Here is a 100,730-nt window from a genome sequence, read left to right on the forward strand (position 1 = left end):
CGCCCGCTTCCGTCGCGACGGGACCGGACCAGAGCGCGCCTTCCACCAGCCGTATCCTGATCCCGCTTCCGCCCGACATGGGGATAGCGGGTTTCCAGAGCGGCAACAGCTTTGTCATCGTCGTGGACAATGCCGAGCCAATGGATGTCAGCGCCCTGCGCGGAGATGGCATTTTCTCGACACTCACCGTAACAACCCTGCCTGATGCGACACTCATCCAGGTGCGCCTGCCCGACAACCGCCAGTTCTACCTGTCACAGCAGGCCGAAGGCTGGGTGCTGGGGGATCAGCTACCGCCGGGAAACGATTACGGAGACAGGCGCGTCATCAACCACGGCCAACCAGCGACGGCCTCCTCTATCCGATGCGCCATCCGGGGCGTGTCCTCTCGATCAAGGATCCGGCGTCCGGCGTTCCCCTTCTTGTCGGGACATCCGCCACGGATGACGGCGGCATCCTCTCTCCCCGCAAGGGAGACGGGTATGACGTATGGCCCACGACGGAAGGCGTCATCATCGCCGTCAAATCTCCCGACATCGGTATGCGGGCGACGTCCGAGGGCGCGCTCCTGAACCGTTCCGGCAAACCCATTTCCGATAGCGGGGCGGCCGTCTATGCCAGCGATGTTGACCTGAAATGGCTCGGGCTGCGGAACCTGACAGACCAGGCACTGGAAAAACGTTTCCATAACGCGATCATAGCGGCCGCGGATTCAGAACCCGCGCAGCGTTTCGCCCGCCGTCTCGAAGCCGCTCAGGCGGCGTTCAGTCTCGGGAGTTTCGTGGAGGCGCGCGGTATCCTGACCGTCGCTCTTGAAGACGACCCCGAAGAAATTTCACGGCCTGATGTCAAATTCCTTCTGGCCGCGTCCGAACTGCTGAGCGGCAACACGGAAGGGGCTTCCCTGCTCAAGGGGCCATGGCCGGACAGCCAGCAGCGCGCCACACAGGTATGGCGCGGGCTTTATTTCATTTCCACAGGCGGCCATGACGCGGAAGCGGCCCATCTGCTTGCGCGGGATTTCACCCGGCTGAAAAATTATCCCCTGCCCGTAAGCGAAACCATTCTTCCCGGCGTCGCCGAGGAGATCGGGCGCTACGGATCGGAAGAGGATCTGATCGCACTGAATGAGATGCCGCCCGGCTCTCCCTACCAGCTTGCCACTGCGTTCCGTGAGCTGCGCATGGGCAAACGCGATCAGGCCCATGCGGCTTTCCACAAGCTTGCGACGGACAAGAACCCGCTCGTTGCCGAGAAAGCGCTTGAGCAGGTTACCTCGCTGGACTTGGCGGATGGCAGCATCTCGTCCGCCGCCGCGGCCAATGCGCTTGATTCCATCATCCCGATGCCCGTCTGGCAGGCCGGGAAGCGACCGTACGCCTTCTTCAGGCTGACGCCTATCTGGCACAGGCCAGTGGAGCGACGCCCTTGCCGCCATTGACCGCGCGCAGACGGCCTATCCGCCGGCATTGGGTAGCGTGGTCATGCCGCTCCTGTTCCAGACCCTGGCCAAGATAGCCAGCGCCGGCGCGAAGGAGACGGACAAGGACAATCTCCTGCATGATGCGGCCATGCTGCGCTCACATGTGCCCCAATTGCCGCCAGGAACGCAAAAGGCTGAAATTCTGCTGGCCTACGGGAAAATGCTGCTTTCACTCGGCTTGCCAGATGAGGCCGCCCAGGCTTTTTCCGACGCGATCCCGATGCTTGATTCCGCCCCCCTGCGCGCCCTTGCCGGAGAGGGGCTGGCCAGCGCCGATATCGAGCGCCAACTGCCACAGGAGGCGACAGAGGCACTGGAAAGAACGGATGATCCGGCCTTTCCGATGACATAAAGGGGGACAGACGCAGGATACAGGCCCGGATCGCCCTGACGAGTGGAAATCAGGCCGCGACCCTTTCCCTCCTCAAGGGGGATACGAATGTGGCTTCTCTTGACATGAGTGCCCGCATTTATGAAGGGAACGGCCAATGGGGGGCCGCGACAAACGAAGTGCGCAAGATGGTGGTCGCCGAAATCCCACAACAGGGCGATCTGACCAAAGCACAGCAGAATCTGGCCCTGCGCCTGGCGTCGGACGCCACTCAGGCGGAAGATCTTTCCACGCTGGACTGGATCGCCAGCCGGATTGGTAACCGGCAGATGGATGATAGTGGGCCGGTGTTCAATTTGCTGACGAAGCGTGATGGTGCACCACTCAAGGTCACGTCAAACGCAGAGCCCCAATAAGGCTTAGACCTGCCAAATGACGGTTCAATAGCCCGGAATAAAGTATTTCCACCCGGCCAAATGGGGCATGTTCTGCGCCAGCAGGGTCAGCGCCAGGCTCAGCGCGAATGATGGCCCCATGGGCTGAACCCAGGCGCTATCAGGCCCGTGGAGATAGACAGGCCGTGTCGCCTGAATGCGGAAATGACGCATGGCGATACAGAACAGCCAATGCAGGAACGCGGTAACAAGAAGAAAAGTCGATATATTCTCGACCCCTACCCACGCGCCACAGGCGGCCGCCATGGTGAGATCTCCCCCCGATAGAAAATTGGCCCGGAGTGAAATGGAGATGAAAACAAGGGCCAGTGACGTTGCCACCCATGCGACCGTGGCCCCAAGAATGGCCCCGTTCGGGTTGTCCCGCATCAGGCTGACCAGCAGACCCGTCAGAAGCATGGGAATCAGGACATAATTGGGTAGCCAGCCTTCCCGGCGATCCAGAAGGGCCGCCAGACAGGCAAAATTGAGCGCAATAATATCGGCTGACGCCGCGAGCGGGGGCATACAGGCCAGAAACGCGATGGCGAGGGACGCGGTAAGAAGGCAGGCCGCCGTTATTTCCCGTTTCCATTGGGGTATCGCGGCAGTCGGCCTGCCCCGTATTCCGCCGATGACCGGCAACCAGCGCAACAGGGTCCGATAAAACAGTATCGAGACCGGAAACCAGATCGCCACGCAGATACCGGCAGTGGAAACCCTGCTATCGCGCGCCAGAATACTCCATATGATCATAACCACCATCGCTGCGGCAGCCAGGAGCTTATCGCCCATCTCGGATTGCCAGTCCCCATTACCGCCCATGCAAATGACCCGTGTCAGTTGCGAACCTGATTAGCCATAACGTCGGGAGGGCTGAATGTCATGGCTCGATGGTGATGAATTTGACGATAATCTTGCGTCTTTCAGGAAACTATGGCTATCAGATCAATTGATCGCTATCCTTGCAACCAAAGCATGTTGCGCCGATACCATCGCGGGCATCGGATTGGAACGGAAAGGAGCCGACATCGTATGCTGGAAGCCTTGTCATCCGCTGCGGGATCAGCCCATGGTGGAACGGATCTGTTCAATCTGGCCGAGCGCAGGATGAACTGGCTTGAAAGCCGTGAATCCACGCTTGCCGGCAATGTCGCCAATGCGAACACGCCCGGTTACGTGCCAAAGGACAGCGCCCCGTTCCAGGGTGTGTTGCAAAACCAGATGACCATGATGCTTGCCCAGACCGAGCCGGGGCATATGGCAGGACACGTGGAACCCACCCGGACGGACCGGTCCAATAGCAGCACATCGCCAGACAAGAACGAGGTCACGCTTGAGGACGAGCTGGAAAAGATAGCTTCCACCAACGACGACCAGCTTTTCGCAACAACGGTGTACACGCGTTACATGTCGATGTTCTCGACAGCGCTGGGAACGTCCTCTTAATAGCGGGAACGGGATATGGACTTCTCAAATACCCTGGAAGTATCCGCCGACGGCATGCGCGCGCAGTCGGAGCGGTTGCGCATCGCCGCGGAAAACCTTGCCAATAAGGACACGACCGGCTCAACGCCCGGAGCCGACCCGTATCGACGCAAAACGGTTACATTCAAGGAGAGTCTAGACCACGCAAGCGGCACCTCCACCGTGAAGATCAAGGAAATCGGGCACGATAATACCCCCTTTGAGACACGGTATGACCCCTCGCATCCAGCTGCGGATTCAAAAGGCTATGTGAAGGTATCGAATGTGAATTCGATGATGGAAATCATGGATACGCATGAAGCCCAGCATTCATATGAAGCCAACCTCAACACCCTGCAAATCACCCGCACCATGCTGACGCGCACCATAAACCTTATGAAATAACCGAGGATTTCTGGCGTCCGTTCCCTGCTGGCACCAACATCCTGACAGGTTCCAGACCTGTATGATCAGGCGGCCCCTCCTCAGATGCTCCCGGCAGGCCCCTTGAGAAGATTTTACTTCCGTCTCTTTTATTGGTTTCGGACAGAACTGTTCTTTCAATGTGTATCGGTACGATATCATATTAATGGTTTGGTGAAGGGCTGGTCAGGGTTGTCAGTCAGGTATAAAATACCTGTTACGTGTAAGACGGTATTCCATAACGGACGGCAGATGGTGCGATGATGATTCACCCCGCGATGAAAGCCTATCAGAGCATTGCGCAATCTTCCCTGACAGGCCGGGAAGCCGACGCGGCATGTTTCAGACTGCTTATCGATGAGCTTGAAGCCGCGGCTTCCAGTCCAGACCAGAATGTGCGCAGAAAAGCTCTGGCCAAGCATCAGAGCCTCTGGTCAATGATCATGAAAGCGAACACTCTGGATACAGGGGTTGTCGCCCTGGAAGATCGCGAATTATTCGTTACCCTCGCGGACAAGGCCCAGAAATATGGTATTCTGGCCACCCTGAAACCAGAACTTTCCCTCGCTCCCCTTATCCAGATTGCACAGGATATTCTGGAAGGTCTGGAATCCGCTCCCGCCGAGAGCGAACCGGTATTCAGCACAGACGGTATGTTCTAGATATCGGAGCAGGGATAACCCGCTTCAGAAGAACCCCCATCAGCGCACGGCAGCCGCATGGTTAATCCATAGGGTAGAAGCTCTACCCAGGCGTTATCCAATGATCTGGCAGGGGGAAAGGCCAGTCAATTTACCCGAGTGATTTGGGGAGGGACGCAGGACATAGCGTTGCCGAACTTTGCAACATATTGGAATATATATATTTTATATATTTCCGTGCGATGTAAAATTCATGGCGATAGACAATCATGCAGGGTCGCAACAGGCTTCATGACCACATATCGAGCCAAACATAAGCTGGATCTACCCGATCAGTTTATGTTCAGGCCACTCCATATGAAATGGCTCTGCCTACTGGACCAGAATCTCATAACAACCTATTCCAGCTAAATGGTCTCCATCCATTCTGGATGGTCACTATGATTTACCGCGTCGATAGAGAAGGCTATTTCCGCTATTATGAAAGTTGCATTTCTTTACATTGCCGAAGCCTACCAATGCTATCATGGCGCATCAATAGCGGCCGAACTGTCTCATTATCCGAATGTCGAGATTGTAATCTATTATAATGACCCGGCGTGCCTGCCTCATTTAAAATCCCTGGAACGTGGCGCGAATACAAAAAAAATAACATATAAAAGACTGCGCAGATCTCCTTTTATTACTATTGCACAATCCATAAAAAAAGCGGGGCTTCTTAAGCCCCATATTATGAAATACAATGCTGAAGAACTGAATCAATACGACGCTATAGTTGCCGTTGAAAATACGGCGGCATGGCTGCGTGATTTTGGTGTTACCCATCCCAAACTCATTTTAAACCCGCATGGTTCTGGTGATCGTAAGAATCCCACCGATGAACTCATGCCGAATTTCGATCTGGTCCTGGTCTCCGGACAACAGAAGGCCGATGATTTCCTGACACGAAAACTCATACGACCCGATGGCCATGCCGTTACTGGCTACGTGAAATATGACATGTGCGAGGGATGGCATGATCGGAATAAATCATTATTTCCAAATAAAAAACCTATCGTCATATACAACCCACATTACGAGACCGGATTTAATTCCATGCCAAGGTTTCTTGGCCCCATGCTGGAAGGTTTCAGAAGACAAAATGATTTCAATCTGATTGTCGCGCCACACATCAAAATGTATCGGCGTAGTTATGGTATTGCCCCCAGACTTCTGGAAATGAAAAGCAGACCCAACATATTGATTGATACACGCTCCAAAAAACTACTGGATATGACATACACGACGGCTGCGGATATTTACGTTGGGGACCTGAGCAGTCAAATCTATGAATTCCTGATGCGCCCACGGCCTTGCGTGTTCCTGAATACCGCGCGGGTTGAATGGCGCGACAATCCATTTTTTCGGCATTGGCAGTATGGTGATGTGGTTGATGATCCGAAAGATCTTATGGCCGCAATACGCGCGGCTCCATCGCGCCATTATCTTTACCGGGATTTACAAAAAGAAATGGCTGAACGCACATTAGGCCAGATGAAAACAGGCGCATCACGTCGATGCGCCAAGGCAATAATGGATTTTCTTAATCAAAAAAAAGATAAATAATAAGTCCAAGATATTTATATGTAATGTCTTTGTTTAAAAGAGCAGGCCATATCAGGACAGGCCATTAAACGCCGACAAACCCGTACCAGCGACTAGCCTCATATCCCAGCTCACCGCAGGGGTATCGCGTTGTCCGCTGCTCTGCGCAATCGTAAATGGTGTCTCAGAAACCGTGCACCTGTCAGCTTTATGAGCCACAGAGGCACTTTCTCTTTTCCTAAGTCTTATGTCGACGGTTCACCAGAATTTATACCCGGTCGTAACAAAAAATACTCCGTTTCTGGCTGCATACACCGCAGGGCATAAGGCCCCCGACTGCTTTTGCCAACCTGACGCGGCCTGTTGACTGTTGAGTGTTGACTGTTGAGTGTTGACTGTTGAGTGTTGATGGTGTGAAGTCGGATTATTCTCACGGCATGCGAGGCTCTCTATGTCCGCCTTCAAATCTATCCGCGCCCAGCTTGGTTTATCGCAAACCCAGTTAAAAGATCTCCTCAATGAGCGACTGCAACGTAATTATGATCGGCATACGATTTCGCGATGGGAGAACGGAAAACAATCCATACCTCAGGATGTCACAACCGAACTCCAGGCGCTGGCAGAACGCAAGCCGCAGGATACAAGAGTTATAACCTTCGCAAATCAGAAAGGCGGTGTTGGAAAAACGACCAGCGCTCTTAACATCGGATTTGCGCTGACAAGACTGAATTACAGGGTACTTCTCATTGATGCGGACCCGCAGGCCAGTGCGACTTCGGCTCTCATAGGGAATGATATCGTACCCATATATCGCAATGGTCGTACGTTGGATGCATCACTGCTCAAGGATGTTCCCTTCGCTGATGTGATCTTACCCAAGGGCACCGAACTTTCATCCGGCCGACAGCTCCCGTTTGCTTTCGCACCCAGCCATATAGATCTGGCCGAAGTCGATGTGCGTCGTGAACCGGGCACGGAAGGTTTGCTGAGAGAGGCGATTTCCTCAGTCAGATCTTCCTATGATTTTATTATCATTGATAGTCCGCCCCATTTGGGGTTCCTTACATGGATGGCTCTAACGGCGGCTCATGCCGTGTACATACCCGTCCGAACAGAACCCTATGATGTAATGGGGGTGAATCTGATCCTGGATACAATTTCCAAAGTCCATCGCCGCTCCAACCCCAGATTACGAATAGGCGGTGTCATTCCTACCCAGTTTTCCCAGACACAATACGTTGACATCGGCATCGTCACGCATCTTATCGAGGTGTTGAAAGGGCGCACGGAAATTCTGGAACCGGTTCCCAGCAGTACGGCCTATAGCAATGCTGCTTGGGCTTCGAAAATACCTGCTGAGCTAACCCCACGTAACCCCGCCATACAGCCGTATATACGCCTTGCAGAAGCAATTGCGAACGGGACAGCCCCGATCAAGGCATCCGACATTCTGTCCACGGCAATCGCATCGGAGTAATCTCATGACACGGCGTTTCAAGGCACGCGGGGCTTCCCCCTTTCTTACGGCGCAGGCAGGCCTGATGAGTAAGGTTGAAACACCTTTCCTAAACGCAAGCCAGTTCAATCACACTTTTGAAGTCGCGCTGGATAAAGTCTCAGCAGATCCATCGCAGCCGAGAAAGACATTTGATCAGCAGGAACTCGACCAACTGGCTGAATCCTTCAGGCTACATGGGCAGCTTCAACCCATTCTACTGCGTCCTGAACCGGAAAAAGACGGAGAATGGATTATTGTAGCGGGGGAACGTCGCTGGCGTGCCGCCGTCCAGCTCGGCTGGCCCGCACTTCTTGCAATGGAACATATTGGCGACCATGAGAGCGCCAGTCTGGTCGAAAATCTGTTGAGAGTAGACCTGTCCGCAGTTGATGAAGCACGCGGCTTCAAGAAACTCATGGACCATAACAATTGGTCACAGAGTGAAATGGCGCGACAGTTAGGGTTAAGTCAGCCGCGGATCAATCGATCCTTGCGTATACTCGAACTGCCCGATGAGTTTCTGGAAAAAGCGTCCGAGTTACGCATTCCTGTGAATGTTCTCGTCTCGATTGCCAGGGAAAACGATAGCACTCAACAGAATTCACTTATGCAGCAGGCCATGGAGGGAGATCTCACTGTTTCCGTGGCTAATGAGTCACGGAAAACCAAGGCAGACCCGGCATCGCCCAAAATCCTGAGAGCATCGTCTGCCGAATGGAAGAAAAATTTAACTTCGTCTATTAAGGCGATCAAACGATTTTCCCGGCAATGCAGTGAAATGCCGCATGAATCCATTAGCCTGTCACAAGATGACCGCAACGCCCTTGAATCTGCACGGGCCGCTATTGATCTTCTATTATCCGAAACCAATCCTGAATAGGATCACTCCCGTCATCTGACAGATAGCGGCATCCGCTATGCAACGTTGCATAGCGGATTTTTTATGCATGAAAGAAACCCGGATTCAGCCATAGCCGTGACGTAATCCCCGTTTACATTCACCTGAAAGGGAAATTCCCTGTTTGTGCGGCTGAGAGTTGAAGTGATAAAATGGATAAACATGCTAGCGGACATCCTCTCATCAACAACCGTATATTACAGGACATTTTGTGTAGGAATTTGGCCGAATAACCTGACGGGGTTCAAATTTAACCCTACATCATATTAATATGAGAGCGTATATTATTATAAAATGGGAGATATCTGGAAGTGGTCGATAATTTAAATTACAAAGTAGAAAAAATTGATTGCATTCCGGATGCCCCCCTGGAGAAGTTAACCGACAGATCAACTGTAATTCCTGCAATAAAAAATCTGACAAAAATAAAATTTATAAAATACAATAGCGGTTTGAAGTATTTATTCGGCGCAATACCACTCCATCTTCGCATGAAACTTCAGCAGATTGGCTGGCTGAAGAATAATATAGGACGGCCTATATTATGTGGTGTCGTTTCCGTGCGGGTACTTGTTTATGCCACAAAACCTCTGACCTCTGCTACGTTGACACTGGATGATGACCCAAAAATTCTAGCGCAAACGAAGCCTGTCTTTATGACCACCTATAAAGGCGTGGACATCTGGTCCGTGAATATATGGCTTGATTCCCAAATACTTCCACCCGGGGCACATAAACTTCGTATACATGCATACTCTGGCACAAAATGCGTCGCCCGCATGCGCCGGTTTGTTGAAAAAATGCCTCAGGATATTTTGTTACATAAAGCAGGTGAGGATGTAGCGCTTTCAGATGCTTTTGTTCCCAGCACCTCAACATTAGACAACCAGAATCAGGATATAACAGATACTGTAATTACCCGCCCTGTTGTTGTTCATCATCCACGCAACAGTATCTTTTCCCGCCCGATCAAATCAGTTCTGATCCTGCGCACCGATCAATTGGGGGATGTATCAGCATCCTTACCCGCCATGGTACGTATCCGTAAAATGTTTCCTGACGCCAGGATTACGGTCATCAGTCAGGAATTTGTTCAGCCGATTATTGAACACAGCGGGATTGCGGATGAACTTCTAACAATTTCTCTCAGCTATTCGCATGTCAGTGAATCACGTTTTCTGACTGAAGATGCTGAAAATCAGGTGCGGAAGATTTTGAACGGTCGAAGTTTCGATCTCGCGATCGATCTGTCGCCGGGGGATGAAAGTCAACCACTCATGCTATTGTGTGATGCACATTACCGGGTGGGATTTAAACCTGAACGTTTTCCATTTATTGATTTTGGTATTGAAGTCATATCTCGTGACAAGATTAATTCAAAAGCAATAATCAATCATGCTGCGCATATCATGATGCTGGTACAGGCATTGGAAAGTGCCATGACACAGATACAGCCTGCTGTTTCAAGAACTGTCAGTTCTACTGATCATGAAATCTTGCAGAATTATAATCTGGCACATGATAAGTATGCCATTATCCATTCAGGATCCCGGCACGAGCTTAATCAATGGCCAATGGAAAATTTTATAGATGTAGCCCGCTATATTACAGAAAAAGAACGTATGCCCGTCGTTTTCTTTACTGACAAAGAATTATCTGACCATCAAAGGAATTTATATGCCGGAATTGAAAATATATATTTCCTGAATCGGATGGAAGCGTCATCATTCGATACCATCATAAGTCATGCTCATATCTTTATCGGCAATGATACCGGCCCCAAGCATCTTGCCTCCATACGTGGCGTTCCACTTGTCGTCAGTATTTCGGTACCTCGTCTGAACTGGCGGGAATGGGGACATAATCGGGGAGGTGTCAATATTACTCGTCAGGTGCCCTGCACTGGATGTGGCGTTAATAACTTGGCACAATGCGGGAAAGAGGCAGTATGTATTCGAAGCATCCCAACAAATGAAGTTATTTCAGAAATTTCAAAACTCATGAATGAATCTTGATTTATTTCATATATTGAAAATAACAAAATCTTCAGGATGCCGATCCTTTTGAAAGTCGGCATTCCTGAATATTTTAGAAAAATGATATTTAATTTAAAACAGTATTTTACAGATATTCTGAATTATAAAAATTAACATTATCAATGACACAACAAAAACAATCCGTCGGCTATGTATACTGATCCAGTGAACCCGAAGGCTGGCACACGCATCAACTAGAAAATGACGATGTACGTCTAGAATTACTGGAAATGGTGAACTGTTGCACACCAGGTACTCACGGAGCACGACGGGCCTCACCTGCCCAACCCTGAAGATCCCAAGCGAAATAAGAAAACGCTTCAAAATTTATTCTGAACTCATAGTCCACATCCATATTGCTTACTTATCAATAATACCAATATGGTTCATACAAGTTAATTTACCATCACCAAAAATCACACCCTCAGAACAGATCGATTTCACCGCATTGATGCGTCGTATCCGTCTTCTTTTCGCCCGCTAATATCCGCACGACTTCACTGAGTTTGATCCCATCGGAGAGAGCCGCCACATTCACCCTGTCTGATTTCCCCACATCGGAATGAGCTGTCAGGTTCTTCAGGGCAGTCGCCAGGGCTTCTACGGTCTGCGTTGCCGAATCAAGCTTCTGCAGATTATGCATCTCGCCTTCATCCAGCATATGATTTTGTACGCATTTATCGATTACCTGCTGGGTATCCAGCAATTCTTCATGGACCCTGTCCATAACCTGAATGACCCGGATAAGGGCCTCATGGGCCGTGGTTACCTGCCCAGATTCCGGCACAATGGCGGAGTGCGTTTCCATTATATTTCTCTACTGTAATTCAGGTAATCAAAAGGATTCGGTACGAAAGCCGGATGCCGTCGCCCATTTACGTTGGGTATGAGCCTTTTCCCGACTGTCAGCAATTTCCTGATAACCAATATTCTGTGCGTCATGGACAAGATTCTGCTGCACTCTGCCGGTAGTGGGCCAAAATCTTACCCGCCGGGCCTGAGTGCCACCAAGACTTTGTGAAACGCAGGGGATTTTCTTATCTGCAAGATACTGCATGACAAAATGGATGTTCTCCTGCCCGATACGGCCAAGAGAGGGAACGACCGTTGCCCCACCAAACGCCTTGCAGAGCAGACGGTCGCGCTTCCCGCCTGCCTTGAGTATCCCGCTTACCAGCATCCCCATTGAATTGACCCCGAAGCGCATTGCCATTGCATCATGGCTTTCCCCACCTTCTGGCAACAGAAAGTGGTTCATGCCCCCCACACCGGCAACGGGATCGAACATGCAGACCGAGATGCAGGACCCCAGAAGGGTGCCAAGAACGACCGCAGGGTCGTTGGAAATGGCAACCTCACCCTGCACTATCATCGCGACTGCGGGTATATGCGTCACGTTATGGGTCCGAATACCTTTTCCAGAGCCTCGCGCAGTTTCGCTACGGTGTAAGGCTTGGCAAGGAAATTGTTCACGCCTGCCTTGACGGCTTCCTGAACAAGATCCCTGCTTGCCTCACTGGTAAGGATGATGAACGCGACTTTCTGGGTTTTCGGGTTGCCCCGAACGGCGCGCAGCAGGGCCAGACCATCCATGACAGGCATGTTGAAATCTGAAATCACAAGATGTGTCGGATTCTGTTCAAGATACTCGAACGCTTCCTTCCCATCCTTTCTCTGCGCAATATTTACAAATCCGATCTGCGCCAGACTATTGGCCAGAATCTGGCGTATGGAGACTGATCGTCAACAACGAGCGCCCTGATCTGTGAAGCGGCAGGCATGGTCTTCCCCTTCTTTCTTTTTTTCAATTCCGGTCAGTCGTGCCGGCGTCAAGCATTAATTTCAGTTTTGCTAATATGTCACATCACCGCGCGTGGATAGCCATGGCGGCCGCGCTGATCTGGTTAAGGGGAACCACCTGACAGACCGCCCCGATTTCATCGGCAACCCGTGGCATTCCATAAACAACAGCCGATGCCTTGTCCTGCCCGATGGTCTGTGCCCCGGCCTGACGCATGGCCAGAAGCCCCTCGGCTCCATCCCGGCCCATGCCGGTCAGAATGATACCCAGCGCATTCCGGCCGACCTGGCTCGCAACGGACTCAAACAGGACATCGACGGATGGGCAATGTCCGCTTACCGGAGCGGAACTCACCAGCCGCGTTACATATTTGCCATCCCGTCGTTCAACCTTTGTGTGCCTGTCCCCGCCCGGCGCGATGCGGACGACACCGGGTGTAAGTACTTCCCCGTCTTTTGCCTCGGCAATTGAAAGAGCCGGAATTTTCATATCGAGCCGCCGGGCAAAACTTGCCGTAAAAAGGGCAGGCATGTGCTGGCAGACCACCATGGGCGGGCTCTGCTGGGGAAACCCCGAAAGCACTTCCTCCAAAGCTTCCACGCCACCTGTCGAGGCGCCGATTGCCACCAGTTCAATCCTGCCGCCCCATGTTTTCTGCAACAGGGAGGAAGAAGGGGCCCTGGGCGGTGCCGCGACGGATGCACGCTGCCGGGCGAGGGCGGCCGGACGCGAGTGGGCCGCTTGAATGACAAGCCTGGCCAACCCGGCAAAAGCGTCATTTCCGATCACGTTGGCCGGCTTGGGAAAACAGTCGAACGCACCCATCTGAAGGGCGGTAATGGCCGTATCCGCTCCCCTTACTGTCAGGCTGGAAACCATGACAACGGGAATGGGACGCAGGCGCATGATCTTTTCGAGAAACTGGAGCCCGTTCATGCCCGGCATTTCGACATCAAGTGTAATGACGTCCGGCTGGTCCTTGATAATCAGGTCACGGGCCTCGATCGGGTTTTCCGCTTCACCACAGACGGTAATGCCGGGCTGATGTTCGAAAGACCTTCTGATCAGGGCTCTCATCGTACGTGAATCGTCAACAATAAGAACCTTTACAGGTTTCTCCATAACTCAGTGATCCTTCCTGTAAATGGTGGGAGCGATCTGCTCCAGGCCGCACTGGCTTTTGGTTGCCACCCTTTCGGAGTGGCCGACATAGAGAAACCCTCCAGGCTCAAGCTTGTCGGCAAGGCGTTTCCACAGATGCTCCCGTGTGGCCTCATCAAAATAAATGACGACATTCCGGCAGAATATGGCGGAGAATGTCCCCTTCATCGGCCATGTGGCGTTGAGATTGAGAACACGGAACGCCGGCAGGCGGCAGATGCTGCCGCCAAAGCGGAGATCGCCACGACTACAAGGCTCCATGAACTGGGACTTCTTGGCGGGCGGAATGGCCTCGGTTTCTTCTTCCGGATAAATGCCGGTTGCGGCCTGCGCCACGACCTGGGAGTTTATGTCCGTCGCCAGCACGCGCACATCATGGGCGGCGGCATCGGGAAACGCCGTCATGATGGACATGGCGATGCTCCACGGTTCCTGACCCGTTGAACAGGCGGCGGACCACACTCGTCCCCGTCCTCCCGCCCGGACCCTGGCGGCCATGGCCGGAACCACGACTTCTTCCAGATGAACGAAATGGTTCTTTTCACGAAAGAAATTCGTAACATTGGTCGTCAGCGCGCAGATCAGGTTTTCCATCTCGCTCCGGCCTTCAGGCGTCTGGACAAAATCCAGATAGCTCCTGAAGGAAGCGTGACCGGTTTCACGCACCCTGCGGGAAACACGTGAATATACGAGTGTGCTCTTGGATTCAGGAAAATGTATCCCGGCCTCTTCCTGCGCAATGCGCCGCACTCTCTGGAAGTCAGCCTCCGTGAAATCAGGCTCGTTGGCCAACTGCGTACCCCTCATGCGGACACCATTCCCTCGACCAGTTTGGAAACGACGGTTTCAAGACGAAGGACACCAATCATCCGGTTGCCAATCGTAACGAGCCCGCTCAGGCTGCTTCCTTCCTCGGGCACCGACTGGATGGTGTCTATATTGACATCGGCCATATCGATGACCCGATCGACCAGAAGCCCATATACAATGCCATTTTTCGATTCAACGATGACGACGACACGGCGCGGATTGTTCGGCTGTGGCTGAATGTTGAGATAGACCGCCAGGTCAATCACCGTAAGGATGATGCCACGCAGATTGATCGCCCCGCACACATAATGGGGGGCGAAGGGCAGGGCGGTCGTTTTCTCAAATCCCCGGATTTCCCGCACGCTGAGGATCGGGATGCAGTATTCCTGTTCCCCAACGGTAAACACGATCATTTTTACAATCTGAGCGTCTGCGGCCTCTGCTGTTTCCGTCACGTCCGGTTCCCTACTTCTGATCGCCATAATCGTGGTTCTGTTACGCCGCCAGCCCGCTACGGGCATTGGCGGGCCTGGTGTCGATATTCCTGATGGCGGAAGCAATCAGCGCCGGGACGTCCAGAATCAGGGAAACGCTGCCATCGCCAAGAATGGTCGCCGCTGATACACCGGGTATCTGCCGGTAGTTCTTCTCTATGCTCTTGATGACCACCTGCGCCTGATCGCAGATCTTGTCCACGACCAGAGCAACCCGCATGCCTGATTCGTTTTCCACGATCAGGATAACGGCGTCTTCCGACGGTTCCTCGGACGTGGACAGCCCCAGCCGGGAACCAAGCGGTACCAGTGGCATGCAGTTGCCACGGATCGAGACCATGCGGCTCCCATCGGGCAGGGAATAAATATCCGCCGGATTGATCATCATGGTTTCGACCACGGACGAAATCGGAATGACCATGGTGGAGTCAGCGGCGACAATCAGCATGCCGTCAAGGACGGCCAGCGTGAGCGGAAGGCTGAGACAGAATGTGGTGCCTTCCCCCTGCACGCTGTTGATCGTCACCCTGCCGCCCAGACCGAGAATGGCCTGCTTGACGACATCCATGCCCACGCCACGCCCCGAAAGATCGGAAACGGTCGCCGCCGTCGAAAAGCCGGGGGCGAAAATGAGGTTATTGACCTCATCATCGGTCAGTACCGCATCCGGCGCCACGATACCGCGCTTGATCGCCGTCGCCAGCACGCGTTCACGGTTGATTCCGCCGCCATCGTCCTTGATCGTAATCAGGATGCGGCCGGATCGATGGCCCGCTGAAAGAAGGATATGACCTTCCGCGGGCTTGCCCGCCGCGAGGCGTTCTTCGGGACTTTCAATACCGTGGTCAACCGCATTGCGCAGCATATGGGTCAACGGATCGGTCAGCTTTTCCACCAGCGTCCGGTCAACCTCGGTATCCTCGCCTTCCAGCGTCAGGGTGATATCCTTGTGCGTCATGCTGCAGGCCTCGCGCACGACACGCTGCATGCGCTGGAATACGCTACGCACCGGCTGGGCCCGGACGGCCATGACAGCATCCTGAATATCCCGCGTCAGGGCCTTCATGCTGGTGACGCTTTCCACCATCTCCCGCTGCGCTGCGGTGTCATTACGGCGACACAGGGATTCAATCGCCGCCTGTGCAATGACAAGTTCGCCCACCAGATCCATCAGATCGTCAATCCGGTGGAGATCCACACGGATCGACGCCTGTTCAGGCCGCCGGACACTACGCGCACTGGCCCCGGCAGCAGGCGCAGCCGGGGCGGCAGGTACGGCTGGCGCAGCTTCCGGGGTCGGCAATGAAGCCGCGGCAACCACGCTGGCTTCCGGGCTGGGGGCCGGGGATGGGGCTTCGAGCATTTTTTCGGGCTCCGCTCCAGCATCATCCCCGGTCCCGGATTCATCCCCCCCGGGTTGCGGATCATCGCCACGGGACAGCGTGAAGTCACAGACATCACTCACCCAGTCAAAGACCGCATTGACACTATCGTCCGATACATCCGACGGCAGGACGACGCGCCATGACAGATAGGGTTTGTCCGGGACCAGCTCGTCAAATGGCGGCAGAGCCGACATGTCGCAGGTGACGCTTATTTCCTCATCCTGAACGGCCTTTGCCGCATCGGCGAGACCGATCAGGATATTCCGGGCGTCATCCCCCCGTTCATACATCGCTTCGTGCGGCCGGAACGTGACGACCAGCGGTTCGAGCGGAGCGGCAAACGCATCATCAAACCCGAAATCCACAGGCACCGGCTCAAAGCTTATGGGGACCGGCACGAAATCCTGCGGGGTGACATCCTCGGTCGTCTTGGCTGTCTCATCCTTGCCGATGACAGCCTCAAGTTCGCCCTGGCTTTCCGCTACGCGCCCGGCATCCACGGACGGACACCACGCGCCTCGGCCACCAGATCGCTGAGGACATCCATGGCCTTGAGGAAGGTCTTGATGATGTCATGGTTCGGAACAATACGCCCCGAACGCAGACCATCCAGAGAACTTTCGAATACATGCGCAAAGCGCACAAGGTTTTCCAGACCGAACGAGGCCGCGCCACCCTTGATCGAATGCACGGCGCGAAAAACGGCATTGATGGTCTCATGCCCGGCGTCGCCATCCGAAAGGGCTGACAGGCCGCGTTCAAGCTCCTGAAGCTGTTCATCACACTCCTGGAAGAAGACCTGGAGGATGTCGTCCATGTCACCACTCATTCTGGTGCTCTCCCTTTCAGGCAGTAACCCGGCGGATCGCCGCCACGAGACTGTCAGTGCTAAAAGGCTTGATGATCCAGCCGTGGCCCCGGCCGCACGGGCCTGGCCTTTTTCTCGGGGTCGCTCTCCGTTGTGAGAACGATGATGGGGATATGCCTGAACTGGTCCATTTTACGCACGGCCTCAATCAGTCCGAAACCGTCCATACGTGGCATGTTGATGTCAGTAATGATGGCGTCAGGAGGAGGATTTGCTGCCTGCAGGACTTCCAGACCGTTTACACCGTCCTCTCCCTGAATGACATCATATCCCGCACCTTCCAGGGCCTTGCGCAGCATGCCCAGCATGGTCCGGGAGTCATCGACGGTAAGGACCCGTATGGTCCGCTTTCCCACCATATTCATTGCTCCTCGGGAGACGTGAGCGGTTCCGACAGAAGTTCACTGACCCCGAAGATAGCATAAGCTTCCTTCATCTGTTCTGACGGTGCGACAAGGGTGCATCCACTTGCCAGAAGAAGCTGGAGACACAGCCCCCCGACATAGGACACCCCCGATGCGTCAAGAGAGGCGCATCGGTTCCGGATTTCTCCCTTGCCTGCTCGATCAGATCCTTGAGGGCGAACGCGGCGGACGTATCCAGGCGTTCGGGCAGGGTCAGGCAGGATGCCGCATCCGGGGCGCCATCAATCCGGGAGGATGATGAATCCAGACCTGCATCCTGTAAGGGATCGGACATCTCAGAACTCCTCCCATCCCTTGTCGGATGATGTTGTTGGCAGATGGTTGGCCAGCATGGCCACCGTTGCACGGGCGGTCTTACCCACACGCGGCTGGGGCGGCGGCGTGAACGCCGGCACATCCTCGGCTACGGCATTGATGGTCGGGGCCCTTTCCCGCCTGTTGCCGATCTTGAACCGGCTGAGTGTCTGCGCCAGCGTTCTGGTCTCGGCCGTCAGGTTATGGCTGGCGGCCGTCGTTTCCTCGACCATGGCCGCATTCTGCTGCGTGACCTGATCCATATCACCGATGGCGGTCGTGACTTCCGACAGGCGCTGGGCCTGCTGCTGGGTGGAAACGGAAATTTCCTCCACCCGGGTGGCACTGTTCTGCGTGCTCCCCGCGAAATCGGTCAGGTAATGACCTGTCTTCTGCACCAGATCAACGCCATTGGAGACCTGCTCGGCGGAGACGGAAATCAGGCGCTTGATCTCGCTCGCCGATTTGGCCGACTGCTCGGCCAGGGAACGGACTTCCTGAGCCACCACGGCAAAACCACGCCCCGCATCCCCCGCACGGGCGGCTTCGACCCCTGCGTTCAGAGCCAGAACATTGGTCTGGAACGCAATGCCGTCGATCACCGAGATGATTTCACCAATGGCATCGGATGACTTCTTGATCTCGTCCATCGCCTGCGTCGTCTTGACCATGATCTCGGTGGCGGCCGTCACCTTTTCCAGCGCCTGCTTGGTTTCCCTGCTGGCTTCGGAGCAGGCGGTGGCGGTGCGCTGCACGCCTTCCGTAATGGTACGGACCGAGGCCGCGGCCTGACCAAGGTTCGACGCCTGCTTTTCAGTCCGCTTGGCCAGATCGTCCGAGGCGGTGGAAATCTCGGATGCACCGGTGGCGATCAGATCGGAATTGCTGGCCACGGCACGCAGGGCCTCGTTCAGGCGCAGCACGGAATGGTTGAACGCATCACGCAGCGGCGCGAATTCTCCATCGAAGATGGTGTCGGTAATCCGTGTGCGGAGATCTCCCTTGGCCATCTCGGCCAGAGCCGACCCAAGCGTTTCTATGGCTTCATGCGTCTGCTTGTCGCGTTGCTGGCTGCGTTTGAGGGCTTCGCGGATTTCCTCCCCCATCGCTTCCTGACGCTCCTTGCTTCGGCCTGCTCCTGCACCCCGCGGGAGAACGAAACCATCACGCGGGCCAGACGCCCCGTGCAATCCCGATTGTCCAGGAACGGCACATGAGTGCTGTTATGGACATCCCCATGGCTCAGCTGCTCCCCGATGGAAGCAAGCGTTTCAATGGGTTTCGTCACCACAAAGGTCATGGCGGCCCAAAGGGAGAAAACGATTACCTGTCCGATCCCAAGGGCGCACATATTCATAAGGAACATGTGGTTGACCGGCTCATGAATGAGGTACCCAACCGCCTCGATAATGATCTGGAGTATAAGATACATCTCCAGACACACCATCGCTACCCTGATCTTGACGCGGAGCGGAGCGTCCTTGTTCAGCCACTTCAACATGCCGATGCAACTTCCCTTCATGTTTCACGAGATATCGCGCATGGAACCATCCGCGCAGCAACACCCGCCTTGGGCGGCGCACCTGGCACCGGTGGCCTTTCCGCCCCCCGGTGGCACAAGATGGAAAACGCATGGTACATCCGGGAGGAAGGGGATGCTTCCATGCGCCTGTCTAGTCAGAAACCGGGTAGTTATCTCTATGTCCGAACGGATAGCTACACGTCAATACCTGCATCATGACTGCATTGATCCAAACGGAAGAAATCGTTCGGAAAGTTATAGATATATTAAGACTGAAAATAGACACGGGATCCGAGAAAAACGTTAATAAGATATTTCAACCGTCATTTCATGGATACTCTGGCATCCAGAGGCAGAATTTCAAAAGCGATAATGCGAATGAAAAACAGCTCTGTCTCCATATTGCCAGACGCATAAGGCAGGGCTTCCGCCTGGGTAGCAGGCTCTCTTGAAGAGAACAGTATTCGTCTCCGGCATGATAGGCTCAACGATTTCGTTCAGGAGATAGATCAAGGCGCGTCTCTTATCACGGATAAACAGATATAAGATTGATATATGTCATGAAATTGCGCCGACGTACCCATCTGCCTGTCAGATCTTCAGAGGACTTCTGAAGCACTTCATTGTCTGCACATCGACGTGCAGACGGCAGAACTCGTAAACGTCACATCCTAAAGAAACAACAATTTATCGGAGACGCACAAGAAAATATTAGAACATATTGCGTATTAAACCTACTTAAGTCGCATTTATACATAAAAATATCACTATTATCGTACCTACAATGACAAGCCATTCGTTGATACCAAAAAATATATTTTATTGATGCGTATTTATTATAAATAATACAATTATTACTTGCATTACTATTTCACAATAGAACAAATTTTACTTTTTATATTCCTCATGGAAGGCAGATCGCGTTTCAATTACCACTCTACTGAAAAAATTGAGAAAATTATCGTTCAATGCAACTGGTTGTCGAAAGTTCGATATTGCGTGTGATTTGGTGAGGCGTTGTTATAGACAATGTTGAAAGTTCGAATACCCGATCATTGCGTAACAGGACATTCGCCAGAAGGACGAGACGCCGCATGAGGCGGTCAGCGCCACCTTTGCGTGCTTTCTTTTATCCATCAGGCTGAGATAAGTGCTGCGAAGATCAGGGTTGTGCCGCATGGCAACCAGAGCAGGCATGTACATCCTCGACAGTCGGACATTACGTTCGACGCCGGAAAGCAGTTCCCGCGCCGGATATGATGTCGCCAGGCGCAAAAAGGGATCAAAGCTGCACATGGCCATGAACACGCTGGAGCACCTGTCGGCCCTGCATGTCACACCAGCCAGTCGGGACAACCGCGCCGGGGTCGGACGTCTTGCCGCCGCCATTCAGGACGCGACGGACGAAAGCGCTGAACTGGCCTATGTCGATCAGGGATACCAGCGAGAAATCTGCCGGGGCAGCACGGGTCCAGGGGGCACCCTTGAAGTTGTCAGGTTGCCCGAGGCCAATGCTGCCGCGCCGATGGGTTGTCGAGCGATCTTTCGCATGGGCCATACGATGCAGCAGGGTCCGCCCAAAAGATCAATCACTCTTTAACGGGATGTGTGATCTGGTGAGAAATCCGTGTGATCTAGTGATAAGGCAATACGATCATTCCTTATGTTTAGGCCGTTATCCTGAGTGATATGGTGAGGAAACTAATATATAACTAATATTAGATTAGTTTCCTCACCATATCACATAGCTTTCTCACCAAATCACATAATCTGATAACATGTATTTTGAAGCATTTCCTTTCAGGGCAACTCACCAATGCAGGAGTTACATATTTTTAACCGTGTGATTTAGTGAGGATATTTTAAAAGATTCTATGATTGGCAGGGATTGTTCAACGGTCTTAGATATGTGATCCGCTACCGAGCTACTTGGTGCGCCATGCCGAATGACCTTCCGCCGTGGTGGGCGGTCTACCAGCAATCCCGTCGCTGGATGGAGGCAGGCTGTTTTGACGCGTTGGTGTCTGATCTGCGTGCCGTGCTGCGTATCGCTTCTGGCCGTAGGGCGGAGCCAACGGCAGCCATTCTCGACAGCCGGACATTACATTGGACACCGGAAAACGATCCCCGCGCCGGATATGATAGGACCAGCCGCAAAAAGGGATCAAATCTGCATATAGCCGTGGACACATTGGGGTATCTGTCGATCCTGCATGTCACACCAGCCAGTCGAGATGATCGTGCCGGGGGCGGACGTCTTGCTGCTACCATTCAGGACGCGACGGACAAGAGCTTTGAGCTGGCCTATGTCGATCAGGGATATACCGGCGAAACCTGCCAGGGCAGCACTGGCCCAAGGGGAGGCCTTGAGGTTGTCAGGTTGCCCGAGGCCAAACGTGGCTTTGTCCTGCTGCCACGCCGATGGGTCGTTGAACGATCTTTCGCATAGGCTACTCGATGCCGCAGAATAGTCAAGTATTTCGAGCATTGCTCTTCAATACTAGAAAGTATTCACGTCATAGCATCCGCACGTTTCATGCTCAGAAATGCAAATATAATCGCCAAAAGTGCATAACAACTCTTAGAAAGATATTATATAAAATTAAATATTAAAAATATGATAAATAATAATACCATAATCTGATTTATTTTATTTATTATTCCGGAATATAGTATCTATTCCTATGTCAATAATTTCTTCTTCATTTCCCGTTCGGACTCCCGGATAGGCTATCACTAAATCACACACTGACATTCACTTCGTTACATGCAACAAAGTAGGCAGCCTGGAGGGGAGGTAGGTATGGCTACGATCCATGATCTGTTGGAAACACGCGGCAAACAGCATGCTTTGGATTTTGGTCTGGATCGTGACATTGTTGAAGCGGCATCAGCATATATGTCCGATGAAGAAAATGGCCTTGGATTCATCTATTCCGGTTGGGCACAGTGCGCTCTTCCGCATAGGCGATTAAAACCGAGTGAACCTTGGCAAATGGCATCGGATAGGGTTCGTCTCATTATTCAGCCAGGGATTAAACCTGTTGGGCAAACAGGAGAGTTGGCACATGTTGGGGTTCCCTTTGGAGCTCATGGCAGACTCATCCTCCTATTCCTCCAGACAGAGGCTATCCGTACCAACTCGCGTGAAATCGAACTTGGGAAAAGCCTACGACAATGGATGAAGCGCATTGGCATATCCCCCAGCGGATCGGCTGCCAGATCCGTGAAAGATCAGGCTGAGCGTATCAGCCGATGCAGGCTCAGTTTCCATATCAATGACGGAAAGGGTGCAAACGCTCTTGTCAATCAGGCTATCGTAGATGGGGCATTATTCATAGATGAACCCAATTGTAGGTCCGGCTCTACCAGTATTGAAGTTGCAAAACTTTCTGAAGGTTATTACGAGCAGCTACGAAAGCATCCCGTTCCCGTTCATGAAGCTGCAGTCAGAGCAATTTCGAACAATTCGGCGGCCCTTGATGTATATGTCTGGCTTGCTTACCGTCTTCATGTTCTTCAAGGTCGAAAACTTGTAACATGGTCCGCACTTAAGGCACAATTTGGTTCAGGTTATAAAGAACTGTTCCATTTTAAAGCTAAATGGCAGAAGCCTCTTTCTTTGGCTTTGGCGGTATATCCAGATGCGCGGGTTGAGATTACAGATGAAGGGGTTATACTTATGCCCTCTCCTGCGCCAGTTAAACCAAAGCGGATAAGTGCATAACAAAGCCAAGAAAATGGATTGTGCGTCGATCATATCGAATAGAAAAGCGTCTGAAGTGCTGAAGTAACGCTCGATACGATTGCGTAGCTTATAGGTCCTGGCATCGTGCGGATGATAATATTGTAGGTGCGATTACAGGGAAGGCACAACTTTTGTGCCCATCTGAGCGATAAGATTACGTAATGCATTTCTGCCATCGGCCTTGTCAGCAATAACAGTCGCCTCTTTCTGACCCATGAGCAGAGCTTGCGATTGGATGACATTGCTGAAGCGCAACGGGTGGCCCAGCGTATCGACCAGCATATGGATCCTGATCGTCAGGCTACCTCTGGAACGCCCCAGCGCCGCTCTCCCTTTTCCATTCGTGGCCTGCTGATGGGCGCGAACGATGGCTGAATCAAACATCAGATACTCGTTGTCTTGATCGGCCGTCAGTGTCTCGAAAATCCTGTCCCACACTCCGGCAGGTCCTTCCAATGTGCGCCAGAGCGTAGAATCCAGAGGCAGCCGTTCACGAACAGCCGGTTATTCGTTCCACTGCGGCCTGCATCCCCAACCTTGCCTGGGAGCAGAGGCTCAATCCGCTACCATTGCGCTTCGTTCAATTCGTACCGTTTGATTCCTATCTTATCCTCCTGTTCTGATACGATGCTCAGGGAAGAATTCGTTTTACAAAAAGGAAATCCTGAATGTCGATCGGTCCTGGCGCGCATGACCTCGTGATTATGGGCAGCAGCCCACATGCCTACCTGACCCGGCGCGGTGTTTATGCTACTATCCCACCATTCACTGCATCGGTGAGGTCTATTTGAAAATAATTTAAGGTAAGAAAAGTTTTCGAGGCGGTATTTTTTTACGATATTGTTTCGTGAATATTTTCTTTCAAAAATATCAACTGAATAAATAATTTTAATTTATAGTATATTTACTATCATGAATCATTAATATATTATGTGTCCTGGGTCGTCTTATTGTTTTCTGTATCCTGCTTATCTGGAATGGGTGTATTCAGGCTATCCTGACCAGTGGGGTTCGTATCACTGGCAGATGAAGTCGGGCTGGAGGGGGACGCAAAAAGTTCATCGACAATTTCCTTTTCGAGTTCCGCATTCATGCCATCCATGTTGTCAAAATGACCGACAATGCTTGTCGTGTTGCCTTCCGGGGTGAAGTTATAGGGCTGGGAGGGGACTGCGGTCGGGGTGGATGTGTCCAGCGTTGGCAGGGCATCCGTCGGCAGGATATTTTCCTGTCCGGAAAAGCTGGATGAGAGCGTGAAGCTGGTCTGTGCCCCTGCATCCGTCTGAATCGTGGTTTCCTGTATGTTGATGGACAGGGAGGACGAACCCCACATTTCCTCCTCATTCGTCCGTTCTTCGGTCTGCTGCAGATAGAGAAGGGATCTTTCCATCGGGATCGAAACCGGCTGGTTGTCATCATATGTCAGGTTTCGTTTGCTTATGTCCTGCAGCCCGGCATTGATGGTCTGCATGAACGGCGTGTTTTCGGTTTCCTGGTCAAAAGCCGTTTCAATGCCATTGGCCGCGTTGCCGCCATGGGCCTCGATTTCCGAGCGCATTTCGTCACTGGTCACGTATGCGGCCCACTTCTGCACATCGGACGTGGAAGAATTGGTGATGATCTGCGCGAGGGTATCGTAGACCTTCTGTATCGTGCTGGTGGAACCACCTATCTGCGTGCTCTGTGTGTTCAGGTAGGTTGCCGCCTCGCCGGACAGGGAGACCGCGTCCGGGTCCGAACCCTCGGTTGTGCCGGAACTTTCGGATGCATCACTGACAACCGCGCTGCCATGCTGGAGGGGATCCTGGTCTTTCTCATCAGTGGATGGAACCGCTCCCTGAAACCATGAAGCCGACCATGAAAGATTGGTTGTCGTTACAGTTGTCACAATTCCCCCCGGTTTTCACGCTGGTAGAAAGACAGACTTAATAGAATAATCAAAGAATATGGAAATGGTAAGGAGAAAGTTAATCTCCCATTTTTTATTCATCATGAGAAAAAGAACGTGATGAATGCCCGGTAGGCAACTGGCGTAGGGGGATGTATTTGCTGCCAACACGGTTTTTTCGCATGAACATTCCATCATGACATAACCGCGCCCGGACCTTTAGGAAGATTGTCATGCCGCGTAACGCCGCCGCCCGGTAGATGCGGCGTGGGAACTGTAGGCGTCAAGAGGAATTTTGCATTGCTACATCGACATGCTGGTCATAATCCCTTATCAGTCGGCGTGATAAGGCCACTTGACCACAACGGATACTTTTAGCATTCTGTTGTAAATTCATAAAACATAACCAGATGAAATTAACCAGAATATTTCCGGTCAGACTTTAATAGATATGCATATGTAATACTAATTGATGTCATGAAATATGCCATATTATGAAAGTAATTTATTATAACATAATGCAATAAGATATTATTTAATATTACCCGTTTCGAATATAATGATTGAATGGAATATATATTAATGCCTCATTCACATATTACAGAATCCGAATTTTCTTCCATTGGGTGGGGCATTGTTGGAACGGGAACGATTGCTGCCCGGTTTGCGGAAGATATAAAATATGTCGCGGGGGCACGCCTCGCGGGTGTTTCATCACGTTCCCTGGACCGGGCCACAATGTTTTGCGCGCAGCATGGTGGCATTGCATATGAGAACTACACAGCATTACTGGATGATAAAAATATTGATGCGGTTTATATTGCATCTCCAAATACATCCCATTTCTCCATCGCCTGGGAAGCTATTGCCGCCAACAAGAGCGTTCTTGTCGAAAAGCCCCTTGTGACGACAGCAGAAGAAGCTGAGCGGCTGCGCGCATTTGCTGCTGAGCGGAAAGTCTTCCTGATGGAAGGTGTATGGACGCGTTTTCTGCCTGCAATTGAATTTGTCAAGGGTGCCATTCGTTCTGGCGCTATTGGTGAATTGCGCTCTATAAGGGGTGAACTTGCCTTTCGGCATGCTTACGACCCGGATAACCGCTTTTTTGATCCAGCCCAGGGGGGAGGAAGCCTGCTTGATCTGGGGCTCTATCTTGTTTCCCTGTCGATATTTCTTTTGGGATGCCCTGATACAGTAACTGGAAAATGGCACCCCGCACCGACAGGCGTGGATATGATGGCCGATATCGAACTGTCTTTCGGGGGTGTTCCTGCTTTCTTGCAATGTGGCTTCGATAGAACAGGAGGGAACTGGTTCAGGATCAAGGGAAGCCGTGGCTCCCTGTTCCTGCCATCTCCCTTTATCGGCGCGCGTTGTGTCTTCGAAGCAGGGCCCGTTATGGCCAGGATCATTGGTATATTATGCAGAAACTCTGTAACTGCACGTATTTTCAGCAAACTGACGCGAAAGATTCCAATTCCGGGTGTAAAGCGGCATTTCTTTGATTTTCAGGGGTATGGGCTTCAGTTCGAGATCGGGGCTGCGACAAAGGCAATAAAGGAAGGTCGCATAGAGGCACCTTTCGCACCATTGTCGGAAAGCATTGAAACAATACATATTCTTGAAAAAATACGCAGTTTTCCATCAAGCTGATAGAGAATAACATTACGTTAGATAAATATTAATCTAATTTTCAGAATCTGTTTTGGGTTTTCCATCAGGTGGCACGTCTTCCATAAGAGAATAAGGCCGCCCACTCGCGCTTATCCCATAACTATCTATAAAATCAGGATTAAAATTTTCCAGCACTTCGTATTGCGGGCGGCCATGATTATCCACTCCGTCCATATAGGTCATATGTCCGATCTCGGTGGCAAATTCCTGATAGGTCTGGCCGCTCTCCGGCCTTATCCCATAAATAACCGTTTCATGACCAAAGCGGGAAATATCCATATGCGCGCCACTTCCCGGGTCATCGCATGTCTGGAAACGGGCAGGGCCCAGGCAACGTGCCGAACATACCAATGGGAACACCATGAAAATTCCGGTTACCCATAGCATAAAGCAGCTTTTCATGGGGTTCAGCATCCTGAGCAATCCTTGAGGGGTTTCAGGCACATTTTACAGATATTTTTTCAGGATATTCCATTGGGGGGCGGCTTTCCCGTTGTCGATCTCCAATCCATACGGATAAGCGGGACCAAGATCCTTGCCCGTTCCCCAATAATAAAATGGAATGTTCTGATCATAGCAAAAGCGCATGGTTGTTTCCAGTGCCGTTAACCAGCCCGTGTCATCCTGTGCGCCCGGACGGTCTTGCCGTCCCGCTCCACATTCACCAATGTTTCCCTTCAGTTTATGGGTGCGCAGCCATTTCAGAAAGGGTGTAAGGCGTTTTATGCCAATATTCGTGGTTAATGCGCCGCCAGAAACCTGATCCCCTATTGCAATCTCTTCATCCCAGTAATAATGGGTGCCCGAATTGTCGCGGTCCAGATAGCCGTGAGCCGAGAATACCAGCCGTCCGAGCGGGTCCTGTAACAGATGGAGCGTTGGGTTATTGACCGGCCATGATGCCGCGCTGGAATGTCCGTATCCTTCCACCCAGACAGGTCTTCTCTCTCCCGTCTGCCTGATTGCAATAATGGCAGCCTGAGCCGCGTCCTGCCATGCAAGACCCTGCTGCGCTATGGAAGCGCCGGGAAGGTTGGACGGCTCCCCCATAAGATCCCAACCTGCGATGTTGGAAAGACCGCCAAAAGATTGGATAAATCTCTTCCAGAAATCAGCGAACAGGTCAGCTTTCAGGTTTCCATCACCGAAACAGAGATCCTGCCCCATCTGTTGATAATGACCATAATTATGGCACGGTTCGCAGATTACATTGATTTTCAACGTTTTACACTGCTCGATAATGGAGCGGTAAATGTGGCAGTAATCCGTGTCCAGGTCCGCGCCCAGCCTTGGTTGGAAATGCTCCCACAATCCCGGAAGGCGGATATGCCTGACACCTTGGCTGGCATAGTAATGAAGCATTTCCGATGTTGGAATTCCCGGCGGCGTATCTTCCAGACCTGAACAGTTGATCCCGCAGGTGAAGCCGGTATTATTTTTTCCGTGGCTCCAGGCAGTATGGCTCCCCAGCAGAGTTGCCAATGTAGTCCCTGTAAAGCCTGATAACATCTGCCGGCGCGTGAAACCCATTTTATCTTTCTTCCATCATGGACGTTTTTTACCGTCTACCAGACGGTTCCATAATAGATAGATAAACTTCAATCGACATTTCTGCTTCTGAGTGTCCTTCTTTTCACTTATTTTTCATATTCCATGCCGGACAGAACATGAAGTAGCCGGTTTTTTAGCATTTTGTCTGCCATTCGCAGTTTCCTGCCGTGTCACAGATATGTTTGGGTACACAGGATTCGTTGCCTGGGGGGGGATAGATAGCCGCAGGCTGTGTCCCTAAATCAAGGGGGGCGGCAGGAGGCAGTTCCATGGGCTCCGGGGGCACGACATCATAATTATGATCGCACTGGGGCGTATGTCGGCAGGGCCCGCTTGTACAATCCCATACCCATTGGCATTTCTGCTCGTCAGCATGGAGGGGGAAGCTCCATAACAGCGTGCCCAAGCTGAGCATTCCGGCGCATATCCGGAGTTTTCTGCCAAAAATACGGTTCACCAGCCGTTATCTCTTTTCAGGTTCCAGCCTGCGCGAAACAGGGGATTTTCTTCATTTCTGCCCCATTATGGATGCTTTTCCACCAGGTCGCCATGGGGGTGGGTTCATTATGATCTGCCCGTTGCGGATTTTCCCTATCGCGGATCACGGGCATAATGCACCATATGCCATATCTTTTCACAGCTATGATGACCCATGCGCTTTCTTACGTCTTTCATTGAACAGGCCATGGGCGCCCTGCTTACTTTTGCGGTCAACATATGGATGGCGCGGGACGGCCACCCCGCAGCCTATGGGGTGTATGTATTCTGGCTGACCATTGCCTGGATGGCGGGTACCGCGCAGTCAACGCTTGTCACTTCTCATCTTATGAGCCTGCCCCATGTTGATCCGGAACAGCGCAAAAAGCCCGAACAGTTTTTTCTGACCATACAGGTCATGTTCATCATCGGGCTGACCTGTCTGACAGAACTTCTGTCCCGGGGTATGGCGCATGCGGGCAATATCTTCAGTGCCGAGGGAGCCGTGCTGTTCGTCCCCGGCTTCCTGCTGTTCCAGTATGCCCGGGCCCTTGCCTTTTCGCGCCAGCGAACCGTGGCGGCGGCCAGCCTGACGGGATGCGCCCTCTTTCTTTCCCTTATGATGATCGGAATCTATCATGTCACCGGCCATCTGCCTTCCGCCAATGACGGGTTACTCATTTCCGGTCTGGCCTATGGAGGAAGCGCCCTGGCTTTTGTGATAGGCCTCATGAAGCAATACTGCCTGCCCCTGAAATGGCGGGAGATGAAGCCCTATATGCATTATCTGCACAGTTCCGGATGGATATTGCTCGGCGCGGCCTCGTCCGAACTGACCAACCGCCTGTTCAGCTTCGCCACTGCGTGGCATTACGGCGCCAATGGTCTGGCCATACTGAGCGCCACACAGATCGCCCTGCGTCCCGCGTGATGATCAGCGCCGCATGGGCCTCGACCGCCCAGCCACGCATTGCCCATATGTGGGCGGAAAACCGTTACCGTCAGTTCTGGAAATTTCTTGCTGTCGGGACGCTGATCCCCGTGGTCGGGAGCTTTGTCTGGAGCCTTCTGGTCTTCATGAACTGGGATTTCTTAAGACGGCTTTTGTATCATGGAAATTACGCCAACACCGCCGATCTTATCCTGTTATGGGGCGGCAATGTCATTCTTGGGAGTATCCTGAGCGGGGGAAGCTGCGCGCTGCTGGCCACCAGACGTTTCCGGACCCTTGCATATACAGACATCCTGAGTGCCTGCGCTACCTGCGTCGCCATGGCGGGTGTCATCCTGTTCCTGCCCTATCCATTTGTAATTGCTGGAACAATGGTGGGGCAGGCCATGCAGGTTATCGCGCTGGCCATGGTTTTTTATGGTATGTTCCGGGCTACATCCCGGGCACACCCCGCATCTGCCACACCATGATATGAAAAAATGTCAGGGCCTGATTATCATGGTCATCCGCCTGGCCGGGGCGTCAGTTCCTGTGTCATATGACTGACTGTCGCCCATGTGCAAAATCACTCAGGCCGCTTTTCAGGGCGGGCAGTCAGATTTGCGGTCCAGCCCCGCTCTTGCGTGCTTCCGGGATGAAATCCAGAGATCCGACGCCAAACTTGCCCAACGCCTTGCAGACTTGCAGGTAATCCCCTGGCCGTTTACGGAATAACCACATCCCCCCATATACGAGCAGTTGGGCAAGGGCGATCGCGTAGACCCCCAGACGGGTCGTCAGGGGATGAGGACTGATGGCCAGACGCACCATGCCGAATGCCGTGAGCTGCGCTGGACGCGTTGGCACATATAGGCAAATGTCATGCGTCCCGCCTCGTTAAACTCCCATACCCGCGCATTGGCGCACCACACAAACCGACGTTTTTCATGCGCAAGGGTAAGCAGAAGAAGGGTATCCTCACCGCCACAGCGGCCCAGTTTTTCATCAAAGGGCGTTTTTTCCGCCAGGCAGGTGGCGCGGCGCATCATCGAATTGCCGGTTCCCAGACCGCGCGGCTGAGGCGGAAACCAGCGGAGCGGATAAATCTCCGCATCCTGCTTCATGTGGAAATCAGTTGTATAAAAACGACCATCCGCATCCCAGTCAGGTGCGGATCCCCCCGCGAAAACAGGATATTTGGGCCCGAAACTGGCATCCGCGCCTGTCCTGTCCAGACAGGTGAAATGGGCCGTCATCCAGCCGGGTTCCGGCGCTTCATCATCATCCACGAATGCAATGAAGGCACCTTTCGCCGCGGCCACGCCACAGTTGCGGGCATGGGCGATATTGCGTACACCTGCGGGGACATGACGCAGGGGAACGGGACTTTGTGGCTGCAGGCGGGCCACAACGTCCCGCGCCATCCGGTCCGGATGATTATCCGCCACCACAATTTCCCATATCAGCCCGTCAGGCACGCCGGTCTGGCCCATGCAGGCGCTCAGGGTCCGCTCCAGCAGGTCCATGCGATCATAACATGGAATGACAATGCTCACCGTTACCGGGCATTCCCGCGTAGCAACCGCTGAGGAATTATGCACAAATGCCGTCCTTGTTCTGGCTGTATAACCGGCTGGCAGTAGAGCATATTTTTTCAGGCCGTTACAGTAGGGGCAGGCAGGATGGCTGAGCAGGCTGATTCTATTCTGGGGAAAAACATCCAGCAGACCGACTGGGTCAGTCGTCTTTCCACCATCCTGCTATGCGCCATGATGCTCTTTTCGATCGTGAGCGTTCCGGACTTCAATCGCACCGCCTCGGTCGCAGCCAGCACGGACCATGTCAACCCGATCAACCGGTTTGTCTGGCTGGGGCTGCTGAGCATGGCGCTCCCCCTTATCCGGGCGCGATGGGCGCAGATTTTGCGCCTGATAAAGGCATCATGGCTGCTGATCGGGCTTTTTCTCTATTTTACATGCAGCACGGTGTGGGCGCTTGACCCGGCCATATCCACCCGCCGCATCATGTTCGCATGGATCGAGATCATCCTTGCGGTCACACTCACATGCACCATGAAAGACCGGAAATATCTTCTGAAATTCATTTTCATTTCCTGTCTGGTAGCCGCCGTGGCGGATCTGATCGTATGGATCCTCATGCCGGGCTACGCCATGACCAGCGAAGGGTTGGCAGGCATACAGAGCCAGAAGAACCAGACCGGCCTGATCATGATGTATGGTCTTCTGGCGGGCGCGCCTCTTCTGCTCTATCGCCCGCCCAAACGGGAACGCTACCGGATCCTGGCCGGGATGGGGCTGTTGTTCCTGCTGCTTCTGGCCAGCCGGTCCAAGACCTGTCTGGGCATCATCATGGTCATGCCCGTTCTGGTCGTGCTGTTTTTCAAGCTTACGCACAGCCGCATGTCATTATCCGTGGCCATTGTCACGTCCATTTCCGCCATCTTCATCTGTATCGTCTTTGGGTATTTCATATGGTGCGAGATTACGAACGTATCTCCCTTTGCCCTTTTTCAGGATATGACCTTTACCAGCCGGACCGATCTTTGGTCCTTCATGTTTCAGGAAATCCAGAAACGCCCGTGGTTCGGGGCCGGGTTCTATTCATTCTGGTCCATTGACCCCTCGGTCCAGCCCAGCCTCAAGACATCCATGTGGTTCGGCAGTGAGGCGCATATCAACGAAGCCCATGACGGATATCTCGATCTGCTGGCCACCGGGGGGGCAGTCGGATTTATCTGGGGTCTGTCGGTTATCATCCGCACATTCACACTGGCGCTTGAGGCACTGGGCCGGGCCGGCCGGCCCGACCCGGCCCGGCCGACCGTCCTGAGCTATCCTCTGGCCTGCTTCCATGTGTCTTTTCTGTGCGCCCTGTGCATTCACAATTTTACGGAATCAAACCTGTTCTGTAATAACGGCATGCTGGCCGTTGCCCTCTATTTTACGATTTTCGATCTGGAAGATTGGGAAGAAAACGACGACCAGCCCCTATCGCAAAGCGGGCTGGCATAGGCAGGGCCGATCATTCAGGCCTGTCGCGAAAGGGCATGCCCCAGTCTGGTCGGGTTGGGCGTTTTCCCAGCACCCAGCGGTAAATCTCCATGATCTGATCCGCCTTGCGGGACCAGGTGAAAAAGGTATTCGCCCGTGTCCGGCCATTGCGTGACAGAGGCTCAAGCTGATCAGGTTGCGCCACGATGCGCCCCAGAATTTCCCGAAGCGCATGAACAAACGCGGGACGGGCGGCAAGGGGCACCAGAAAGGCACAGTTGGGAGAGGCCAGCTCCGCCGGGCCGCCATAATCCGCAATGACCGGAACCACCCCCATGGCCATGGCCTCCAGCACCACCGCCCCGCCGAATTCCCGGATGGAGGGAAAGGTCAGGATATCAGCCTGGCCAAGATGCTCCGCTATCTGGTGATGGCTCAACGCTCCCGTGAAATGTACCTTTCCCTCAATACCGAATTGACTGATCTGCGCGCGCAGCCGGGCTTCTTCCGGACCGATCCCGATAATCGTCAAGGTCATCCGCCCCGCCTGTAGAAAGGGAGCCGCTGCCTCGATGAGCATGTCACATCCCTTGTAGGGCACCAGCCGGCCAATATAGATGGCATGGATCGGCCTGTTGGCATAATCCCGCGCCATATGCGCCACAGGGAAGCGGCGGGGATCAAAACCGTTTTCGGGGATGTAGAAGGTCTTCTGCCGCCATTTTGCAGGGATTTCCCGCCAGGCGCTGATCCCGCCCGCGATAATGGCCGCCGCGGCGTTGCGGGTGGATCTGTATCCCGGCACGAACCTGAACAGGAACCGGAACCGGGACAGCCACTCCCCTTCCTGCTTCTGTAAATCAGGAAACTGGGGGGGCCACGGCAGCCCCCCGTTGATGGGCCCCAGAACGAAAGGCACCCCGGACCCCTGGCACCATGAGGCAAACGGGCTGGGCACGGCGGGGCTGACCGGCGTGACCCGGTGTACCAGGTCAAACTGCTGCCCTTTCAGCGCCTTGCGGAAGCGCTGCCAGGCAAACCATTCAAACAACAGATAGGATGGGATGGTCAGCGCCGTCAGGACGGCCCAGCCCTTGTTGGGTCCGCTGATCCGGTTGACCAGGCGTACCATCGGTTCAAAAATGAACTCGGTATCAATGGCCGTGTAATCACGCCCTTCCTTCAGGCCCGCCCGATCAAGGGCCGGTCTGTTGCGCTGGCGTGTCACCAGATGCACATCGGCCAGACGGGCAACGGCTTCGTAATGTGACCATCCCACAAGGGGAACGCTGTACCATTCCGGATTGCAGGATTCCGCCAGCATCAGAACGCGCGGGCGGAAATATTTTCCTGTCGTGCCCGGGGAAGATTTTTCTGCGACAGGCTCCATGCTTCCCCTAGTAGAACATTCCGGTTCCGACATTGTAGTTCAGTGTCCGGTTGAAGGGGATGGCCTTGTCGATATACTGCTCGATAAAGAGATCGAACGAACCGGCTTCCGTCTTGGGAATATAGACGACATCCCCCGGCCGCAGGGCGACATTATCGCGACTATCCGCCGTGTTGAGATAACGCCGCAGGTTGACGACCCGCATCATCGGGCGGCCATCGGCCCGGCGGCGGATGAGAATGGTTTCGCTCATTTCAGCGGCGTCAATCGCGCCACCTGCCGTAATGACAGCCTGCATGGCGTTGGTTGGTCCCACCATGGGGTAGATACCCTGTTTCTTGACTTCACCACCCACAAAAACCTGGGCCGCGTCATAGGCATGGATCAACACATCGGGCGAGGGTTCCCGCAGATAGGCCGTATACCGTTCGGTCAGTATCTTTCGCAGATCCTCCACGGTAATGCCGGCCGCCTGCACCGTTCCCACCAGTGGCGCGGACAGGCTGCCATCCGGCGCTATGGGGATATTGGTTTCATTCAGTTCCGGGTTGAGAATGAAACGTAATCCTATGCTATCCCCCGGTGCGAGATGATAGGGTACGACATCATCCGACCACGGCACGAAGTTCTTGGCCCCATGCGGTCGGGGATCCAGATGCTGCACGCAACCACCCAGAAGCACCACGCTTGCGAAGAGCAGGAACCAGGGAAAGAAGCGCATAGATTCCAGACAGTTCGGATTGCAAGATTCACTTTTAGGTTCTAGTAAACTTTTTCGAAGTCCCATGCAACAGGGGGTCTGGTCTGATAGAACCGGATACACACCGCCAGACGGTAACATATTGCAAAGGTCGGTCATGCTACATTTTCTGGTTTCCGTAACATTAACAGATGCCTAAAATATAAAACCGCAATATGTTCTGCAAAATGACTGTTACTGGCGCCCTGAATGACTGAAAAAACCAAGCCATTTCTGATCGCCAGGTCCGCTTCATATCACAAATGGAGCATCAGGGACATACTGACGTCATTTTTCTACTATCAGAATGTTATAACCATAGCTTTTGTCATTCCTTGCGTGCTTGGCTTCCTTGCCAGCCTTACGGCGCGCCCCAGCTTTACCGCGCATGCGCGGCTTTTGGTTCTTTACGGGAATGAATATGTCTTCCACCCCACGGACCAGCAGAGCGGCAGCAGCATCGTGCTGGACCGCGACCAGATCATGCAGGGGGAGCTGGGGATTCTGAACAGCCCCACGCTGGCCCAGGAAGTCGTCAACGACGTGGGGCGGCAGACCCTCTATCCGGGGATGAACAGCTTCAACGCGGAAACGCGCCAGAACGCCGTAACGCGGTTCAGCCGGGATCTGCGCATTACCATAGTTCCCCAGTCCAACCTGATCGAACTGTCACTGCGCAATCTCAACCGTAATGTCGCCCGGCGCGCACTGGAAGTTTTTGTTCAGGATTACGTTCGCTACCGGACCGAGGTTTTCAACCGCCGGACCACGGATGCCCCAAGCACCCTGCATCAGCAGATGGTCACCGCGTTTCATGATGCGGAAAATCATCTTGTCACCTTCGAGCTGGAGCACAACATCAGTGACCTGCCGCAGCAATATTCCCTTCTGCTGCGGCGGGTCAGTGACCTGGAAGATGAAAAAACGGGCATTTTAAGCGAAATTAATAATCTGGATGCGCAGATCGATACGATAGAACATGCCCTGGCGGTGCTGCCGAAGGTCGTCGAACTCTACGCCGACACTGACGAGAGCGACCGCGCGAAGCTGCTGACCAACCGGTTGGGTCAGCTCATGATCCAGAAGGCGGATGTAGGGGGACGCTATAAGGATAATTTTCCTATTCTTCAGGATATAAATAAGCAGATCACCGATATTGAAAAAAACCTGCACCAGATCCCGGGGCGGGAAAAGCAGACGACCCGGCAGGGTATCAATTCCGTTTACAATGAGCTGTACCAGCAGAATGTCCTGCTACATTCCCGGGCAGTCGGCCTTCGCGCCAAACAGACCACCATTGCCGAGGCCGCCGAAAAACTGCATGCCCGCCTTCATGAACTGGTTTCCCTGTCGGCCCAGTATCGCGCCCTTCAGACCGAGCGGGATGTGATGGGCGCCAGCTATCAGGCCATTACCCAGAATGCCGAGGAAGCCCGGCTGACAACGGTCGCCAACCAGCAGGCCAGCGCCAATATCCGCGTTGTCCAGCCCCCTGAAACGCCCCTGCATGGCACGAGCCTGCGTCTTCCCCTGCTGGCTCTGGGGATCTTCGCGGGGGGCATTGTGGGGGCGGCCGTTCTGGCCCTGTGTGTAACCACCCAGAAAATATTCATAACCGTCCGGGACGTGGAAAGCATGCTGGGCCTGCCTGTTCTGGCGGCCGTCACTGACAGAAATCCGCCACCGCCACGCCAAAATTCCTTCCTGTTCTGGAAAAGAAAACCCTGATGGCCACTGCCCTGACGCCAGCGACCATAGCCAGCCAGCTCCATAGCCGCTTTCTCAGTGAGCAGGATGCGACCCGGCTGTTCTATCTGCTTCCCCACCAGCAGCAGAAAGCCTTTGCCATACAGTTCCTCGCACCCGACCCCGGTGCGGGCACGTCCAGCATCACGCGGGATTTCGCCGTGGTCGCCAGCAGCAGGCTGGGGCTGAACATATTGCTGATTTCCATTAGTGAGGCGACGGGCAAGGCCGCGCCTGTCATACACCACCGTTATGCCCTGCCCCTGCAGGCCGTGACCGATATGGATCTGACCTTCAACGGCAATCTTTCAGCATTCAAGGTGCAGCAGACGCCCCTTTCCATCGTGATTCCCAACGAACATGTCGGTAGTCGGCTTCATCAGAGAGACTGGATCAACTATGTCACCAGTCAGGAGAACAATTTCGATCTGATCCTCATAGATTCCCCGGCGGCAAGCGCATCGCACATGGGGGCCGGCCTTTCTGCCAATGTGGATGCAAATATTATTGTTCTCGAAGCTGAAAAAACCGATTACAACAAGACAAAATACCTAATAAACTGCATTGAAGAAGTTAAAGGTTACATACTTGGAACGATATTGAACAAGAGACATTTCTACATACCAAGCTCGATTTACAAAAAGATCTGATTGTTCATATTGATTCGGGGGCAAACGTGAGATTTATTACGGATTTTGGAGATGAGGCGACCATAATTCCGCTGTTTGTGGTCACTATTGTCCTGTTCATAGCCATGGGCTGGAAGCGCAATGCGGCCATCTGGGGCATTGGCATATTTCTTACCTTCGGCTGCATCGTACTGAGTAAAATGCTGGGCCTGCTCTGGGCCCAGTTTTACGGCTATGATGGCCATCCATTCAGCGCCAGCGGTCATGTCGCCGCCAGTTCAGCCGTTTATGGCAGCCTGATCAACATGATCGTTCAGCCCCGTTTCCATTCCTGGCTGATGGCGATGCTTCCTCCCGCCCTGATTGCCGGGCTGATTGGCTATACACGCATCATGCTGCATGCCCATACGCCGCTGGAAGTTGTGGTCGGGGCCGGGATCGGTACGACAGCGGCCACGTTGATCACCCGTGTCCTTCCGCCCGTCCCGACCGCTCTTGTTCACTGGTTCGCTTTCGCCCTTGTGCCTGTCATTCTGTTTTTCCATGGATATGTCATGGAAGCAGAACCGGTTCTGAAACAGACATTCTATACATCCTATTATTTTCTTAACCAGAATATTGGTTGGTAGATAAATGTTTTTCAAAAATTTAATGTATTTTACATAATAATATAATTTACGACGAGAAAAACGGATTTATATATCATATATATTGTGTGTTTCCATTTTTATGGCATTTAATTCCATTTTGTTGCAGAGGCGGAAGTTCGGTATCGTCTATGAAAAAATCTTCAACTGACCGCTCTCTCCCGCCCGAAATTTTTGGCCTGCGTTTTTCTTCCCTTTCAGAAAGTGAAGTCGCCACGTTGGTCGGTACGACCATCCGCTCGGAGCAGGAAGGGGTGGGGCTGATCATTACCCCGAATATCCAGCATATCAGCCTGATGCAGCATAACCGGATGTTCGCGCAGGCCTGCCGGCACGCCGCCATTCTGACATGCGACGGCTTTCCCCTGCTTTATTATGCAAGAATGCGTGGCCAGCAGGTTGCCGGGCGGGTGACGGGGCGGGGCATTGTCGCGGATCTCATGGCGCGGCCTGATCTTCTGGCGCGACATCGCATCTTCATGGTGCTTGATAGTGAGCGGACCGTTGCCGCGGCACGGGAATGGGCAAACCGGCATGGACTTCAGGACAAAATTGTCTATGCCGTTCCCCCCCACGGGTTTGAAAATGACCCGGCCTATACCTCCCGACTGGCCGCCAGCATCCGTCATCACCAAATCACACTCCTTTTCATGGGGGTCGGAGCCCCCCGGAGCGAGATTTTTGTGGATCAGCACAGGGACATTCTGCCCCCCTGCTGGGCCCTATGCATTGGTCAGGCGCTTCTGGTCGCGCTGGGTCTTACACCCCAGCCACCCCGCCTCGTACAAAAGCTTAATGTGGAGTGGTTGTGGCGCATTGCTCTTGAACCCAGGCGACTTCTGACCAGATATATTCAATCAGCCTGGGGTTTCCTGTTTGCGGTTTTCAAGGATATGGGACAACGTGGCTGAAATGTCTTTGGCTCATTCCCCCAATCCGTCAGGTAAGGAGACCGGCATTCCGATCTGGCAGAAAATGGATGCAAATCCCCCGTTCATGCCAGAAAACATGCCATTTCCTTCACATTTCCAGGGAAAGAAAGTGCTTCTGAAGGACCTGTTCAGAACAGGTCTGCCCTACATGCGCCAGCGCGTTCTCGTACTGGGGGGGGGACTGGAGGGCGAACGGATAGTTACAAAACTTCTGGAAGAACCTGATCATTGTGAAGTCATCGGCATATTTGATGACCGCACAACACGCTTGCAGGATTTCCATCATAGTGTGCCTATTCTAGGTAATATTGATGACATGGTTGCCTTCTGTCGCAAGGACCTGCCGGATATCATTATTATCTCCACCGCCGATGCCGGGCGTGAAAGATTACGCGAACTCATTCGCAAGATTATCGTGCTGCCCGTTAATATTTATCTGGCCATGGATCACCAGAAGATGGATGGGCTGGAAAACGTGGACCCGCATGATCCGGATATCATCCTTTTTCCCATCAGCAAGGTTCCCCTGGCGGGCAGTCATCTGGTTATGAAATGGCTGGAAGATAAGATACTGGCCTTGTTTTTTATAATCATTCTTTCACCATTAATGGTTGTTATAGCGGCACTTATAAAAATAGACAGCCGTGGCGATGTATTGTTCATACAGGACCGTTATGGGTTCAATAATAAAATTATAAAGGTATTTAAATTCAGGACCATGCATATTGCCCAGGCCGACCCTACGGGCGCGCGGCGAACGGTAAGAAATGATCCTCGTGTTACCAGAATAGGCCGTTATCTGCGCAATTTCAGTCTGGATGAACTGCCGCAGTTTTTTAATGTGCTCCTGGGCAGCATGTCCATTGTCGGTCCGCGCGCTCATGCCACAGCCATGCAGGTCAATAATGAACCCTATGAAAAAGTCATAGACTGTTACTCTGCAAGACACATGGTCAAACCCGGAATAACCGGACTGGCACAGGTTATGGGCTGTAGGGGAGAAATAAAAACAAAATATATGGCGCAGAAACGGTTGGACTATGATCTATATTATATAAAGCATTGGTCTTTGTGGATGGATCTGAAAATCATTATCAAAAGTATACACATTATTTTATTTAAAAGAGAAAATACATTTTAGAATATATTTTTACTTTAAATTATTTCTATATACTAATACCAAAGGGTGTGGCCGTTGACTCGTGTGTGAAGTGACGAGCGGCGTCGGTTCTGATTCTCTTGAATTGGGGAGGATCTGGCGGATGACGAGGGCGGTGAAGCTACGGGATGACTATTCGGCCTCTGACCTGAGGCGACTTGCGGCGCGCAGCCGGCAGGCGAATGTCGCACGCCGGCTTCTGGCCCTGGCGGCGATCCGTGACGGGGGCAGCCGGACGGATGCGGCTCGCATAGGTGGCATGGACCGCCAGACATTGCGAGACTGGGTTCATCGCTTCAATGCCGAAGGACCCGATGGCCTGCGCGATCATCAGCACGCGGGGCCAGCTTGCCGATTGAACGGGGCACAGCAGGCCGAGTTGAAGGCCCTGGTCGAGGCGGGGCCCGATCGGCAGCGTGACGGTGTGGTGCGCTGGCGCCGGATTGATCTGCAACGCGTGATCAAGGAACGCTTCGGCGTCGTCTACCACGAACGGCATGTTTCCACTTTGCTGAAACGTCTTGGTTTTTTCCATGTCAGCGCCCGGCCGCGTCATCCGGGGCAGGATCCTGGCGTCATGGAAGCGTTCAAAAAAACTTCCCCCGCATCCTGAGTGCCCATATCGGCCATCTGCCGAAGGGAAAGCCGATCGAGATCTGGTTTCAGGACGAAGCCCGCATCGGCCAGAAGAACGGCATCGTTTGGCAATGGGCCCGGCGCGGCACGCGACCACGCCAGCCGGCTGACCAGCGCTACGAGAATGCTTGGCTGTTCGGGGCGATCTGCCCGGCGCGCGGCAAGGCTGCCGGCCTGGTGCTACCGTTCGTCGGCACTGCCAGCATGCAACTCCATATCGAGGAGATCTCACGCTGCGTCGCCCGCGGCGCCCATGCCGTCGTGCTGCTCGATCGCGCAGGATGGCATACCACCAGTAAACTGAAGCGACCCCGCAATGTCAGCCTGATCTTCCTGCCGTCCCGTGCTCCCGAACTGAACCCCGTCGAGAATATCTGGCAGTTCCTGCGCGCCAACTGGCTGTCCAATACCGTCTTCGACGACATCGACCATATCATCGACGCAGCCTGCTGCGCATGGAACAACCTTGCCGCACTCCCGCATACCATCCGCTCCACTGGGCTCAGGAAATGGGCTCACACAGGTCAAAGGCTATAACCGTTGGTATAAGAGACCGTTTGGAAAATCGGCGAGATATGATTCAAGCTTTGGATGTGGACGCCAGAGCAAAGGGGCCAGATGGCCAGGATCACCCGCAAGACGAAACGCTATCCGTCTGACATGACGGACGAGGAATGGGAGCGGATCGCGCCTTTGATGCCGCACCCCAGACGGCGTGGAGGGCCGCGCGAAATTGAATTCCGTGAGGTGATCAACGCGGTGCGCTATCTGGTGCGTTCAGGCTGTGGCTGGCGGATGCTGCCGATCCACTTCGGGCACTGGCGGACTGTTTACGGCTGGTTTCGCGAATTGGCCCGACGCTTCCTGTTCCAGACCATCCATGACGTGGAACTGATGATGGATCGGGCTCAGGCAGGCCGCGACACCAGCCCTACGGCAGCGGTGATCGACAGCCAGAGCATCAAGCGCTTCATGCGAAAACAAGAGGTTACGACGCCGGCAAGAAGGTCGTCGGCCGCAAGCAAGCGCCACATTGCCGTCGATACGGACGGACGCTTGTTGATGATTAATCTTACCTCTGCCGATATCTCGGACAGTGCAGGTGCCCAGATGATCCTGGATGCCATCCGCAACGCTCGCCATGGGTGAAGCACTTGTTCGCCGATGCGCCTAGCCTAGCCGGCAATTCAGAAATCTCTCAGATCTAATTCATCATATGCGATAATTGTATCTACGTTCGGATGCCTAAAAATTTAGATCTCCAAATGACGGCATTGTAGGAAGAGTGGCAGCTCGGCTTTCAGTTTACAAAGACGAAAAGCGGACCAATCATTGATTACTGGACTGAAAGCGTCCCCTGATATCTCTCTTTACGGGTGCTCTCCCTTGTCGGACAGAACCTTATCATCCGCGATGAGATTGCACGCGGCCACCGGGCGGCGATGATTTGCATCTCCGTTGATACAAAACTCAAACGTATCATGGCGCACCTGTAGCCCTGCTTTCGTATTCAGAAAAAAGGGTGCAGATTTTTCGGCGCAATGGCCGGGGCTGACCCCTGACGCAGTTTAATTCCCCCACACGCGATAACTGTGATTATCACGTGTACAAGTCTCTGTTGCCATGTCTGTCACGAGACCTGAACCACCATTTATGCACGCTGAATCGTATTTCGGATACTTATGCGCAAGCAGACTACATACCTTACACATATATCAGGTATTTGGATGTGCGCATCCGTCTGGGACGGTTTCCGGAAGTTCCAGACCTAATCTGGATTTAAGATCGGCAGTTGCAAAGCCTGCGCATCGTCTCTCACCAATCTGCAGTAACGGTCGACGGATCAGCAGAGGTTGCTCCAGCATAAGGGATAGAGCCGCCTCAGCGGTCAATGTTTCAGGCTGTACCGTTCCGGATTTAATGGAGGGTGCGGAGCGGTTAAACCAATCCTTTACCGGCATACTACCAAAGAAAAGACGTAAATCTGCGGTGGTCCAAGGTTCGGTCAATAAATTGCGGGCAATGACCGTATACCCAGCGGCGCGTAAAGCTGCTTTCTGTCGTGCATTGCCGCCACAACCGGGTTTTTCAAAAAAAATTATTTCCATATGAGTCTCCTTCGGTCTCGCTTCTGGGAACACATTGTCAGTATCTGCAATTCGCGTGTGATCCGGCCTTTTAAATTGACATCGCAGCGTGATGTAGGTGTTTGGTAAGATGCCATCCTATCAGAAAGTTTGCATACAAACCCGACAGCCTGATTTGATGATCAAGAAATTTTTTTACATAATTATAAAATATTCATAAATAATAATGGAATCTTGTTTCAACTGTATAATCATGTTTTCCAGAATGTATGGCCAATAACACTTCGGTCATGTGAAGAATGACCTGACCGGAGAAAAATGGTGTCTGACCAGACTGTATTGCCTCAGCCTGTTTCTGGATTCCTGCCATAAAATCAATCTGGGAGGGATAAGCAGGAAGCTTGGGGGCCTGCTGGGTTGAAGGATAGGACAGTTCCTTACCTTTGTACAACCGGAAAGGAAGCCTGCGTCCTAATCGACTTTCAATTCCATCCACCACTTTTTGCCAGAAGGACCGCTCATAACGCTTGGAAAGGTTGATGGGGGAACGGTTATCCCATAAATCGCGAACGATTATTTCTCCCTTCTCTCCCAATATTGTCATTGAACGATCACGTGGCGCCGCCAGCCCACAGGTCAGACGAGCTACCACTCCGTTATGGAACACCAGGCAGCCGACAGAAAAATCAGGTGCCAGTTGCACGTTCCGCGTTTCTTTCCCCTTGTCTGGAAAGGTAAGGGCAGAAAAAGCTGAAACATGGCTAACTGGGCCAAACAGGCCAATCAACCATGTCAATGCGTAGCCTGCATGCTCCAATGTACATCCGACTTCAAATTCATGAGCTCCCGGCCACGGAGCGCCTGAACGGCTTCTCCATTTCTGCCAGTTTGCCATAAATACAGGACCGTCCTCCATTTCCGCATACACCAAGGTAGGACGCCCGATCTGTCCTTTATTAATCTGGTGTTTTGTTAAATTAAACGCATTACTCAATGCATTTGCGGGGCCCCGCAAATGATCACACCTTTTTCTTCGGCAAGAGAAACAAGCAATTTTGCGTCTTCTACGGATAAAGCCAAAGGCTTCTCGCAATAAACATGCTTGTTGGCATCTATCGCCGCCTTGTTAATTATAAAATGGCTCTCAGGAGTTGTCAGGTTGACAACAATATCTACATTTTCGTCATTCAGGACTTCATGAAGATTGTTGTAAGATCTTACCTTATAAAAAGAGCAGAAAACTTTCAGCCTGTTTTGGTCTCGGTCCCATGCGCCAATGAGACGAAGGTCTGGGTAGTTTTCCAGTGTTCTCATATAATAATCGGCGACATATCCTGTCCCGATAAAGGCGATATTCGTCATGTAATATCCTCTAATAAAATTCATATGGATACAGGAGATAATTTTGTTAGAGGAGGCCCGTATCTTCTGATAGTTGCAGGTATTGAATAAACGATAATCTGGTGATGCCATACCGCCGTTCTGACGGTGTTGCTGAAGGCCATGATAGGGACAAGGCTAGCCCCAAGGTCCCTTTGGCGTCAGCATGTCATGATACACCGCATCTGGCGTGCGTCCACCCAGCGCTGGGCTGATGTGTATTTTGGTGATTGATCTATTTAGACCGATAAGTTTAAAAGATCGTATCGCGTGATCGCATGCAGGATCTCGCGTGAATTGTGCTCTCTTTATCGTCCGTTCCCAACGGACGGGCCCGATTTCAAATCCAGAGAATTTTAGAGGGTCAGGTCACATTGCCCATGAAACCTATCCTCATTCAGGTCGAATTATGGCTTAAAGTCCAATCCGCAAATCGGAGATCATCTTTGATCGTTAAGCCATCTTTTTGAAAATTCATGCTACATACGCGACTGGTGGCGGTGAGGTTAAGATTGTATGATGTGAATGGCAAAGGCCGTCATGCAGGCCTGAACTTATCATACAGGGCACACGGCATGCCAAATCCTGATGGGCGAAAGCGGATATCTATGAAGGTCAAGCGCGGGACTACGTTACTCTTCATCGTGCTCTTGCCGGTTGTTCTCCGGATCATATTGCCAGCCGTGTTACGGGACGTGAATGTAGTGCCGGCTATATTCAGGAAGGTGAGGACTGGTGCGCTCCGCCGGAAAGACCGCCTGTGCCGCAGCCATACTGCACACAAAGCTGGAATGGCGTGGATTGCTGGAGCCGTCCCGATCTTATGCCCAATGTTGCCCGCGAAGTGGCGGAAGGCCCGACGGGTCTGACGCAGGACCAGAATGCGCAACGGCTGAACATGCAGGTCAAGAAAATTCCTCCCACGAACAGCTATACTCCGTAAGAACAGACATATTTTCAATTATAGAATGTATTATATCCACATTTTGTTATAAAAATATCTGGTTTTGCCGTAGCCGCATCGACAGAACCGGACGGGTGAAGCGGCAGGCACAAGGTTGAGATCCTGGCACGCGTTGGCTTAGAATGGCGATGCCGGTATCGGACCTAATGGACCGAATTACGCGCCAGCCAGCCTGAAGGCCCATTATGTCCGCTGAAAAAGGAAATTTATTCGGCTTTTACGGCCAGAAACGTATTATCTAGGCTGATCGGACCAAACCGTCACCAGATCGGCCGGGTCGGCCAGGAATGTTTTCCCCAGTGCTCTCATATAGGGACGCGTACGCGTGACCGAGGCGGGCGCCGGAACATTTATCGTATCCGTGAACATGGTCTTTTTGCCGGGACTGTCTGAATCTGCCTGTGGTACAGGAATATCGGCCATGTTCCCATTTTGATCATGATCCGCAGCTCTCATGTCATCACGAGAGGCGTCTCCGGGGAGAGGCCTTCCCGTGGACTGTTCCGCCCTGTCCTGCAGGGAGCCTTCCGGGGCTTCTTCAACCCCATTAGCGGAATATCCGATACTGGCGGCCTTCTCGATGATCTCCATCCGGACATCTTCGGCCTGCTCAATCAGAATTTTAAGTTGCTTCTCCTGGGAAAGCATCTGGGTAATCAGGAGCTGTAAGCGATCAGCCGTTGTGTCGGCCTGCCCGGCCATGCTGCCAAGCTCCGCTCCCGTTATCTTGGCCTGTTCGATCATCTTGCTGAGAGGGCGCCCGCTGACTTCACCAGCAACGCGAAGCTTTTCAACCCCATCTTCCGCGCTTCGTACACTGCCTCCAGCTTCGCGACGAGCTCAAGCAGACTGGTCCGGTCCCGCCGCAGGTTCGACAGAACCCGACCAAGGTAGAAGCTGTAGATTATTCCCAAAAGCAGGAAAAACGACAGAACGACCTCAATGATCATCTGGATCTGTGTCAGCACTAGCTGGTCTCCAGTCTTGCCGCGGTTACAATACCACAGGCTGGGGATGGAAAGGACGTGATCTTAAGTCTCGGTAGCTGCGGCATCGGGAGAAGCGGGAGGCGAGGCAGCCGCATTCTTCGGGGGGGGGCTATCGGTCGGAACCAGCCTTCTTTCAATTTTCACGGCCGCCTTACCATGTAACTTCCCCAGCCGTCCCTCAAATAACGACGTCTGACCACATTGAAGCCTGACATGAATCGGGGTGCCGCTACGATGAGGAAATGTGATCTGCTTGCCGGGATGAAGGCTCAGGACTTCCGAAAGGGGAATGACCTTTTCCTCAAACACAGCGGAAACCTGGGCATCAGTCTCAAGAATCTCGGAAATGAGATGGTCTTCCCATATGGAATCCCGCCCGAATCTTTCTCCCATGAACTGTTGGGACAACTGATCACGGACAGGTTCAAGCGTTGCATAGGGATGATGAGATCCATATTCCCGCTTCTGTCCTCCATATCAATATGCAGTCGAGTCATCACCACTGCATTGGAGGCCCGTGCAATCGCGGCAAAGCGGGCGCTTATCTCAAGTCGTTCAAATGTCAGGGTAATTGCGCATACGGGACTGAAGGCGGTCGAAAGATCATTGAGCGCCAGGGTAATGAGCTTCTCGATCAGTGCCCTTTCGATTGCCGTATGGGGGCGGGCTTCCACTCCGGCATGGCCGGTCCCGCGCGGCCCCCCCATCAGAATATCGATGATGGAATAGGACAGAGAGGAATCAACTACGATCAGGCCATAGTTCTCCCATTGCACGGCCTTGAATACCGCGAACATGGACGATGACGGCACGGCGTTCATATAATCGCCGAAGCGCATCGACTGGATGCTCTCCATCGTAATTTCGACGTTGTCGTTCGTAAAGCTGCGCAGCGTGGATGACATGATTCTGACAAGGCGATCGAATACGATCTCCAGCATGGGCAGGCGTTCATAAGCCACGAAGCCGGCTTGATGACCCGCTCCATCCCATTCGCTTCACGCGGGGGGGCCGCGCCGAACGTATTGCCCAGAAGGCTGTCAATCTCGGACTGGTCCAAAACCTGTCCACCAATCACATCGTCATGCTCGGGCGCTTCCGATAGCCTTCAGCAGCGGGGTGATGGGCGGCAATATCCTCATGCACGGCGCTATGCGGATCCTCATGTGCCGTCTCGTGCTGTTCGGCTGCTCCTTTTGTCGTGTCGTCTGCGTCCTGCATGTCGTCTGTCACCACGGTTCCCAACTCAGTGCTTTTGTAGGTGTTCCAGAAGCCTGTAAACTTACTGGACGAGCAACTCGACGAAATACACGTTCGTCACCTGCAGGGGGGCCAGATCGGTCCTCAGGCGACGTATGATCGCTTCACGCAGCCTGTATATCCCGTTCCCCCGAATATCCTGCGGGCGCGTTTCATGCAGGTATGTCTGGAAGACATCCTGGATTTCGGGAATGGTGCTCTGGAGTGAGGCTTCATCGGTTGCACCTGCAATCTCGACCTTGGCGGTGAGCTTCACATAGACCGGATGTCCATCTCCGCTGTCGAGGTTGGAAACAATGGTCGGAATTCCAACCAGAATGGGCGGGTGTAAAACTTCACTGGCTTTTTCCCCAGCGGTCTTGAACAGTTTGTCCTTCTCCATGAAGGTGATTCCGCCAATGAGAAGGATCAGGGCGGCCACCCCCCCGATAATCAGTTTCAGCTTCGATTTTTTAGGGGTGCCCAAGCGAGATGCTTCGGTCGCAGCGGCCTCTGTCTCCTTCCCGGCATCCCCCCGGGGGGGGGCGGGTGCGCCGCCGGTCACAGTCTCGCTCATGTCTGGTGTGGCTCCGGAATGGTTGGATAAATATATTCGCCCTCAGTTTAGCTACTCCCCCCACCCTACTCAATGGCCAGACGGATCGAAGGTCGCGTATTTTGCAGTTTAGGGGAATTTATCCCTTTCATTTTCTGTTACAACATAGCCTCAATGAGTGTTCTCAGATCCAGATTGAGCGGTGATTGAAGCGCCATTCACATTCGGCAAGGAAGAGATGGAAATCCTGCCGAGGGATTTCATTGTATCGCCGCAGGTGATGCTTTGCCTGGTTTCAGACTCTCTCTGGAGGGGGGCGAGGTTGATTCTTTTCATGGCGGAACTCAGAGACATCAAGCGTTCGATCAGCGTGCCATATGTATGCAATAGATTGAATTATAAAGTATTTTTTTGCGAATGACCGATATAAGCGTTCGGTTTCCCGCAACAGGTGGTCATCACCGCATTGACGCGACTACTGCGCTTGAGCACTCAGAAAACAGCGATCTCTCCTGCAAAGGGAGTTTCAGGAGCGTTATGTTCGGCAATGATGTCCTGAATCCTGTGGTGGAGGAAGGGCGTTGCATTGCGATTGACGCCAACGATCTTCGTAGCATAGCGCACTGGCGTGCCGGCAACAAAGTATTCCAGAAGGCGTCTTTAAACGGAAAGTGCCAGTCGGCATGTGACGACATGCTTTTGTACGACATATCAAATATTTGTTGTCTTACCTATGCCAGCCCCTTTGTTTTTATATGTTGAATATACTATTTCTTTGTGATGGCAATGCCAAAGCAAGTTACAGCAAATCCATCCACGGATAGCTTCAGATGACCATCGGAATGATCCTGTCCAATCTCGAGTTCGTTCGCCAGATTTCCGATAACGTCTTCCCCTCCCCAAGGGGGAATATCAATAAATTGATCCAAAGGTTTATTTCCAGCATTGAAATCCATACGTGCGACTTTGTGCCCTTTGCCTTCCAATTGTCTGGCGAGTTCTTCAATATGCTTTTTCTGGAATAAAACGGTTGGCCAGTTGTCAATTGTTGGGCCTTCGGGATTGATATTGAACTCCATTGTATGGACTGCGACACCACCCGGACGAAGTGTACGAAGTGATGCCTCGATAAAGTCCAGTCCTAATTGAATGGATCCTAAATGCTCTAGAGCGCATATTGACCAGCAGAAATCATAACCATTCAGATCATCCGGGATAGCATTCATGTCAACGTAACGATGACTTACCAGACGTTTGAAGGTCTCCTTGTCCACCAGATGCTCCAGGTGCGCTTCTTCTATAGTATCGACATGCTGGTTGCTGTTTCTCCAGCCTGCAGATTGAGCATCGTCTGGTAAAAGATCTGTAATGGTTGTCTTCACGCCCTTGCTGGCAAGATAACTGGCTATTGGTTCACGCCCGCAACCAAAACCCAGTCCTGTTTTTGAGGAATCGATATTTCCACTATTATAAAGGGTTTGAAGCACATAACTGAATTCCCAGGCTTTTCTATGATAAATCAAAGGGATCCCAAGTTCACTAAACCAGTGTCGGGACCAGATGGACTCTATATCAGCCTGAGTGCAGAGTTTTGAGCCGATATCCAGTTTTATCGGACCTTTGTTTTCTATTGTCGGCCACGCATCTACCAAGCTTCTTGCCAAATTGTACCCCATGGCTTTAATGCTTAAAGCCATAAAGTCAATATTTCGCAAACGCTCATTCAATATATTCATATTAGGTTGAAAGTCTTTATTCACAAGCTTCATGAGCCGCTTCATTTTTTCATTATCAGATTCATTATTGATAATATTTTCATATATTTCTGGAAATATTTTCCTTATAAAAAACATGCGGATTTTTTTTATATTACGCTTAAAGAAGGTATTCAATTTCCTGATCCAGTCATATTATATATTTTATTTATATATTTGGCGCGTTTGTTCTGTTTTGATGGCTACAACAGCGATGGTAGCGGATAGAATATGATGGAAACGATAAACAGTAAACGTAGTTTCCTTCATTCAGCCACTAGGTGTTTATTGCCGGGTTTTTATGGATAGGATTGATAATAAATATTTCTGGTTCTGAAGTCCAGATTTTGCAGATATATCCATATGGTGTGAGCCCGTTAGAACCTGTTTGGAAAATCGATCTGATGTGTTTCAAGCTCTGGATGTGGACGCCAGAGCAGAGGGGCCGGATGGCAGGATCACCCACAAGATGAAACGCTACCCGTCTGACATGACAGACGAGGAATGGGAGCGGATCGCGCCGTTGATGCCAGGTCCTGGGCGTCGTGGCCGTCCACGAGAGGTCGAATTCCGTGAGGTGATCAATGCGGTGCGCTATCTCGTTCGTTCAGGCTGCGGTTGGCGGATGCTGCCGATCCACTTCGGCACTGGCGCACGGTCTATGGCTGGTTTCGTGAGTTGGCGCGACGGTTCCTGTTCCAGACCATCCATGATGTTGAACTGATGCTTGACCGGAAACAGGCAGGCCGCGAGGCCAGTCCGACAGCGGCGGTGATCGACAGCCAGAGCATCAAGGCGCCTCATGCGAGGACAAGGGGTTACGATGCCGGCAAAAAAGTCGTCGGGCGCAAGCGGCATATCGCCGTCGACACGGACGGGCGCCTCCTGATGGTCAACCTCACTCCAGCCGACATCTCCGACAGTGCCGGTGCTCAGATGATCCTGGATGCGATCCGCAAGCGTTGGCCGTGGGTGAAGCATCTGTTCGCCGATGGCGCCTATGACCGCCTGAAGTTGATGGACAAGGCGACTTACCTGGATTTCATCGTCGAAATTATCCGCCGCCGTGACGGAGCAAAGGGCTTCGAGGTGTTGCCGCGACGCTGGGTGGTCGAGAGGACCTTTGGCTGGATGACCCCCTGGCGCCGGCTCGTGCGTGATTACGATCGCCGCGTCGACGTGTCACAGGCCATGATCTTCGTCGCCATGGGTGCCAATCTCATGCGCAGAAATGCTCATCCATGATTTTCCAAACAGGCTCTTAGGAGTCTTAGGACCTGTTAGGTTTTGAATGACAGAGCGGACTACATAGCTGTTTGGAATGAGCATGATGCCGTCTGTCTTTCCGATCAGGCCAGGTCTGTCTGGGAGCTTTTGTTCGAGGGGTTCCCCCTGAAGGGTAAGCGCCGTCAAAGAACCTGCGGTGAACGATTTCCTCGATTTTCTGGCGCCATCAGAACGGCGCGAAGTGGCGCGCGCCCTACCGGATTGGTTGGGTCCGTGGTGGATTGCCGCGCAATTGTTTATTCGATGGTCGAGGCTCGGCGTGTGGCAGCACCTTTTTGAAAAAGGTCAAAGACAGGGATCAGGCCCTCGGCATGGTCTTTCTCGATAGCACGACGATCCTTACCCATCACAAGGCGGCCGGGGCCACCAAAAAAAGGGGAGATACAGGGAACACCACAGGGATCATGAGGCTCCTGACCGCTCACACGTGGAGGCCTTGGCACCAAGGTCTGTGACGTGCCCCCGAGACCCTTGTCTAGCGACCTGATCCGGTGTCCTGCCATCCAGTTGGGAATGTGGGCGTACCGTATTGTAGTCCTCCCGCAGTCAGCCAGAATCAGGCGGGCATGCGTCAGGGACGTGAACAGCGTTTCGTTGAGACATTCATCCCTGAGCCGACCGTTGAAGCTTTCGACAAACCCGTTCTGCTGCGGTTTCCCCGGGGCGATATAATGCCATTCGATCTGCATCCCGTCGGTCCATTTCAGAATGGCATGGGATGTGAATTCCGTCCCGTTGTCACTGACAATCATGAGGAGCTTGCCATATCGCTCCACCAGAGTTGTCAGTTCCCGCGCCACACGTCCGCCTGACAACGATGTGTCGGCAACCAATGCCAGGTTCTTCCGGCTGAAATCGTCGATAACAGCCAGAATGCGGAACCGGCGGCCACAGATCAGGGCGTCGGACACAAAATCCAGGCTCCAGCGCTGCCCAGGTTCCTTGGGAGGGCGGTCATGGGAGAACGCGTCCCCAATGCTCGCTTTCGGCCTCCCCGATGACGGACTTTCAGCCCCTCCTCCTGATAAAGGCGGAACAGCTTCCTGTGATTGGGTGTGAGGCCTTCCCGCGCCAGAAGATAGCTCAGGCGGCGGTATCCAAAGCGGCGCCGCTGGCCCGCCAGTTCCCGCAGACGCTGGCGCAGGACGACATCGTCCGCCCTGGTCGAAATATAGCGCGCAACACGGCGGGCAAGACCGACAAGCGCACAGGCACGGCGTTCGCTCAGGGCCAGAACACCGCGAATATGGTCGACCGCCTGCCGCCTGGTGACAGGCGTCACCACTTTTTTCCAGCGATTTCCTTCAGTGCGGCATCATCCGGCATAGCATCCGCCAGAAGACGTTTCAGGCGACTGTTTTCATCTTCCAACGCCTTCAGTCGCTTGGCCTCGGACACTTCAAGACCGCCATAGCGGGTCTTCCATTTGTAGAAAGTCGCATCACTGATCCCGTGTTTGCGGCAAAGATCAGAGACCTTCAGCCCAGTTTCCTGTTCCTTCAGGATCCCTATGATCTGCTCTTCCGTAAAACGACTGCATTTCATCCGTCCGGGATGGTGGGGAACGGCCTTTTTTGAGCAGTGAGGTCGCTGTCCGCTGCGCCTTCGAGTGTGCCACATCAACCATCAGGTGCTTCGACTGGCCTGCCTGTTCTGTCAATCCTCGCTGCAATGCAAACTATCGCCTTCGTGGGCTTCATGCTTAGAAATGTCGTCAGCCTGCTTATGCAAGGTGCAGAACACTCTCTAGATAGAATTATTAAATTTCAATGTGTTATGAGATAATTTAATATCAACAATAAGTCCTGTTTCGTTGCACAGAGCTGTTTGCAATGTTTTCTGTGCAACGATATCAGGGTTAAGGAGCGTTGAAGGTTCTTCGTCCCCAAAGTTATTTTTTCGCATAGGTGTCTGTGTACGTTCTGGGCAAATACATTGAACCTTGATGCCATCTGTCATCCATTCTTCCGCCAACGCTTGTGAGAAGTTGACGATTGCAGCTTTGGTCGATGAATACACAGCATAAAACGCACGACCTCTTGTATACGAGCTGGATGAAAAATTTATCAGGCATCCTTGTGATTGAAGTAGATATGGTCTGGCTGCTGTTGCAACATTAATTACACCAAAATAATTGGTGGCAACCATCTCTTTAATCTGTTTTATAGGAGTGGCAGAAAAAGGACGACGGAACATCACTGCAGACGTATTGATAATAATATCAATAGAGTTTCCATCTTTTGTGACATGATCCAGAAAAATTGAAATTGTATTTATGTCTGCGACATCTACAGAGTTTTCAGAGCGACTGGCTGAAAAAACTTCAGCGCCATAATACTTCGCCATCTCGCAAATTGATTTGCCGATGCCACATCGACCTCCAAAAACAACTATTCTCTTGCCCCGCAAGTGAGAGATATCTACGTAACTATCAACTTCGGTTGCTCCTGATTGAATTAATTTTTCAGATAAGAACAGATCTATGGGCGTTGTTATTTTTATATTACTATCAGAACCATTAACTGCCCCTATGGAAATTCCAGGAATGCCAGAAAGAACAACACTACAATCACAGGTAAATGTTTTATAATTCTGTCTGGAAGTGACATTTTTATATGCTGTCTGCAATATACCAAGCCGGAAACCTTGGGGCGTTTGTCCTCGGCGTAGTTTGCTACGGTCAGGAATATCGGAAATAAGATCTCCTGATACTTCAACGATTGTATCAGCTGAAGGAACAACAGTATCGACAGCGGGGAATTGGTCGAGAGCCAGCAAGCATTCAGATAATATTTTTTGTGTTACGAATGGACGTACGGCGTCATGGATAAGCAATTTTGTGTCAGGTTGATAGATTGACATAGCCTTAAGGGCAGCCTGTGTCGATTCTATTCTACTTTTGCCACCAACAATAATCTGTTTTAACTTTTTCCATCCACGTATTTGGGATATATTTCTGATAAGATTGATGTAGTCAGGTTTCGTGACAATAATAATATCATCTATGATGGAAGAAGTTTCAAATACATCAACTGTGTATTCTAGGACAGTCCGACCGGCCAGTTTCGTAAATTGTTTGGGGATCGTGGCGCCAAAACGGGTGCCATCACCTGCGGCTAGAATTACACCGACTGCTTTTGTGGAATGCTTACTCATCGTACATCCTGTCATTCCCATAATTGTCTGAGTCCGTGGGGATGATTATATTTACATATTGAATAATTATATTATAACACAGTGATTAAATATCTACGCCATTTCCAAATGCACAAATATCATGACATAGTACTTTCAATGTTTACCCCTAAACCTTCAGAGATATTTTCAAGTATAATATCGCAAGAAGGCTTTTTGTTTGGAAACAATATCTGTTTCAGATATTCACGATCAGATTTGTGAGTATCATCAACAGTTTTGTTTTTGTAACCTAGAGCAGTCTTCTTCATTTCTTCAAATGTATATACAGTATTCGCACATGCTATGGCTAATTTACCGACAGCATTTAGTTCTGCATGTACACCAGAGTTAAAGAATATCAATGGTTTATCAAATATAGGATATTCAATAAAAAAAGAAATTCCGTCCGTTATCATCAGGTCGGATGCTGCAAAAAGCCCTCCATAACGCTCATTTTCATAAGCGCAATTAGGAAGACTCAACCATTCTGTCAGGAAGTTATCAAGAGCCGCCTGCGACATGACATTGCGGTTGACCACACTCTTGAAGAGTTCTGGGTGAGGTTTGAGAACAAATTCTATATCCGATGCCTCACGCGCCCAGGCAACGAAATCCTGATATATTCTATGGAACACGCCAAAATTGAGCCACGGATTGTCGCAACTATGATGTGGCGCCCATATGACGCGGAAAGCTTTTTCATGATGAGGATTTTTATCGAATGTTGGCCACGAAGGCGCTTCATTCAGGAGACGTTGTAGTTTCGGGTAACCTGAAAGGACAAGTTTTTCCGATGGGGCGTGACTGAAAGATTCAAAATACTGCAAAGCATATTTATTTTCACAAAATATGCGCCAGGCGGCCCTATGATAAGGTGTATCACAGGAGATTTTATTTGTACCTTCCCGTTCGGCCTGCTTGCTCATGTATTTTTCCAGGACAATAAGTCCGTATGGAACAACACATAATTTGGCAAAGCTGAGATAATCGGATGAAAATGCGGGAGGATAAAGATCATCCCACTGAGATTGACGAAAGATAATATCTGGCGCCAGACCGCGAAGAATATTCAATCCGGCAAACGAATCTTCCATATCGAGACGGAGATGAGGAATATTTAGCTTAGTCAGGCCATCACTTGCTCTTTTTTCTCCACTAAAATGAGTATCCCCGCCAAGACGGCGATTGATTGTTGCAACGAAAGGTTCAAAAATATCGCTTTCTAGCATTTTTTGGTAAATATCAAATAATGAATCCCATAATTCTATGGAATTAACGAGAAAAACCGCCCGTATCTTACGGCCATTAGGTTTTAAATGTGACGATGAAAGTGCTTGAACTGATGCTCGTGTCTGCCTTACCTGCATATGAAGGTCAAGAACAACCTGAGATAGGCTTTTCAGAACTTTTTCCGTATATGTCTGTCTTTCCAGCAGATTTGACAATGCCTTTACCACATCATGATTGGAATCCATGGTGTGTTTTTCATTTCCAGACATAAAGGTTCCTTACTCACCAAATCACTCAGTATGTAGGCCAGATTTTAATTGGGGTTCTTTTTACACGACAACAAAGGTGTAAGACAACGCAAGGAGGACATTCAGGACAATCCTCAACGAAACCAGCAGGATTTCTGGCTCGCAGGGTAACTACACATACGTATAGTAGGCCAAAGATAATCCGGTACTAGGCAGCCTGCATCTGTTTAAAAATAACCGATTGATAAAAAACAACAAAAGTTTTGGTTGCCGCCGTTCTAGAAAAGATGGCATCCAAAACTTTTATTATTATCAGTGTGTTATTTGAAAATGACATTCTTCATGTGGACTGGGCACCATTCCCCTTATCAGGGAACATCCGCAGAATTTGTCAGACTGGGCAATTCGATCCATTTGCTGAACGCATCGATATCGAGATGTCCGATAATCCGGTCTTTTATCGTTATGAGGCCGCTTAAGATCTTATGGGTTCCCTGCCCTGCCGCCGTAGGAATTGGCTTTATGTCATCATAGGTCAAAGTGACAATATCCTGCACTTTATCGACCAGAAGACCCGCAGGTTCTCCACGCAGTTCAACAATAATCACTGCCGCCGGCACGCCACGCTCATTTTCAACCTTATGCTCTTTCCCTGTATCGAAAATAACATGCATGTCGATGACAGGTATCATCGCCCCCCGCAGGTTCATAACCCCCTTGAGATAGGGCGGAGCGGATGGAAGCGGACTTCCCCCCGTCCAGATACGGATTTCCATGACATAGAGAATGGGGAGCGCATAAGCCTCCCCATTCACGATAAAGGTCAGTACCTGCAACGCCTGCTGCTGGTCACTATGCCGATTACTGGAAGCAAGCATTAAAAATCAGCCGCCCATCCATCTAGAGTTTCAGGGACTTTGGCTCCAGCCGGGAGCTTCTTCTGGGAAGGCTGGGGGGCCGCGATGGTCTTCGGCTTCCCGGATGTTCCCCTCATATGGAAGTGGCTGACCACCATCATCAGGTTCGAGGCCTGGCTTTTGAGATTATGCGCGGCTGCGGCCGTCTCTTCAACCATGGCCGCGTTCTGCTGGGTCGTGGTGTCTATATGGGAGACGGTGGTGTTGATTTCCTTGAGGCTGGCAGCCTGTTCCCGCGCCACGGTCGCGATTTTCGAGACATGGCCACTGATGGATTCCACCTGGGACACGACGGTGCGGAGTTCCTTATTGGTCTGTTCGACCAGTTTCACACCATCCGTGACATGACGCTTGGAAATGCCGATAAGATCGCGGATCTGCTTGGCCGAGTCAGCAGACCGCTGGGCCAGGGAGCGCACCTCATTGGCGACAACGGCAAAGCCACGCCCGGCTTCCCCCGCGCGGGCGGCTTCGACGCCAGCGTTCAGGGAGAGGAGGTTGGTCTGGAAAGCGATCTCATCAATCATGCCGATAATCGCAGCAACCTTCTCGGAAGAAGCCGCAATTTCCTCGATGGCGACCATCGCGTCCTGCATGACATCACTCGAACGCTGGACAGAGGAATGCGCCACATCAGCCGAGCGGTTGGTTTCAAGGGCGGCTGTCGCGGTGTTCGAAACGCCCCCGGTGACATTATTGACGGATGCGGCCGTCTGCCCCAGTGCGGCGGCCTGCCGTTCCGTTCTCTGGGCAAAGTCATCCGAAGCCTGAGCAATTTCCACCGCCCCGTTCTGGATGAGCGACGATGCTGAGGCAACACGTGTCATGGCGTCGGACAGGGAGATGAGCGCGTCATTGAAGTTCAGACGCAGCGGTTCAAATTCCTTGGCGAAGGGCGAAGAGAAATGGAATGTCAGATCACCATCCGCCAGCGCCTTGAGGCCACGCCCAAGATCGGCGATCAGGGCGTTCTGCTGAATTTCGCGCTGACGGGTCTGCTCCATAAGCACTTCCTGCTCCCGTGCGCTGTCAGCGGCCTGCTTCTGCAGGTCAATCTGGCGCAGAAGTGCATTGCGGAACGTTGAAAGCGCGTTGGCCAGTCGGCCCGCGCAATCGGTCCAGCTCAGGAACGGTATGTTTTCGTTCAATGTGCCTGATGCAATCCGCTCGGTCAGGCCCGTGATGGTCTCGAATGGCTTGGCGACACGATTGATCAGCACCCACCGGATGCATACGACCATTACCGAACCAAAGAGAAACTCACCTAGGGTGATGATCCTCTGGTTCTCAATGGAAAGCTGAAGCTCGAAGCAGATGACCTGAACAAAGATCTGAAAGATCATGTAGGCCTGAAGACAGGCAGTAACTACGGTAATCTTTTTTCTTAGAGGCGCACGCTCAGTAAACCAATTTAACATGTTACTGTACCATTTATGTTTGTTGCGCGCAGATAAAGCACGGTCATGACGCAGCGCGGCACTGTTCGGATGGGAAGATTATCGGCCAGATATTCTGTTGTTGGCAACGCATTCAGAGACCATCATTCTATACCCCCGTTTCTAGATTGCGTCACGCAAATGGAAAAGAGGGCCCCACACATGGCTGCCATTTTAGCAGTCACTTGTCTTGATAGTTTCCCTAATATATTCCGGTCTTGAGATATATGTGCATCCTTGGCTCCGCGCTGGCCGTTACTACTTTAGGTTGAAAGTAATACACTCATGACGGGAGACGGGACGGATGCCCATGTGCTGCTGGTTGAAGCTGAAAAGACGACCCGTGATCTCTATAACGCCGTTCTGCTTGGCTCCGGGTTCGCAACCGAACTGGCCACTTCAATCCTGGAACTGAAGCGGCGCATCCGGTACACGAAATTCGATATCATCCTGCTCGAATTACAGCTACCCGATGGCAATGCGCTGGAGACCATATCGGAACTGCGGCGCGATACATCCGCCGGCATTATTGTGGCGACATCATGCTGCACAATGAATGATCGTTTGCGTGGACTGGAAAATGGCGCGGATGATTATCTTGAAAAACCGCTGCATCCGCGGGAACTTGTCGCGCGTGTTCGCAATTTGTCGCAGCGGTTGAACATGGCGGCCGGGCCGGGCAAGGAAGGCTGGTTTACCATTTTGCCGGATGGAAGATCGACCTTGCCACACGAAAGATATGGCTACATAGCAACATCGAGATACACCTGACGGAAAATGAATTCAGGCTGCTTGACACCCTGATCCGCAATGCGCCTAGGCCGGTGCATCGTGATCGTCTTCTTATGCTGCTTGATGAAGATATTACGGTTCGCGCTGTTGATAAAGCGATCTACCGGATGCGTACAAAGCTGCACGCCGTTCTTGGCAAGTCGGAGCCATTTGTCGAAACCGTTCATGGTTTCGGTTACAGGCTTGTTGCCAAACGGTTATGATCCCGTTTCTTTTTTAGAAAAACCATTCAGGGGATTCATGCCGCGCGCACCAGTTTTTGCGTAGGCAGATATTTCCCGACTGTTACGGAAAAGACCGGCCCGCATCATGGCGGACCGGTCAGATCATTATGACTGCTTCATTGCAATCGTGGTCTGGAGCAGTTCATCGGCGGTCGTGACCACTTTCGTATTGGCCGAATAGGCTTCCTGGGCAACGATCAGGGAGGACAGATCGCTGGTCAGATCCGTGGTCGAGGATTCCACATAACCGACCGAGAGGGTTCCCGTACCATTCTCACCCACAACACCTGTTTTCGCGCTGCCAGAGTTCGCGGTGGCGGTATAGGCCTGTCCATCAACAGCGTTCAGGCCATCGACATTGGCGAAGTTGCTCAGGGCAACCTTGCCGATAAGCTGCGTGTCGCCGTTATCGAACTCGGCCATGATGGACCCGTCACTTTCGATCTCGCTCCTGTATAAGTACCACTCGATACACTGTCCGAAGTCAATGACGTAGTATCGGTGGACAGGGCCGTTGTCGAAAGGGAAGCGCCACTGAGATCCATGGTGTAGGTCGTATTGTCAACGGATGCCGTCAGGCTGCTCAATCCCGATACCGTTGTGCTGGGATTGGTCAGATCGGTAACGGATTTGACCGAACCATCCGTATTGAAAACAACGCTGTAAGAGTCGGAACTGACGGACGAAGTGGAAGAACTGTCGTAAGGATTGACCGCTGAAACCGTCCACGTCGCGGGGGATGCGGATGTCTGGGTCCATTTGACGGAAACAGGCGTGGTTCCGACATCCGTCGGCGCCGTTACATAGGACTGATCCGAGCCCGTGGTTGTTCCCAGCAGGGTATTGGCAGCCATCGAAATGGTCTTGGTCGATGTATCGGCTGTCAGGGCCGTGACCTGGCTTGTGCTGACGGTGTTGCTGCCGGCCGCCGCCATTGTGGTGCCGCTTGTGCCGCCGATTGTACCCAGGTCAAGCTGCATGGTCTGCGTGACGCCATCGTAATCAGCTGAAATGGGGATCGAGGCGGTAGCGCCGGTGGTGGTCGAGCCAACGGTTGCGCCTGTTGTCGCATTCATGACGGAAGCCAGTGTACCATCACTATTGAATGTGACCTGATAGTCATTCGCTGCGATCGAGCCCGTTCCGCTCGCGTCATAGGCGCTGACATCCCAGACCAGCGGGTTGCTCGAACTCTGTGTCCACGAAACGCCAACCTCATGGGGCTGGGCATTCGCGTCATATGTCGTGACCGGAGCGGTCGTATATGTCTGGGGTGTATAGCTTGTGCTATCGGACGGCAGGGTGCCAATCACAGCGGACTGGGTCAGGGTTGTCGTTTCCGTGGGACGGAACGCAACATTGGCGATGTTGATCTGGGTCAGATTGTTGCTGACCTGCCCGGTCTGGCTGTTGACCATGTAGCCATCAAGATAATAACCGGCGGTGTTGACCAGATAACCGTCCTTGTTCTCGTAGAATTCGCCGTTGCGCGTATAGTACTGTTCATCCTGGAACTGGGTCGTTCCAGCCGTGGTCGCGCCGGTTTCCTCGGAGACGTCGAAGAGGCCATTGCCCGAAATCGACATGGCCAGACTGTCGGTGCTGGCGGAGGCCGTGCCCTGCTGGTCCACATGCTGGATGGTCAGGGCGGAGACGGAATCCGAGATGTCCGCAGACGAGGAATTGCCATTCAGCGAGTCCGCCACAAAATCCTGAAAGGCCGTGGAGTCAGCCTTGTAACCCACCGTCTGACTATTGGCGATGTTGTTACTAAGGTTTGTAAAGGCGGTCGACTGCGCGTCAATCCCGCTGACAGCCGTAGTAAGGGCATTAAAAATCGACATGAGCTGTCCCTGACCCGAGCGCGCTGTTGTCTGTCCCGTCCGCCAGCCGGCAGAAAAAAACCATCGTCCCACCATGCCGATGATACCGCATGATGCTGCCAGCCTGCCGTTTCCGGGCGGGCGGCATAAGCCAGTGGCTTTTACGGGCATGGAATGGCGGCCGAAACATCCCCAGCGCGTCACCTGTGCCTATGTTTTTTCTGACTAGCATGCGCATCGCGAAATGCAAGGATTTCCTTCAATCCGCCCTTCCGGTTACCCTTTGTAACCCGGTGAAACACATTATGCCGGAGCGTTGGCGGCTTTCATCCACCTAACGCGGGGACGCACGGGACCCCGGGGTCTTGAGTTTCATCACATAGGCGATAATGGCGGCCACGGGCTGGAAATATTCCGGGGGTATTTCAGAATCCAGCGGGAGTGTGTACAGGGCGCGCGCCAGTGGCGGGTTCGCGACCACGGGCACCCGTGCGTCTTCCGCCGCATGGCGGATACGGGCGGCAAGATCATCCGCTCCCTTGGCGACGATCTGGGGCGCGCTGTCCATGCCGCTTTCATACAGAAGCGCAACGGCATAGTGTGTGGGGTTCGTGACCACGACCGTGGCTTTCTGGACCGCCTCGATCATACGGCGGCGGGCGCGGCGGCGGCGGATCATCTGCAGGCGCCGTTTTACAAGCGGATCCCCCTCGGTCTGGCGCGCTTCTTCCTTGATGTCCTGGAAGCTCATGCGCAGCCCGCGTATTCTGTTATAGCGCGTCCACAGATCATCCAGCAGGGCAATACCGCATTGCACGACAAGAATGATCAGCGTGGCATAGGCAAACCATGAAATGAGTTCTTTGGTGAGGCGGATGGTCGTCCATCGTTCGGCTTCCGGGGCGATCTGGATCGTTCCCTTGGCCACGCCGTAAAGAAGGAACCCGAACACGATGAACTTGGTGCAGCTTTTCAGGGTTTCGATCAGGTTGGTCAGGCTGAAAAGACGCTTGATGCCCCGCATGGGTGACAGGCGCGTAAGATCGGGGGCGAGCGCCTCGGGCCGCCACAGAAACCCGGTCTGCAGCAGGCCGCAGATGGTGACGACAACAATGCTGACACATACGAGCGGCGCCGCAAGCAACGCCCCTTCAAGCCCCATCTGTATGGCGACCCGCTGGATGGATGTCATGTCCTGCGGGATGCTGTCAAAATGGCTCATGATGCCGCGCATATGCTCGATGAACCTGTGACCCGACCTGGCAGATGTCAGGGTAAAGATGAGCAGGAATCCGCCCAGAGCCAGAAGCATCTGCAATTCGCGGGACTGGGCGACATTCCCTTCCTCACGCGCGCTCTGAAGTTTTCTTTCGGTAGGGGCCTGACTCCGTTCGCCGCCACCGGATCCTTCATCCGCCATATGGCCCTGTCCTTAATGCCGCGCGCCGCCGCCGGCGCTTATTCCCGGCAGGCCGATGAGCAGGTCACTCATCCTCTGCTGCCAGAAACCGGTCATGACCTGAATCAGCATGGCCAGAAGCAGCACGCCACCCAGCAACTGTGCCGGCATGGCCAGTGAATAGACCTGGATGGCGGGAAGCAGCCGGTTCAGGACACCCAGCATCGCGGGCCATAGGGTGCCGATCAGGACAAATGGCGCGGCGAGCTGGAGTGCCAGGCGAATGTCTGCGCCGTGGTTTCAGTAACGCTTCGGGCCATGTCACCCAGCGGTGGCATATGCCCCGGTGGAAACAGGTTGTATGAACCCGCAATCGCCGCCAGCGGCAGCACGTACAGGCCCGTTATCAGGAAAATGACCGGGATCAGCGAGGACGCCATATGGCTGATCGCCGTGCTGCCCGCGCCCAGTTCGGCATCCGGCTGGAGCACACTGGCCAGCCCGGTGAAAACGGCGATGATCTGCATGGAAATCGTAAGCGCCATGGCCAGAAGCCGGGCCAGTGACCCGATGAATACACCGCACAGCAACTCGCCCACGATAATCGCGACCGCCAGCGAGGGTATATGCAGCGCCTGCCCCGAGACCTCCATGATATGATCCTGCACCACCGGCAGAATCGTTATCGTCGTGGCGAGAGCAAGACCGGCCCTGACCACCATGGGGGATGTGGTCTCCCCCAGGGCGGGGGCGGCCATGATCAGGGCGCTGACACGGCAGAGGACAACAAGGAACATGGCGGCCAGAACGGCGATGGATCCGCCGGGAAAGGACGGATCGTCCATCATCCCGAAAATGCCGCCTGCCGGTTCCGGTCAATGTTCATGAGCCACCGACCATGACCATCTGGTCAAAGATCGCCTGCGCGTATGTATGCAATGTGGAATACATGAACGACCCCGTCAGCAGGAGAGCGCCCATGGCGGCCACGAATTTCGGCACGAAGGAAAGCGTTGCCTCACTCACCTGCGTCATGGCCTGAAACAGGGAAACCAGCAACCCCGCGCATAGCGACGCCAGCAGGGATGGCGCGCCCATCTTTACGGCCACAATCAGTGTCTGGCGCAGTATTTCATGAATATCGACCGTATGATGCATATGGCGGTCTCAGATCGACATTTTCATGACGTCCTGATAGGCCTGAACAACCCTGTCCCTGACCGTGGTAACGGTTTGTAGGGTCAGTTTGGCTTCCTCGACAGAGGTGGTTATGTCCGTAAGATTGCCCTTGCCCGACAGCCCGGCGGCGGTCTGGGCCTCGGCTGTTTTGCCGGTGCTGATGGCGCCCCTGACCGCGTTATCCAGTGCTGCGGTAAAGCCGGATACGGGATCCGAGGACTGTGAACCGCCATCAGTGTCCGTATCGCCGGTGGTTGACTGCGCCGCCTGCTGCGTCAGACCATAGGCGTTGTTCGCGTCGAGACTGCGTGTGGTGATATCGCTTATCATCGTGTTCCCGTTCAGCCCCCGCATGTCTGTCAAGGGGTGAAAGCGCATTCCTGCCAGTTAATCATGTGATCAATAGCCCAGTGCTTCAGTCATCACAAGTCCCGCGGGCTTTATGGGCCTGTCATAGCCTTCCAGTCATGTCCCGGGCCAGACAGCCATGGCAAATGGGATTGCCATGGACTAACAATCAACCCGGACCTTCGTATGGAGGTAGATCATCTCCCGGTTCCCTGTTCGTGGGAAAGGACGTAATTGAGTGAGTGACCGACGGAATATGACTCTCGTGCATGCCGGTATGGGCGCGGCCCTGTTCGTGGCACTTCTTTCCGCAGGCACATGCAGGGCGGCCAGCACGCCGGCCGGTAAGGCGGCATCCCATACTACGGGGGAACAGCAGTCCACCAAGATGCCGGGCACGGATGGGGGCGGCATCCAGTGCACGAGCGGGCCTGTCTATGTTGTGGAAATACATGCCGTCAACACCAGTAACGATGATAATGCCGGCGTTGTCGTCGGATCGGCCTCGACGGAAATCTGCTCGACCAATGCGACCAAGTTTTCCGATATTATAATGTCGGGCACAATAGCCGACAATACCGGTCCCGTCGCCGCCAGCGTGAAGACAGGCGTGGAGGGCGCGGTGCAGATACATGGGCGCACCGTGGATATGAATGCCAATATCTATGCCCCGCCCAATGATCTGGATACGACACAATGCGCGCAGCAGGACAGCGGCAGCTCATGCAAGCCCCATCCATTCGCGGTGAATTTTGTCCGGACATGGGTCTTCACGCCGGGAAAATGGATGAATTTCCGTGCCGGAACGGATGCGACGGGCCATTCCGTGTCCCTGCTGGTCAGACTTTCGGACAGCCTGTGACATAACGGATAAAAATCGGTTCGGATCGCAGGAAGAACCGTACGCCCTGACTGCGGTCAGACGTTCCCATAAGAGCCGTTGAACCGGCACCGACCGGCCGTCTGTCTGGTCATCTTCGTTGACCATAAAATGGTAAAGAGAAACCCAGCGCAAGCCCTGCAAGGGCCCGCAGGGAAAAGGCGGCTTCTTAATATATGCCTTCGGGCAAAAAAATACCCCCGGCCGAAGCCGGGGGTATCTGTCGTCAAGACCCTGCGTCCGAAGCAGATTAGCTCTGGAACAGCGAGAGAATGTTCTGAGACTGGCCGTTCGCGATCGTCAGGGACTTGATCGCCAGCGACTGCTTGGTCTGCAGGGAGGTCAGCTTCGCGCTTTCGGCGGACATGTCCGCATCGGTCAGGGCGCCGACACCGGCCGTCAGGTTGTCGGAAACGGTCGCACCGTAGGTGGACATGCTGGACAGCAGCTGGGTATTGGCGCCCAGACGATCCGTAACGTCCGTCATGGCGGTAATGGCCTGCTGGACCTGGCTGATCATGGCGCTGACGTTCACGGTCCCGCCGGTGTTGAAGGTGCTGGCGATGGCCTGGCTACCGGCGCTGCCAGTAAAGACGTTGGAGACCGGGTTCTGCCCCGCTGAACCAGATGTTGACAGACCAAGGGCATCCGTCAGCGTCGTGCCTGCGGATCCCTTCACCAGCACCGAAGAGTTGACGGTAACGTCACCCGCAATCAATGAGTTGAAGCCGGTAATCGTTGCCGTATCACCCTGCAGGCCCGTCACGTAGTTGAGCGAATCCGCGGTGATCGAAAGACCGTCGCTGGTGCCACCGGACAGGAGGTTCACGCCGTTGGTTGTGGCATTGCGGGCAATGGTATCAATCTGGGTGAGGTAGTTGGTGATTTCATCCCCGATCCCGGCGATGGACGTCGGGCTGCCCTGGTTGTCACCCAGCGTGGTGACCGCGGACTGGATGTTATGCAGGACACTGATGATCTGGTCGGCGGCACTCGTGGTGCTGCTGACAACCTGAGAGGCGAAGGACAGGCCATCATTCACCGCGCCCTGACCGGAGATGTTGCCGCTCATCTGGGCCGCGATGCCGAAGGCGGCGGGGTTGTCAGCAGCCGTCGAAACCTTCAGGCCGGTGGAAACGGCATTTTCCGTCGAGCTCAGTTCGGTCTGGGTCGCGTTCAGGGTTTCAAGGGCGACCATCGCCGAGGTGTTGGTGTTAATCGAAAGTGACATTGTTATATTCTCCGTCTCAAACTGGCTGTTCGCCAACGCAGGATCAGTAGAGCTTCAAATGGCTAAGAGAAGGTAAGGCGGACGAATATTTTTTCGAATATCGTAAAAAATATCGGATGGACTGAGCGCGGAATCCTGTCCGTGATGCAGCATCATGGGCCGGGAAAAATGCCCCGTCTGGCAGGAATTACGGCCGTATCCCTTGGCAGGGCGTGGAGGCTATCTGAATCAACGCATTGATAAATAATAATATTCCTGAAAATTCCGCCTTTTTTCAGATCGGTGGCGTTTTCTGAAGCTTTTTGAAAAAAGCTTCACCAAAACTTCCTTATGATTTTCAGGGTGTCTTGAAGACAGTCCTTGAACCCGCCGGAATTACTGGCGTGACGGCGTAAGGGGGCCCTGCGCGGGTTGCTGCTGGACAGAAGCCGTATAGGACACCGTACCACCTTCCGTCCCCTGATCCGTCCTGCCATCGCTTACCGCCGAGACCCGGATGGGGCGGAAGCTCCGGACGCCAGCCAGGAACTGGGAGACAAGGTTCACACGCTCCGGCGTCATGGAACCCATGATGGCCGCTATCTTCCGGGGATTCATCTGGCTGGCGATGGAAACCAGCACATGAATATCCATGATATTGAAGACCGCCGCCGCCTCCTTGGGGGGCATGTCCTCGTATATCTTCACCAGCCTGTCGGTTTCAGCCAGCACGTTTTCCCGGTGAGCCGCCTGTTTTTCCGCAAGCAGCGCCATGGAAGCGTCCAGATCGTGCATTTTTTCATTCAGCGCGGTCTTGGCGGCATCCAGAACATGTTTCTGTTCGGCCATGTTCTTCTGCTCGCTGTCGATATCGGACCGACGGGCGAGAATATCCTTGACGAGATCCGCTTCGGCCTTGCTGACTTCCGGGTCGAAATCTCCCCCGAATTTGCCCGCTGATGACTGCATGCTGGCGCAGGACAGGCCTTTCGGGCAGTCGCCATCAGTCGCGCCCTGCCGGGCGGCTGAAGACTGGGGCTGTGTCTGTGCATCGCCACCACCGGCGTCATCCGACTGAAGAAGCGGGATCCATCCCTCGATCGCGTTCCTGTCCGCCTTGGTGCTGACATGCTGGGGCGGCAGGATGGACGCGGTATCGGCAGGGGGCGCGTCTTCATGGGTCTCCCCATCTTCCGCGGCGGCTTCGGTCACGGCGGGCTGTGGGGTCTTCTGTGTGCTGCCATCCTTCAGGTGTCCGGCAAGTGCATGCATATTCATCGCCAGCAGCAGGGTCATCAGGCTGGATGAGATATGTACAAGTTTCCCGAATGACAGACGGGGTATACGCATTACACTCTGGTCCACTTGCGGTTTTCTGGTGGTCGCCACAAGCAATGTCTCCGGAAAAACACGGAGGCATATATAGTCATATGGACCAGAAGCGGGCCATCAGGCGGTGCCTTTCCGGTGCTGGTCCATGCTGCTTGTACCCTTACTGGCTTATTCCCGGTTATTCCGGATCCTGCCCCGGATCCACAAGAACCACATGGCCATCCGCTGTCGCGGCGGAATGCAGGGCTTCATCCATATTGTCCCAGCCCGTTACCGAAGCGGGAGCCGGCTTGGCCCCGTCACCGGGCTGCTGCGCGGTCATATCGGTGGTAACGTCCGGTGCGGCGGTTTGGGCGGGCGCTGGCTGCGTATCGGGAACAGCCGCAGCCACGGGCGCCGCCGGTTTGCTGGCGGTTTCGGGTTTGGCAGCGGTGGTGCCAGATGTGACGAGCCGGATCTCCCCGGTCAGGTCGGCATCCTTGTGAATGCCGCAGCCGGTATGCCCTTCCAGAACAATGGTGCAGTTTTCCACTTTCGCGGTGGCGCTGGCGTAAAACCGCTTCGTACGGATCACGGCTTCTTCCACCCGGCCACGGATGATGACCTCATCCGCCAGCAGTTCGCCGGAAACGATGCCGGATTCAAGAATATCGACAGTTGGCGCGCGCAGACGGGCGTTACGGACACTGCCGCCCACGATGATGGGGGTATCCGTCTCGCACTCCAGATTGGCGACATTCAGCCCCTGGGCAAGTATGGTCTGGGTTGGCTCAGCTGCCTTGCCGAACACGTTGTCACCGTCGTTCATACTGTTTTCCTTAGGACTTTCCTGCCTGACCATGCCTGCACGTCCGTTCCTGACGGTTTGGCCCCATTCGTGCCCCGCACGCTGGCTGTCGGTAAGCCGTTCCGTGCCGGTTACTCATGTGCCCAGAAAGTTCCGGACGCCGCACAGAGTGTTGATGCTGTGAAGTAGCCGCCCCTGTCAAGCCATGCAATAAATTTGATGCGCCGGAAGGGAACCTTTTTCTGTCTGGTGTACACTAATAGCCGCAGTAGAGGGGGATGCCGGGAATAAATCCCCGCTCCTGCCCGTTGATGGACCGCCTGCATGACCCGATCGCGTCAGACCCACATGCGGGAAAGAAGCCGGGGCGCGACAAATCCCGAAGAAGCCGTAAAAAAGAAACGTATCGTTGTGTAACGGCGACACGATTAAAATATAGTTAATCAATCGCGTCCCTACCGGGTTGCTTTTTGTCCCAGACGCTCCTTTTCTGCCTTACCTTATGGTTCAGGCATCGTTATCATAAGATCTGAGTACTCCCGTGCTGCTCTGACGGGCATGACTGAATGTAGTGGCAAGGCGAGATGCAGGGATATCGAATGGTTAAGGCGCTGGAGGATTTTTTGGCTTCCTGTTCTCGTGTTGTAATAAAGTAGCGCTTTATCCTTATGCAGAATATATTGGCGAGCTGAAGGGTCTCGGACGCACGCGGTTGGCCGCGCTGGGGATCGCGGCCGCGGTTCTCCTCTCGACGCTCGGGTTTCTTGTTTTCCGTAGCAGCGGCCAGTCCATGGCGCTGCTTTACAGTGACATCGACCTGAGCGAAGCGGCCGAAATGGTTGATGAGCTGGGAAAGGCCCATATCGCCTCCACCACCAGCCCTGACGGAACAAGCCTTTATGTTCCTCATGACAAGGTTGCCACCGCAAGGCTGCTTCTCGCGAAGGAAGGGCTCCCTACCGGCGGGGCGATCGGTTACGAGCTGTTCGACAAGAGCGGCACACTCACCAGCACGCAGTTTGAACAGACGATCAACGAGACACGGGCGATGGAGGGAGAGCTTGAACGCTCCATCCGTCTTCTGCACGGGGTGCGTAACGTCAGGGTCCACCTTGTCCTGCCGCACCGGGATCTTTTCTCGACCCAGACCAGCCCGTCGCAGGCCAGTGTCGTCCTTGACATAGGCAGGACGGGCCGTTTCAGCCCCGATGGCATTCAGGCCATCCAGAACCTGGTGGCCGCCGCCGTTCCGGGCCTGCGCCCGCAGGGCATATCCATCGTTGACACACGCGGCGACGTTCTGGCCCGGCCCGGCGACCCCGACAGCGCGGCGGGACAGGAATCCACGCTGGACAAACTTCGCTATGCCGAGGAACAGCGGCTGGCGCAGGCCGTGGAAGATATGCTGACCCCCACCCTGGGCGCCGGTCATGTGCGCGCCCGCGCGGCGGTCACCATGGACACGGACGAAATCCGCGAGACGGACGAAAGTTACGACCCGAACCAGCAGGTCCTGCGCTCCCAGCAGACAAGCTCGGACAAGACCGTCAATACCGAGGCGAACCCGAATACCACGGTGGCGAACAACCTGCCCAACGCCAACGCCAATCAGGATAACAGGACCGGTTCGACAGGCGACCGGGAAGATGAGACCAACAATTACGAGATCGGCAAGCGCGTCCGTGTCATAAGCCAGACACGCCCGCGACTGGCCCGGATCAGCCTTGCGGTCATGGTGGACGGTTCGTTCATCAAGGCCAAGGATGGCAAGGAAGTCTGGCAGCCATTCGACAACGCCAAGATTGACCAGATCACAACGCTGGCGAAGACGGCGATCGGTTATGACAAAAGCCGGGGGGACGAAGTCAATGTCGTCTCCATGCCGTTCATGCCGGATGCCGAAGGCGCCTTCTCGACACCCGCCACCAATCTGTGGAGCCGTGAGACCCTTATCTATATCGCGGAATGGGTCATCCCGCTTCTCCTGGCCCTTGGCGCCATCTACATTGCCATCCGGCCGATGCTGCGCCGTGGCGGACTGGGTGGGCTTGCCCTTGCCGGTGGCCATATGCGTGAAGGGGTGGCTGGCGGAGCGGAAGGCGCTGCCCGTATAAGTGGCGGGGGTGGACCGCTGGATTCCGCCGAAATATCCGAAGATGGTACGATCAGTGTTGAAGGCGTCGACGGGAAGATGCGTGCGGAAGCGATCACGAAGGTCGCTGACCGTATCGAGGAAAGCCCCGAGGAGAGCATTCTTATCATCCGGAACTGGCTGGCCGCGCCAGAAACCCCGACGAAAGGAGGCTAGATATGGCTGAATCCGCGATAACCCCGGTTGCTTCCGCCAATCCGCCCCCTTCCGTTAGCGCGCATCTGAGCGGTCGGCAGAAAGCCGCCATCCTCATGCTGGCTGTCGGGCGCGACCGTTCGGCGAAGCTCCTGAAACTGCTGCATGAGGATGAGATCCGCGATATTTCCATCACCATGGCGGGTCTCGGCCTGGTGCGGGCCGATATTGTGGAGGCGGTCTGCCACGAATTCACGCGGAACTTTGAATCGTCCGACGGTCTTGTCGGAACCTACGAGACCACGGAGGAAATGCTGCGCAAGGCCCTGCCGGAAGAGCAGGTGGAAAAGATCATGGACGAGATCCGTGGTCCGGCCGGCAGGACGATGTGGGACAAGCTCGGCAATGTGCAGGAGACGGTTCTCGCCAATTACCTGCGCAACGAATATCCGCAGACGGCCGCCGTCATCCTGAGCAGGCTCCAGCCCGCGCACGCCGCGCGCATTTTCGCGCTGCTGCCGGAAGATTACGCAACGGACGTGATGATGCGTGTCCTGCATATGGAAACGGTGCAGCGGGAAGTCCTGGACAGCGTGGAGGCAACGCTGCGTTCCGAGTTCATCTCCTCGCTTGGGCGCTCGTCGAAGCGGAACAGCTACGAGCTTCTGGCGGAAGTCTTCAATAACTTCGACCGCAAGACCGAGACCCGCCTGATGGCGTCAATGGACAAGCGCAATCACGAGGATATGGAAAAGGTGAAGGCGCTCATGTTCACCTTCGAGGATATCAAGCGCCTGCCCCATGTCTCCCTCATGCGGATTGTCAACGAGGTTAACCGTGAAAAACTGCCGCTGGCCCTGAAGGGCGCTTCGGAAACGGTGCGGAAGATGTTTCTGCAATGCATGTCCAAACGCGCCGGGAACATTCTGCTGGAAGAGATCGAGGCGCTTGGTCCCGTGCGCGTCAAGGACGCGGACGCCGCGCAGACGGAAATCGTCGCCACCATCAAGAACATGGCGAATGCCGGTGAAATCGACCTGGCCGAAAATGGCGGCAATGACGAGATCATACCGTGACGACCCCACCGGTTCCCCCTTCTAGCCACATGCACAGGCCACGACGGACAGGCCCTCCACCATCCATGCGGGTATGCCGATCCGGGATCTGGCGGATATCGAGGATTTCGGCGTTGTCCCCATGACGGTGGCGGACAATCTTGCCGCGAAGGAAGAGGCACAGCCGGAAACGCCCGAGCCTGACCCGAACCTGATCACCATGACGCGCGAGGAAGCCGATGCCATCCGCAAGGCCGCGTTTCATGCCGGTTTTGAAAAAGGGCAGCAGGACAGGGAACAGGCGCTTCAGGAACACTATGCTGGCTGCGTATCCTCCCTTACAGACATATTCAAGGCGGAGAATGACCGGCGGAACCAGGTCATGATGGCGGCGGCGAAGGCCTTTCTCATGACAGTCGTGGATATTGTCCGCACTCTTACGGCGCTTGACGGATCCGTGGTGGCAGGCATGCAGCGGGATCTGATCCTCGATGCGGTTGCATTCGTCAAGGAATGCGATGGCCCGGTGAAAGTGCAGTGCAATTCCGCCGATGCACAGCGCCTGACCACCCTGCTGCGGGGAAATCCGGCCGTCAGGATAGAGGCCACGAAGGGTTCCGCAGAGGATGCAATACGTATTACATCAGCAGCGAACACCATTGTCATCGACCCCGGGCAGTGGCGTAAAGCTGTTGCAGAGAAAATTGTTGCCGCCGTTACAGCCTCGCGCAGCAGCGGGGGGGGCGGAACGTGCAGAAAGCATAGACCAGGCGGAGAGAACCATGAGCACAGGCAACGCGGATATCGGGCTTGAAGATTTCACTTCGACCCCGACGGATACCCCGCCCGCGGCGGATGCGGCCGCATCGGACGCGAAGGAACCGACCGGGGCCGCCCAGATGGAGGCGGTCTATGATATTCCGGTAAAGATCACGGCTGTCATCGGCACGGCGACCATGCCGGTCAGCCAGCTTCTCAGGCTCGGGCGCGGGGCCGTCGTGGAGCTGGACAAGAAGCTGGGGGAAGCGGTCGATATCTATGCGAATAACCGGCTGATTGCCCGTGGTGAGGTCGTTGTCGTGGACGATAATCATATCGGCGTCACGATGACGGAAATTCTCTCGGCCTCTCCTACGTCCAGCTAGGTATGGACGCAGTACCCGCGACCGGAGTTCTGGCCGCGCCCCAGGCAGGCTCCCTTGCACATGGCGCGGGAACGTTCGGCACCGCGTGGCTGACGTGGATTGCGTCATTTGTCATCGTCATCGCGCTCATTCTGCTGAGCCGCTATGGGTTGCAACTGCTTGAACCCTACCTGTCGCGGCGCCGCCAGACCCGTCATCTGGCCGTGGTTGAAAGTCTGGCCATAGATCAGCGCCGGCGTATCAGCATCATAAAATGCGGCGGGAAAAAGGGGCTGATCCTGACCGGGGGCGGGAATGACGTGTTTCTGGGCTGGATGGAGGATGAGGCAGGAACCGCCAGTTCCTTTGATAATCCACCGGATTGATGCGAATAGTGGAGCTAACGCGTTGACATATCCGTCTTTTACGGGACGTGCCGCCAGAACCGGGGTTCTTTTTGCCTGTATCGGGGCTGTTGTTGCCCTGGCGGCCATGCCGACGCTGGCGCATGCCCAGTCCCTGACGGTCGATCTTGGAAAAGGGATGGGCGACGCGGGCACGACCAGCCGCCTGATCCAGCTCACGGCTCTCATCACCATTCTTTCGCTGGCGCCCAGTCTGCTGGTCATGGTGACCGCGTTTACGCGGATCATTATTGTCCTGTCCCTGCTGCGCGGTGCGATCGGGGCGCAGGGCACGCCCCCCAATACGGTACTGATCGGGCTTGGGCTATTCCTGACATTTTTCGTCATGCAGCCCGTTCTTGAACAGTCATGGGTTCAGGGAATTTCCCCCATGATGGATGGCCGTGTGAGTGAAATGGAAGGTCTGGCGGCGGCGGCGGAGCCTTTCCGGGGGTTCATGCTGGCGAATGCCCGGCCTGCTGATCTCACCACGTTCCTGCATCTTGCAAACGTAGCCCCACCGACCACACCGGCCGCCATGCCGTGGCGCGTGCTCATACCGGCGTTCATGATTGGTGAACTGAGCCGGGGCTTCGAGATGGGCTTCCTGCTCTACCTGCCGTTTCTTGTCATTGATATTGTGACATCCAGCGTTCTCATGAGCCTTGGCATGATGATGCTGCCACCGGCTACCATTTCGCTGCCATTCAAGCTGATTTTCTTCGTGATGGTCGATGGATGGCAGATGGTGGCGGGCGGACTGGTCAGAAGTTTCGGTGGCTGAGGACGCTACACGGCGGGCAATATCCTGACATATGGACGCAGGCAGCCCGTTCAGATCAGGATGTGGCGATGGCTACCCTGATCCGGAGCTTTCCCGCCCCCAGTACACGCCAACTTCGGATCAGAACGGCAGAACGCTATCAAGCACCTGCTGGCCATATCGCGGCGTCTGGATCTTGGTAAGCTGGCCCCGGCCGCCGTAAGAGATTCTCGCCTCGGCAATCCTGTCATGGGTCACGGTATTATCTTCCAGAATGTCCTGGGGCCTGACGACACCACTGACCAGAAGCTGGCGCAGCTCACCATTGATCCGGACTTCCTGACGGGCGACGACCACAAAGTTGCCGTTCGGAAGGACCTGGGTAATCGTTCCGGCCAGGGTCAGGGTGACGGTCTCGTTCCTTCGGATCGAGCCTGCGGCAAGATTGGCGCTGGCGCTACTCGTGCTGAGCGCATCCGAGTTGGTCAGGTGAGATACCCCCTTCCCCTTGAAACCAAAGAGGCTGGGAATACCGAAATCCTCTGACCCGCTGCCGCTGGCGGATGTATCGTCCGTCAGGGCGGCGTTATCGGCGATCTCGACCTTGATGGTAAGAAGGTCGCCAGCCTGCGAGGCCCGCTGATCCTTGAAGAAGGCCCGGCTTCCCGGCCGCCACAGGCTTCCGACTTCGGTCGGTGGGGCCTGAAGGGGTGGCATGGGCATGGTCACGGGCCGATAATCAGGCGCCTGTGTCGGGTCGGATGTTTTGGTCATGCGGGGCGGATGGCCCATCTCGCTGATTTCCGACAGGCCTGAACACCCGGACAGGCACAGCAACCCGGTCATTATCGCGCCAGACAGGCGGTGTTTGGTCAAGAGAGTTCTCCAGATCATTATCGGTTACCGGAGCGATAAATTCGCCCGCGTATTTGCGCGGCTGGATGTGGCCAGACGGCGTAACGTGTTCGGATCGGAAGGAACCGCGGCCGATCCGGTCTCGATCTCGATCTGTGACGGCCCTGCCACCCGGCCGGTCACAACCATATTGCTCGACAGATTGAGGGCCCTCACGTACTGACCGGCCCCGCCGTCTTCCAGAGCTTTTCCAGTCGCCGTCAGCCGAATTCCGGGCACGATGTAAACGATCAGGATGGGATCGCCCTTATGCATGAGGATGGTCCGGTGCAGATCGCGGTCCAGAACAGGCTCTCCGGTCGTGGCATCATGCAGGAGCGTCATGCCATCCACCTCGGTTTCATCGGTGAATATCCTTCCCGATGTGTATTCGGTGCTGGACTCCCCGATACGTACATCCTGTGGTGAGATCACCGATCCCGCGGCCATGGGGTGGGAAAAGACAAGCGTGGTCTGTGAGGCATGGACGGTCCCGATCAGCAGGAATGAATCCTGCGTGACATCCCCGATGGGATGGGTCCGGTAGACCGTGGCCGAAAAACGCCCGGATTTCTGGTCCCAGTCCACATCGGTCATGATGACCGGATTACGGTCATCCGGTGCGACGATCATGGGATGAAAGTCGACAAGATCAATGGAAACAGGGCCGCTGCCAACGTCGGGCACGCTTTTCCTTATCAGGTCGATAAAAAAATCCCTGTCCAGGACACGGCCTGAACGTGTGACTGTCGCCAGCGCCGATGGCGACTGGTCAAGCCAGTCAACGCCATACTGATCGGCAATGGCGATCAACTGCCGCCCGCCCACATGGATGCTGCCACCCGGGGCCGGGGCCGGTCCCAGCACGCGGTCCTGACCGGGATCCAGATCGGCAAACAGATCCGACAGTTTTACATTATCGGTAGTGACGATAGAGGTGTTCCGCAGCGTTGCCGCCGATCCGCCTGAAATGTGTAAAGTCACGATGCCCGCGGCGATCGCTACGGCGACTGCTGCCCGCACGCGCATGTTATTTCAGGTTTGTCAGCGTCTGAAGCATTTCATCGGAAGCGGTGATGACCTTGCTGTTCATTTCATATGCACGCTGGGCGGTGATGAGATCCGTGATTTCGGTCACCACGTTGACGTTGGATTCTTCCACAAAACCCTGACGGATGGACCCGAACCCCGTGCTCTGCGGGGTGCCGGTGATCGGGTCACCGGATGATGTCGTGGCCTCGAACAGGTTCTGACCCATCGCGGCCAGACCATTCTCGTTCTGGAAGGTGATGAGCTGGATCTGACCGGCAACCTGCGCCGTTGTCGTGCCCGACACGGTGTACTGAACCTGCCCGGTCTGATCCACCGTGATGTTTTCGGCGTTGTTCGGCAGGGAAATATCGGGGCTGAGGGGATAGCCATCCGCCGTAACGATGGTGCCGTCATCCGACAGGGAGAAGGTGCCGTCACGGGTATAGGCATATTCACCCGAGGGCAGCGTCACACGGAAATAGCCCCGGCCCTCGATGGCCAGATCGAGCGCGTTGCTGGTCTGCTCAAGCGTGCCCTGTTCGTTGATCCGGTAAATCCCCGCGGTGCGGACACCAAGACCGATCTGGGCGCCAGCCGGCACAAGGTCGCCCGTATCGGAACTCATGGTTCCGACACGGCGGAGATCCTGATAGATGAGATCCTGAAATTCGGCACGACGGCGCTTGTAGCCCGTGGTCGTCATGTTGGCGATGTTGTTGGAAATCGTCTCAACATTCGCGGTCTGGGCCTGCATGCCCGTACCGGCGATATCAAGGGAACGCATCATGGGCGGACAGGCCTCCGGGGTGTGCTGCACTTTTCATGGCCATCCATCACGATCATCGACGATGGAATGACATGCCATGCATATATAGCCGGATCACATCCGCGCCATGCATGCTTGAGATACAGGTAAAACCACGTTACGGTCATGGCAAGGCATTTTCTGAAAAGATGGGTACCGGATTGACGCCGGCAGGATGTGGATATGCAGGCATGCCTGGAATCTTGCCGTTCCGTCGCTGATCCAATATCATTGCCCGATCGCCAGAATTTCACGGCGCGCCCGTTGTGGCGCGGCAGCCGGGACGGGCTGGCGTGGTGATCGGCCGCTTGTCGTAAACGCGTGCCCCTGCTGGAGACAGACGCTTGGAGAACACGACATATATCGCCCTGTCGCGTATCGATACGCTGACACGTGCTCTCGATGTGGCCGCCTCGAACCTGGCCAACGCCAATACGGACGGGTTCAAGGCGACACGGCAGATTTTCTCGGACTACCTCGTTCACCAGAAGGGCAGCCATGAAGTGCCCGGGGGCCGGGACGAGGCGTTCACGCAGGATCTGGCCACCTACCAGGACCATATGCAGGGGGCATTGCGGCAGACGGGAAACCTGACGGATTTCGCCATCAATGGCGAAGGCTACTTTTCCGTACGTACGGCGCAGGGCGTGCGGCTGACCCGTAATGGGCAGTTCCACCGCCGGGTGGATGGAACGATTGTCGATGGAGCCGGGAACCCCCTTCTTGACCGGCAGGGCCAGAATATCGTGGTCGCGCAGCAGGATGATATCGTATCGGTCGCATCGGACGGAACAATATCGACCGAAGATGGACGAATCGCGAACATTGGCATCGTAACCGTTGACAACCTTAACACCCTGCAGCCGGAAGGTGACTATCTGCTCAAGCCCACGACCCGTACCCATGCCGTGGCGCAGACGGAAATACGGCAGAGGATGCTTGAATCCAGCAACGTGAATTCCATCAGCGAAACCACGCGTATGGTCGAGATCCAGCGCGATTACGACCTGAATTTCCAGCTCGTGCAGACGGAATCCACCCGTTACATGAACGCGATCGACAAGATCACCGCCCAGCCGAGCACCTGATACGGGCGTATCGTTTTCAAAGCAGGCCGATATATGGGTAATCCGGCCTGTCTTCCCCTGCTTTCCAAGCGCCGCCAGAATGCAATAGGCCTTGTAATCAGCCCTGCCGCCCGGCATACATTGGTCTGGTTACATGGGAATACATGGCCGTGACCGGCGTGCGGGGAATGACATGGATCTGGGATCATCGCTATCAATAGCCAATAGCGGACTGAGCGCGATTGATTATGAGCTGGCCGTAACGTCCCAGAACGTTTCCAATTCGGGAACGTCGGGATATGTCAGCGAAACGGCCAATGTCTCCTCGGCCGTGGCGGGTAACAGCGGAACAGGTGTCCGGGTCGCCGCGACGACCCTGAATGTGAACACGGCGCTGCAGACCGCGCTGTACAACCAGAATGCCCAGGTCGCCTCCTATACGGCGACAAGCAACTCGCTTGCCGCTGTCTCGGCCCTTCAGGGTTCGACATCGGCGGATTCAGGCAGCACGGATACGCTTTCCGACCTGATCGGTAATGTACAGAGCGCCCTGACGACACTGACCTCGACCCCGCTGGACAGTTCCGCCCAGGCGAGCGTCATCTCCAGTGCGCAGTCCCTCACCTCCTCCATCAATACGCTTTCCACGACCTACACACAGCAGCGCCAGAGCGCGGAAGACAACGTGGTTTCCACGGTCTCCACCATCAATTCGGATCTGACGAATATCGGCGCGCTGTCCAAGCAGATCATGAGCCTCAAGGCGAGTGGCGCGGATACGGCCGATCTGGAGAACCAGCGCCTCGGGATCATGACCGACCTGTCTTCCGAACTGTCGGTGACATTTTCCGAAACCTCGAATGGCGACATGGTTGTCCGGACCGCGGACGGGACCGAGCTTCCCACCCGTCCGGACCAGATGGGGCAGAGCGATACGAGCGTTACCCTTCCCAGTTCGACATGGCCACTCTCCACGTCCGATATGTCCCTCACAACAGCGGATTACTACAGCGCCGGAGACTCCTCCTCGCAGATTCCCGGGATTACGCTGGGGGGTAAGGACATCACCTCCCACCTTACGGGCGGGACGCTGGGGGCGAACATCACGCTGCGCGATGTGACCTATCCACAGATGCAGGCCCAGCTTGACTCACTCTCTTCCACGCTGGCCACACGGTTCAACAGCGCCGGGCTTGAGCTGTTCACGGATGGAACCGGTAATCTGCCGTCATCCAATACGACACAGGAAACCCCGGCGGGCATAGTTGGCCTGTCATCGACGCTGAGCGTCAATTCGACATATGTGGATACCCCTTCAAAGCTGACAACAGATAGCAGCACGGGGACGACGGGCGATATAACTGCCATTACCAATGTCCTGAGCACGGCATTCGGAACCAGCACGGATGATGTGAGCGGCAGCCTGGAGGCGCCGTCTGCTGATCTGGGGCCGACGGGATCGTTGTCCACCGGATATTCGGGAACGCAGGGTCTGGTTGCCCTGGCGACCTCCCTCACATCCAATCAGGCATCGACCATTTCTCAGGCCACTGATGGCCTAACCTCTGCCACATCGGTCCAGACGACATTGCAGACCAGTGTCTCCAATGTTTCCGGCGTGAACGTGGATAATGAAATGTCAAAGATTGTCTCACTGCAGAATGCCTATACCGCCAATGCCAAGGTCATAACCGCAGTACAGTCGATGTTCACCGCACTACTCGACGCGATCGACTAGGCAGGGAGGGAAAGACAGTCATGAGCACTTCCGTAGGGCAATATGGTGATTCCGGCGCGTTTCTGATCCTCGACGCCGGGATCGACAGTATGACACAGACCCAGGAGACCCTTTCGTGGGAGACTTCGGCGGGTACGCTGTCGGAAACCTATGCCGGGCTTGGTTCGAACCGGACCGCCGCCCTGAGCATCACCCCCCAGATTACGCAGGTTGCGGCCTGGCAGAGTAACATCACCACCGCGCAGAACAGCCTGACCGTCTCGTCCACTGCGCTCAACCAGATCGTTTCCCTGGCCCAGACCCTGGATACGAATATTCTCAGCATCACCGGATCCTCAACGAGTTCCACGGTCTCGTCCGTAGCCACCGAGGCCCAGTCCGCGCTGACGGATCTTGCCACCACACTCAATACTTCGGACGGTACGGGGTACGTCTTTGCCGGGCAGGATTCAACCGAACCCCCGATCACGAACGCCAGTTCGCTTGCCAGTGGCTCACTGGCGACCGCCATCGCCGCATCCGTCAGCACGCTCGGCACATCTGGCGCGTCATCCGTCATGACGGCGGCCACGAATGCGGCGAACAGTGACATAAGTTCGGTTTTCTCCTCCAGCCTGACCAGTCTTTCCGGGGATGAGACCATTACGGAGAAGGCGGCCTCCCTTCAGAAATCGGTTCTGACGGGGAGCAATACAGCAACCGAAGTGGGGGTTGTCGCGACACAGGGGAGTGGTCTGGCTTCGAGCTCGCCCTCCACCGGTTCTCCCATCTATGACCTGATGCGCGATATGATGGTTGTCTCTTCCATGTCTGGCATGTCGAGTTCGACCAGCGGCTATTCCGATCTGGTCAGCCAGTTGCACACGTCCCTTCAGAGCACGATTGCACAGCTTACGGATATGGAATCGTCAGTCGGTGTGACACAGGATAACCTGACCTCACAAACGACTCTCCTGTCGAGCATGCAAAGCATGATGAAAACGCAGCTTTCAAACGCACGGGATGCGGATATTGCCTCGGTCGCGACCCAGACATCCGCTCTCAACACCCGATTGCAGGCGTCCTATACCCTTGTCTCGGACATGAAGAACCTGTCTCTGGCGAACTATATCTGATTATTGCGGAAGTCTGGCCTGTCCTCTCCTGATCGGGAAAGGACAGGCCACCGAATTTTGCCTTTATGTGGGCATAGGTATCCGCCCCAGAAAATCTGTACAACAACAACTCATTGATAAGAAACAATAAAAGTTTTTGGGTGTCGCCTTTTTTCAAAAAGGCGACGTCTTCCTGAAGCTTTTTGAAAAAAGCTTCACCAACAACTTCCTTACCAGTATCCACCGATCACATGACGCGGCTGATTGCCGCCCGGGTCGGCGTTGGACGACCACGCGCTCCAGTCCCATAAAGCCGTATCACGCCTGTTTTCTGCCGCCATCTCCCGCAAATCCAGCAAAAACTGCGAGGATTTCTTTCCCTTCGTGTTGGATGCGCTGACCAGTCCGGTCAGCGTCCGGTACGCGGCTTCCGATCCCATATAGACGCAGCCACACCCGATCGGATCGGCGTAAAGATAGATAAGCCCCGTGGGAGAGGGACGATATGTTACCTGCCCCGGGGGCAACGTGTTCATCATGGCATAGCGTGCCGTCGTATCCCCCGGATGGGCAATGAAGCCAGCCCGTGACAGTGTCGTGCCCTCGTCCAGATACGGCTTGGCTGGCGCCCCGCACCCCGCCAGACTGGCGGTGAGGAACGCGGCCATGGCCGCCGTAATGTAGCGCCGCGGTTTCCCGGCCAGGCTGTCGGAAAACTTCTGTGGGGTGAACTGGCTGTCGGGCATGCGGGGAATGGGCCTTGATCTGGTCGGCGGGATCGCTGTCAGGAAACAGGCATCTGCTCCCACAACATGTAGTGGACAGGATACGGTAGAGAAGAATGAATAAAAAGTCCCGTCTGGGGCCGCATGGGGCAAGCCCGCCCCCCGCTGCCTGAGGTCCGTGTTCCCCTGACGCTGACTATGTGATACGATCAGCTAAAATTTGCATGCTGATTTTTTGCCAGAGCGCCGGGTACTGCGTGCGGACCACGAATGAAGGATTGAACTGATGAGCATCAGCAATGTCTCTCCAGTGTCCCTGTATCTTAGCGCCGAGAAGGATGAAGCACCGCGGCGGCGACCTATGCAAAGACGGACGCCACGGTTACCCGCGAAGTCTCCAGCTTCGAGAAGGACGCGCCCTCCATCACATCGGCGGACGGTCTTCTCAAGAATTATTCAGCATTGCAGGTGGTTCTTGGCGCCTATGGTCTCAGCTCCATTTCCGGGGAGACGGCGCTGGTCAAGGATCTGTTGACGCAGGATCCTACCTCTTCCAAATCGCTTGCGAAGTCATCGGGCAATGCGACCTGGCTCGCTTTTGCCGATGCGTTCAGCACATGGGGCTCAAATGGCGGAACGGCGAGTGCGACGCCGTTCACGTCGGATACGATCAGCTCGATCGTGTCAAAATTCGAATACAGCGAGTACGAAGACGACGATCAGAATCAGGATACCGGGGTAGGCAACGCGCTCTATTTCACCCGGACGATGACCAGCAGCACGACCCTGTCACAGATCATGTCGGATTCAACATTGCTGAAAGTGGTGGAGACGGTTTCCGGTTACGACCCTGACCAGTTTGGTGTGCTTGATTACGACGAGCAGGTCGCTCTGCTGAAGAACAAGGTCAACCTGACGGACTTCTCTACCTCGGACGGGATCCAGAGATATGCCGAGCAGTATCTCGCCATGCTTCAGATCAATCCGCAGACACCGGATAAACCGACGACCATGCTGGACCTGTTTGGTGGGGATAACAGCGATGAAGGGATCATTGCGTTGTTTGACACGAATGGTTCCTCGTCCTCATCCGGCAGCATCTATTCCGGGCTCTTTTAGGTTTTGAATGACGGGACTGACATGTCCGGACCGGGGCCTGCGGGTTCCCGGTGCAGGTAACCTCAATGAGTGACGAAACAGCCGCCGCGTCTCCGTTTGTCGAGATGATGGCTGGTGTGCCCGGCATTATGGAAGCGATCCGGGGGGTCGTGGCAACGCCACGGCATGATGTGCCCATCGGTGTTCTCGAAGGTCAGGTAACAGGGCTTTCCGGCCTGTCCGTCTCCCTCAGCGGGCTGGCGGACTTTACCGGCGTGGGTGACCGCGTATCCATTCTCGGTCTGGACGGCCGTAAGACCGATGCGGAAATCGTCGCCTTTCGTGGCGAGACGGCCATCGCCATGCCTTATGGATCACTGGAAGGGATCGGCTCCGGCTGCCGGGCGACATTCAGTCTGTTCGATCCGGCCGAAAGAACACGCCGGGCCGGGGGCACCCTGTTGGTCAATGATGGCTGGCAGGGGCGGGTTATTGACCCGATGGGCCGCCCCGTGGATGGAAAGGGCCCGCTACCCCCGGACGGAACGCCGCAACGCCTGCATGCCCCGCCGCCAGAGGCCGCGCGCCGGGCGCGACTAGGCCCCCGTATTGATCTTGGGGTACGGGTGCTCAACCTGTTTACAACCTGCCGCCAGGGACAGAGGCTAGGGCTGTTTGCAGGCTCCGGCGTGGGAAAGTCCACCCTGATGGGCATGCTTGCCCGTTATACGGCCTGTGATGTCGCGGTGATTGCCCTGGTGGGGGAACGTGGCCGGGAGGTCCGGGAATTCATCGAGGATGATCTCGGCCTCGAGGGGCTGGCCAGATCGGTTGTCGTTGTCGCGACATCGGATTCCTCCCCGCTCATGCGCCGGGAAGCCGCCTATACCGCCATGGCCACGGCCGAATATTTTCGCGATCAGGGAAAGTCCGTCCTCATCCTCATGGACAGTGTCACCCGGTTCTGTCAGGCCCTGCGTGAAATCGGCCTGTCATCGGGTGAACCACCCGCGACCCGTGGTTATCCCCCAAGCGTATTTGCCGAACTTCCGCGCCTTCTGGAGCGCGCGGGCCCCGGCGCTGTCGGCCCGGATGGAAAGGCCGGCCAGATCACGGCCATGTTCTCGGTCCTGGTTGAAGGCGACGACCACAACGAACCGGTTGCCGATGCTGTCCGTGGTATTCTTGACGGTCATGTTGTCATGGAGCGCCGGATCGCGGAAGCTGGCCGCTACCCGGCGGTCAATGTCCTGCGCTCCCTGTCGCGCACCGTGCCCGGATGCAACTCCCCCGAGGAAAACAGGCTCGTGCAGGAAGCGCGGGCCGACCTTGCCACATGGGATGAAATGCAGGACATGGTCCGTCTGGGCGCCTACCGCGCGGGAAACGACCCCAAGGTGGACAAGGCCATTCGCGTGGCGCCCGCCATTGAAGAGGTGCTGAAGCAGGGGCGCAACGAAAGAGCCACGCTGGCCGAAAGCTTTGATGCATTGGCCCATGCCCTTGCACCGCCGTCCCCGGCTTCGTGATGGACGCCAGAACGCGGGCGTTACAGGCCCTGATCCGACTCAGGCAGACGGAAGTGGATCAGGCGAAAAGCGCATTGTCCGAAGCGATGAGCAGGGAAAACGCCGCCATCGCCCAGGTGGAAAGACAGCGCGCCCTCATCGAGAGCGAGCAGGTCAAGGCGGTTTCCGGACAGGTCGCGATGGATGATTTCCGCGCATGGCTGCCAGCGGGAAAGGAAGCCGTCGAACGGGCCCGGCAGGCCCTGATCCCTGTCCGGCAGGCATCCGATCAGGCGCGTGAAGCCCTGATACAGGCCAATGCGGCCCAGAAAGCCGCACAGGCGATCATGGATAGGCGGCTGGCGGAAGAAAAGGAAACCCTCGCCCGCCGCGAACAGGCCGAAATCGACGATCTTTCCCGGCGGAACAAAACGACCTGACCGCCGGCCCATGGCGATATCGGTTTCGTAACGGGGCGGCCGAAGGCCCGGAACATGTCGCGCATTTCGCCCGCCGTTTTACAGGAGGCAGACCCGGTCCATTATAATTCCTGTTCCTGCGGCGACTTTATTGCGGCCTTCGACAGGTTTGATCCTTGAGAAAGTGGAGAGTGCCCGCTATCGCTCTCTTAAAAGAGAGCGCAATATAATCGTATTTGGGACAATCCGATTATATCGATGGCCAGGAGCAATTGGGAAAGTACATGCAACAGACACAGCAGCCGGATACGAAGATATTTATCGCCACGCCATGTTTCGGTGGCATGGTCACGCAGGAATACATGGAATCCATAGTCGCCTGCGCCAGCGTCCTGCGGGTTCCGATGACCCTCTCCCTGCTGGGTGACGACGCATGATTTCCCGGGCCCGCAACACCCTGCTGCACAAATTCCTCGTGTTGTCCGACGCCTCCCATATCCTGTTCATCGATGCCGATATCGGCTTCCCGGCGGAAGCGCCCGCCCGGCTTCTGGCGGCCGACAAGGATCTCATCGCCGGCCTTTACCCAATCCGGGACCGGTTCTGGGACAAGGCGACGCAGGAAAACATGCTGCATGGTGAATCACAGGAAACCGCGTCCCTGCGCTATGTGGGCGAGACGGAAGCCATGCATCAGACCTGGGAGAAGGGCCCCCTTCTCAAAACCCATTATGCCGGGACGGGCTTCATGATGATCAGCCGCAAGGCGGTCGCCATGATGGTCAAGAGCTACCCCGAAACGGCGTACCGCCGCATCGACGCGCCCGGCAGCGAGGGGAATGGCCTTTATCATGCCCTGTTCGATGGCAGCATCGACCCCGATACCGGAACCTATCTGAGCGAGGATTTCACCTTCTGCCGCCGCTGGCGCGAAATCGGGGGAGAAGTCTGGGTGGATACTTCCCTCTCCCTGACGCATGCTGGACGCGCCTCATTCCGTGGCAACCCGTCGTGTCGCGTCGGTACGGCACAATACAAGGGCGCATGAGACAGCGATAGCACCATATGGCAAAGAACGATAACCATCCCATCATAATCAAACGGGGTGATGACGAAGAACAGGGTGGACATCACGGCGGCGCATGGAAGATTGCCTACGGCGATTTCATGACCGCCCTCATGTCGTTCTTCCTTGTCATGTGGCTGCTCAACGCGACCACCGACGAGCAGCGCGCGGGTATTGCGGCCTTCTTCAATCCCATGGCGGAAAAGGGGGCCCACCTCCAGTCCACGGATGCGATGCTGGACGTTGATCCCTCCCCCTTACGGGCGGCACTGTGGTCCGGCGCGTCATAGATGGCAAAACGGTGGAACCGGAACAGAATGGTGACAAAGGGGGGCGTGATACCCCCCAGACATCGCTGCCGGACGGGAGCAGTTCCGATGACATTACGCGCGGCATCAAGACGCAGCTTACCCCTTCCTCTCCCGCGATCATACCGATCGGGGGGCCACAGAGCGGCGCGGCCAAGAGCGTAGGCTACGTGGGCGCGGAAAACCCGGTGGCGGCGGCGTACGAACAGGCCAGGATCGCGCAGATGGCCGCGGGCCTGCAGAAGGCGGTTCAGGAAAACCCTGAACTCAAGGCGTCCGCTCCCAACATGTCCGTTCATGTCGAACGCGACGACATCCGTATCGAGCTGCACGACGCCAGTAACGCGCCGATGTTCGATAGCGGATCGGCCGCCCCCAACCGCCTGGGCAGCCAGATGCTGGCGCAGATCGGCGCCTGGCTCGCATCCATGCCCGAACGCATATCCATTATCGGTTATACCGATGCCGCTCCCTATCGGGATGGGAACAGCAAATGGGGCATGTCCAACTGGACCCTCTCCGCGCTGCGGGCCGATCATGCCCGGGAAGTGCTTGTGCGCTCCGGTTACCCGGATCGTAACATTCTGGATGTATCCGGCCGCGCGGACCGGGATCTGGCGATCCCGTCCGACCCGTCTGCCGCCGGGAACCGCAGGGTCGTGATCATCCTGCACAAACGCTATCCTGACCCGGAAACCAGCATTACGCCTGATACCGGCGCCAGCCCCTTCCGGCATCGGCTCCGGCAGCGGCACCGGCGCAGACCGGCGGGAAAACAGGCGCGGGAGCGCCGAAATAAACAGGGCCAGCTCCCGGCGGAATGGGGGTTCCTTACTATCAAAGCCGAAAAATGTTGCGTAGAAAGACTGTAAAGCGCCGTTGGGGGAACCTCTGCCATGCGGCCCAAGTGGATGAAAGTGGAGACTGCTAAATGCTTTTCCTCGGGGGGCTCTTCTTTGCGCTGCTCTGTGTCTTTGGTTCGTTCGTAGCGTCCGGTGGGGCGCTGGCGCCCCTGGCCAAGTCCATGCCCTTCGAACTGCTGACAATCGTTGGCGCGGCCCTTGGAATATTCGTGATGGGCAATTCCAAGGAGGCGCTCAAGCAGGCGCCCGGCTACCTGAAACTGACGCTCCACGGCGCGCGGTATGACAAGGCGGCCTATCTTGAGCTGCTGGTCACGCTTTTCCGCTTCACGCGCCTTGCGCAGGCCAAGGGCAACATGGCGCTGGAAGAGCATATCGAGAACCCGGCGGAAAGCAGCATCTTCGCCATGTCCCCCGGCGTCCGTGACGACATAGAAGTTCGCAACATGATCTGCGACTATCTCCGCCTGGTCAGCCTCAACATGGGAGACGCCTATCAGCTTGATGAAGTGATGGCGCGTGAGCTCAAGAAGAACATCACGGAAAAGCTGCACATGTCGGAGTGTCTGCAGAGCATCGCGGACGCTGCCGGCGCTGGGTATCGTGGCCGCCGTGCTGGGCGTGATCAAGACGATGGCGTCAATCAGCAAGCCCCCCGCCATTCTGGGCGCCATGATCGGTGGCGCGCTGGTGGGCACCTTCCTTGGCGTGCTTCTGTCCTATGGTGTCGTGGCCCCACTGGCGGGAAGGATGCGCGATGTGATACTGCAGGATGGTCGTTACCCTGATATTATCAGAATCGTTCTCGTGGCCCATCTGCAGGGTAATCCGCCCCAGGTCAGTGCGGAAATCGGGCGCAAGGATATACCGCACGCTTCATGCCTACGTTCAGTGAACTTGATTCCATTCTTTCGGAATCAACAAACCCGCCGACAGGCACGGCCTGACCGGATGGGAATGCAGCCAGGAGCACGGAGTATCTGATGGGTATTACGGTGGCGAAAGCGTCGCGCATTCCCAACCCGGCACAGGAAACGCCCCAGTCGACCCGGCTGGGCACCCCGACATCGCAGAAGTCCGGAACCACGACGACCTCATCCTCCTCCACTTCCAGAAAGCGGAGCGGGAAGGAAAAAAATACCTTCGGGGCCATGATCCGGGGTCTCTCCGGCCAGGGCGATGGCGAGGGACAGGAAACGCATGGCCGCGCCAGTACCAGCGGAACCGCCAATGCGGCAGCAATGACATCGGACCCGTCAACGCAGGACAGTCACGTAAAATCATCTTCCAAGCAGGCTGGTCAGACCTCTGGCGCACAGGAAAAAGCCGGTACGCAGGATGGCACATCCATCGCGGCCACACAGTTTTCCCTGCCAACACAGACGGATGATACCCCTGCCCCCACACTGGCGAAAGACACCACGTCGGGCTTGATGGAGATCAGGACCAGTCATCCGGCACCACCGACCCCACGACGGATATGAGCCTGCAGGTACAGGGCATGCAGGCATGGCCCGCGCTCATGCTGGCCCAGACGGTCATGCCCGCGCAGACCACGGCCCCACAGGGGCAAAAGCCGGTTGGAACATCCAGTTCATCGGCTACCGGTACGGCGGCGGCTTCCACCATGACATCGGGAAGCGTGCAGACAGGGAGCATGCTGTCCGTCACTGCCGCGCTGGATACCATACTGGCGGCCCTGTCTTCCGCCAGCCCGGCGCAGTCCGCGCCATCCGCCCAGACCATGCCGGGCGCCACGCCGTCCTCCCTGTCTCCGGCCACCGTCGCGGATGGGAGTGTCACCCCACGCGCGAAACAGACACAGATTGCGTCCGTGTCCATTCCGGCTACGAACAGCCTCCAGCCCACACAGGATTCCAGCACGGGCACGGATACAGTGTCCGCCTCGGCCCCGACGGAAATGGACACCTTGCTGGCCTCTATCGGGCAGCAGGCAACGGCTCCGGTGATGTCCCAGGGGAGTGCCGTGTCTTCCCCCCTGTCCGGCAGGACTTCCCCGGCCGCGCTCTCAACGTCATCTTCCGCTACCACGCCAGTTGCCGTATCGGCCCAGCCCGCGCAGGCCAGTGATGGCACGACAACGCCGCAGCAGTCCCAGACAGCAGGCGTAAGCAATATTACGGTGGAAACGTCCGCCCGTGCGGACAGTCGCGACAGTCTGGCGTCATTGGCCACCTCACCAGATCACACGGCATCGGCTGGATATAATGCCGTCACGGCCCCGACGGATGGGGCCGGGATTGTGGCGGGCACGGAACATCAGGGAAATGGCCTGTCCGACCATTCCGGAACATCCGAAGGTGAACGGGGCGATGACGCGCAGCAGCAGGCAGGCACCGCGTCACCCGCTTCCATGACCCTTTCCACCGACCTTTCCGCCCCGAGTGCATTCACTCTCGAACATGCGGGGCAGACAACGGATACCCAGTCGGTCCAGGCGCAGACCCAGACGGATGAGGAAGATGAAGCAGGAAACCAGATCCTGTCTTCCCCCGGGATTTCCCGCTCCGCCGATGGCCAGACCTCTGTTTCCATGACCATCATGACGGCTGATTCCACGCCGGTTCATGTCCGTCTTGAAGGGACCGACGGCATCACGACAGGGATCGTCCTGCAAAGCGAGGATGAAGCGACGGCCCGCCATCTTGCCACCAACAGGCATGAACTGGTGACGGCGCTGGGCGCGACCGGCATGGAAGTCGGCAACCTGAAGATCGATGTTGTCGCCGCCACCGATAATGGCGCCAACCTGACCGATCAGGCGCCAGTGGCGATGCCGGGTATGATGGCAGCGCTTCAGGGGGCATGTCCGGCAACGGGGCCGGACAGAATGGGGGGCAGTCATTCCAGGGCAGTGCGTGGGGGAGTGGTTTTGTCTCCCCGGCCCAGGGGGGAGTTGACATTGAAGGCGGCGCCAGCAATGCAACCACAGGGGCTGGCCGCACATACGCCGGAAAAGGGATCAACATTACCGCATGACCCGAATGGTGGGAGTGGTAACAGGAAGGAAAAGAGGCAATGACGACGTCGTCCATCAGCAGTGAGAGCCAACTTCTCCAGGCGGCGGAATCGTCTGCCAAAAGTTCAGCCAACACGGCTGCGGCCAGCGCCAGCAGCAGCACGAGCACCTCGGCCAGCAGTTCCACGGCGGCCCTGTCCTCCCTGGCTGATAATTACACCACGTTCCTGACCCTGCTGACGACGCAGCTCAAGAACCAGGACCCGAGCAGCCCGATGAGTACCGATACCTTTACATCGGAACTTGCGCAGTTTGCCGGAGTGGAACAGCAGGTCGAGACGAACCAGAACCTCGCGACCCTGATTTCCCTGAATGAAGACAGCCAGATGACGTCGGACACCAGTCTTGTTGGTCAGACGGCGACTGCGGATTCGACGACGCTGCCCCTCCAGAACGGCTCCGCCTCGCTGAGCTTCAGCGGCACATCCGGTGAAACTGTGGCCATCGCCGTGGCGAATTCTTCCGGCACCATCGTCAAGGACGCCGTGGTTACGGCCAATTCCGGCACCAATACCTGGACCTGGGATGGCACGGACAACAGCGGCAACACGCTGTCGAACGGGGCCTATAGCGTGGCCGTGGAAACGATTGATTCCTCAGGCACCACATCCGCCGTGCCGTTCACGGTAAACGGCACCATCACAGGCGTAACGAAGGGTACTTCTGACATGGAAGTGGAGATGGGTACCGCGGATATTCCGATGTCCGAGGTAACGAATATCTCCGGCAGCAGCAGCAATACGGGCTCCTGATCCCTCACGCACGCGGGTTCAGACCGATAAAAATCTGCGTGCCGCCTTTTTTCAGGAAGGCGGCGCTTCCTGAAGCTTTTTGTAAAAAAGCGTCACCGAAAACTTCCTTATGATCTGCGTGATCTCTCAAGGACTGGCTTTTTAGCCAATCCTTGATGGATCTCAGACTTCGCAGATACCTTCAGGCGGGTAATGTCAGGAGCCTTTTGGCCAGCATGGGCGCGCTCAGCGTGGCCAGTCCGCCCACGACCGCCGATGAACATCCGGCATAGGTCAGGGTCAGCCCACAGGCGGCGGCCGTGACGATACCACCAATCCGGCCCGCCTGATCCATTCGGGTCGCAATCATTGTCAATGCGCCGGACTGGGCGAAGGCCGCGCCGATATCGGCCGATTCCTCGGCATCCATCCCCGCGGGCAGGACAAGAGTGAGTTCAGCGCCGATGCTTTCCACCATCCGCATCATTCTGGCCATGCTGACAGGGGAATAGACGCACACCCCGGGCAGGTCGAGCAGCAATGGCTGCCCCTTGCGCCGCTGGCTTACCGCATCCACCAGCGCATCGGGTGTCCCGACCTGAATGACGGGGATTCTGAATGGTTTGAGAAGGGCCGCGAGCTTCTCGAAATCCCCGGGGTTCTGGTCACAGATCACCACATAGGGGAGCGGTACATCCTTGCCCTGACCGGCCATGACGTAGCGCGCCACGATCTTCGCAAGCGCAAGCGTCTTCCCCCCACCCGAAGGCCACCAAAGGCCAGGGGGGCGGGCCTGTCGATCGGCAGGGTGCCAAACGACAGCAGTTCATCCAGTCCGTTGGCGAGATACCCACCGGACAGGGCAGCAATCAGGGGCTGCGGGATCGCGTGCCACCGGAGCACATCCTCCACCGAAGGACGGATCGGCAGTTCCACCCCGGCGGCATATGTCTCCGCGTTGAGGGAACGCTGCCCCATCCGTTCCAGCGTGCCGCTACCAGCCGCACTGGCCCGCGCCATCCGGCCGCCCCCGGTGTTCGAAACGGACATGGCCTCCCGGCCGGTATCCTGCCGTACACCGGGCGGCCGGGCGTCAGCGACCGGAGCGCCAGCGGTCAATATCCTGCCCTGCGGGTCCGCACTGGCCTGCTCTGTCTGTCCGGGGTCGGTGTTTGGGGCCATGGCCTGCATGCTCTATCGGTCTCTATACTGCCTGCGGTCTTGCATTCACGTGATTGTCGCGACCGTCTTGATGCGGGAACGTGGGTATATCTCGGACTGCGAAAGAACGGAAACCGACGGCCGCACGCGCTCGACGATCGAACGCATGGCGTCACGTACTGGCGTTGAAACAACAATGACCGGCACCTCTCCGGCGGTGGAGACGGTATTGAAGACTTCACGCAGTTTCATGACGAACGTGTTCAGCATGCTCGGTGGCATGGCCAGACGCCGCTCTTCCGCCGGTCCGGTGATATGCGATATGAAATCGGCCTCCCATTCCGGGGAAAGGGTGATCATCGGAATATACCCGGCCGGCCCGATCAGCGCGTTGCATATCTGCCGGGACAGGCGGATGCGCACATGCCCGGTCAGGTTCTGCACGCCGCGCAGGCCAAGGCTGCACCCTTCCTGAATGCTTTCCAGAATGGTCGGCAGGTCACGGATGGAGACACGTTCGGCCAGTAGCGCCTGCAGGACACGCTGGACCGTACTCAGCGGAACCTGGGAAGGAATCAGGTCATTGACCAGCTTCTGCTGCTCACGCGGGAGTTCATCCAGCAGGGACTGGGTGGCGACATAAGTCAGGAGATCCGGCAGGTTCTGCCTGACCATCTCGCTAAGATGCGTGACGATAACACTTGGCGGATCCACTACGGTGCACTTCAGCGCAATGGCCTTGGCCTTGAGTGATGGGGCGATCCATACGGCGGGAAGACCAAATGCCGGTTCCGTCGTCTTGTCACCCGCCAGGGGCGGGGCTCCACCGGACGGGCTTATGGCCAGCAGCCGCCCGGGCTTCACATCGCCGGATGCAACCTCGATTTCCTTGAGCTTGATGACATATCGCTCCGAGGGAAGATGGATGTTGTCCTGTATGCGCACGGGGGGGGTTATGAAACCCATCTCGGTTGCAACGGTACGCCGCAGGGCCTTGATCTGCTCCGTCAACTGCGGGTTTTCGCCGCTGGTCAGGGGCAACAGGCCAAAACCGATTTCCAGCCGCAGGAGGTCGAGCTTCATGACTTCGGAAATCGGCGCGACGGCGGGCTGGGCCGTGACCTCAGTCACATCGCCATCGGCATCCTGAACCGGCGCTTTATAACGCACCCACGCGCCAAAACCCGCGGCGACGGCAATGGCGAGAAAGGGAAAGGCGGGCAGGCCCGGCATGAAGGCAAAAAGGGCCGAGAGCATGCCCGCAATGGCCAGTGGCTTTGGATTGCCACCCAGTTGCCGGACCAGCGTGACATCCGCCGAACCGTCTGTTCCCCCCTTGGTCACGACGATACCGGCGGCGGTCGAAACCAGAAGGGACGGAATCTGCGAGACCAGCCCGTCACCAACCGTAAGCGTGGTGAATGTGCTGGCCGCCTCGCTCAGCGGCATGCTGTGGCGCAGAATGCCGATGGCCAGACCACCGACGATATTGATCGCGGTAATGATGATGCCCGCGATCGCATCACCGCGCACAAACTTGGCGGCCCCGTCCATCGCGCCGTAGAAGGAGCTTTCCTCTTCCAGTTCCTTGCGCTTCTGCCGCGCCACCCGCTCGTTGATCGCCCCGGATGAGAGATCCGCGTCAATGGCCATCTGCTTGCCGGGCATGGAATCAAGGAAGAAGCGGGCCGCCACTTCCGCGATGCGGCCCGATCCCTTCGTGATGACCATGAAATTCACGACCAGAAGAATGCAGAACACGATCCCGCCGATAACGACATCGCCCCCCATCAGGAACCCGCCGAAAGCGGCCACGACGTGACCGGCGGCATAGGTGCCCTCGCTGCCATGGCTGAGGATCAGCCGCGTGGTCGCGATCTCAAGCGAAAGGCGCAGCAGGGTCGTCAGCAGGAGCAGGGTGGGAAACGACGTGAAATCCAGTGGCCGCTCCAGAAACAGCGCCACCATGAGAACAAGCACCGATGACGTGATCGACAGGGACAGCCCCAGATCAAGGATAAACGTCGGCAGCGGCAGGATGAGGATGGAAAGGAGCAGGACGACGCCAAGGGCGAGGCCGATGTCGGTGCCGGGAATAAGCGAACGCCACGGAAGGGACTTCCATCCCCCTTGCGCAGGGCCTCGGCCGAACGGGCCAGCGTGTGCGAGGCGGACGAAAGCTTCAGTCGCGCTGCGGTAGTCCTATCAGTCAGCTTGCTGTCCGCCTGCTTCTTGACTGAGGTGCCATCGGCAGTATTCAAGGACTACATTTCCTTTCGCGCATCCTGGCAACGTGGCGTTTCCGGCGCAGTCTGTCATGGCGATGACCTGTGCGGCCAATGTATCATTCCGGTCGTAAGGCCGTCTTTACGGGGAGAAAGTAACCGTTATCGTCAGTGTTGAGCAAGGCTGGAAAACAGGTGCCATGCACGAAGCGGTATAGCCGGGCGACAGGCCCGTACACCAGTGCCCATCCGGCATTTTTTCAGGGGCGCGGCACGTATGTATCCCCGGCGGATAGATGGATGCCTGTCATAACACGCGACCTCTGTACATTCCCCATGCATCCAGCGTCATCCCCTGCGGCTCCATGGCGGCAGGCGGCCATTCCCAGGCGGGGATTTTCCCCTTTTCCGCTTTAAGCGGTAGCCGGGCCTGACATCCCCCCATACACTCGCGGCAGATCGCGGGAGCCTGGTCTCCACACCAACCATAGGAAACAAGATGCAGAAAACAGACCTGGCGGCATTATGTGACAATGGGGCCCTGGAGCATCTGGATGTTGATATCTGGGGGAAAGCCCTGCTGAAGGATCCTACCCCGAAAAATCTGGCCCTGACGGGAGAGGCCCTTTTCCTGCGGGGCCAATGGCTTGATGCCCTGCGTCTCGCGCTTGAAGTTGTCAATGCCAACAGGAACAACGTCCCGCTGGTCATGGTCGCGGCGGGAATGATAGCCAAGCATACGCCGCGCCACGATATCGTGGCAGCGCTCATGCGCAATGTCCTGCGGTATGATCCGGATAATCTTCAGGCCCGCCTGGCCCTGGCGGACGCATCGTAGCCCAGGGCGACGTTACGGGGGGATGCGCCCTTTACAGGGAAATCATGGCCAGCCACCCCGAGGAAGGCAACAGCCTGTGCGAGCATATCTCCATGTCCCTGCTGGAGACGGGCTACGCTTTCGAGGGGCTGCAGATTCTTTCCGCGTGGCTCAGCCATATGCCCGGAACGGCCGCGCTGCTGAATAACATGGCCTGCGCGCTTGAACGTACGGGCCATTCCGAACTGGCCATAGCATGGTACGAAAAGGCCCTGGAGATAGCACCGGATGACCCGACGATCAGGTTTGGATATGCCCTCGCCCATCTCAAGGCCGGCAACTTCCATGAAGGCGGGAAATACTATGTCAAGCGGACCCCGTTAACCAACGGCATCAACTGGTGGTTCATGTCCCTCCCCCCCCTGCGCCATGGGATGATGTGGCCGGAAAGAAGGTCATTGTCTATCAGGAACAGGGATTGGGCGACACCATCCAGTTTATCCGGTTCGTTCCGTACCTGCTGGAGAAAGGGGCGGAAATAACGATTGCCACCCTGCCGCCGCTGCTGCGTCTTCTTACCCTTTCCTTTCCGGATGTCACCGTCAGGAAGCTTACGGATTTCCATAGGGAAGAAGGCTACAGCTATGCCGTCCCCATTCCGGATCTGACTTTTGTCGCAGGCGTAAAATCCGAAAGCGATATTCCGGCCCGGATCCCCTACCTTCGGGCCGATGAGCATGATGTCAGGAGATTTTCCGCCATGCTTCCGGCCCGTCGGCCCCGCATCGGCCTTGTCTGGGCGGGAGAGCGCCGCATGCAGGCCGAGTTCGTGGCGGCCGACAAGCGCCGCTCCACCACTCTGGCCGAGATGGGCGCCGCCCTTACCCCGGTGGATGCGACACTGATCAGCCTCCAGTTCGGTGCGCCCCGGCAGGAACTCACGGCCTGGCAGGGCCAGCCGCTGTTCGACCCGATGGGCGAAATCCGGGACATGGCGGATACGCTTGCCCTGATGGAAAGTCTGGATCTGATCATATCCGTCGATACATCGCCCGTGCATCTTGCCGGGGCGATTGGCAGGCCGGTGTGGCTGGTAAGCCGGTGGGACGCCTGCTGGCGCTGGGGAGATTCAGGCGATACCTCACCGTGGTATCCGAGCATACGCATATTCCGCGCGCAGGAGAGAGGTTTCGCTCCCGTCCTGAAGGAAGTCGGCGCCGCCCTGCAACAATGGGTAAGGGACTGGAAAGCAGACTGACCGCGCCCCAATGCGGGCACGCCATCATGTGCCGCCGGAGCCGGGTGTAGTTCAATCAGTTACCGTGCATGGCCATCGCCACGGGGGCCGAACGGTATGACGCCAGCGTCCGCCCCCGCATACCCGCCATTGGGGGCTTGCGCACGGCAGGCTCATCAAAATGCCGGCTCCCCTGGAAGGGATGGAACATGCGGGGCGGAGCATCTGCCGTGCCACCCTTTCCATCCGCGGGCGCCGCGATCATGACAGGTTTGTGGCGTCCCGTGCTGAGCGCATTGGCAAGAGGGAGAGGCTGCGCCCCGGCAGGGGAGGTTTTCTGGCCATTTTTCTGGCCGGGCGCCTGCTTGCCACGTTCATCCTGCGGAACGGCCCATGTCTCCAGCACTTTCCACTGATACGTGGAGCCGATACCGGGGGTCTGGGAATGATAGGCCGCCGCTGCCCGGGGCCAGCTTCCTGTCCGGTCATGCATCTGGAGCAGGAAATTGCCGGCATAAAGCGCGTTCCGGGCCGGATCGAACGCCTGCTCCAGGGACGAAAAGGCATCGGGATGCTGTTGCAGGTTGACCTGCATGCACCCGACATCAATCGACACGATCCCCTGACGATGAAATGTCTGCACGGCCGCCATGGCCTCTTCCCGCGTGGCGTAATGGTATCCGGTGCCTACCGCGTTGACGGTCCATGGCCATGCGGAAACGACCCCATCCGGATCCGTCCGGCCACTCTCCACCCGGCTCATGGCGGACAGGAACCCGTCAGGAATATGCAGGGCACGTTCAGCCTGCGTCGTGGCGTCCGCGCAGAGCGAGGCCTCTGGCGATCGGGCCATGGCCCCCGACAGACAGAAGCCCATGACAGGCAGGGACATGAAGGCCAGAAAGGATGAACGACAGGGCAGGATCATGGCATCAACCTGCCGTACGGTGGCATGATCGTATAGCCGGTCCGGACAGTTCATCTGTCGTTATTACATACGCTGTCTGATTTCCTTCGTTCATGTTATTTGTCACGTGACCCTGCCGGGGTTTCATTCCCGGACAGATGGGCCCCTGTCTCCTTCATGGCGGTACGGGCATGATTGGCAAAAAACTGTAGCCCCATACCCCAATTCCCTGCCCCCTGAATACGATTTTCGCTCCTGACGGGCTTTCATGCCGGCCTGAAGCCACAGGATGTGATGAGCATTGAATGTCATGGCCAGCCAGCGTATTCTACAGGACGCTATAGCTTGTCCCGGGAAAGACATTGGCTGAAACACATAAGGTGACCAGTTCCATGAGGAATCGCCTCAAGGCGACCATGAAGTGTGGCGGCCATGCCCGCCTGTAGCCATGACAGGGGATTTTCTTCGTTTCATGACGCGGGAAGGAACGTGACAGGACTGGCGCGACGGGTCATCTCCCTGCTTGCGGTGGCCTGCATGCTTGCTAGCATGTTCGTAGCCGCGCCAGCCGAAGCGGCGACGGTGCGCGTCAAGGATATCGTTGATTATGAAGGCGTGCGGGACAACCAGCTTGTCGGGTATGGTCTCGTTGTCGGCCTTCATGGCACTGGCGACCGCCTGACCAACACGATTTTCACACGCGAAACGCTGATCGGCATGCTCAACCGCCTCGGGGTGAACATCCGCGATCAGGAAATCCAGCTTCAGACGCATGACGTGGCGGCCGTGATGGTCACCGCGACCCTGCCACCTTTCTCGCATGGGGGCGGCCATATCGACGTGACCGTTTCCGCCGTGGGTGACGCCCGCGACCTGACCGGCGGCACGCTGCTCGTCACCCCGCTGCAGGCGGCGGATGGCGAAGTGTATGCCGTGGCCCAGGCTCCCTGGTCACGAACGCCTTCTCCGCGACGGGCGCGGCCGCCAGCGTTACGCGGAATATTCCCACCAGTGGCCATATCGCCAATGGGGGTGTGGTCGAACGTGAGGTGCCCGTGGCGCTCGGGGCCACCGGGGTCATCCACCTTTCCCTGCACAACCCCAATTTCACGACCGCGACCCGGATTTCCAACGCCATCAACCAGTATATCGCCCGTGGGCTTTCACGCGTCGATGACCCCCGCACCATCGCGGTCAACCTGACGGGGCGCGACCCTGCGCAGACACTCTATCGCATCGGGGATCTGACCATCGAACCCGATACCATGGCCAAGGTCGTTGTCGATGAAGCCAGCGGCACGATTGTCATGGGCGATAATGTACGCATAAGCACGGTCGCCATCGCTCAGGGGAACCTGACAATTCAGGTCACGGAAATGCCGCAGGTGGTTCAGCCCGCGCCTTTTTCGTACGGAACGACCGCTGTCGTGCCACAGACACAGATCAACGCCAGCACGGACAATTCGCATCGCCTCGGGATACTGCGTGAAGGCCCGACCCTTGCCAGCCTCGTATCTGGTATGAACGCGCTCGGGATGGGGCCACGCGATATGATCAGTATTCTACAGGCCATCAAGGCTGATGGCGCACTGCAGGCGGATCTTGAGGTAAGGTAAGAGTATGAGTGTAGGAAGCATCACCAGTTCCCTGGCCTCTGCCAACCAGCAGGCATCAGCCACGCAGTCCAGCAGGGACACCGCCCTGGCGGAACAGGCGCACAAGGCGGCCGTTGATTTTGAAGGGGTGGCCATTACCGAATTCCTCCAGCCGATGTTCGATACCGTCGATACATCGAGCGGCCCCTTTGGCGGTGGGGCGGCTGAATCACAGTTCCGCTCGCTCCAGATTCAGGAAATGGGCAAGCAGATCGCCAAGAATGGCGGGATCGGGCTGGCCGATAGCGTTTACCGCCAGATACTGGCCATGCAGGAACAGGCTGAGGAGCAGGCCAGGTCATGACCCGCGCACCGGATGAAATGGAAGCCCTGCTCCTGAGCAGCTTTGAGAAGGTCTGCGCGGTTCTGGAAAAGGAGAATGATCTTCTGGCCGCCACGAAGCTGGAAAACGTGGCCGATCTCCTGCCTGAAAAGCAGAAAGAGATGCAGGCGCTTGAAGACCTGCTGGCACCCGGTGAAGAGGCCACGCCCCCGGACGAGGCACGGCAGCTTCTGCTGACCCCCAGAACGGAAGAGGCGGCAAAGCGTTTTGGCGCCCTGGTCCGCACCAATCGCAAGCTCCTGCAGAATGCGATCGAGGCGCAGAATACCCTTATCCGGCTGATTGTGGTGGATGCCGCGCAGGAATCATCCACCGGTTATGCCGCGTCCGGTCGCTATGCGGTCAACAAGATCGAGCAGACCGCCCTTACATTACGTAGCGACGTCTGATCCCAAATACCCCCATGCTCCCTGCCCGGCCTGCCCTGACAGGCTGTTTAAAACAGGTTCCGAAGTCTCCCGGGTTACAGCATGTCCAGCCCGCCTGACGGCACCATCTTGATCCCCGCCGTAACCGGAATGCTGGATTCCCGCGCCGCGGGGTGAACGGAGCCGTCAATACCGTTCATCCGCGCACCGAGCGGGATGAAGGCATCCTCGTTAAGACGGCAGCCAATTCCCCATAGCGTGGTGAATGGCTCTTCAATGCCCATACTGCGCATTTTCTTGCGTATCTGGCAGATCATGACATCAATGACCTTGCCATGCGGTTCGCTCTGCCCGGCATAAAGATTGTCGAGCATGGCCTCCTTGCTCAGTACCTGCCCCTTACGTAGCGCCAGCAGTTCGACAATGTCGTATTCCCGTTTGGTCAGCGGGACCGGTTTGCCATCAATATAGGCCTCCCGCCGGTCCACGTTCACCGTCAGCCGCCCGATCTGCAGGGTCAGGCTGTCATGCCCGCTGGCACGGCGGATAATGGCGCGCAGGCGGGCCAGAAGCTCCACGGGATCGACCGATGCCGGAACACAGTCATCGGCACCGACGGACAGGACCTCGGCCACGCCTGCCGGGGTTATGTCCCGGGCAATGATCATGATGGGCGTCGGGACACGGCTGTTACGGATATGACGTAACAGTTTCGCATCCGGCTTCACCTGCTGGATGACCGCGATGTCGTACTGGGAGCGGCGCAGGGTTTCCACCACCCTTCCGGCCCTGACATCGTCATGGATACGGCCCCTTCTATCGCGGCCTTGGACAACCCGGTGCAGGGCCGTCCATCGCCATGGATCGAACTGTCACTGATACACAGTACCCGCATGTTCTCTTCCGCTACCCATCCTGAAAGCCATTCACGCACGGAATACAGACCCGCTTCCGCGCATATCCGTTTCTACCGCGCACCTGCGCCTGTCCGTGGCAGGACAGGGAACCGTGTCGAAATGCCCCTGACCACTGTAAAACCGTATCAGCCTTAACATCCTTTTACTCCATGGCCAAAAAACACCTTGCTAAGCCATGGTCATCCCATAATCTGATAACGGTATGGTTAGGTGGTGTCTGTGGGCCTTCCATAAGACGAAGAGCATGAATCATGGCAGCGGCTGGTCTTTTCCCTGCCGTGTTTTTCCGGGTTTGAAGGACGATAGAGATGGCGGATACTACGGCGGCAGCGGCGCTTGCTTCAAGCATGCGCACAAATACGACAGAGATTACACATGCGGCCCATCGCGCCACCCAGCCGGAAAACGTGGCGAGCAACGGCCTGAATATCGCCTCCAGAAGCATAGACGGCTCCAAGTCATCCATGCAGTTCGATGCGACGGGACAGACATTCCCACCGGGAACTCGGCGAAAAAAGATTCCGCCACGCAAAGCCTCGTCAACATGCTTGCCTGAACATGATCCGGCCGCGATGAAGGCGGCTGTATCGTGACCCCATCCAGCCCGACTTTCCATCATGGCCCGAAAGGGTGGAAAGCCGGGATGGCCGGATGATTATGGCGAGCGGCTGCCAGCCAGCCCGGTACTTCATGAGATCAACATTGAAAGCCTGCGGAACATGTCAGGATGCCATGCGCCTGCGCCCTATAATTTCACGACGCGATAGGGTGGCTACCGCATCCTTGCCTCAGGATTGACCATACGTGTTTTCCAGCAGATCCCCAGGCGTGAGACGCTATATCGCGCTTCCGGTCATCATGCTCCTGTCGTGTTCAGCCATAACACCCGTCATGGCTGCGGGGCAGCATGTACGCTCCCAGCCACATGGGAAGCACCAGAGCAGGTCCAGCAAGCCGCCTGAGCAGGCCAGGCCTGTCCCCGCACCCGCCGTCGCGGCTGCAAATCCACCCCAGAACACCAATCTCCCACCCGGAATGCTTCCTACCGGCCTTCCGGCTTCGTGGCAGGCAACGGTTCTGGATACCCTTGTTTCGCCGCCACCGCCCGTGCAGCCAGCCGGAAGCGCC

At 55.3% G+C, this 100,730-nt stretch carries 102 protein-coding genes and 11 pseudogenes; 57 read left to right on the top strand and 56 right to left on the bottom strand.

The genetic code is table 11. The features are described from left to right. Positions 1-217, bottom strand: a 217-nt coding sequence (locus tag JCM25156_RS30120; RefSeq protein ID WP_206777837.1) for a hypothetical protein, incomplete at its 3' end; no start/stop codon positions are given. Between the two features lie 147 nt (positions 218-364). Between JCM25156_RS30120 and JCM25156_RS29695 the strand changes: the two genes are divergently transcribed. The 3 genes from JCM25156_RS29695 to JCM25156_RS29705 all read left to right on the top strand — a co-directional run bounded on the left by JCM25156_RS29695 (position 365) and on the right by JCM25156_RS29705 (position 2,230). Beyond that, complete coding sequence (locus JCM25156_RS29695; protein ID WP_051577420.1) at positions 365-1,441, top strand: PIN domain-containing protein; 1,077 nt, start codon at positions 365-367, stop codon at positions 1,439-1,441. A 37-nt stretch (positions 1,442-1,478) separates the two neighbouring features. Further along, on the top strand, positions 1,479-1,835 hold the full coding sequence (locus JCM25156_RS29700; protein ID WP_051577421.1) for a hypothetical protein: 357 nt from the start codon (positions 1,479-1,481) through the stop codon (positions 1,833-1,835). A gap of 89 nt (positions 1,836-1,924) precedes the next feature. After that, positions 1,925-2,230, top strand: coding sequence for a hypothetical protein (locus tag JCM25156_RS29705; RefSeq protein ID WP_199898794.1), 306 nt, complete (start codon positions 1,925-1,927; stop codon positions 2,228-2,230). Between the two features lie 24 nt (positions 2,231-2,254). On the opposite strand, the gene JCM25156_RS00010 is transcribed toward JCM25156_RS29705, so the two are convergent. Continuing rightward, a complete protein-coding gene (locus JCM25156_RS00010; protein WP_159104935.1) occupies positions 2,255-3,043 on the bottom strand; it encodes an A24 family peptidase in 789 nt (262 codons plus the stop codon). A gap of 240 nt (positions 3,044-3,283) precedes the next feature. Between JCM25156_RS00010 and JCM25156_RS00015 the strand changes: the two genes are divergently transcribed. The 7 genes from JCM25156_RS00015 to JCM25156_RS27270 all read left to right on the top strand — a co-directional run bounded on the left by JCM25156_RS00015 (position 3,284) and on the right by JCM25156_RS27270 (position 10,774). Beyond that, positions 3,284-3,697: a flagellar basal body rod protein FlgB gene (locus tag JCM25156_RS00015; RefSeq protein WP_034957819.1), complete on the top strand. Its 414-nt coding sequence runs from the start codon at positions 3,284-3,286 to the stop codon at positions 3,695-3,697. A 15-nt stretch (positions 3,698-3,712) separates the two neighbouring features. Then, positions 3,713-4,120: a flagellar basal body rod protein FlgC gene (flgC, locus tag JCM25156_RS00020; protein ID WP_025811395.1), complete on the top strand. Its 408-nt coding sequence runs from the start codon at positions 3,713-3,715 to the stop codon at positions 4,118-4,120. A gap of 278 nt (positions 4,121-4,398) precedes the next feature. Beyond that, positions 4,399-4,800: a flagellar biosynthesis regulator FlaF gene (locus JCM25156_RS00025; RefSeq protein WP_025811396.1), complete on the top strand. Its 402-nt coding sequence runs from the start codon at positions 4,399-4,401 to the stop codon at positions 4,798-4,800. Between the two features lie 459 nt (positions 4,801-5,259). Beyond that, complete coding sequence (locus tag JCM25156_RS28365) at positions 5,260-6,384, top strand: CDP-glycerol glycerophosphotransferase family protein (protein ID WP_025811398.1); 1,125 nt, start codon at positions 5,260-5,262, stop codon at positions 6,382-6,384. Positions 6,385-6,814: 430 nt separating this feature from the next. After that, positions 6,815-7,840 carry an AAA family ATPase gene (locus tag JCM25156_RS00035; RefSeq protein ID WP_025811400.1) on the top strand — a complete coding sequence of 342 codons (1,026 nt, stop codon included), beginning with the start codon at positions 6,815-6,817 and terminating at the stop codon, positions 7,838-7,840. Positions 7,841-7,844: 4 nt separating this feature from the next. After that, positions 7,845-8,741: a ParB/RepB/Spo0J family partition protein gene (locus JCM25156_RS00040; protein ID WP_025811402.1), complete on the top strand. Its 897-nt coding sequence runs from the start codon at positions 7,845-7,847 to the stop codon at positions 8,739-8,741. 329 nt (positions 8,742-9,070) lie between these two features. Then, positions 9,071-10,774, top strand: a complete 1,704-nt coding sequence (locus JCM25156_RS27270) for a glycosyltransferase family 9 protein (protein ID WP_148299240.1) — start codon at positions 9,071-9,073, stop codon at positions 10,772-10,774. A 445-nt stretch (positions 10,775-11,219) separates the two neighbouring features. On the opposite strand, the gene JCM25156_RS00050 is transcribed toward JCM25156_RS27270, so the two are convergent. The 11 genes from JCM25156_RS00050 to JCM25156_RS26880 form a co-directional block, all read right to left on the bottom strand. Beyond that, positions 11,220-11,603: a hypothetical protein gene (locus JCM25156_RS00050; protein WP_025811404.1), complete on the bottom strand. Its 384-nt coding sequence runs from the start codon at positions 11,601-11,603 to the stop codon at positions 11,220-11,222. A gap of 27 nt (positions 11,604-11,630) precedes the next feature. Further along, positions 11,631-12,191, bottom strand: a complete 561-nt coding sequence (locus tag JCM25156_RS00055) for a chemotaxis protein CheD (protein WP_025811406.1) — start codon at positions 12,189-12,191, stop codon at positions 11,631-11,633. After that, positions 12,188-12,526 (bottom strand): response regulator, encoded by a 339-nt coding sequence (locus JCM25156_RS20215; protein WP_306301724.1) that lies wholly within the window; start codon positions 12,524-12,526, stop codon positions 12,188-12,190. Before JCM25156_RS20215 ends, JCM25156_RS00055 begins: the two co-directional genes overlap by 4 nt. 133 nt (positions 12,527-12,659) lie before the next feature. Further along, positions 12,660-13,718, bottom strand: coding sequence for a protein-glutamate methylesterase/protein-glutamine glutaminase (locus JCM25156_RS00065; RefSeq protein ID WP_025811408.1), 1,059 nt, complete (start codon positions 13,716-13,718; stop codon positions 12,660-12,662). A gap of 3 nt (positions 13,719-13,721) precedes the next feature. Beyond that, a complete protein-coding gene (locus JCM25156_RS00070; protein WP_025811409.1) occupies positions 13,722-14,564 on the bottom strand; it encodes a CheR family methyltransferase in 843 nt (280 codons plus the stop codon). Then, positions 14,561-15,022 (bottom strand): chemotaxis protein CheW, encoded by a 462-nt coding sequence (locus JCM25156_RS00075; RefSeq protein WP_025811411.1) that lies wholly within the window; start codon positions 15,020-15,022, stop codon positions 14,561-14,563. The genes JCM25156_RS00070 and JCM25156_RS00075 overlap by 4 nt, the downstream gene beginning before the upstream one ends. A gap of 40 nt (positions 15,023-15,062) precedes the next feature. Beyond that, positions 15,063-16,946: a chemotaxis protein CheA gene (locus JCM25156_RS20220; protein ID WP_242402327.1), complete on the bottom strand. Its 1,884-nt coding sequence runs from the start codon at positions 16,944-16,946 to the stop codon at positions 15,063-15,065. Next, complete coding sequence (locus tag JCM25156_RS30265; protein WP_242402328.1) at positions 16,928-17,275, bottom strand: Hpt domain-containing protein; 348 nt, start codon at positions 17,273-17,275, stop codon at positions 16,928-16,930. Before JCM25156_RS30265 ends, JCM25156_RS20220 begins: the two co-directional genes overlap by 19 nt. Before the next feature lie 59 nt (positions 17,276-17,334). After that, positions 17,335-17,622, bottom strand: coding sequence for a response regulator (locus tag JCM25156_RS20225; RefSeq protein ID WP_277909305.1), 288 nt, complete (start codon positions 17,620-17,622; stop codon positions 17,335-17,337). Between the two features lie 124 nt (positions 17,623-17,746). Beyond that, positions 17,747-18,013 (bottom strand): hypothetical protein, encoded by a 267-nt coding sequence (locus tag JCM25156_RS20230; protein WP_242402329.1) that lies wholly within the window; start codon positions 18,011-18,013, stop codon positions 17,747-17,749. 1 nt (position 18,014) lies between these two features. Beyond that, the gene (locus JCM25156_RS26880; RefSeq protein ID WP_242402330.1) at positions 18,015-19,139 is read right to left on the bottom strand and encodes a methyl-accepting chemotaxis protein; all 1,125 of its coding nucleotides are present in this window, start codon (positions 19,137-19,139) and stop codon (positions 18,015-18,017) included. A 131-nt stretch (positions 19,140-19,270) separates the two neighbouring features. On the opposite strand from JCM25156_RS26880, the gene JCM25156_RS30270 reads away from it, so the two are divergent. From JCM25156_RS30270 to JCM25156_RS27285, 4 genes and pseudogenes are all read left to right on the top strand, one after another. Next, positions 19,271-19,774, top strand: a complete 504-nt coding sequence (locus JCM25156_RS30270; protein WP_242402331.1) for a hypothetical protein — start codon at positions 19,271-19,273, stop codon at positions 19,772-19,774. 982 nt (positions 19,775-20,756) lie between these two features. Next, positions 20,757-21,129, top strand: a pseudogene (locus JCM25156_RS20245) (transposase); the annotation flags it as partial. 314 nt (positions 21,130-21,443) lie between these two features. Continuing rightward, positions 21,444-22,004 (top strand): transposase, encoded by a 561-nt coding sequence (locus JCM25156_RS27280; protein WP_407637076.1) that lies wholly within the window; start codon positions 21,444-21,446, stop codon positions 22,002-22,004. Positions 22,005-22,358: 354 nt separating this feature from the next. Continuing rightward, positions 22,359-23,282 (top strand): replication protein RepA, encoded by a 924-nt coding sequence (locus JCM25156_RS27285; protein WP_084296364.1) that lies wholly within the window; start codon positions 22,359-22,361, stop codon positions 23,280-23,282. Here JCM25156_RS27285 and JCM25156_RS27290 read toward each other — a convergent pair. Together JCM25156_RS27290 and JCM25156_RS00120 are read right to left on the bottom strand one after the other, a co-directional pair. Continuing rightward, positions 23,257-23,863: pseudogene (locus JCM25156_RS27290) on the bottom strand (transposase). The gene JCM25156_RS27285 and the pseudogene JCM25156_RS27290 overlap by 26 nt on opposite strands. 368 nt (positions 23,864-24,231) lie before the next feature. After that, the gene (locus JCM25156_RS00120; RefSeq protein ID WP_025811419.1) at positions 24,232-25,191 is read right to left on the bottom strand and encodes a hypothetical protein; all 960 of its coding nucleotides are present in this window, start codon (positions 25,189-25,191) and stop codon (positions 24,232-24,234) included. A 567-nt stretch (positions 25,192-25,758) separates the two neighbouring features. Between JCM25156_RS00120 and JCM25156_RS27295 the strand changes: the two genes are divergently transcribed. Next, the gene (locus tag JCM25156_RS27295; RefSeq protein ID WP_084296365.1) at positions 25,759-26,844 is read left to right on the top strand and encodes a Gfo/Idh/MocA family protein; all 1,086 of its coding nucleotides are present in this window, start codon (positions 25,759-25,761) and stop codon (positions 26,842-26,844) included. Positions 26,845-26,877: 33 nt separating this feature from the next. On the opposite strand, the gene JCM25156_RS00130 is transcribed toward JCM25156_RS27295, so the two are convergent. Continuing rightward, positions 26,878-27,267: a hypothetical protein gene (locus JCM25156_RS00130; protein WP_206777838.1), complete on the bottom strand. Its 390-nt coding sequence runs from the start codon at positions 27,265-27,267 to the stop codon at positions 26,878-26,880. Positions 27,268-27,312: 45 nt separating this feature from the next. Continuing rightward, positions 27,313-28,395, bottom strand: a complete 1,083-nt coding sequence (locus tag JCM25156_RS00135; protein ID WP_084296366.1) for a glycoside hydrolase family 5 protein — start codon at positions 28,393-28,395, stop codon at positions 27,313-27,315. Positions 28,396-29,101: 706 nt separating this feature from the next. Here JCM25156_RS00135 and JCM25156_RS00140 point away from each other — a divergent pair. Both JCM25156_RS00140 and JCM25156_RS00145 read left to right on the top strand, forming a co-directional pair. Next, positions 29,102-29,824 (top strand): hypothetical protein, encoded by a 723-nt coding sequence (locus JCM25156_RS00140; protein ID WP_206777839.1) that lies wholly within the window; start codon positions 29,102-29,104, stop codon positions 29,822-29,824. Beyond that, positions 29,821-30,315, top strand: a complete 495-nt coding sequence (locus JCM25156_RS00145) for a polysaccharide biosynthesis protein (protein ID WP_148299241.1) — start codon at positions 29,821-29,823, stop codon at positions 30,313-30,315. The genes JCM25156_RS00140 and JCM25156_RS00145 overlap by 4 nt, the downstream gene beginning before the upstream one ends. 306 nt (positions 30,316-30,621) lie before the next feature. Here JCM25156_RS00145 and JCM25156_RS00155 read toward each other — a convergent pair whose 3' ends face one another. Further along, positions 30,622-31,380, bottom strand: a complete 759-nt coding sequence (locus JCM25156_RS00155; protein WP_025811430.1) for a glycosyltransferase family A protein — start codon at positions 31,378-31,380, stop codon at positions 30,622-30,624. A 126-nt stretch (positions 31,381-31,506) separates the two neighbouring features. Here JCM25156_RS00155 and JCM25156_RS00160 point away from each other — a divergent pair, with 126 nt between their 5' ends. Continuing rightward, positions 31,507-32,856, top strand: coding sequence for an O-antigen ligase family protein (locus JCM25156_RS00160; protein WP_025811431.1), 1,350 nt, complete (start codon positions 31,507-31,509; stop codon positions 32,854-32,856). A 10-nt stretch (positions 32,857-32,866) separates the two neighbouring features. On the opposite strand, the gene JCM25156_RS00165 is transcribed toward JCM25156_RS00160, so the two are convergent. Further along, a complete protein-coding gene (locus JCM25156_RS00165; RefSeq protein ID WP_034957825.1) occupies positions 32,867-34,159 on the bottom strand; it encodes a glycosyltransferase in 1,293 nt (430 codons plus the stop codon). Between the two features lie 73 nt (positions 34,160-34,232). Further along, complete coding sequence (locus JCM25156_RS00170) at positions 34,233-34,946, bottom strand: polysaccharide biosynthesis/export family protein (protein WP_025811435.1); 714 nt, start codon at positions 34,944-34,946, stop codon at positions 34,233-34,235. A 357-nt stretch (positions 34,947-35,303) separates the two neighbouring features. Between JCM25156_RS00170 and JCM25156_RS00175 the strand changes: the two genes are divergently transcribed. The 7 genes from JCM25156_RS00175 to JCM25156_RS20255 all read left to right on the top strand — a co-directional run bounded on the left by JCM25156_RS00175 (position 35,304) and on the right by JCM25156_RS20255 (position 41,862). Further along, entirely contained in the window at positions 35,304-36,692 is a 1,389-nt protein-coding gene (locus tag JCM25156_RS00175; RefSeq protein ID WP_159104936.1) for a GumC family protein, read from the top strand. Further along, positions 36,692-37,360: a P-loop NTPase family protein gene (locus JCM25156_RS00180; RefSeq protein WP_025811439.1), complete on the top strand. Its 669-nt coding sequence runs from the start codon at positions 36,692-36,694 to the stop codon at positions 37,358-37,360. The genes JCM25156_RS00175 and JCM25156_RS00180 overlap by 1 nt, the downstream gene beginning before the upstream one ends. A 26-nt stretch (positions 37,361-37,386) precedes the next feature. Then, entirely contained in the window at positions 37,387-37,968 is a 582-nt protein-coding gene (locus JCM25156_RS00185; RefSeq protein WP_025811441.1) for a phosphatase PAP2 family protein, read from the top strand. 236 nt (positions 37,969-38,204) lie between these two features. Next, positions 38,205-38,897, top strand: coding sequence for a WecB/TagA/CpsF family glycosyltransferase (locus JCM25156_RS00190; protein ID WP_159104937.1), 693 nt, complete (start codon positions 38,205-38,207; stop codon positions 38,895-38,897). Between the two features lies 1 nt (position 38,898). After that, positions 38,899-40,059, top strand: a complete 1,161-nt coding sequence (locus tag JCM25156_RS00195) for a sugar transferase (RefSeq protein ID WP_084296369.1) — start codon at positions 38,899-38,901, stop codon at positions 40,057-40,059. A 121-nt stretch (positions 40,060-40,180) separates the two neighbouring features. Further along, positions 40,181-41,250, top strand: a protein-coding gene (locus JCM25156_RS27300; RefSeq protein ID WP_148299244.1) for an IS630 family transposase whose coding sequence is annotated in 2 segments (ribosomal slippage) — positions 40,181-40,667 and positions 40,667-41,250 — 1,071 coding nt in all. Because the reading frame shifts where the segments join, the coding sequence is not laid out codon by codon here. 81 nt (positions 41,251-41,331) lie between these two features. Then, positions 41,332-41,862: an IS5 family transposase gene (locus JCM25156_RS20255; protein WP_242402333.1), complete on the top strand. Its 531-nt coding sequence runs from the start codon at positions 41,332-41,334 to the stop codon at positions 41,860-41,862. A 566-nt stretch (positions 41,863-42,428) separates the two neighbouring features. On the opposite strand, the gene JCM25156_RS27305 is transcribed toward JCM25156_RS20255, so the two are convergent. From JCM25156_RS27305 to JCM25156_RS30290, 12 genes and pseudogenes are all read right to left on the bottom strand, one after another. Continuing rightward, entirely contained in the window at positions 42,429-42,821 is a 393-nt protein-coding gene (locus JCM25156_RS27305) for an ArsC/Spx/MgsR family protein (RefSeq protein WP_084296370.1), read from the bottom strand. A gap of 193 nt (positions 42,822-43,014) precedes the next feature. Next, complete coding sequence (locus JCM25156_RS20260; protein ID WP_199898795.1) at positions 43,015-43,794, bottom strand: Gfo/Idh/MocA family protein; 780 nt, start codon at positions 43,792-43,794, stop codon at positions 43,015-43,017. Next, a complete protein-coding gene (locus JCM25156_RS29710) occupies positions 43,791-44,162 on the bottom strand; it encodes a Gfo/Idh/MocA family protein (RefSeq protein ID WP_199898796.1) in 372 nt (123 codons plus the stop codon). Before JCM25156_RS29710 ends, JCM25156_RS20260 begins: the two co-directional genes overlap by 4 nt. Positions 44,163-45,378: 1,216 nt before the next feature. Then, positions 45,379-45,903: pseudogene (locus tag JCM25156_RS26885) on the bottom strand (hypothetical protein); the annotation flags it as partial. Continuing rightward, positions 45,885-46,112, bottom strand: a complete 228-nt coding sequence (locus tag JCM25156_RS26890; protein ID WP_051577429.1) for a hypothetical protein — start codon at positions 46,110-46,112, stop codon at positions 45,885-45,887. The gene JCM25156_RS26890 and the pseudogene JCM25156_RS26885, both read right to left, overlap by 19 nt. A gap of 63 nt (positions 46,113-46,175) precedes the next feature. Continuing rightward, a complete protein-coding gene (locus JCM25156_RS30275) occupies positions 46,176-46,442 on the bottom strand; it encodes a FliM/FliN family flagellar motor switch protein (protein WP_242402334.1) in 267 nt (88 codons plus the stop codon). Further along, the gene (locus tag JCM25156_RS30280) at positions 46,403-47,095 is read right to left on the bottom strand and encodes a flagellar motor switch protein FliM (RefSeq protein ID WP_242402335.1); all 693 of its coding nucleotides are present in this window, start codon (positions 47,093-47,095) and stop codon (positions 46,403-46,405) included. The genes JCM25156_RS30275 and JCM25156_RS30280 overlap by 40 nt, the downstream gene beginning before the upstream one ends. 112 nt (positions 47,096-47,207) lie before the next feature. Further along, a complete protein-coding gene (locus JCM25156_RS30285; RefSeq protein ID WP_242402336.1) occupies positions 47,208-47,369 on the bottom strand; it encodes a hypothetical protein in 162 nt (53 codons plus the stop codon). A gap of 46 nt (positions 47,370-47,415) precedes the next feature. Then, positions 47,416-47,937: a flagellar basal body-associated FliL family protein gene (locus JCM25156_RS00240; RefSeq protein ID WP_242402337.1), complete on the bottom strand. Its 522-nt coding sequence runs from the start codon at positions 47,935-47,937 to the stop codon at positions 47,416-47,418. Positions 47,938-48,112: 175 nt separating this feature from the next. Beyond that, positions 48,113-48,223 (bottom strand): annotated as a pseudogene (locus tag JCM25156_RS28375) (IS1595 family transposase); the annotation flags it as partial. A 472-nt stretch (positions 48,224-48,695) separates the two neighbouring features. Continuing rightward, positions 48,696-49,820: a class I SAM-dependent methyltransferase gene (locus JCM25156_RS27310; RefSeq protein WP_199898797.1), complete on the bottom strand. Its 1,125-nt coding sequence runs from the start codon at positions 49,818-49,820 to the stop codon at positions 48,696-48,698. A gap of 139 nt (positions 49,821-49,959) precedes the next feature. Next, positions 49,960-50,061, bottom strand: a pseudogene (locus JCM25156_RS30290) (IS481 family transposase); the annotation flags it as partial. A gap of 43 nt (positions 50,062-50,104) precedes the next feature. Between JCM25156_RS30290 and JCM25156_RS20280 the strand changes: the two are divergent. Beyond that, positions 50,105-50,927 (top strand): annotated as a pseudogene (locus tag JCM25156_RS20280) (IS5 family transposase). 182 nt (positions 50,928-51,109) lie between these two features. Further along, positions 51,110-51,422: pseudogene (locus JCM25156_RS30295) on the top strand (transposase); the annotation flags it as partial. A 24-nt stretch (positions 51,423-51,446) separates the two neighbouring features. Here the strand turns inward: JCM25156_RS30295 and JCM25156_RS20285 are convergent. The 5 genes and pseudogenes from JCM25156_RS20285 to JCM25156_RS20290 form a co-directional block, all read right to left on the bottom strand. Continuing rightward, a pseudogene (locus JCM25156_RS20285) lies at positions 51,447-52,514 on the bottom strand (IS3 family transposase); the annotation flags it as partial. 201 nt (positions 52,515-52,715) lie between these two features. Then, a complete protein-coding gene (locus tag JCM25156_RS27320; protein WP_084296374.1) occupies positions 52,716-54,125 on the bottom strand; it encodes a bifunctional cytidylyltransferase/SDR family oxidoreductase in 1,410 nt (469 codons plus the stop codon). Between the two features lie 119 nt (positions 54,126-54,244). Next, the gene (locus JCM25156_RS28390; protein ID WP_148299246.1) at positions 54,245-55,645 is read right to left on the bottom strand and encodes a CDP-glycerol glycerophosphotransferase family protein; all 1,401 of its coding nucleotides are present in this window, start codon (positions 55,643-55,645) and stop codon (positions 54,245-54,247) included. A gap of 347 nt (positions 55,646-55,992) precedes the next feature. Continuing rightward, positions 55,993-56,502, bottom strand: coding sequence for a chemotaxis protein CheW (locus tag JCM25156_RS00285; RefSeq protein ID WP_025811460.1), 510 nt, complete (start codon positions 56,500-56,502; stop codon positions 55,993-55,995). Beyond that, positions 56,502-57,884 (bottom strand): methyl-accepting chemotaxis protein, encoded by a 1,383-nt coding sequence (locus JCM25156_RS20290; RefSeq protein ID WP_025811462.1) that lies wholly within the window; start codon positions 57,882-57,884, stop codon positions 56,502-56,504. The genes JCM25156_RS00285 and JCM25156_RS20290 overlap by 1 nt, the downstream gene beginning before the upstream one ends. A 405-nt stretch (positions 57,885-58,289) precedes the next feature. On the opposite strand from JCM25156_RS20290, the gene JCM25156_RS26895 reads away from it, so the two are divergent. Beyond that, on the top strand, positions 58,290-58,748 hold the full coding sequence (locus JCM25156_RS26895) for a response regulator transcription factor (protein WP_051577430.1): 459 nt from the start codon (positions 58,290-58,292) through the stop codon (positions 58,746-58,748). A gap of 32 nt (positions 58,749-58,780) precedes the next feature. Next, positions 58,781-58,972 carry a winged helix-turn-helix domain-containing protein gene (locus tag JCM25156_RS30300; protein ID WP_242402349.1) on the top strand — a complete coding sequence of 64 codons (192 nt, stop codon included), beginning with the start codon at positions 58,781-58,783 and terminating at the stop codon, positions 58,970-58,972. A gap of 126 nt (positions 58,973-59,098) precedes the next feature. Here JCM25156_RS30300 and JCM25156_RS30305 read toward each other — a convergent pair whose 3' ends face one another. From JCM25156_RS30305 to JCM25156_RS00325, 6 genes and pseudogenes are all read right to left on the bottom strand, one after another. Next, entirely contained in the window at positions 59,099-59,416 is a 318-nt protein-coding gene (locus JCM25156_RS30305; RefSeq protein ID WP_242402338.1) for a flagellar hook-basal body complex protein, read from the bottom strand. Then, entirely contained in the window at positions 59,365-60,837 is a 1,473-nt protein-coding gene (locus tag JCM25156_RS20300; RefSeq protein ID WP_242402339.1) for a flagellar hook-basal body complex protein, read from the bottom strand. The genes JCM25156_RS30305 and JCM25156_RS20300 overlap by 52 nt, the downstream gene beginning before the upstream one ends. A gap of 313 nt (positions 60,838-61,150) precedes the next feature. Further along, positions 61,151-62,236, bottom strand: coding sequence for an EscU/YscU/HrcU family type III secretion system export apparatus switch protein (locus JCM25156_RS00310; RefSeq protein WP_025811464.1), 1,086 nt, complete (start codon positions 62,234-62,236; stop codon positions 61,151-61,153). 12 nt (positions 62,237-62,248) lie between these two features. Next, positions 62,249-63,063 (bottom strand): annotated as a pseudogene (locus tag JCM25156_RS20305) (flagellar biosynthetic protein FliR). 34 nt (positions 63,064-63,097) lie between these two features. Then, entirely contained in the window at positions 63,098-63,373 is a 276-nt protein-coding gene (locus tag JCM25156_RS00320) for a flagellar biosynthetic protein FliQ (protein WP_025811466.1), read from the bottom strand. 9 nt (positions 63,374-63,382) lie between these two features. Next, positions 63,383-63,724, bottom strand: coding sequence for a flagellar hook-basal body complex protein FliE (locus JCM25156_RS00325; protein ID WP_025811468.1), 342 nt, complete (start codon positions 63,722-63,724; stop codon positions 63,383-63,385). A 256-nt stretch (positions 63,725-63,980) separates the two neighbouring features. Here JCM25156_RS00325 and JCM25156_RS00330 point away from each other — a divergent pair, with 256 nt between their 5' ends. Further along, positions 63,981-64,604 carry a hypothetical protein gene (locus JCM25156_RS00330; protein WP_148299247.1) on the top strand — a complete coding sequence of 208 codons (624 nt, stop codon included), beginning with the start codon at positions 63,981-63,983 and terminating at the stop codon, positions 64,602-64,604. Positions 64,605-64,872: 268 nt separating this feature from the next. On the opposite strand, the gene JCM25156_RS00335 is transcribed toward JCM25156_RS00330, so the two are convergent. The 3 genes from JCM25156_RS00335 to JCM25156_RS00345 form a co-directional block, all read right to left on the bottom strand. Beyond that, entirely contained in the window at positions 64,873-65,853 is a 981-nt protein-coding gene (locus JCM25156_RS00335; protein WP_025811472.1) for a flagellin, read from the bottom strand. Positions 65,854-66,228: 375 nt separating this feature from the next. Beyond that, a complete protein-coding gene (locus tag JCM25156_RS00340) occupies positions 66,229-67,110 on the bottom strand; it encodes a MotE family protein (RefSeq protein ID WP_242402342.1) in 882 nt (293 codons plus the stop codon). A 232-nt stretch (positions 67,111-67,342) separates the two neighbouring features. Then, positions 67,343-67,972: a bactofilin family protein gene (locus JCM25156_RS00345; RefSeq protein WP_148299248.1), complete on the bottom strand. Its 630-nt coding sequence runs from the start codon at positions 67,970-67,972 to the stop codon at positions 67,343-67,345. A 691-nt stretch (positions 67,973-68,663) separates the two neighbouring features. On the opposite strand from JCM25156_RS00345, the gene fliF reads away from it, so the two are divergent. The 6 genes from fliF (at position 68,664) to fliP (ending at position 73,605) form a co-directional block, all read left to right on the top strand. Continuing rightward, positions 68,664-70,259, top strand: a complete 1,596-nt coding sequence (fliF, locus tag JCM25156_RS00350) for a flagellar basal-body MS-ring/collar protein FliF (protein ID WP_025811478.1) — start codon at positions 68,664-68,666, stop codon at positions 70,257-70,259. 2 nt (positions 70,260-70,261) lie between these two features. Then, positions 70,262-71,314, top strand: a complete 1,053-nt coding sequence (gene fliG / locus JCM25156_RS00355; RefSeq protein WP_025811479.1) for a flagellar motor switch protein FliG — start codon at positions 70,262-70,264, stop codon at positions 71,312-71,314. 73 nt (positions 71,315-71,387) lie between these two features. After that, positions 71,388-72,107, top strand: a complete 720-nt coding sequence (locus tag JCM25156_RS20310) for a FliH/SctL family protein (protein ID WP_148299250.1) — start codon at positions 71,388-71,390, stop codon at positions 72,105-72,107. After that, a complete protein-coding gene (gene fliN, locus JCM25156_RS00365) occupies positions 72,076-72,438 on the top strand; it encodes a flagellar motor switch protein FliN (protein WP_025811481.1) in 363 nt (120 codons plus the stop codon). The genes JCM25156_RS20310 and fliN overlap by 32 nt, the downstream gene beginning before the upstream one ends. A gap of 2 nt (positions 72,439-72,440) precedes the next feature. Further along, on the top strand, positions 72,441-72,803 hold the full coding sequence (locus tag JCM25156_RS00370) for a flagellar biosynthetic protein FliO (RefSeq protein WP_025811483.1): 363 nt from the start codon (positions 72,441-72,443) through the stop codon (positions 72,801-72,803). Positions 72,804-72,909: 106 nt separating this feature from the next. Further along, positions 72,910-73,605, top strand: coding sequence for a flagellar type III secretion system pore protein FliP (gene fliP / locus JCM25156_RS00375; RefSeq protein ID WP_148299251.1), 696 nt, complete (start codon positions 72,910-72,912; stop codon positions 73,603-73,605). A gap of 120 nt (positions 73,606-73,725) precedes the next feature. On the opposite strand, the gene flgH is transcribed toward fliP, so the two are convergent. Genes flgH through flgG form a run of 3 tightly spaced genes read right to left on the bottom strand, consistent with a single transcriptional unit; the run spans position 73,726 to position 76,294 of the window. Beyond that, positions 73,726-74,430, bottom strand: coding sequence for a flagellar basal body L-ring protein FlgH (gene flgH, locus JCM25156_RS00380; RefSeq protein ID WP_233059521.1), 705 nt, complete (start codon positions 74,428-74,430; stop codon positions 73,726-73,728). A 54-nt stretch (positions 74,431-74,484) separates the two neighbouring features. Continuing rightward, the gene (gene flgA / locus JCM25156_RS00385) at positions 74,485-75,462 is read right to left on the bottom strand and encodes a flagellar basal body P-ring formation chaperone FlgA (protein WP_051577434.1); all 978 of its coding nucleotides are present in this window, start codon (positions 75,460-75,462) and stop codon (positions 74,485-74,487) included. 46 nt (positions 75,463-75,508) lie between these two features. Further along, on the bottom strand, positions 75,509-76,294 hold the full coding sequence (gene flgG / locus JCM25156_RS00390) for a flagellar basal-body rod protein FlgG (protein ID WP_025811490.1): 786 nt from the start codon (positions 76,292-76,294) through the stop codon (positions 75,509-75,511). Positions 76,295-76,659: 365 nt separating this feature from the next. On the opposite strand from flgG, the gene JCM25156_RS00395 reads away from it, so the two are divergent. The 3 genes from JCM25156_RS00395 (at position 76,660) to JCM25156_RS00405 (ending at position 80,235) form a co-directional block, all read left to right on the top strand. Beyond that, positions 76,660-77,403 (top strand): flagellar hook basal-body protein, encoded by a 744-nt coding sequence (locus tag JCM25156_RS00395; RefSeq protein WP_025811492.1) that lies wholly within the window; start codon positions 76,660-76,662, stop codon positions 77,401-77,403. Between the two features lie 172 nt (positions 77,404-77,575). After that, positions 77,576-79,120: a flagellar hook-associated protein FlgK gene (flgK, locus tag JCM25156_RS00400; RefSeq protein ID WP_025811493.1), complete on the top strand. Its 1,545-nt coding sequence runs from the start codon at positions 77,576-77,578 to the stop codon at positions 79,118-79,120. Positions 79,121-79,140: 20 nt separating this feature from the next. Next, entirely contained in the window at positions 79,141-80,235 is a 1,095-nt protein-coding gene (locus JCM25156_RS00405) for a flagellin (RefSeq protein ID WP_025811495.1), read from the top strand. Between the two features lie 209 nt (positions 80,236-80,444). Here JCM25156_RS00405 and JCM25156_RS00410 read toward each other — a convergent pair whose 3' ends face one another. Beyond that, positions 80,445-80,960, bottom strand: a complete 516-nt coding sequence (locus JCM25156_RS00410; RefSeq protein ID WP_025811496.1) for a hypothetical protein — start codon at positions 80,958-80,960, stop codon at positions 80,445-80,447. A gap of 447 nt (positions 80,961-81,407) precedes the next feature. Between JCM25156_RS00410 and JCM25156_RS20315 the strand changes: the two genes are divergently transcribed. From JCM25156_RS20315 to JCM25156_RS00455, 11 genes and pseudogenes are all read left to right on the top strand, one after another. Beyond that, positions 81,408-82,058: a DUF1217 domain-containing protein gene (locus JCM25156_RS20315; protein WP_242402343.1), complete on the top strand. Its 651-nt coding sequence runs from the start codon at positions 81,408-81,410 to the stop codon at positions 82,056-82,058. A gap of 128 nt (positions 82,059-82,186) precedes the next feature. Beyond that, entirely contained in the window at positions 82,187-83,566 is a 1,380-nt protein-coding gene (fliI, locus tag JCM25156_RS00420; protein WP_051577435.1) for a flagellar protein export ATPase FliI, read from the top strand. Continuing rightward, positions 83,566-83,985 (top strand): flagellar FliJ family protein, encoded by a 420-nt coding sequence (locus JCM25156_RS00425; protein WP_221228931.1) that lies wholly within the window; start codon positions 83,566-83,568, stop codon positions 83,983-83,985. The genes fliI and JCM25156_RS00425 overlap by 1 nt, the downstream gene beginning before the upstream one ends. A gap of 263 nt (positions 83,986-84,248) precedes the next feature. Then, positions 84,249-84,401 (top strand): hypothetical protein, encoded by a 153-nt coding sequence (locus JCM25156_RS32290; protein ID WP_306301722.1) that lies wholly within the window; start codon positions 84,249-84,251, stop codon positions 84,399-84,401. After that, entirely contained in the window at positions 84,398-85,012 is a 615-nt protein-coding gene (locus JCM25156_RS20320; protein WP_306301723.1) for a hypothetical protein, read from the top strand. Before JCM25156_RS32290 ends, JCM25156_RS20320 begins: the two co-directional genes overlap by 4 nt. Before the next feature lie 17 nt (positions 85,013-85,029). After that, the gene (locus tag JCM25156_RS27330) at positions 85,030-85,320 is read left to right on the top strand and encodes a flagellar motor protein MotB (RefSeq protein WP_034957839.1); all 291 of its coding nucleotides are present in this window, start codon (positions 85,030-85,032) and stop codon (positions 85,318-85,320) included. 11 nt (positions 85,321-85,331) lie between these two features. Further along, complete coding sequence (locus JCM25156_RS26900) at positions 85,332-86,210, top strand: OmpA family protein (protein ID WP_148299253.1); 879 nt, start codon at positions 85,332-85,334, stop codon at positions 86,208-86,210. 59 nt (positions 86,211-86,269) lie between these two features. Continuing rightward, a pseudogene (motA, locus tag JCM25156_RS20335) lies at positions 86,270-87,148 on the top strand (flagellar motor stator protein MotA). Between the two features lie 36 nt (positions 87,149-87,184). Then, complete coding sequence (locus tag JCM25156_RS00445) at positions 87,185-87,685, top strand: hypothetical protein (RefSeq protein WP_025811502.1); 501 nt, start codon at positions 87,185-87,187, stop codon at positions 87,683-87,685. After that, positions 87,682-89,244, top strand: a complete 1,563-nt coding sequence (locus JCM25156_RS00450; RefSeq protein ID WP_025811504.1) for a flagellar hook-length control protein FliK — start codon at positions 87,682-87,684, stop codon at positions 89,242-89,244. The genes JCM25156_RS00445 and JCM25156_RS00450 overlap by 4 nt, the downstream gene beginning before the upstream one ends. Continuing rightward, the gene (locus JCM25156_RS00455) at positions 89,241-89,993 is read left to right on the top strand and encodes a flagellar hook assembly protein FlgD (RefSeq protein ID WP_025811505.1); all 753 of its coding nucleotides are present in this window, start codon (positions 89,241-89,243) and stop codon (positions 89,991-89,993) included. The genes JCM25156_RS00450 and JCM25156_RS00455 overlap by 4 nt, the downstream gene beginning before the upstream one ends. Positions 89,994-90,174: 181 nt before the next feature. Here the strand turns inward: JCM25156_RS00455 and JCM25156_RS00460 are convergent, their stop codons facing one another. From JCM25156_RS00460 to flhA, 3 genes are read right to left on the bottom strand one after another with little or no spacing between them, the layout of a single operon-like run. Continuing rightward, a complete protein-coding gene (locus JCM25156_RS00460; protein WP_159104938.1) occupies positions 90,175-90,702 on the bottom strand; it encodes a hypothetical protein in 528 nt (175 codons plus the stop codon). After that, positions 90,645-91,163, bottom strand: a complete 519-nt coding sequence (locus JCM25156_RS00465) for a hypothetical protein (protein ID WP_025811509.1) — start codon at positions 91,161-91,163, stop codon at positions 90,645-90,647. Before JCM25156_RS00465 ends, JCM25156_RS00460 begins: the two co-directional genes overlap by 58 nt. A gap of 36 nt (positions 91,164-91,199) precedes the next feature. Continuing rightward, positions 91,200-93,230 (bottom strand): flagellar biosynthesis protein FlhA, encoded by a 2,031-nt coding sequence (flhA, locus tag JCM25156_RS00470; protein WP_051577431.1) that lies wholly within the window; start codon positions 93,228-93,230, stop codon positions 91,200-91,202. Positions 93,231-93,857: 627 nt separating this feature from the next. Here flhA and JCM25156_RS30315 point away from each other — a divergent pair. Genes JCM25156_RS30315 through JCM25156_RS30325 form a run of 3 tightly spaced genes read left to right on the top strand, consistent with a single transcriptional unit; the run spans position 93,858 to position 95,433 of the window. Next, positions 93,858-94,196, top strand: a complete 339-nt coding sequence (locus tag JCM25156_RS30315) for a hypothetical protein (RefSeq protein WP_242402344.1) — start codon at positions 93,858-93,860, stop codon at positions 94,194-94,196. A 44-nt stretch (positions 94,197-94,240) separates the two neighbouring features. After that, positions 94,241-94,717 carry a tetratricopeptide repeat protein gene (locus tag JCM25156_RS30320; protein ID WP_242402345.1) on the top strand — a complete coding sequence of 159 codons (477 nt, stop codon included), beginning with the start codon at positions 94,241-94,243 and terminating at the stop codon, positions 94,715-94,717. Beyond that, positions 94,615-95,433: a glycosyltransferase family 9 protein gene (locus JCM25156_RS30325; protein ID WP_242402346.1), complete on the top strand. Its 819-nt coding sequence runs from the start codon at positions 94,615-94,617 to the stop codon at positions 95,431-95,433. Before JCM25156_RS30320 ends, JCM25156_RS30325 begins: the two co-directional genes overlap by 103 nt. 55 nt (positions 95,434-95,488) lie before the next feature. Here JCM25156_RS30325 and JCM25156_RS00480 read toward each other — a convergent pair whose 3' ends face one another. Continuing rightward, positions 95,489-96,394, bottom strand: coding sequence for a transglycosylase SLT domain-containing protein (locus JCM25156_RS00480; protein WP_025811513.1), 906 nt, complete (start codon positions 96,392-96,394; stop codon positions 95,489-95,491). A gap of 462 nt (positions 96,395-96,856) precedes the next feature. Between JCM25156_RS00480 and JCM25156_RS20345 the strand changes: the two are divergent. From JCM25156_RS20345 to JCM25156_RS00495, 3 genes and pseudogenes are all read left to right on the top strand, one after another. Then, positions 96,857-97,935 (top strand): annotated as a pseudogene (locus tag JCM25156_RS20345) (flagellar basal body P-ring protein FlgI). Positions 97,936-97,939: 4 nt separating this feature from the next. Next, positions 97,940-98,278, top strand: a complete 339-nt coding sequence (locus JCM25156_RS00490; RefSeq protein ID WP_025811515.1) for a rod-binding protein — start codon at positions 97,940-97,942, stop codon at positions 98,276-98,278. Then, entirely contained in the window at positions 98,275-98,706 is a 432-nt protein-coding gene (locus tag JCM25156_RS00495; protein ID WP_025811517.1) for a hypothetical protein, read from the top strand. Before JCM25156_RS00490 ends, JCM25156_RS00495 begins: the two co-directional genes overlap by 4 nt. A gap of 74 nt (positions 98,707-98,780) precedes the next feature. Here JCM25156_RS00495 and JCM25156_RS20350 read toward each other — a convergent pair whose 3' ends face one another. Next, positions 98,781-99,461 carry a response regulator transcription factor gene (locus JCM25156_RS20350; protein ID WP_242402347.1) on the bottom strand — a complete coding sequence of 227 codons (681 nt, stop codon included), beginning with the start codon at positions 99,459-99,461 and terminating at the stop codon, positions 98,781-98,783. Between the two features lie 449 nt (positions 99,462-99,910). Between JCM25156_RS20350 and JCM25156_RS00505 the strand changes: the two genes are divergently transcribed. Beyond that, positions 99,911-100,195, top strand: a complete 285-nt coding sequence (locus JCM25156_RS00505; protein ID WP_025811519.1) for a hypothetical protein — start codon at positions 99,911-99,913, stop codon at positions 100,193-100,195. A 280-nt stretch (positions 100,196-100,475) separates the two neighbouring features. Here the strand turns inward: JCM25156_RS00505 and JCM25156_RS30130 are convergent. Beyond that, positions 100,476-100,730 (bottom strand): hypothetical protein (locus tag JCM25156_RS30130; RefSeq protein WP_206777840.1); only part of this gene is annotated, 255 nt, incomplete at its 5' end.

The sequence above is a fragment of the Komagataeibacter kakiaceti JCM 25156 genome (genome assembly GCF_000613305.1).

What these genes read in the sequence shown, in the direction of transcription:
- JCM25156_RS29695 (WP_051577420.1), top strand. Translation starts at nt 365, where the DNA reads ATGCGCCATCCGGGGCGTGTCCTCTCGATCAAGGATCCGGCGTCCGGC.
- JCM25156_RS00010 (WP_159104935.1), bottom strand. Translation starts at nt 3,043, where the DNA reads ATGGGCGATAAGCTCCTGGCTGCCGCAGCGATGGTGGTTATGATCATA.
- JCM25156_RS00015 (WP_034957819.1), top strand. Translation starts at nt 3,284, where the DNA reads ATGCTGGAAGCCTTGTCATCCGCTGCGGGATCAGCCCATGGTGGAACG.
- flgC (WP_025811395.1), top strand. Translation starts at nt 3,713, where the DNA reads ATGGACTTCTCAAATACCCTGGAAGTATCCGCCGACGGCATGCGCGCG.
- JCM25156_RS00025 (WP_025811396.1), top strand. Translation starts at nt 4,399, where the DNA reads ATGATGATTCACCCCGCGATGAAAGCCTATCAGAGCATTGCGCAATCT.
- JCM25156_RS28365 (WP_025811398.1), top strand. Translation starts at nt 5,260, where the DNA reads ATGAAAGTTGCATTTCTTTACATTGCCGAAGCCTACCAATGCTATCAT.
- JCM25156_RS00035 (WP_025811400.1), top strand. Translation starts at nt 6,815, where the DNA reads ATGTCCGCCTTCAAATCTATCCGCGCCCAGCTTGGTTTATCGCAAACC.
- JCM25156_RS00040 (WP_025811402.1), top strand. Translation starts at nt 7,845, where the DNA reads ATGACACGGCGTTTCAAGGCACGCGGGGCTTCCCCCTTTCTTACGGCG.
- JCM25156_RS00050 (WP_025811404.1), bottom strand. Translation starts at nt 11,603, where the DNA reads ATGGAAACGCACTCCGCCATTGTGCCGGAATCTGGGCAGGTAACCACG.
- JCM25156_RS00065 (WP_025811408.1), bottom strand. Translation starts at nt 13,718, where the DNA reads ATGGAGAAACCTGTAAAGGTTCTTATTGTTGACGATTCACGTACGATG.
- JCM25156_RS00070 (WP_025811409.1), bottom strand. Translation starts at nt 14,564, where the DNA reads ATGAGGGGTACGCAGTTGGCCAACGAGCCTGATTTCACGGAGGCTGAC.
- JCM25156_RS30265 (WP_242402328.1), bottom strand. Translation starts at nt 17,275, where the DNA reads ATGAGTGGTGACATGGACGACATCCTCCAGGTCTTCTTCCAGGAGTGT.
- JCM25156_RS20225 (WP_277909305.1), bottom strand. Translation starts at nt 17,622, where the DNA reads ATGCTGGGCATGCTGCGCAAGGCCCTGGAAGGTGCGGGATATGATGTC.
- JCM25156_RS20230 (WP_242402329.1), bottom strand. Translation starts at nt 18,013, where the DNA reads ATGTCCGATCCCTTACAGGATGCAGGTCTGGATTCATCATCCTCCCGG.
- JCM25156_RS26880 (WP_242402330.1), bottom strand. Translation starts at nt 19,139, where the DNA reads ATGGGGGAGGAAATCCGCGAAGCCCTCAAACGCAGCCAGCAACGCGAC.
- JCM25156_RS30270 (WP_242402331.1), top strand. Translation starts at nt 19,271, where the DNA reads ATGGCTCAGCTGCTCCCCGATGGAAGCAAGCGTTTCAATGGGTTTCGT.
- JCM25156_RS27285 (WP_084296364.1), top strand. Translation starts at nt 22,359, where the DNA reads ATGGCTACGATCCATGATCTGTTGGAAACACGCGGCAAACAGCATGCT.
- JCM25156_RS27295 (WP_084296365.1), top strand. Translation starts at nt 25,759, where the DNA reads ATGGAATATATATTAATGCCTCATTCACATATTACAGAATCCGAATTT.
- JCM25156_RS00130 (WP_206777838.1), bottom strand. Translation starts at nt 27,267, where the DNA reads ATGAAAAGCTGCTTTATGCTATGGGTAACCGGAATTTTCATGGTGTTC.
- JCM25156_RS00135 (WP_084296366.1), bottom strand. Translation starts at nt 28,395, where the DNA reads ATGGGTTTCACGCGCCGGCAGATGTTATCAGGCTTTACAGGGACTACA.
- JCM25156_RS00140 (WP_206777839.1), top strand. Translation starts at nt 29,102, where the DNA reads ATGGGCGCCCTGCTTACTTTTGCGGTCAACATATGGATGGCGCGGGAC.
- JCM25156_RS00160 (WP_025811431.1), top strand. Translation starts at nt 31,507, where the DNA reads ATGGCTGAGCAGGCTGATTCTATTCTGGGGAAAAACATCCAGCAGACC.
- JCM25156_RS00165 (WP_034957825.1), bottom strand. Translation starts at nt 34,159, where the DNA reads ATGCTGGCGGAATCCTGCAATCCGGAATGGTACAGCGTTCCCCTTGTG.
- JCM25156_RS00170 (WP_025811435.1), bottom strand. Translation starts at nt 34,946, where the DNA reads ATGCGCTTCTTTCCCTGGTTCCTGCTCTTCGCAAGCGTGGTGCTTCTG.
- JCM25156_RS00180 (WP_025811439.1), top strand. Translation starts at nt 36,692, where the DNA reads ATGGCCACTGCCCTGACGCCAGCGACCATAGCCAGCCAGCTCCATAGC.
- JCM25156_RS00195 (WP_084296369.1), top strand. Translation starts at nt 38,899, where the DNA reads ATGTCTTTGGCTCATTCCCCCAATCCGTCAGGTAAGGAGACCGGCATT.
- JCM25156_RS20255 (WP_242402333.1), top strand. Translation starts at nt 41,332, where the DNA reads ATGGCCAGGATCACCCGCAAGACGAAACGCTATCCGTCTGACATGACG.
- JCM25156_RS27305 (WP_084296370.1), bottom strand. Translation starts at nt 42,821, where the DNA reads ATGGAAATAATTTTTTTTGAAAAACCCGGTTGTGGCGGCAATGCACGA.
- JCM25156_RS29710 (WP_199898796.1), bottom strand. Translation starts at nt 44,162, where the DNA reads ATGACGAATATCGCCTTTATCGGGACAGGATATGTCGCCGATTATTAT.
- JCM25156_RS27320 (WP_084296374.1), bottom strand. Translation starts at nt 54,125, where the DNA reads ATGAGTAAGCATTCCACAAAAGCAGTCGGTGTAATTCTAGCCGCAGGT.
- JCM25156_RS28390 (WP_148299246.1), bottom strand. Translation starts at nt 55,645, where the DNA reads ATGTCTGGAAATGAAAAACACACCATGGATTCCAATCATGATGTGGTA.
- JCM25156_RS00285 (WP_025811460.1), bottom strand. Translation starts at nt 56,502, where the DNA reads ATGCTTGCTTCCAGTAATCGGCATAGTGACCAGCAGCAGGCGTTGCAG.
- JCM25156_RS20290 (WP_025811462.1), bottom strand. Translation starts at nt 57,884, where the DNA reads ATGATCTTTCAGATCTTTGTTCAGGTCATCTGCTTCGAGCTTCAGCTT.
- JCM25156_RS30305 (WP_242402338.1), bottom strand. Translation starts at nt 59,416, where the DNA reads ATGGCCGAGTTCGATAACGGCGACACGCAGCTTATCGGCAAGGTTGCC.
- JCM25156_RS20300 (WP_242402339.1), bottom strand. Translation starts at nt 60,837, where the DNA reads ATGTCGATTTTTAATGCCCTTACTACGGCTGTCAGCGGGATTGACGCG.
- JCM25156_RS00310 (WP_025811464.1), bottom strand. Translation starts at nt 62,236, where the DNA reads ATGGCGGATGAAGGATCCGGTGGCGGCGAACGGAGTCAGGCCCCTACC.
- JCM25156_RS00320 (WP_025811466.1), bottom strand. Translation starts at nt 63,373, where the DNA reads ATGCATCATACGGTCGATATTCATGAAATACTGCGCCAGACACTGATT.
- JCM25156_RS00325 (WP_025811468.1), bottom strand. Translation starts at nt 63,724, where the DNA reads ATGATAAGCGATATCACCACACGCAGTCTCGACGCGAACAACGCCTAT.
- JCM25156_RS00335 (WP_025811472.1), bottom strand. Translation starts at nt 65,853, where the DNA reads ATGTCACTTTCGATTAACACCAACACCTCGGCGATGGTCGCCCTTGAA.
- JCM25156_RS00340 (WP_242402342.1), bottom strand. Translation starts at nt 67,110, where the DNA reads ATGAATATGCATGCACTTGCCGGACACCTGAAGGATGGCAGCACACAG.
- JCM25156_RS00345 (WP_148299248.1), bottom strand. Translation starts at nt 67,972, where the DNA reads ATGAACGACGGTGACAACGTGTTCGGCAAGGCAGCTGAGCCAACCCAG.
- fliG (WP_025811479.1), top strand. Translation starts at nt 70,262, where the DNA reads ATGGCTGAATCCGCGATAACCCCGGTTGCTTCCGCCAATCCGCCCCCT.
- JCM25156_RS20310 (WP_148299250.1), top strand. Translation starts at nt 71,388, where the DNA reads ATGCCGATCCGGGATCTGGCGGATATCGAGGATTTCGGCGTTGTCCCC.
- fliN (WP_025811481.1), top strand. Translation starts at nt 72,076, where the DNA reads ATGAGCACAGGCAACGCGGATATCGGGCTTGAAGATTTCACTTCGACC.
- JCM25156_RS00370 (WP_025811483.1), top strand. Translation starts at nt 72,441, where the DNA reads ATGGACGCAGTACCCGCGACCGGAGTTCTGGCCGCGCCCCAGGCAGGC.
- fliP (WP_148299251.1), top strand. Translation starts at nt 72,910, where the DNA reads ATGCCGACGCTGGCGCATGCCCAGTCCCTGACGGTCGATCTTGGAAAA.
- flgH (WP_233059521.1), bottom strand. Translation starts at nt 74,430, where the DNA reads ATGACCGGGTTGCTGTGCCTGTCCGGGTGTTCAGGCCTGTCGGAAATC.
- flgG (WP_025811490.1), bottom strand. Translation starts at nt 76,294, where the DNA reads ATGCGTTCCCTTGATATCGCCGGTACGGGCATGCAGGCCCAGACCGCG.
- flgK (WP_025811493.1), top strand. Translation starts at nt 77,576, where the DNA reads ATGGATCTGGGATCATCGCTATCAATAGCCAATAGCGGACTGAGCGCG.
- JCM25156_RS00405 (WP_025811495.1), top strand. Translation starts at nt 79,141, where the DNA reads ATGAGCACTTCCGTAGGGCAATATGGTGATTCCGGCGCGTTTCTGATC.
- JCM25156_RS00410 (WP_025811496.1), bottom strand. Translation starts at nt 80,960, where the DNA reads ATGCCCGACAGCCAGTTCACCCCACAGAAGTTTTCCGACAGCCTGGCC.
- fliI (WP_051577435.1), top strand. Translation starts at nt 82,187, where the DNA reads ATGGAAGCGATCCGGGGGGTCGTGGCAACGCCACGGCATGATGTGCCC.
- JCM25156_RS00425 (WP_221228931.1), top strand. Translation starts at nt 83,566, where the DNA reads ATGGACGCCAGAACGCGGGCGTTACAGGCCCTGATCCGACTCAGGCAG.
- JCM25156_RS32290 (WP_306301722.1), top strand. Translation starts at nt 84,249, where the DNA reads ATGCAACAGACACAGCAGCCGGATACGAAGATATTTATCGCCACGCCA.
- JCM25156_RS20320 (WP_306301723.1), top strand. Translation starts at nt 84,398, where the DNA reads ATGATTTCCCGGGCCCGCAACACCCTGCTGCACAAATTCCTCGTGTTG.
- JCM25156_RS27330 (WP_034957839.1), top strand. Translation starts at nt 85,030, where the DNA reads ATGGCAAAGAACGATAACCATCCCATCATAATCAAACGGGGTGATGAC.
- JCM25156_RS00445 (WP_025811502.1), top strand. Translation starts at nt 87,185, where the DNA reads ATGGGTATTACGGTGGCGAAAGCGTCGCGCATTCCCAACCCGGCACAG.
- JCM25156_RS00450 (WP_025811504.1), top strand. Translation starts at nt 87,682, where the DNA reads ATGAGCCTGCAGGTACAGGGCATGCAGGCATGGCCCGCGCTCATGCTG.
- JCM25156_RS00455 (WP_025811505.1), top strand. Translation starts at nt 89,241, where the DNA reads ATGACGACGTCGTCCATCAGCAGTGAGAGCCAACTTCTCCAGGCGGCG.
- JCM25156_RS00465 (WP_025811509.1), bottom strand. Translation starts at nt 91,163, where the DNA reads ATGCAGGCCATGGCCCCAAACACCGACCCCGGACAGACAGAGCAGGCC.
- JCM25156_RS30315 (WP_242402344.1), top strand. Translation starts at nt 93,858, where the DNA reads ATGCAGAAAACAGACCTGGCGGCATTATGTGACAATGGGGCCCTGGAG.
- JCM25156_RS30320 (WP_242402345.1), top strand. Translation starts at nt 94,241, where the DNA reads ATGGCCAGCCACCCCGAGGAAGGCAACAGCCTGTGCGAGCATATCTCC.
- JCM25156_RS00480 (WP_025811513.1), bottom strand. Translation starts at nt 96,394, where the DNA reads ATGAACTGTCCGGACCGGCTATACGATCATGCCACCGTACGGCAGGTT.
- JCM25156_RS00490 (WP_025811515.1), top strand. Translation starts at nt 97,940, where the DNA reads ATGAGTGTAGGAAGCATCACCAGTTCCCTGGCCTCTGCCAACCAGCAG.
- JCM25156_RS00495 (WP_025811517.1), top strand. Translation starts at nt 98,275, where the DNA reads ATGACCCGCGCACCGGATGAAATGGAAGCCCTGCTCCTGAGCAGCTTT.
- JCM25156_RS00505 (WP_025811519.1), top strand. Translation starts at nt 99,911, where the DNA reads ATGGCGGATACTACGGCGGCAGCGGCGCTTGCTTCAAGCATGCGCACA.